Origin of the sequence: Kordia sp. (assembly GCF_022447245.1) — a bacterium.
In the GTDB taxonomy this organism is placed as follows: domain Bacteria; phylum Bacteroidota; class Bacteroidia; order Flavobacteriales; family Flavobacteriaceae; genus Kordia.
Genome location: NZ_JAKVBC010000012.1, coordinates 1 through 115,343, shown reverse-complemented (window position 1 = coordinate 115,343; position 115,343 = coordinate 1). Strand labels below are relative to the sequence as shown.

The window sequence follows — 115,343 nt, the reverse complement described above, 5'->3', positions numbered from 1 at the left end:
GTGGTTGCTTTTTCTAATTCAGGGATGATCTTATCGCGAATATCGTATGCGCTCATTTCAGGTTTTAAATCGTAAGTGGCCACTTTTGGAGATGGGCATAACAAGCGTTCTTCTCCTTCAAAAGGTGTTTCTTGTCCTCCATTGAAAAAAAACGTTACATGCGGATATTTTTCTGTTTCTGCGATACGAATTTGTTTCTTACCGTGTTTTGCTAATACTTCTCCTAGTGTATCTTTTATATTTTCTTTGTTGAATACAACCTGAATTCCTTCAAAAGAAGCATCATAATTTGTCATGGTTACATAATAGAGAGGAAGCTTTTTTATTCCAACTTCAGGAAAATCTCTTTGCGATAAGGCTTCTGTCAATTGACGACCACGATCTGTTCTAAAGTTAAAAAAGATCACAACATCATCTGCCTGAATCTTCGCAATAGGATTATTAGCTGCATCTGTCATGACAATCGGCTTGATGAACTCGTCTGTAACATCCGCGTCATAACTATCTTGAATACTTTGTGTTGCATTGATGCTATGTGTTCCTTTTCCATGAACTAAAGCGTCGTACGCTAATTGTACACGTTCCCAACGCTTGTCTCGATCCATAGCATAATAACGACCTGTAACAGTTGCTAACTTGGCATTTGCTTTTTGAGAGAACGCTTCAGTTTGTGCAATAAAATTTTTTCCAGATTTTGGATCAACATCTCTACCATCGGTAAACGCATGTACGAATACCTTCTTTAAGGTGTACGTGTTTGCCAAATCGACCAAGCCTTCTAAATGATTGATATGTGAATGAACACCGCCATCCGAAACCAATCCTAAAAAATGAACGGCTTTATCATTGTCTTTTGCATGTTGTAAAGCATTTTTTAAAACCACTTCATCTTTAAGTGTATCATTTTGAATGGCTAAGTTGATTTTAGCTAAATCTTGATATACAATACGTCCTGCGCCTAAATTCATATGTCCAACTTCGCTATTTCCCATTTGACCTTCTGGCAAACCGACATTCATTCCGTCAGTAAGTAAGTTGGCGTTTGGATACTTTGTATATAGGCTATTGATAAACGGAACATTTGCGTTTGCAATGGCAGAAACTTTAGGGTCTGGTGACTTACCCCATCCATCTAAAATCATTAAAATGACTTTCTTATTCATGCGAGATAATTTTAATAAAAAAATAAAAATAAGTGTATTTGATTACATAACACAACACAAATTCAAAAAACGCGACTTTTTTACAAAGGTTTATCAAATTCGCAGAAAAAGGGTGTTTTTTCTGTAGAAGCATCAAAAAATAGCTATTAAAGAATTCTTAAGAATATCAATATGAAATCTTAAGTCGCTTTTTATTTTTAAGATCGTTTTAACAGATTTGATAGTGAATGGTTAAGAAAGTGTTATAATTGAAATTTTGTTTCAACAATTTCTTCAGGCTGTCGTCTCTTTAGCGTAATCAAATTACAAAAATCAACAATCATCAATTAGAAAAACAACAAACATTATGAGAAAAACAATCTTTATGATCGCTCTTATAGTAGGAGCTTCATTCACTACGGCTAACGCAACAGAGACTAACAACGAATCAGTAACTACAAACAAAGTTACAGTAACAAGCATTACAAAAGTTAATCCTTTTTGTATTGCAATTGCAAAAGGAGACTTTGATACAGTTAAAAAAATGATTCAGTTTGGAGAAAATGTAAATAAAACATCTAACGGAAAAACGCCATTAATGTATGCAGCTCGTTATAACAGAGTTGACATCATTAATCTGTTATTGGAAAATGGTGCAAAAGTAGATGTCAAAGATAATGATGGACGTACTGCAGTAGATTATGCGAAAATTTCGAAAGCATTACAAGCCAGAAAAGTTTTAGAGAACGCTTCAAAATAAATCGATTAGTTCTTGTACTTAGAAAGCCGTTTCTTCACAGAAACGGCTTTTGTTATTATAGGCAGAATGCTAATCCTGATCTGGCCATTTTTGACAATGATTGGCTCCATAACATCTTGTGATATTAATGGTTTCAATAGGACATTGAATTGTAAACATAGGTCTGCCACCTTTAACGGCAGATTGATTTAAGATACTAACTTGCTTTTTGTTTAAACGTAATTGGTTTGTCTTTTTTTTCATGATTGTTTTTATTAAAAAGTTAATAAACAGGAATACAAAGAGAAAAAGAAAAGAGTTAGTACTGTTTTACTGTCATTTGTGGTAATGTTGTTTGGGTATTAGGTGTTGGGTTTTGGGGAGCATATGAAAAATACAGTCAGTATGTTGAACTTTAAATTCAAAGACTATAGTTTTTTAATACTTAGATAAGCTTATGTAGAAGGAATAAGTTTTTAGGTCTAAAATCAAACACCAAAGATCCAATTACCTGTAAGAAACAATCACTTCTTTGATTTTCTGAATTCGGTTTTCAGGATCAGGATGTGTACTTTCAAACTCAGGAACTCTATTAGGTCCAGCAGCAGCTTTTAAGATTTGCATCACTTCAATCATGGCTTCTGGGTTATAACCAGCATACATCATCAGTTCTACACCAAGTTTATCACTTTCAAGCTCGTCGTTACGACCATTTTTTAACAATTTTTGCTGTCCTATGCTACCGACCATATTTCACATGTCAGCACCAACAGAAGCTCCAGTAGTTACCGTTTGCCAAAAATCAGATTCCGCAATACGTTCCGCGGAATGTCTCCCCAAAACATGTCCAATTTCATGCCCAAGTACACCTGCCAATTGCGAATCATTCAATTTGCTATACAATGCATTGGTGATAAAAATTTGTCCGCCAGGTAAGGCAAATGCATTAATGGATCTATTATCTGCGAGCAAGTGAAACTCAAAGCGGTAACCAGATTCTTTTGCCATGCTCATATCTACAAGTTTTTTTCCTATCATATCTACACGAGCTTGTGCACCAGGATCAGGATACAATCCACCATACTGATGTGCCATTGCGTCTCGGTTTTGAAAGCCCAAAGCAATTTCTTCATCGGTAGTCATGCCAATGGTTTGAGAGCGTCCTGTGTATTGATTGGTTTCACGATTAGCGTATTTCTTCAAAAAGGCAAATACCACAATAGCAAGTCCGATCAGCAATCTAATTTTTACATTATTTCCTCTCATGATGTATTCAATATGATGTTTTATAAAAGTATAAAACCTTAGGATAAAAGTTCTGGATTGATATCGAGAATATTTTCTTTAATGTACGAATTGATAAACTCTTCGCTGAAATGCTCACTTCCCATCAACTTTTCTTTTTGCAGCATTTCTTTAATGTTTAGTTTTCGATACTCTTTTAACATAGGAATTGAGATCGGCGCATAAGTATAATGCCAAGGTTCGTATTTGAAACCTTTACGATGTGCATGATCAGTATATACAATATAAAAACCAAACGAATTGGCATGTTCTTCTAACCATTCGCGAAGTTTGCAAAATGGACCATCGCCATGAAACTTTTTTGGAACTAATACATCACCGCTATAGCTTGCATTTTTATCAATAATATCAATATCAGTTGCCCAATGATGTCTGGACGTTCCGGGAATGGTAGAATAGGTGATAATTTTTTTAATCGCTTGAATAGGAGATAAGCCTTGTTTGGTAAAGCGTTTGTATTTACGTTCCCAAATTCTATTTTGATGTGCATATGTACGATAGCTTGATACTACATAAATGTCAAAGCCATCTTTTGCAGCAGCGGCGCACATTTTTACAAAAGCATCATACGCTTCTTTTCGTAAAGAAAATCCTTTTCCATACACGGTTGGCTTTCCTTTACCAATGAGTTCTAAAGCATTGGTTTGCTTCTTACTGAATGCCATGCTTGTAAAACTGTGCAAAGCAACAGCTCCAAGCCCTAGTAGCTTCATGAAGTTTTTTCTATTCAAGCTTAAGTGATTTTAATAATTTATCAAACGAAAGATAGTAAATTTTTGAAGTTCCATTGCTACCTTCATTAATTACTTCTTTTAATTTTTTCATGGACATGTTTTGATGCATCGGTTGTATAGTACTTTTTTCACTTGTGAAGAAAAAATACTGCTTATCAAAACTCACAAACGGACAATAGTCAATTTGATTAGAATTTATTAATTTTCCTAAATGAATTGCTTCTTTCCAGACATCATTTTGGCGAAAGCTGATGTACAAATCGCCACGACCTAAACTACCTTTTCTACCATACGAACCAAAAATAATAAAAGATTCATCTGGACTTACATAAGCATTGTATTCATAAGTTTTAGTATTGACTCCAGCACCTAAACTTACAGGAGTTTGATATGTTCCGTTTTTAAGCTCACTTTTATAAATATCTTCCTTTCCTTTGGCATCAGAGCGTTCTGCGGTAAAATAAATAGTTCCATTATTTGCAACAGAAGGATAATATTCATTTTTATCTGTATTGATCGTTTCTGGTAAACGTATTGGGTTTTTCCACTCACCATTTTCTTTAGTTACCACCCATAAATCATAATCTTTCTTAGGAGTTTTTTTGTTTCCAATAGGTCGTTTAGAAGCAAAAAATAATTGCTTTCCATCGGGAGAAAAAGCAGGCTCAATATCGTGATAGGTTCCAGAAAAAGAAGCTATTGTAAAAGCAGACCATTTTCCATTTATTTTTTTTGATGTCAGAATAGTTCTGAAAGCATTTTTTGGTGCATCCAGTGTGAAGAAAATTTCATCATTCGTTGGTGAAATTGCCATATCACGTACATTGATGTTTTTAAATTCAGGCAACTGCAAAAAAACTTTGGGTGTTGCTACCTCTTTTTCAAAAGTAAAATTTGGCTGTTTTTGAGCAAACAATTGTGTATTCGTCAGTACGAATAAGAAAATAATTTTTTTCATAGGGAATGCCATTCTGATTGATGATTGAAGGCAAAAAATACTCTTTTTACCTTTGGAGCAGCGTTAAAAAGTCGTTAATCTTCTTTTTACAGCGTTTTAATCATCACAAAATGAAGTCCTATTTTAGGAATGGTAAAAGGTTTGCCATGTTTTCGATAGCCTAATTTTTCATAAAAACGAACTGCAATTTCTCGGGCATTCATCCAGATAAAAGTTCCGCCGCGAGCCAAAATCATTTCTTCTGCTTTTTTAACCAAAGCATCACCAATACCACGTTTTTGAAAAGTAGACAAGACAGCCATTCCTCGTAATTGAAAAGCAGTTTCAATGTTTAGTGTTGCGTGCGAATTTTTCATTAAAGTCACAACACCTGTCAATTGTTCACCTATATAATAGCCTAAGTGAAATGTGGTAGGCAAGTCATCACCTTGAAAATGACAAGATTCTATTGGTTTTCCAGTTCGCAACACAGGATGACGAACTTCAAAAGCAGTTTTTGCGGTAATTTCTTTAATCGTAAAATGTGGAGTTTCCATAATCACAAAATTTAGCTTATTCTTCAAAAGTATAACTAATTTGGGAGTTGCTTTTCACTGAAATAAATTATTTTTGGATAAAAAGTCACAGCATGCAAATTACGTTTAAATTACTCCCCAAGGAAGAAGCTCATATCATTTTGCCATATCTTGATGTTATGAACAGTCAAAAAGTTCCAACGGACTTGTTGAAAGCACGATTTGAAGAAATGTTATCTCAAAACTATGATGCGTTTGGAATTTATGATGAAAATGAGTTAATAGGCTGTTTTGGTTTATGGAATATGACACGTCATTATTGCGGGAAAAGTTTAGAGCCCGATCATGTATACATTGAAGATACATATAGGAGCAAAGGAATAGGAGCGCAATTATTTGCTTGGATCGAAGCTTACGGTAAAGAAAAAGGAGTTACTGCTATAGAATTGAATACCTACGTGGAAAATTTTCCGTCACATAAGTTCTATTATAATCAGGGATTTATAGCTAGAGGGTATCATTTTTTGAAAAAAATCTAAAAAAACATTTGGAAATAAAAATCTAAATTCTCTATATTTGCATCCGCTAATGCGAGAGTAGCTCAGTTGGTAGAGCGTCAGCCTTCCAAGCTGAATGTCGCCGGTTCGAACCCGGTCTCTCGCTCATCGAAAAGCCGATTCAGTCCGAATTGGCTTTTTTTATGTTACAACTTTTTTAGTTTGATTGTTATGATAGCTTCTAATGATCAACGTAAACAGAGAGTTCAAAAAGAAAACGGCTGTTTAAAAGATATTAAACAGCCGTTTTTGTATTACACAAATTGAACTCCCGAGCCTGTGGGAAGCTCATAAGATGTTTTACCTTGTTCAAAAATGCGAGCGCTGTGTGGACCTTCTAAGATTATTTGATCACCTTTGACACGAAGCCAGCTTCCTTCACGAATTCCTACTACAGGAAGTGTGTTGAATTTATGAAACTCTTTGATGCGAGTTTCGCGAGTTTCTCCCATGTGTGTACTGCCTTCAATAGGATCTAAATAATGCGGATTTATATTGAAAGGAATCACACCTAAAGTCTTAAAACTCGGTGGATATATAATCGGCATATCATTTGTTGTTTGCATGGTAAGTCCGCAAATATTGCTTCCAGCACTTGTCCCTAAATACGGAGTTCCATCAATAATAGCATCTCGTAACGGTTGCATTACTTCATGTTTGTATAATTGAGAAACCAATAAAAACGTATTTCCGCCACCTGTAAAAATTCCTTCAGCATCAGCTATTGCTTTTACAGGATTTTCAAACTCATGAATACCACGTGCTTTTTTTCCTATTGCTTCAAAAGCTTTCGCAGCGGCATTGGTATATTCTTCATGAGTGATTCCTCCGGGACGTGCATAGGGAATAAATAAAATTTCTTCCGTATCTTTATAAAAGGAAGTCAGTTCGTCAAGAATATAAGCTAAATAACCGCTTCCATGAACTGTAGAGGTACTAGCAACAATGATGTTTTTCATCTGTTTATTTTTTTTAAATTAATTCTGTCAGATGGAATTAGCCAATAATCATATCAATTAGTATCAACAAATTGTAATGGCTCATTTCATAAGCTGTAAACTAAAATTTACAGTGAATTGTAAAAGTAATGATTAAAAGGTTTTAACAAAAGTTTAATGTCTATTGACATTATTTTAAGGACAAAAATCTAGTTCTTTATAACCTAAATAAAACAACACTATTATAACCAACAATACCTATGTATATGAAACTAAAATTACTCCTATTTTCTCTCTTCATTTCTACTCTTATGCTTGCGCAAGATTCGGAACGTATAATCTTACGCGGAGCTGTTATTTACAGAGATGTAAAAGTTGTTGGTGTCAATATTGTAAATAATACAACGAGTAAGGGAGCGACTACCAATCAAAAAGGAGAGTTTGAAATTGCCGTTAAAAAAGATGATATTTTAGTGTTTTCTTCAGTTCAATATAACATCAGGGAAATCGTAATTACAGATAAAATTATCAATAATAATCGCTTGGTTGTTGAGGTTAAAGAAAAAGTAGAAGCATTGGACGAAGTTGTAATTAGTCCAGAAAATGAAGAAAAGTTTTTAGACTTTCAGGAGGAACAAATTATAAAATATAAATACTATCAGTTTGCGGATGACCGTTATTCGGAAGTGAAAAATACAGCATTAGGACAAACTAATTTTCAAGGAGCAAACATTTTTGGATTGGTTGGAATGCTTGTGAATTCTATCTTTAAAGGAAATAAGAAAAAGAAAGAAAAAACAAAGCCAATTCATCTAAGAACAAGCTTTAATGAAATTCGCTACCGCTACAAAGATGAATTTTTTATAAGTAACTTAGGTATTCCAAAAGATAAAATTAGTCAATTCTTGTACTATTGCGATGATCAAATGCCGTCAGAAGATATTTTCTTAGATAAAAATGAATTCTTGATGATTGATTTTATGGTAAAACAAAGCAAAAATTATCTTGAATCTATCAAATCTAAAAATTAAAAAGATCTTACAGTCTAAAATCCTTTATTTGGAATGCTTTTTGGATATCTTTGTGACAGTACCTAAAATCCATATATGTTCATGAAAATTCGCAATATTTTTTTTTTATTTCTAGCAATTCCATTATTCGCATTTACAACCGTGCATAAGTTTTATGTAAGTGTAACTAATATTGAGCATAGCAAAACAGACAAAGCATTACAGATAACAACACGTATTTTTATCGATGATTTTCAACGTGTCCTCAATGAGCGTTATGATTTAAAAGAAGAATTAACTGCTGAAAAAGATCTACAAGTTGTAGAAGGAATGATGCAAAAATATCTAACTAAAAAGATTAAAATTTGGGTTAATGGAGAACAAAAAACATTTAACTTTTTAGGGAAAAAATACGAAGAAGATGTAACGGTGTGTTACTTTGAAATAGAAGGAGTTGATCAAGTGAAATCACTCGAAATTGAAAACGCAATTCTCTACGAAATAGAAGAAGATCAACAGAATTTGGTGCATGTAAAAATCAATAATACACGTAAAAGCTTATTATTAATCAAAGAAAACGATAAAGGTTTGTTAAATTTTTAACAAAAAATTTTTAAAATGGTTACATTTATGACCTAAAAAAACACAAACCTATTTTACAAGCCTAATGAAACGCATACATTTCTACATCCTAGCTTTCGTTTTTATGGGAGCTAATCTTGTTATTGCGCAAGAGAATAAAGAAGACAAGCCTAAGGGACATATTAACAACAATAAGTTTAGACAACTCTATCAAGAGTTTGCGACGCCAAATATGTACAGAACAGCTTCAGGAGCTCCAGGAAAAGCATATTATCAGCAACAAGCTGACTATGAAATGGAGATTGAACTGGATGATAAAAACCAAAAAATATATGGAGTTGAAACAATTACTTACACAAACAATTCTCCTGACGATTTAGAATACCTTTGGGTACAACTTGATCAAAATGTTCGAGCTAAAAATTCACCAGCAAAATTAAAAAATGGAGCCCGTATTCCGCGTTTACAAAGAACATCTACGTTTGTAGGTAGCTATGTAGCAGATCCTTTTGATGGAGGATTCAATATTGATTATGTCAAAAATGCCAAGGGAAAGCCAATGTCATTTACCATCAATCAAACAATGATGCGAATTGATTTACCAAAAGCATTAGAATCGGGTGATAAAGTTTCATTCTCAATCAAATGGTGGTATAACATCAACAATCACGTCAAAAAAAGAGGTCGTTCTGGTTATGAGTTTTTCGAAAAAGATGGAAACCGTGCTTATGTAATAGCACAATTTTTTCCGCGTATGGCGGTTTATAATGATGTTGAAGGTTGGCAAAACTATCAATTTTGGGGTAATGGTGAATTTGCATTGCCATTTGGGAACTATAAAGTAAGTATTACGGTTCCTGCAGATCATATCTTAGATGCAACAGGAAAGTTACAAAATAGAAAAAATGTATACTCTAAAGAAATGATGAAACGTTATCAGCGAGCATTAAACTCGTATGACGAACCAATAATCATTGTAACTCAAGAAGAAGCTGAAGCTGCTGAAAAAGATTTTTCAAATAAAAAGAAAACGTGGAAATTCTATGCTGAAAATGTAAGAGATTTTGCTTTTGCCACTTCACGTAAGTTTATTTGGGATATGCAAGCTGTAGATATCAACGGTAAAAAAGTGATGGCAGTTTCTATGTATCCTAAAGAAGGAAATCCACTTTGGGAAAAATACTCTACAAAAGCTGTTGTGAGTACGTTAAAAACGTTCTCAAATCATACATTCGATTATCCATATCACAAAGCAATTTCTGTACATGCTAAAAATCAAGGAATGGAATATCCTATGATTTGTTGGAATTATGGACGCCCAAGCGAAGACGGTAGTTATTCTGAACGTACAAAATTCGGAATGATCAGTGTAATTATACACGAAGTAGGGCACAACTTTTTTCCTATGATTGTAAACTCAGATGAGCGTCAATGGGGATGGATGGACGAAGGATTAGACACTTTTATGCAATACTTAGCAGAACAAGATTTTGCAAAAGCACATCCTGAATCGGTTGAATCAACAGGTGGAAAATATCCTTCACGAAGAGGAGAGCCTTCTAAAATAGTTCCATATATGAAAGGAGGACAAGATCGTTTGTCACCAATCATGTCAAATCCAGAAAATGTATATCAATTAGGTCCAAATGCTTACGGAAAGCCAGCTACAGGATTAAATATCTTGCGTGAAACTATTATGGGACATGAAGCTTTTGATCATGCATTTAAAACCTATGCACAACGTTGGAAATTTAAACATCCAACACCAGAAGATTTCTTCAGAACAATGGAAGATGCTTCAGGATATGACTTAGATTGGTTCTGGAGAGGTTGGTTCTATACAACAGACTTCGTAGACATCGGAATCGAAAGTGTAAAGAAATTCCAAGTAGGAACACGTAAAACAGGAAGAGGAAGTTTTGTATACTTTGTTCCAGAAGATGATGATCGCTACAAAAAAGAAAACGAAGGAAAATCAGTAGTGAAAAACGATGAAAACTTAAAAGAGTTTTTAATGGATAACTTTTCTGCAGAAGAAAGAGCCACTATGGGCGATCCAAAATATTTCTATGAAGTAGCTTTCAACAAACCAGGAGGTTTGGTAATGCCAATCATTGTAGAGTGTACGTATGAAGACGGATCTAAAGAAATGATGAAATATCCTGTGCAGATTTGGAGAAAGAATGATAATCGTGCTAAGGTAGTGATTGCCTCAGATAAGAAAATCCAAAACTTACAACTAGATCCAAAACTTGAAACTGCTGATATTGATACCTCAAACAATATGTGGCCAAACGAAGAAAGTCAGTCAGACTTTAACAAGTTCAAGGAAAAGAATACTATCAAACAGAAGAAATAACTGTCACAAGACATAAAAAGTAAAAAAAACCAGCTTCATAGCTGGTTTTTTTATATCATACTATTTACTTGATTATATTTGTATAATAATTGAACAAAATATGGCATTATTTATTAGTGGTGGAGAAATATTTGTAATCATGCTAATTGTGGTCATGGTATTTGGTGCAGATAAAATTCCTGAAATTGCAAGAGGTTTAGGAAAAGGAATGCGTCAATTAAAAGATGCAACCAACGAAATAAAGCATGAAATCCAAAAAAGTGCTGAAGATAACGGATTAGATACTGACATTGCAAGCGATGTTCAAAACGAAATAAACAAAGTAAAGGAAGATATCGAAGACATGTCAGGACCTATCAAAAGGCAATTTTAATGCTCGATAGTTTATTGACATACGATAAAGAACTACTCATTTACCTAAACAATTTAGGTGATATGAAATTTGAGACCTTTTGGCTTTTCACAACAAAATTCATCTATTGGATTCCGCTCATAATTTTCATATTCTATAAAATCCACAAGAAATTTACCAAAGAGCAAGCAAAATATATTATAGGTTGCGGTATTGTTATATTACTTTTTTCTTTACTCATTGTAGAAGCTGTTAAGATTGGCGTAGAACGTATGCGTCCGTGTAACGATCCTACGGTAGCACCATTTCTCAACATCATAATTCAACCGAAAAATTATAGTTTCTTTTCAGGACATGCCACTGTTTCTGTAGCCTTAACTATTTTTTTAGTCTTAACATTGCGACATGTATTCTCATGGATACGCTTGTTATATATCTGGCCAATTCTCTTCATATATAGCCGATTATATTTTGGTGTACACTACCCTTCAGATATCTTTACTGGAATTATAGTAGGAATTATTATTGGAGTTGCATTTCATCGAATTTGCAATGCATGCATAGTAAAATTGTGAATTTATTAATATATTGGTTGAAATTTTAACCAATCAATAATAAATTATGAAAAACCTTAACCTGAAGTTAGCCTTACTTATGGCTGCTTTCGGCGTGATTTCTTGTTCTGAAGATGTAAACACCCAAATCGTAGAAGAAGAAAGTAATGTTGTTTCTTTACAACGTACGCCACTTACTCCAACTCAAATTAATGCTAAAATCAATGAAACTGTTTCCAGTCGTGAACGATTTGAGTGGACTAAAATGGATGCACATACTATATGGAGTGCAACTACACATGGAGATCAAATCCTAACAATAGGATATGGAAATGATGAAAATGATTTTAACAAAGAGAACTCAAATGCTGATGGAATTAAAAACCGACTCATTCAACGCATTGCTGCATTAGAAGGAGATGGACAAAAGAAAACAAGCGATTTTTTAATTGATGAAGATAACAAACTAAACATCATTGATGTAAAAGTAGAAGATTTAGAAACCGTTACTGATTTATTGTCTCAAAAAGGAATTCGTTATATAGAACCAACAGGTTACCGATATTTAGACCATGAAGTAACCGCTAAATCTGGCGCTGGTTGCGGATACGATACAGAAACACTAAATTCAGCAGATTATACAACAGTTGCACCAGGAGCAAAAGTCCCTTGGACTTTTTATGAACACAACATTCCTTCTGCATGGAATTATAGTACAGGAGCAGGTGTTGGAATTGGTGTTATTGATACAGGTTTAACACCAAACAATTCTTTAATGAATGGAAGCTTTAATGATGGCTACTCCTCTGGAAGATATGTTCAAAAATATGGAACTTATGTAGATTCTTGGTGGCCTTGGTCATCCAATACTGATGGTCCAAATGATCGTTGTGGACATGGAACAAGTATGACAGCAGTAGCGACTGCGCCAAGAAATAACAACGGAATGCCAGTTGGAGTTGCATATAATGCAAATTTAATTAGTTATCGTGGAACAAAAAACGTACTTTTAGACGGTTATCATGAACAAAAAGGTGTAGCTAATGCGTTAAAAGCTTTAGGAAATAGAAGTGATGTAAAAGTAATTTCTATGTCTATTGGACACATTTTTTCTGTAGGTAGAATCAAGGATGCGGTACGATATGCAAATAATCGGGGAAAATTAATCTTCGCAGCTGGTGGAACTTCAACAAGTTTCACTAACTTTGTAGGTGTAATATTTCCAGCATGGATGGATGAAACAGTTGCTGTAACAGGAGTAACTGATGCAAATTACTATGAAGAATGCGATATTTGTCACAAAGGAAACGAAATTGACTTTACAATAGTAATGCAGCGTGATGGTAACGGAAGTAGAACAACGCCAGTATTAAGTTACTATAATAACCAAACTGACTATGTTGGAGGTTCATCAGTAGCAACGGCAACAACAGCAGGAATTGCGGCTCTAGTATGGTCAAGACATCCTGGCTGGTCAAAAACACAGGTATTAAACAGATTGAAACAATCTGGAGATTTCTATCCAAACAAAAACTCACAGTACGGATATGGAAATATAGACGCATTGCAGGCAGTTCAATAGAACAGTTGGCATATTTAGTTTAGTAAATAGGGAGAAACTCTCGTCGTAATGGCGAGAGTTTTTTTTGGTCTACACTGAACTGTAGTATAACTTTTTTTGATGTAATTGTTTTAAAATAAACATTATATGCAGTTTTTGTTACGTTTTGACCTTACTTTTAGTACAAAAAAAACCGTGTCACTTGCCAAAAAAAACATCTAATTTAGAAAGCCATAAAATAGCCCTACAAATTAACCATAACCAAAAATCAACCTAATGTTTATGAAAACAAACTATTTTTTATTGTTGTTTTTGTTGAGTGTGTTTAGTGTTCAAGCACAAAAACCAGGCTCTTTAAAAGCATCATCAACAGCTAAAGCTGCTTACATGGTAGAAGTTCCGGCATTATCCAAAATGGATAATATCATTGCAGCAAAAGGACAAGAACATGTAGCTCCTCCTAAACGAAGAGGAAGTAACATTGTAATTGAAGGCAAAGGTCTTCCCGTTGGACGAGATCCACTACTTCAACAACAAGCAAGTGTACCAAAGTCAGCAGGTAGAGCACCTGTAGTTGATTTTCCTGCTCATACAGGAACAGTACTTAATGATCCTACGGGAGCAATAGGTCCCAACCATTATGTATATGCATTTAATTCTGGGTTCGGAATTTTAGACAGATCAGGAAATGTATTAGTTCCTGAAGCTTCTTTAGCAACTTTATTTCCTAATGAAGATTTGGGAGACCCTGTAGTAGTTTATGATCGTTATGCAGATCGTTTTATTATCATGCAGTTTAGTAATACACCAAATGGAATCCTAATTGCGGTTTGTCAAGGACCAGATCCTGTGAATGACGGATGGTATACGTATCGTTTTAATACTGGATCATTTCCAGACTACGAAAAAATGTCTGTATGGAGTGATGGCTATTATATTACCGCAAATAAAGATTCTGGTAATGTCAACAGTAGAGATGTTGTTTATGCATTAGAAAGAGATGAAATGTTAGTAGGGAATTCAAATGCTCAAATTGTAGGGTTTCCACTTCCAAATGCTGCGACTAGCGGTTTTTACAGTCCAGGAGGATTCAACTGTATTGGACCAAATTTACCGCCAGTGGGAACGCCACAGCCTATCATTTATCTACAAGATGATGCTTGGTCAGGGATTTCTCAAGATCATTTAAAAGTATGGAATGTGAGCGTCAATTGGAATAATCCAAGTAGTTCTTCAATCTCATCTCCACAAATAATTAATACAACACCTTTCGATTCAGTATTTGATAATGGATCATTCCAAAATCTAGATGAACCAGGGAACGGACCAGATATCGATGCATTGCAGGCTACTATGATGTATATGACGAATTACAGACGATTTGGCACCTACAATTCCGCAGTATTAAACTTTGCAGTTGATATCAGTGGAAATGATAGCAAAGCAGGTATCAGATGGTATGAATTGAGACAATCTAGTGATGGACAACCTTGGACAATTTATCAAGAAGGAACGTACTCGCAACCAAACTATAGTACTTTCTGTGGAAGTATCAGTATGGATGCTCAAGGAAATATAGGTTTAGCTTATACAATTGTAAGTAGTACTGTATACACATCTTTACGTTACACCGGACGTCAAGTGTCGGATCCCTTAGGAACAATGACTATTGCAGAACAAAATATTGTAGATGGTGATGCGCAAAATAACAGATTTGATGGTCGTTATGGAGATTATGCGCAAATGACTGTAGATCCAGTGGATGATATGACTTTCTGGCATATTGCTGAGTATATGAAAGGTCCTGGGAATCAAGTTCGAAAAAGTCACGTAGCAGCATTCAAAATTGAGGCTGGACCGCCGGATACAGAAGTTCCATCAACTCCAACAAATTTATCTGCTTCTAATACAACAGATACAACAACAGACTTGTCATGGACAGCTTCAACAGATAATGTAGCAGTTAACGGATATGATGTATATCAGGATGGTAATTTAATTGGTACAGCTTCTGGAAATTCATACACAGTAACTGGCTTAACAGCATTAACAAGTTATGATTTCTATGTAGTAGCCAGAGATGGTGCAGGAAATACTTCAGGGAATAGTAATACGGTGACTGTAACAACATTAGATGTACAAATATCATATTGTGATTCAGCTAGTACCAATATTAGTGATGAGTTCATTGGACGAGTACAGTTAAATACGATTGACAATGCTTCTGGAGGTCAGTTTTATACTGATTTTACAGGGATTTCAACAACACTTGATAAAAACTCTCAATATACAATTACGGTCACTCCAACTTGGACAGGAACCATTTATAGTGAAGGATATTCAGTATGGATTGATTACAATCAAGATGGTGATTTTGAAGATGCAGGTGAGCAAGTTTGGACACAATCACCAACAACAAATACGCCTGTAAGCGGAAACTTTACAGTGCCAAGTGCTGCTACAAATGGAGCAACAAGAATGCGAGTGTCTATGAAGTACAATGGTATTCCAACCTCATGTGAAACATTTACCTATGGTGAAGTAGAAGATTATACGGTTGTAATACAAGATGGAACAGGAGGACCAACTTGCGATGATGGTATTCAAAATGGAGATGAAGAAGGCATAGATTGTGGAGGTTCGTTCTGTGATCCTTGTTCTACAGGGAGTGTAGTACTTACACAAGGTTTCTTTGAAACTGGATGGGATAATTGGGTTGATGGCGGAAGTGATAGTTTCCGTTACCAAGGAACACGCTCGTATGAAGGATTGTATTCTATCAGATTAAGAGACAATACCAACAGTTCTACAATGACATCTCAGGCTTTTGATTTGACAAGTTTCCAAACAGTTGATGTTGAATTCTTCTTCTTCCCAAATAGTATGGAAAATGGTGAAGATTTCTGGCTTCAATACAATGATGGTTCGGGATGGCAAACAGTCGCTACCTATGCTAGTGGATCAGAATTCCAAAATAACCAATTCTACACATCTACAGTAACACTTGATACAGCACAATTAAACTTTAGTTCTAATGCTCAATTTAGATTTAGATGTGATGCAAGTGGTAACGGAGACCGCATATATATTGATGCTGTGACTATTACAGGAAATACAGGACGTAGCAGAGTTGTCAATGGTACTAGACCAGTAGACAAACCAACACCTGAACCACAAGCTATCACTACACATGAGTTAAGTGATGAAGATGGAGAAGGAATTACGTTTTATCCAAACCCAGCACAAGATATCCTTAAAGTAGATACTTTAGACATGCCAATAGATAATATCAAAATATTCTCTGCTTTTGGAATGTTAGTAAAAGAAATGTCTAAACTAGAAAATGGATCGAGTATTAATGTTTCTAATTTCACATCAGGAACTTACTTCGTACGATTTGTTTCTGGAGAAAACATCATTACTAAGAAGTTTGTTAAGAAATAATAAACTTTAAAGAGTAACTATAAGCAAATATAAAGCCGTTTCAATATACGTTGAAACGGCTTTTTTATATTTTAAATAGGCAGGTTAAAACTTTAAAAAGTAAACTAGAAGTACCTAAAAGCATAGCGACCTATTACCTAAAACCCAAAAACTATAAAACTCTACTAATCGTCAATCCATCTCTAATAGGCAATACAACAGTTTCTACACGCGGATCTTCTTTTAAAAGTGTATTATATTCCAAAAGCGCTTTTGTAGAAATATCATTCTTCTGCAAATCTTGAATTACTTTGCCACTCCACAATACATTATCGGATAAAATCACGCCATTTGGATTCATCTTTTCAATAATGGCATGAAAATAGGCTGGATAATTTGGTTTATCTGCATCAATAAATACCAAATCGAAAGTAGTGTCCATTTCAGGAATAATCTCTAAAGCATTTCCTGTATATTGATGAATGTTATTAGCATAATCAGAAGCGTCAAAATATTTACGCTGAAAATCGTGTAACTCTTCATTGATGTCAATCGTGTGTAATTCGCCTTCAGTTTGCATTCCTTCTGCCAAACACAAGGCAGAATATCCTGTATAGGTTCCAATCTCTAAAATGGTTTTTGGATGAATCAACTTAGACAATATGCTTAAGACTCTTCCTTGGTAATGTCCGCTCAGCATTCGAGGTTGTAAAACCTTTTGATAGGTTTCACGTGTCAACGCTTTCAACAAATCAGGTTCGTTCTCAGAATGAGCAACCACATACTCATCTAAAGCTTCTGGAATAAAATGCATAACTCTTGAATTTGTGCAAAAATATTAATTAATAATAAAAATTTAAAAGATGATTGCAACTACTACTTCAGTAAGAAGGTAAAACTACATATGTAGATTTAAAATAACGCTTATGGGTTTATTTTTGTCTTGAAAGAAAAAGGACTTACTTTAGCAGATATAAGAAAATTTTGATAAAATATATGACAAAAGTATACTGGCTAATTGTATTAGCATTTTTTATCTCTCTAAATTGTATAGCACAAAAACAAGAAAAAGAATATTGGGAAGCTCTTTTGCAAAATAACCGTATAAAAGCTCTAGAAGAATTTAAAAAACAAAAATCTTTAGAGGATTTTGAGATGCTTGCAACGGAACAAATCCTAAATGTTGAAAATGGAAAGCTTTCCCGCGACGAAGAATTTATCAAAAAAGTAATTAATGATAAAGATTTTGAAATGTATTTGTATGCATTGTGGAATGAAACATACTTTTTTGATAGATACCAAGAAATAGGCTTTAATCCTAGTAATGTACAAAATGTCAAAGAAGCAAGTCAAGCTAATTTTAACAACCAGACTGTTAAAGATGCTATGATGTATATTAATGCTATCGTAAACAGGCATTTTAATGATTTTGATGGATATTATAAAAATATCGAGAAGATGGACTTCATTTATAATTGGCAATATTGCGGAGTTTTTGAAAATTTAAATGAAAGCGGTTTAGATATTATATATGAACCAGAAGGGCATGCTGTATCCAAAAACGGATTTAATGCAAATAGCAATGGTATTGTAAATTGGTATGTGCCAAAAGAACAAAGCAAAGACGGCTATATATTTTTTACAAATCATAATGAATATGGAAGTGGAGTCAACTATGCGCAAACATTTGTTACCTCAAAAGAAACCAGAAAAGTAGTATTGCGTTTAGGAAATTCAGGTGCTTTTAAGGTTTGGGTGAATGATGAGCGATTACTCATGAATTCCGATAATGTAAAAACGGATTTAGACGCGTATGCAGTTGCATTTACACTACCAAAAGGCACAAGTCGTTTGTTAATAAAAAATGCAGACAAAAACGCAACAAGTTATTTCATAGCCAGACTAACAGATACTGACGGATTACCTATAAAAAATCTAACTTACAGCAATACCACAAAAAGCTATAAAAAAGGAGCAAAACTAAATGCCGAGCCAGTTGAAAATATTTTTGAAAAATTCTTTAATTCTAAAAAAGAAGCACATCCAAACAACTTTTTCTATGATTATTGTTTGATCAATTTGTACCTGAGAAATGAAAATTTTAAAAAAGCTAGAAAAATTATAAATCCATTACTTAAAAAGTATCCGAAAAGTTCAATACTTCGCAAATTAAACATGCTAATCCTTACGTTGGAAGAAGATTTTACGACCGTTGAAAAAATTCAAGAAAATTTCTCTTTAGACGATCCAGATTACTATGTGTCACTTATGTACAAGTTTCAAAACGCTAATGAATTATTTCGTATGGATATAAACGAAATGGAAAAATTATTGAAGCGTTTTGCTAAATCTACCGACCTAGAAATATTCAAAGTATCAGCTGATGTTATGTTACAACTGCGCAATTCCGATCAGCAAGGATTGGTACTTAACATGGAAAAATTAATAGACATTGCTAAAGGATATCCAAAACTTTTAAACACCTATGCGCCACTTTATGCTTCTATTTTAAAAGACGAAGAAAAAACTATCAAAATTTTAGAAGATTTAACAAGAGATCATTTCGATTTTACGGCATTAAATCAGCTTGCTTATTACTATGAAAAACAAAATAAAAAGGACAAGGTTTTAAAGTTATACAAAAGAGTAGATGAAAACCTAAAAAGCAGTAATCTAATTATTCGTGAAATTATTGAAAAGCTTCACAAGTATGATCGTTATGAAGAGTCGTTACCTTACATAAAAAAACTAAAAGAAAACTTTCCTTATTCGTTTGTAGCAGATCGTTATGAAGGTGATGTTTATATGAAACTTGGAAAAAAGCAAAAGGCACTTAAAGCATATAAGGCTTCATTATTGCATAATATGGAGAATTCAAAATTGCGTAAAAAAATCCAAGACCTTCAGAACCAAAAAGACTTTCTAGAGGAATTGCATGAGCCTGAAATATATAGTTACATACAAAAAGAACGCGGAAAAATCAAAACCAGTAGTTATGGGTATACCATCTTGTTAGATGATAAAGATGTTGTGTTATTTAAAGAAGGTGGAGGAAAAGAGCGTATAACTATTATTTATGAAATTCTAACAGAAGAAGGTATCAATTCATTTAAGGAGTACAACTTAGGACTTTCAGGAAGTTATAATATTATCAAATCGGAAATAGTACAAAAAAGTGGCTCTGTAGTGCCAGCAGATAAACAAAATTCGAATTTGGTATTTAGCGGATTGGCAGTTGGAGATGTTATTCACATAGATTATGAAATCAACTTTAGTGGAAATGGAAGATTTTATAAAGATTATACGGATGTATTTCAAATTGATTCCTATGTGCCATGCGTACAGACCAACTATAGTATTATGATTCCAAAAGAGCAGAAAAACTTCTACTACAAAGTTGTCAATGGAGAATTAAAGCATGAGAAAACAAGTAGTGGTGATTATGATACATATACTTGGAAAATCATTTTGCCGGAAGTATTACCTAAACCAGAATACTACATGCCAAGAGATGTAGATGTAGCACGTTTTTTACACATAAGCACAATTGACTCTTGGAATGAAATAGCAAAATGGTACTCAGATTTAGTACGTACACAAATTGATCTTAATACTACTGTTGAAGAAGTTTTTGCAAAACTATTTCCAGAAAAAGATATTACTACACTGTCTGAAGAAGAACGCGCAAAGCGCATCTATTACTACATCACCAACAATTTCAATTATAGTTATGTAAGTTTTAGACAAAGTGGGTTCATTCCGCAAAAACCTTCAAAAACCATTATAACAAAACTTGGTGATTGTAAAGATTTCTCAACGTTATTTGTAGCATTAGGGAAAAAAGCAAAACTTGATACCAATCTTGTCTTGATTTTAACTTCAGATAATGGACAAAACTCATTGGTATTACCAACTCAAGATTTTAATCATTGTATTGCTGAAGTGAAGCTGAACGGCGAAACTCAATTCTTAGAATTGACAGATAAAGATTTACCTTTTAAAGCATTACCAGTAAGCTTACAAGGTGCTACAGCCTTAAAAATTCCATTTGACTCAAAGACAAAAAATACGTCCGATTTAATAAAATTAAAAAATGTCAAACGCACACCAAGTGTTTACAAAAACAAAGCGAAAATTACCATACATGATGAAAAACAAGTGTTTGATATAACAACTTCCTTGGAGGGAGAAATTGTTTCATACTATTCTTCAATACTTAGAAATCGTGATTATAAACTAATGAAAAACGATCTTCAAGATAACTTAATAGGACGAGTAGGAGGAAATATTACTATTGATACCATTATGGATGTCACAGCTAAAAGAGAAAGCTCTGTATTTAAATATAGAACGGTAGCGAGTAGGCAAGAAAAAAGTAAAAAAATAGGATCCATCTCCGTATTCCAGTTGCCACCAATTGCAAATGCATACAATAGCAGTATTATTAATTTTGAAACTAGAAACTATCCAATTGAATATATTCAATATGAAAATGTGGATAATTACATAACTGAATACGAATTAATTATTCCTGAAGGAAAGAAATTTATTGAGTATCCAGAAAATATTGAAATAACATTCAAACAACATTCCTACAAAATAGTTTATGATTTAAAAAAGGACAATCAGTTAAATGTAAAAATAGAGGCAAAAGTTGATAAAGAAAATATAATACTTCCAAAAGAATATGAGGATTTTAAAAAGTATGTAGTAGCAGCACTTGAAGGAAAAGAAGGATTTATAGGCTACAAATAAAAAAAACTCAAATGCGAATAAAGTGACTGTTAAATTACTTTATTCGCATTTGAGTTTTTTTAGAAAAATGGAATACGTATTTTTGAGAAAAATAGCATTCATCATGTTTCAAAATACATTGGCGTTCGCACAAGAACAAGACGCAAAAGATCCTCTTAAAAATTACCGTACTAAATTCCATATACCCAAAGATGCTGACGGAAACGAATGGTTATATTTTTGTGGAAATTCACTCGGGTTACAACCTAAAATTACGCAAGAGTATATTCAGCAAGAATTAAATGACTGGGCAAATTTAGGCGTAGAAGGACATTTTGACGCGAAGAATCCTTGGATGCCATACCATGAATTTCTTACCGAAAACATGGCAAAAATAGTAGGTGCAAAGCCTATTGAAGTTGTCATCATGAATACATTAACAACAAACTTACACTTGTTGATGGTTTCATTTTATCAACCGACCAAAACAAAATTTAAAATTGTCATTGAAAGTGATGCATTTCCATCCGATCGTTATGCGGTAGAATCGCAATTAAAATTTCAAGGATTCGACCCAAAAGAAGGATTGTTAGAATGGAAACCTAGAGCAGGAGAAGAATTACTTCGTATGGAAGATTTGGAAACCATGCTAGAAGAACAAGGGGACGAAATTGCTTTATTGATGATTGGCGGTGTCAACTATTACACAGGTCAATATTTAGACATTAAAAAGATTGCAGCACTCGGACATGCAAAAGGAGCAATGGTCGGAATTGATTTGGCACACGGAGCGGGGAACATTCAACCGAATCTGCATGATTCTAATGTAGATTTTGCAGCTTGGTGTACATATAAATATTTGAATTCTGGACCAGGAAGTTTGGCAGGATTATTTGTTCATGAAAAACATGCGCATAACAAAGATCTAAATCGTTTTGCAGGTTGGTGGGGACACGATAAGGAAACACGTTTTAACATGCGATATGACTTCAATCCAATTCCTGGAGCTGAAAGTTGGCAATTAAGTAATCCACCAATATTATCTATGGCAGCCATCAAAGCTTCACTAGATATGTTTAACGAAGTTGGAATGGACACTTTGCGTAAAAAATCGGAAACCTTGACGGCGTATTTTGAATACTTAATCAATGAGGTAGATACTGATCGCATTAAAATTATTACACCTTCAAATCCAGCAGAAAGAGGTTGTCAATTATCGATTCAAGTTAAAAATGCTGACAAATCATTACATCAAAAACTGATGGACAAACATATTATCTCTGATTGGCGCGAACCAGATGTAATTCGTTGTGCGCCAGTTCCATTATACAATACCTTTGAAGATGTTTATAAAATGGTATACGAACTTAAAAAATGTTTATAATATGAACACGAAAGAAAATATACTTATTGTTGGCGCAGGTTTGTGCGGCTCCTTATTAGCATTACGCTTGGGACAACGTGGTTATAAAGTAACCGTAATGGAAAGTCGTCCCGATTTACGAAAAGTAGATATTTCTGCAGGAAGATCAATCAATTTAGCATTTTCAGACAGAGGAATTAAAGCCATGAACATGGTTGGAATTGTAGATAAAGTAATGCCTTTATGTATTCCGATGCACGGACGCTTGGTACACGATATAGAAGGAAATACATTTATGTCTAACTATTCAGGGAGAGATGATGAGTATATAAATTCTATTTCTCGTGGTGATTTGAATGCACTTTTACTAACGGAAGCAGAAGAACATAAAGCTGTTGATATTTCGTTCAACAAAAAATGTACAGCTATCGATATTGAAGAAAATAGCGTAACATTTTATTGTTATGAGACTAAAAAAGAATTTACACTGCAAGCCGATGTAATTATCGGAACAGATGGAGCAGGTTCTGTTTTACGTAAAAGTTATTATCTAGAACGTAAATTCTTGTTTAGTTACTCACAAAATTATCTCAATCACGGATATAAAGAATTGAGTATTCCGCCATCAGCAACAGGAGGTTTTCGTACCGAAAAAAATGCATTACACATTTGGCCACGCGGCGAATATATGGTAATTGCTTTACCAAACTTGGACGGAAGCTTTACGGTAACACTGTTTTTATCGTATGATGAAGGAGAATACAATTTCAACAATTTAACAACAGATGAACGTGTACAAGAATTCTTTGAAACACAGTTTCCTGATTTAGTGCCGTTGATTCCTGAGTTGACTAAAGAATACTTTGAAAATCCAACAGGAGCATTGGGAACAGTAAAATGTTCTCCTTGGTCATATAAAAATAACACTTTACTCATGGGAGATGCAGCACACGCCATTGTTCCGTTTTACGGACAAGGGATGAATGCTTCTTTTGAAGATGTAGTTGTTTTTAATGAAATTTTAGATCAGCATGAAGGTGATTGGCAAGCCGTTTTTAAAGCCTACGAAAAAGCACGTAAAAAAGATACAGATGCCATTGCCGATTTGGCCATTGACAATTATTATGAAATGCGTGATCATGTGGCAAATCCAATTTTTAAAGAAAAGCGAAAGTTAGAAATGGACTTGGAGAAATCATTTCCTGAGCAATACTTTTCTAAATACTCCATGGTAACATTTAATGAAGACATTCCATACAGTAAAGCTATGGAAATTGGGCGGGCACAAGACAAAGCCCTATTGAATATGATTGCGGATGACGAAATTGATACCACAGCAGATTTACAAGAAATCCTCAAAAAAGTACAGGAAGAAACCAACGAAATCTTAGATGAAGATCATGTTGCTAAAACGATGAAACATTAAAAAAATATTGGAATAATGAGTAAAAGGAGCGTATAATTAATATATGCTCTTTTTTTATGAATCTAGCTCTTTAATAATCGCTTTGATACCTTTTTCAAAGCCATTATAAAAATCGTTTTTCTTAAACTCAGGAACAATGATTTTATTAATAATATTCATGGTTTCATCGTCCGTTAATTTTTGCATGATACCAACGCCATTGTTAATCCATATACGACGATCTTTCATATAAAGCGCAATCAAGACGCCATTGTCTTTATCTTTTTGTCCAATGCCCCAATGATTTGCTAAATCCAATGAATATTCTACTAAACCTGTATAATCTAGAAGAGAAGTCACCGTAACAATAACAATTTCATTATTAGTTTCCGTCTTATACTTTTTGATAAGGTCTAAAAGTTTAGCTTCTTGTTCGTCAGATAATATATTGTCATAATCATTGATGAGTCCAACAGGGATAGGAAAGTCAGCTTTGGCAGCATGATGACCAATGAAAGATTTTGTGTGCATTCTATGCGTAGCTTCGCAGCTAAAACAAAGCGCAGTTAGCATACAAATCAGTAGACTTTTGAGTTTCATAGTGGGCTATTAAGATCGATTGGGTTCTTGCAATATAAGAAATTCCAGTATATGTTCTTAAAAATTAACAGCTTAAAATGATTTTTTTTGATGAAAAAGTGACGATTCTTTTGATTTTATCTTAAAAATCTAGTTTTCATCTTCTTTAGTTAACTCTTTAATAATTGCCTCAATACCTCTAGAAATTCCTTTGTAATAACTATTTCTTTTAAATTCAGGAATAATTTTCGATTGAATAATATAGGCTGTTTCGCCATCTGTTAATTTCGTAACCAAACCATCTCCATTTTGAATCCAAATCTTGCGAGCTTTTTTGTGAATCGTTATTAAACTACCATTGTTTTTATATTTTTGACCAACGCCCCAATAATTTACTAAGTCTAAAGAATATTTTTCGATATCATCATAACCTTTCAAATCATTGATAGTAACAACAGCAATTTGATTGGAGGTTTTGGCTTCATGTTCTTTAACTAGTCTAAACAAGCTAGCTTCTTCTGTATCAGAAAAAATACTATCAAAATCATTTATAAAACCAACAGGTTTAGGAAAAGTAGTGTTGGTGTAGTGTTCACTAGGAAAAGGGAATGATTCTTTTTCAGTCTGTTTACAAGAAAAGCAAAAAACTAAAAGGCTAAGGATCAAAAGGTTTTTATAATTCGTAATCATAGCAATATCAACAAGTATAAAAGATGAAATATAAGAAAAACTCTAAAATAATTAGTAAAATTCTACATTAGATAATGAAAGCTGTTGCTCATTTATAAATCCTTCAAATTCATTGGAATATGCTTTTCCTAGTCGCAATCGTAGTTTCGTTTTAAAATTTCCTTTAAAAATAGTTGTTGCGGTAATAATCGTATCTTTTTCGGGAAGCACAAAAAGTGCTCTACCTGTACGGCAAAGTATGAGTTCAAGACTTTCAATTCGCTTCCATTCATTTTGTCTATTTTTTGCTTCCAGTAAAGCATCGATATTGCTGTCGTATCCTAAAATCACAGTATCTTTTAAAGACGTATTGATGATATATGTAGGATATGCTTTGTGTCTTGTAAATAAATGACTAAATCTCTTATATTTTACTTTACTGATTGTAGTAGTGGTATCTACAATAACTTTTATATTTTCATCGGTAGCTCCCGTAACATTATCAACAATAATATTAATTCGATGATAATGCATATATTTTTGAATTTCATGCTTAGTCTTAGTGCGTCTTATATCTTGATCAAGGATGTAATTCACAATAATTGTATCTAAATTTCTAGTATAGGTAATAGGTTTATAGTTCGATTTTTGAGTAAAGTTTGTTTCTAAATATATGGCTGAATCTTCAAAAGCATCTATCAATAGAGGAAATGCTGGTTTTTTCTTTTGTGTAGCTTGTTGTGTTTTGAGGTCTACTGAAAAACATGCACTCACGAGAATGATAAGAGCTATGGATGTTATGATAGATCTAAAACTCATAGACCTAAATTTTTAGAATATTCTAACCATTGCAATGACTCAGCAAGCTGCTTAGAGCTAAATTCTAAATGTAAAACACGTCGTTGTTTGCCATTGGTAGTTCGGTTGGAAGCATGAAGCGTTAAGGGTTTCATCAACATTATACCACCTTTTTTTACTTCGTAAATATGTTCGGTTTCTATTGTCCAATCAATGGTTTCAGGTCTGTATATTCCTTTAGAGTGTGATTTAGGAATCACTTTTAAAGCACCATTTTCTCTTTCAGTTGTGTCTAGGTGAATTCGGATGGTAACAATATCTTCTAAAATATCAAGAGGTGGTTGTACACCATATTGTCCCTTTTTAAACGTCCAATTTTGATAATCTGAAACTTCTTCTTTTCGATCTACAGAAATACTCAAATCTTGATGATATGCCACAAACCAATTGGATTCGCTAGGTTTGTCAAAATAAATTGCCTTGGTCAAAAAACATGATTCATTAAACAAAGAAGCTAGTAAAGTTTGAAGGTTTTCTGTAAACACTAGCGACTTTAATGTTGGAATTTTATGAATAACTTGTCGTATAGCAAATAAGTGTTTTGAACTTTCAGCCAATTCATGCTCGTTAGAAGCATCTTCAATACATGCTATAATTTGTGCTATTTCTATGTTTGAATACATGCGGTCTAGCACTGCAAAACCGTTTTTTTAAAGTCTGATAAAATTGACGTTTCGTTATTCATTGATTGATAGCTTCCAACTGTTTCTCAATTTTAGCATGTAAGATGCTTAATTCCGTATTGTATTTATCGGTACTTTCGCTTAATGCCTTTTTTAAGAGTTCAAAAGTTTCTATTCGTAATTCATAATAGCTAAGTAACTTTTTATTCTGTTCAATTAACTCAGAAGGAAGGTTCTTTATTGCATTGGCTTGTTTTATAATTTCGATATTTTCTTTCCATTTAGGAATTACTTTTTTGTTTAGCCCTAGAATCAGTCCAAAATTACTTTCTGTCTCTTTATGATTGTAAAAAGTCAAAGATTCTTGCTTGTTTTTCATGAACTGTTGCATTTTATCAGTGTATAGCTGCTCAGTTTTAAAATCGGAAGACGTGTAGATATACCCAAAAATACCAATACCCATTAATAACAGAGACACGACACCAACTCCAACAGCATGCCAAATAGAATGGAAACTATAATTGGATTCTTCATGTTGTTTAAAAATAGCTCCAAAGGTATGTTCTACCCAAAAAATAATAGCAGATGTGTAGACCACAGGAATAACTATGTTTGGAATTTTTTCGATAATATTTTCTGGAAGTGAAAATGTAAGCACAAAAATAGCAACGGTCGCAATAATAGAAGTGATAAGTATATTGTTACCTTTCTCTGTTTTTTTCGATGGCTTTAACGTTTTCTCTAATGAGATAACCTGCGGCAATTGGTCCGCCAATAAATGCAGCTATACCGATAGCTTGTTTTGTTAAAATTTACGATGTTCAGTATTGATTTCTTTTCGCATATTTAACTTTCATGGAAATTGTATAAAGATTACAATCAATCGTTACGCTAATTACTATTTGAATATAGTCAATATCAAGTGCTAGTAATAGCTATTAGTACGCTTCACATGATCTGAATAATAACCATCTTTATCAATAGTGGTACGCTGCGTCCAATTTCCTTTCTTATCGTACTTATACCAATATTTCGTAGTGGACTCGGAGCGTCTAGTTTTTGAGTTTTCTGCATAAAATATAGTGTACTCTTTTACATCATTGTATTGGTTATACGTTTCTGTGATTCGCTGTGCAAGTACATTATTCTCATCATATTCTTCGTATGTTAATCGGTTATCATTTGCGTCATAGGTATTTACCATTCGCTTTTCTTGCTTTCCGTTGTAATCATAGGAAATCTTTTCTAGCACATTTCCGCTGGCATCTTTGGTTTCTTCAAACTGTTTTACATACGAATCATCACGTTTATCTTTTTCTACATATGTGAGACCATTGTTACTATATTCATACGTACGAACGTCGTATTCTACACCAGCTTTATTAAACTCACCTTTGTAGATGCACTTTCCGCTTGCATTGTATTTACAGACTGTTTTTTTTACGGTATGCTACCAAAACCTTCGGCGTCTAAATTTTCGTAAATTTCTTCAGATACCAAGCCTTGCGTATTATATTTGTACGAAGTGACAATGTGTAGTTTTTTGTTTTCATATTCTTTTTTAAACATCACTTTACCAGTTAAGTAATAGATATATACTTTCTTTTCTACATCTTCCCCATCATCTTCCACAACACTTACAATTCTATTACCTTCATATTCATACGTTGTGGTACTTAGTAAAGTATTCTCTTCATAGGTTTTTAACGAAACCAAATTTCCATTTTTATCATACTTTTCTTTGTATGTCTGTTCACAGTCTTCAAATTTAAAAGGAGGTTTCTCTTGATCTATATAACAGTCAGAATCTTCTTTGATACTTTTAATCTTTGTTTTTTGTATTCGCTTTGAATCAATTTCTATGTAGCCAATTGCTTTAAAATCAAAATCTTGTGCTTGTACTTTTGTAATGCATATAGCAGCCAATAGGCTTAACTTGAGGAGAGATTTCATTTGCTAACTACTAATTTTAGGGTTCAATCTTACTTGAATGGTAGAATAATAAACACTAAAAATAGTGTTTTTTCAATTTATATATGTTGTTTATTGGTTCAATCTAATCAAAGTTTATATTCTTCTGAGATAACGTGCATATATAAAAATAGTAGCCAGTATATATGACCCGCAATAAACAGCAATTATGTTTGTGTGGCTATCGTGCATAATAATATCATAAATAAGTCCTAAAAGCATTATTAAAATAGGAAACAAATAGGCTACGGAATGTAGTTTTTTACATGGAACAACAATAAATTGAATAAAATTCACAATGATTATAAACACCATAAAATATAAACCGCCAATTAAGACTAAAATCGTAGCATTTGGAGAAGCACTATTGTTTTTAAACCATACTTCCGCAAAAACGAAAACTCAAATGATCATTTGTACGAAGTATAATAAAATACTACTTATGTAAAGCTCTAAAACACGGTTAAAAGAATTTTGTTTCTCCATTGATTATGTATCTAGCTTGTATTTTATCATTTCTGTTCTAATTTACTTTACAATATATTCTCGTCGTTTTGCTAACTTGAAATATTCAGGAATGTGAAACAATGACGCTGAAAATTCACTTTGAAATTCATCTCTGTTTTTTGAATCAATATAATTGGCAATCGCATTTGCATGTGCAACAGACCAAGCCCATAAAATCTTTTTATGAATAGAAAACTTCCAAAAAGCATCTTCAGGCCAACTAATAAGTGTTTCTGTATTCAAACCACAAAGAAATACAGGTTATTCTGCTTTTAAAAATACCGTCCGTATGTTCTTTGTAATTAGATACAATTTCATTGTTATTTTTCATAACAGGAATTTCAGAATATTGACTTTCATTACCCCAATTTGGACATGTAACAGAGAACGTATCTGGAAATTGAAACCATTAATTGATGTAGGTCATTTTAAAATGAATTGAATCGAAAATCTAAATTACAACATTTCTTTAGTTCCATCATGAAGCAAACGATACATAGTATGATTTTTAATGTATAAACCTTCAGATTCTGTGTGAGGCCAACTTTTGCTATAATCTTTTGGATGTTTTACATCAATTCCAATTACTTTCCCCTCAAAGAGTGCAGTTACGCGTGATTGAACGGTGTGTCCAACAACTACTGATTTTGCATTAAAAGTTTTTAGTTGTACATCTATTTCTTCTTGTGATATATTACCTCTAAAATATCCGCGATACCATGAAATTCCTTTACGTGTTGATGTGATGGTTTCAACAGGTGTTTTTTGTGGTTTTGGAAAATACGCTTTGTAATAATGATCTTTGGAAATTTGATTGATTTCTTCTAAAGACAAACCTAATTCCGCAACTTCTGGATGAATGCCGCCATGTACAAAAATATGCCCGTTAATTTTTTCAATCGCATTTTTGCTTGCCAACCATTTTCCTAAAAATGATGCTTGACTGTACAAATCGTTTTGTTGCTTATCTAAAATTGCAGAAACTGCTAAGTACTTTTGAGAAGCTGCACCAAACTTAGCTTGCATATTTTTTAACTCTTGATTTCCAATAATAAAATGTACCAATCCACCATGTTTTTTGGCTTCTTGTTCAAGTTTGTATACAAACCATAAAACTTGTGTGGTAGAAAATCCACGATCTACAAAATCGCCTACCAATACCAAATGGCCTTTGCCAAATGTCCAATCTAAATTTTGATCAATTACATTTTGTGCAATCAGGAAATCGCGAAAGGTTTTATAGCCACTTTCAATATCTGAAATTGCTACAATTGGATAGTCATCATTGTAAACAACTTGAGGTGTTTCAATTGTAGTATTAATGGTAAAATCAAATGAAGAGTCTTCTAAAGGAAAATAACAACTGCCTAGAATTTCACTTTGCATTGCATACTTTTTTGTTGAGGTATAAAAACCTTCGTTCTTGTTTCCTCTGAGGTAATTCACGCTAAGTGTAGAATCATTTTCATAAAACACATACGGACCTTCTTTGTCCAAATTCATTCGTGATGGATGATCGCTATAATGAAGTGATGCGCCGTGATACAATCCAAATAAAATGGCGCTAATTGCTAAAACTAAAATGGTAACTGTGATATGCTTTACATATCGTAAAATTCGTTTTTTCATGATGTTTTTGTGTGAATTATTGCTGCAAACCTACTTAGCGAAACATGCTCTAAAAAAACTTTTGGGATCAACAATACTTCATGAGTGATACATTGTTGATTTTTGAATTTGAAAGTCGTTCATCACAGATTTTGATTAAAACAACATCGATTTAAAGTCGTTTATCAACTTCTTTTGACATCGAACACTTTTCGGTTACATTTGTGTCATGTCATTCAAAAAATACTACAAAAAAACATTCATCTTCATCGGAGTTGCGATACTCTTGTATCCGTTAATTATTACGATGTACGAAGTATTGACGACTGAAAAACATTCGGTAGTCTTTCTGGAAAACTATCATCCTTCCGTCAGTATTGGCGTGTTTACTACATACATCATTTTGTTTATATTCATGGTCGGACTCGGCTTTTATTGGCTCTTTAAACAAATTAGTGCAACGCTAACACTAAAAAAAGAACAGCAAAAAATGGAAGTGCTGCATTTACAAAGTCAGGTGAATCCTCATTTTTTCTTTAACATGTTGAATAATTTATATGGTTTGGTAGCTAAAGATTCTCAAAAGGCGCAAGCATTAATTTTGAAACTGTCTGACATGATGCGCTACAGTATTTATGACGGGCAAAAAAGTAGTGTTACCATTGCAGAAGAAGTGGCGTATTTAAAGAACTATATTGAATTGCATAAAATGCGCTATCACAAAGAAATCAATGTGAAATTCAATACAAATATTTATGATGAGAACGTTGAAATTGTCCCCTTGTTATTTATAAACTTGTTAGAAAATGCGTTTAAACATGGTGTAGAAAATTTATATGATAATGCTTTTGTAGCTATTGATTTAACTACCAATAAAAATGAAATTATCTTTACTGTAGAGAATAACTTTGATCCAGAATCAATCTCTGAAACTAAAGGAATCGGTTTGAAGAACCTGAAAAGAAGATTGGAATTAATCTACCCAAAAAAACATTCTTTATCTTTTAAAAGTATGGACGAAATATATACATCCCAACTAACGCTTCAATTATCATGATTAGTTATTTAATTATTGACGACGAACCTATTGCACATGATATTATAAAAGGATATTGTGATTTATTGCCAAACATGGAATTAAAAAAACATTGTTACAATGCGCTAGAAGCCATGCAATATTTAAACGAGCATGCGGTTGATTTAATTTTCCTTGATTTAAATATGCCCAAACTTAAAGGATTTGATTTTTTAAAAACCTTATCACATCCGCCAAAAGTAATTGTAACAACAGCGTATCAAGAATATGCTTTGGAAGGTTATGAATTGAATATTTCAGATTATTTGCTAAAACCATTTTCCTTTGAACGCTTTCTCAAAGCTATCAACAAAACCGTCAGTGTAGCTTCAAAACCTGCAGTAACTATTGTGGAGAAAAGGAAGGAAACTTCTAAAAGTATTTTTCTGCGTTCGCAAAACAAGTATGTACAAGTTTTTACAGATACAATTCATTATATAGAAGCTTCTGGAAATTATACTAAAGTTGTCACAGATGCAGAAACAATTACCATTCGTGAAAAAATCTCAGATATCATTGCTTTGTTACCAAGCCATGATTTTTTACAAGTACATAAATCGTTTGCGGTTGCTGTAAAACATATTAAAAGCATTGAAGGCAATCGTATGCTAATTGGCGAACATATAATTCCGATTGGGAAAATGTATAAAGCAGATGTGAATGCATTGTTGCGCTAGATATACTTTTTAAAAGATAAAGAGAATTTGAAAGTACCTGTAACTAATTTTTATGCTCAATAATACTTTTAATTCTATTATTGATGATTTCTGATAAGTTCCAATTATAAAGTTTCGGATCTGTTGTGTTGTAAAATTCAACAATTACAGCATCAATATCTTTGTAGTATTTAGCAAAACTTTGATATCCAGGAACCCAACCAGCATGTTCATATTTATACAAGGAAGCATATATTTCCGCTTCTCCTGGCTCAAAGACCGATCCGTCATTCAATGCTCTTAGGAATGTGCCAACATCTTGTGCAGTTGCAAGCATGCCGTGTTCATCTTCTTTTAAATCTAAAGAATATCCTACGTGATAACCACTCATGACATCATCCATGTTTACTTCGTTTAGTGAGCTGAAAGTATTATTAAGATTCAATGGAATTAAAACTTTTTCTTTAATGAATTGAAAATTATGATATCCAAGTGCATTATCCATGATCTTATTAAGTAAAAGATAATTAGTGTTACAATATTCATAATCTTCATCAGGTTCAAAATTAGCAGATTTGTCCAAAATCAAACCAAGACTTTCTTCATACGTCTTCGTTGGATTTTCCCAAAAATTAGGTGCATCCGTAAAATTAGGAATACCACTTCTATGCTGTATCAGTAACTTCAAGGTTATTTTTTCAGCATTTTCAATTCTACCCACAAGTGCTGGTAAATAATCAGCGATTGTTTTATCTAAAGAAAGTTTGCCTTCATGAACCAGTTTAGTAATTGCAACCGCATCATACAGTTTGCTAATACTCGCAATCTTAAATAAGGCATCTGGTTTGGCAGGAATCTTAGTTTCTCTATTATGCCAACCGGAAGCGTAAAACTGAGCGGGTTTGTTTGCTTGGTCTACATACACAATCATGCCATCAAACCCATGGCCAATAGCTTCATCTAATTGTTTCTGAACCGTATCTGGAAGTGGTAGTATCCATGCTTTTACCAATAACCAAGGCACAAAAAACAATGAAGTTACGGTTCCGACTAATAAAAGTATTCTAATTATGATGGTTTTCTTTTTGCTCATGATGTTCTTTACTTAAGGTGTGTTAGATAATACACTTGCAAAATTCTAGTTATATTTTAAGAATTGAAATTTTTACTTTCTGAATTGTTGAATCTTATTGATGGAATGTAATAATATTTCGAAAGTTTACATTGTAAGTTACTCCAAAATAGTAAGCAACTCATTAAAATTTGAAATACAATGTTTAGCGTATATTGACCTTTCTTGTCCAAATTTAGCCACTTGAATGGTATTCAAACCAAGTTCAAAACCTGCTTTTAATTCAGAAGTTGGATTGTCTCCAATAATGTATACGCGAGTTGGATCTATTTTTCTTTTTAGAAGAATATTTTGAAAAATACCTTTCTTAAAAATTCGAGTTGGACTCAGAATATCGTCAATATAAATCTCACTAAACTGTTCTTTGATGCCTAGAAAATGGATTTTAGCATGTTGCAATTTTGAAAAACCTGTGGTCACAAGTATTTTTTCTTGTGATAAATCTTCAATCACATTACAATCTTCAAAAGTTTGAATGTTCAATTCATAATTGTGAACATTTATCAAACGCGCAAATTCAGCATTTTGATGCGTGTCAAAACCGTATTTCTGTGAAACAAAGTCAAAAGGATACTTCCACAATTCAGGAACAATTTTCGCAGTCATTTCCTTTCCAAATTTTGCAATCAATAAAGGATCAAACTGATCAAAAATAGGTTTCACAGCTTTCTTACCAATAGATTTGGTTTCAAATAGCGTGTCGTCTAAATCAAAAATTAATAGTTGGTTCATATATTTTAGATAAAACTAACCTCAAACAACAAATTATAAAGTTAGTATTTAAAAATAGAAAAGCCGGAAGAAAACCTTCCGACTTTACCTGAACCAAAGTTCAAACTTTACATGTCTTAACAAAAATCAGTCGTTTATAAATCTGATGTGATTTCACAATCATATCTTGAATGTGGGAAACAATCATTATTATAAGTAAAACGTAAGCATAACATATCATACGTAAACTTAAGTGTACATTCTGGAGTAATGGTCTTGGGACCTTGTCCTAAAATCACATTAGAAGAAAAGTTAGAAATAGATTTTTTGTTAAGATTTAAAGACTTTTAAGTTCTTTTTTTCATAATATATGTTTTAAAATTAGGAGAGGTAAAACAAGCCCTTTTTTAAAGTGCAAAAAAGAAAAGGCATTGATGAACCATAAATCATCAATGCCTTTTTCATATAGTCTAAAATCAAGATGTTTATTGAACGCTTGATTGATCACATAAAACATATTCTGATGGAGGAGGAGTTTTATAGTACCACTATTTGTAACACAGTCCGTAAAATCACAGCTTTCATATTTGGTTTGACAAATTTGTACGATTGTCAAATCATCGGTTCTTATTGTTGGTTCTGTATCAAGGTCAGAATTTGGACCTCCTCCAATATTTTTGTGAAGAAGTGTTAGGTCAGAAATTTTGCGTGTGTGCAATGTTAAGTTTTTAAGGTTTTTTTCTTCATGGAATTTGTTTTGTAATTAGTAGTAATAAAGCTAAAAACAATAAATTAAAATGAAATATATGCCATTGATGATTCATAAATCATCAATGGATGAGCTATTTTTTGTAAGATTTTTTTAAGAATTGAGAAGGATATATGCCCGTATGTGCTTTAAAAGCCTTCGAAAATGTTTCCTGTATTTTAAAACCAAACGTTTCTGCTATGGCTGTCATATTATTTGATTGTAAGATTTTATCGTTTTTCAATTTGATTAAAGCAGCATTAATTCGCAATTCATTAATATAAGCTGCATATGGTTTTCCTCTATATTTATTAATTGTTTTAGATAAAACAAAGTGTTTGTTCCTAATTTTTCTGCCATAAAACCTAAACTACAGTCTACTGATAAATAATGTTTCATTCTTTTCAAAATCAATGATCTTGTCTAAAATGATATTAGCTTTATCGTCAAGTATTTTTTCCTTTTTGGAAGCAATTTTTTTCTTCTTTTATTCTAGCAAGGTTACTTTTCTTAATAATTCCTGAAACTTTTTTTTCGTATGCTTTTCTCTTATTTTGTAATAAACAATGCTAAAGACAAAGAGTAAAATGGAGCTGATAGATATAATAAACAACCATTTTTTATTTTTTGACTGTGTAGTAAACTGTTTCCCTAAAGAATCTATTTCGGTGTTTAATGGAGCAACGTCAATTAATTTATGGGTTTCATTATTGATTTTTAAATCGTCAGCACTCTGTTTTTTTCTCTAATACGGAATAACGCTCAAAATGAAATGACATTTTTTAAGAATTTCCGATCTTATTATAAGCTAAGGCAAGAAATTCATGCAATTCCTTTTCATTAATATTTACATTATCTGAAGTATTTGTAAGCGCCAAAGCTTTTTCTAAATACGTTAAGGATTCTTGATACACGTTTAATTTATAAGAGCTTTTTCCTATATAAAATATAGCAGTAAGATATAAATCTTGATTATTGTCAACCTTAGTAATATCTTTAAGTTGTTTAGACAACGAAATACAGTCATTATACTGTCTTCTTTGGTAATGAATAATAGCTTTGTTCATTAAAAAAGGATAGTATAACCATGATAAATTCTTAGGACTACATTTTGTTAATCCAGCTTCATTATATAACTCGGCTTCATCGGTATTTTTCAGCCAAAGATAAGTATCAGCAATATTCAAGAGTGCTATGAGTTTATATACTGTACTGTCCATTTTATTTTTTAAAGTATCCGAAAGTTTCAGCACTTCTTTATATTAGTCAATAGCTTTTTCAAAATCTTTATGTAGTTTATTTATAAAAGCAATATTAGATAAAAGAGGAATTTTATGAGAAGCTCCTTAACCTTGCGTATATTCCATGGCTTTCGAATATGCCACAAGTGCATTGGAATCTTGACCTAAATCATTATAAATATTGCCTTTTAAGGAAAAGCATTTATATAAAAAGTAATTCATATTTGAGGGACATACTTTTTGATAAAGCTAATTCCACATGTGTTAAAGCATCTTTATTGTTTTGTAACTCATGATAATATTTGGAGATATAATAAATGGTTTCTGCTTTTTGTTTCTCACTAATTTCAATAATGCTTTTGGCTCTGATAGCATATTTCAAATGCTGTTGAAAGATCTTTATGAATAGATTCAGAATACAATGCTATCAACTCATCAAATGATTTGTCATTTGATAAATCAGTCAGGGCATGGATATGGCTTATAAAAGCAAAAATAAATAGTAATGTCAACTGTCTCATGAACAAGCTCTTTTTATAAGACTATAAAACTAGGATAAAAAAATGTGTTCAAAAGATTAGTTTATTCAGAATTATCAAAAAGAATAATTGTGTTGTCTTATTTCAAGAATATCTTTATTGATGAAGAAACTTTAATCCTTGATACATAGCAATCAATACAATAGAACGATGATGTTCATTTTCAAAATATTCAATTTTTGCATCTAACGTTTCTTTAGCTTTTTGTGTAAGACCTTTATAAAAAGCATCGTGTCTTTTTTTATTGCGTCCACGATTTCGTTCCCCTTGATTAGCCGTTGCAATGTATAATTTCTTCTGTAATGAAACAGGTTGTGCAGTAGCTATCTTTTGTTGCATCATTTTTTCGTCCCACCAAAGACTAGGATCAATGGCAATATAGGCATCAAAAAGACTGTTTTTATCTAAATACGCGTTAATTGTTAAAAGTCCTCCTAACGAATGTCCAATAAGAGTACGAAATGGTTTCGTTTTATAATTTTTATCAATATATGGAATCAACTCTTTTTCTATAAACCTTAGAAAATTTCTTCCGCCACCCATGGTGTTTTTACGCTTGGTTTTTATTTTAGTTAGTGTAAAATCACGTTCACGATCTACATTTTCAATAGCAACCACAATACTTTCTGGCATCAAACCATTTCTATTGCTGCCAGAACTCATAAAATGTACCGTGCTTGCCGCAGTTTTAAAATACGTAGATCCATCCAACAAAATAATAACGGGATAACTATCAGTTTCATCTGCATATTCATAAGAATCAGGGAGATTTACAATACAAGTTCTATTTTCACCTAGAATATCAGAATGAATGCTAAATGTACTGCCTACAACAATATCGGAACTTTGGTTGTTTTGACTAAAAATGGTTTGAATTCCTAAAAGAAATATAATAATGGAAAGTAATGAGTTTTTCATTATGGAATGTAGTTAGGTATATGGTTAAAATGTTTCATAAAAGTAACTAAAGATTCGAAACGAGCAATATACTTTAAGTAATAATTAGGTTTTTTAATATTGACGTTAGCAAGTTCTAACTAGTCCACAAAAAAAGCAATCAACAAAGAGAGGAATAAGGTTACCAAAAGCGATAGGAAAACAATTAAATAATTATCTCAAAAAATGTATCTTTGAAACGCACACAACCAACCAACATGATATACATTGCCATCTTACGTGGAATCAACGTTTCAGGAAGTAAAAAACTGCCTATGGTAGAACTTCGTGCTTTGCTTTCTAAGTTAAATTTTACAGACGTACAAACCTATATTCAAAGTGGAAATGTGGTTTTTAAATCCGATGAAAAAGATCAAGAAAAATTAGGAAGCCAAATCTCGGAAGCAATCAAAAAACAATATGATTATGATGTGCCTGTTTTGGTAAAAACAATCGAGCAATGGAAAAAAGCCATAGCTAACAATCCATTTACTGAAGAAGATATTTCAAAACAAGCAATTACATTTTTAGCAATAGTTCCTAAAGAAGAAATGAAGATAGAAGTTGATAGTAAAAACGATCGATTTAAAATTATTGATTCAGAAGTATATCTTTACTGTCCAAATGGTTTTGGGAGAAGCAAATTGACGAACAATCTCTTTGAGCGTAAACTCAAAACGCAAGCCACAACTAGAAACTGGAAAACCATTATTAAGTTGCTGGAAATGGCAGAAGTACTTTGAAATTATAAATGGAAAAACTGCTAGATGTAAAATGTAAAAGTTTTTTGAGTAACAAAGTCAAATCAAATTAACAAATCAACGAATTAATAAAAAACATACTTTTTAAGAGCCAAGAGCCAAGAGCCAAGAGCCAAGAGCCAAGAGCCAAGAGCCAAATTAATAAATAACACCCAACAAAAATGCAAGAAAAAAAAGTAACTCCAAGAGGCGCATATCCACACACCAAACGTGTTGGAGATTTTATATTTGTATCAGGAACAAGTTCACGAAGACCTGACAATTCCATTGCCGGAGTTGATATCATTGACGAAATGGGAACGAAGCATTTAAATATTCGTACACAAACCCGTGAAGTATTAAAAAACATTGACAAAAACTTACAAAGCGTTGGTGCAAGTTTGGCAGATGTTGTAGATGTGACTTCATTTTTGGTAAATATGAATGATTTTGCAGGATACAATGAGGCTTACGGAGAATTCTTTGATAAAGAAACTGGACCAACACGTACCACAGTTGCGGTACATCAATTGCCACATCCTGATTTGGTAGTGGAGATTAAAGTTGTTGCGTATAAAAAACAATAGTTTATCGTATGAAAAAGATTCTCAACTATATCAACGGAAGTTATGTAGCGCCCAAAAGTAACGCGTGGATTGATAATTACAATCCTTCCAATGGAGAAGTGTACGGGCACATTCCAAATTCGTCAGCAGAAGATGTCGAAGCAGCATATCAAGCTGCCAAAGCTGCTTTTCCAAGTTGGTCGCAAACAACACTTGAAGAACGAAGCAATATTCTCAATAAAATTGCAGAACTCATAGAAGAAAGCTTAACAGAGTTAGCACATGCAGAATCTTTAGACAATGGAAAACCATTAAGTCTAGCTTCGCGAATTGACATTCCGAGAGCTACAAGTAACTTCAAATTCTTTGCACAAGCCATTACGCAATTTTCAAGTGAAGCACATGAAAGTATTGGACTCAATGCTATGAATTTTACCTTGCGTCAACCAATAGGAGTTGTAGGTTGCATTTCACCATGGAATTTACCATTATATCTTTTTACGTGGAAAATTGCGCCTGCATTAGCCACAGGAAATACGGTTGTAGCTAAGCCAAGTGAAGTCACGCCCATGACAGCATATTTACTAGGTGAAATCTGTACCAAAGCAGGTTTGCCAAACGGTGTATTAAACATTGTGCACGGTTTGGGACATACTACTGGACAAGCAATTACAGAGCATCCAAACATAAAAGCGATATCATTTACGGGTGGAACGGCAACCGGAGCGCATATTGCAAGAACTGCAGCACCAATGTTTAAAAAGCTCTCGCTAGAATTAGGAGGAAAAAATCCAAATATCATCTTTACAGATTGTGATTATGACGAAATGTTGAAAGTTACGGTGCGATCTTCCTTTGCAAATCAAGGACAAATCTGTTTGTGTGGATCGCGAATTTTTGTAGAAAGAAGCATCTATGACAAATTCAAAACGGACTTTGTGGCACGCGTGAAACAACTCAAAGTAGGGAATCCATTTGATGAAACTACAAAAGTTGGTGCTTTAGTATCAAAACCACACTTAGAAAAAGTAAAATCATATATAGACATCGCCAAAGAAGAAGGCGGAACCATTCTATGCGGTGGAAATGGGGTTGTAGTTGAAGGATTTGAAAATGGATACTACTTACAGCCAACAGTCATTGAAGTACCAACCGATCAATGTCGTGTAAATCAAGAAGAAATATTTGGTCCAATTGTAACTATCATGCCATTTGATACAGAAGAGGAAGTCTTAGCTATGGCAAATGGAGTACGATATGGATTGTCATCTACATTATGGACAAACAATTTAAACCGTACCATGCGTATGTCTAAACAACTCGAAGCAGGAATTGTTTGGGTAAATACATGGTTATTGCGTGATTTACGTACACCTTTTGGTGGAATGAAAAACTCAGGAGTAGGTCGTGAAGGTGGATTAGAAGCTTTACGTTTCTTCACAGAACCTAAAAATATATGTATTAAATATTCGTAGTATAAAATTATAAATGTTGAGTTTTAAGTTGAACAGTATTTTAAACTAACAAATCAACAAATCAACAAATCAACGAAAAGAGAAAATAACAAACAACATATGAACCTAAACTTACAACATAAAAACGCACTTGTTTGTGGAAGTACACAAGGAATTGGAAAAGCAACTGCACAAGAGCTAGCAATGCTAGGAGCTAATGTAACTTTGACTGCTAGAAATGAAGAAAAATTACAAAATGTACTTTCAGAATTAGATACTTCAAAAGGACAGAAACACAATTATATCGTTGCTGACTTTCAAAATCCAGATGGATTGAGAGCAAAAATTGAAGCACATGTTTCAGAAAATGATTCCTTTCATATCTTAATCAATAACACAGGCGGACCAGCTGGCGGACCAGTATTTAACGCGAAAATTGATGAGTTTGAACGTGCCTTTACTCAACACTTAAAATGCAATCATGTATTAGCACAAACTGTAGTAGGAGGTATGAAAGAAGCTGGTTATGGACGAATCATCAATGTAATATCTACTTCGGTAAAACAACCTTTAGACGGTTTGGGCGTTTCAAACACTATTCGTGGAGCTGTAGCCAACTGGTCAAAAACATTAGCAAACGAATTAGGACAATTTGGAATCACAGTAAACAACGTATTGCCAGGTGCAACAGCTACTGAACGTTTATCAGAAATTATAAAAAACAAGGCAGCTAAAACAGGAAAATCAATTGATGAGGTAAGCGAAGCTATGAAAAGTGCGGTGCCGGCCAAACGTTTTGCACAACCACAAGAAATTGCAAACGCTGTAGCCTTCTTAGCTAGTGAAGCTGCTTCGTATATAAATGGAATTAATGTGCCTGTAGATGGAGGACGTACAAAATCTTTGTAATATTCTTAAAATAAACATTTCTGATTTTGGACTGTATAATTTATAAACGATGGATTAAAAATCTTATAATTATAAAAGTGAAACTAACTGAAATTAATATTTTTCATTGAATCTTTCAAAAAAGTGTTAAAAAATCCTTAAATTGATTAACAGTAAACCACTTTTGCGATGTACATTGCATTGCTAACTAATAAACTAACCATAATATGAATAGAAGAAACTTTATTGCATCTAGTATCATGGGCGCAGGCGCGCTATCAATGTTCCCTAGTTCTGCACTAGCAAGTAATCAGAATGTTTCACTTACCAGCATCGGAGAAGGATTTAACCGTTTGCTAAGTACTGTGAACCACATTTCTATTTCTAATTTATCTGCAAATGTAGCTAACACGCATGGACGTTTAGTAAGAGCATTAGATAAAGAAGGGTATATGTACAATGCGTCTCAAGTTGTACAACTCAACAGTAGTTGCTTTGCAATTCCATTACACAAAAAACCAATGCTAGGATTTCATAGTAAAGAATTAGCATTAATCGTAAAGCAAAATGGAGGAAGCAAATTCTACATTTTAAACGAAAAATTAGCTACAGAGTTTGCTGGACTTATTGAAAGTTACAGCGATAATGCAGCATCTCACGAGCTGGATTTGGACGCAGCATCATTTGTATTTCCAGTTAAAGTTGTGGCACAAAAACAAGGGAAAGAAACTACTTTTGCCTATCAAAATAAGTTTAACAATACAATTACATTAAAAAGCGCTCGAAAAGTAGCCGCAGCTTTTGTAAGTTAAGCAAATAACCAACCGACCATATTTTAAGAGTCTTTACGCTTTTTGAGAAATTGAAAAGTTTAAAGGCTTTTTTTTAACTTAAATATTTTAAAACGTTAAATACATCACAAATTTCATAATAAATACTATTTTTATAGAATTAATTTGCGTAAAGGATAGAAATAGTATCTTACTAGTTTTTATTCAATAAGATATAGTCGAAATGCACTTTTGAACACGCTTAAAACAACACAACCTTGAAACGAAAACTGCGAATAAACGGCCACTCACATTTGTTACCTTACCCTGAACAAATTCCTGCTTTTATGAAAGAAAAAAAGGTGTTTTGGGTAGATGATGAACGTAAATATATGCTACAAGAAGGTTGGAAACGACCTGTAACAGATTCTAGTTTTTTCTTAAATGAAAAACTGGAATGGATGGAGAAAAACAAAATTGATCATGCGGTAATTTTAAATCTTTCGCAGTTGTATGGAAATGGATTGCGCTTAGAAGTCATGAAACATGCGCTACGTTTTCAGAATGATTTTAATGCAGAAGTTCAACGAAATCATCCTTCAAAATTTACCTGCGGATTTGTAGTGCATCCAGGTTTTATACATGGTGCTTTGTGGGAAATAGAACGTTGTGTAGAAGACTTAGGCTTACGTGTACTGTGTTTACCAACGCATTTTATGGACTCAATAGGGCAGTGGCGATCGGTTTTTGATGAAGAAAATAATCCAATTTTTGAATTGGCTGATAAATACAAACTCGCTATTGAAATTCATCCCTACGATGGCGATAAAATGATTAAACTACAAAATGTAAACTGGCGTTTTCACTTAATTTGGATGTTGGCACAATGTGGTGATGCGTATCATTTTTATACTCTGAATGGAATGCAAGAGCGTTTCCCAAATATTAGAACCTGTTTTGCACATGGTGGACAATTGGCACAAATGAACTTGGGAAGAAGAATTCAAGGATTTGATGGACGTCCAGATTTGTTTGAAGGAAAAGTACATCCACGAAAAGCCGTAGGGCATCCTAATATTTACTTTGATACATTAGTACACGATACAGATTCGTTTAAATTGATGGTAGAACGCCAAGGGAACAATCAAATTATCATGGGATTAGACGATCCGTATCCGTTAGGAGAAATGGAAAGTGATGCACAATCTTCGTATCCTGGCAAATTACTAGACTTAGCTATAGAACGAGACATTATCAACCAAGAACAATACGATGACATCTGGGAAGACAATGTACTTCGTTGGTTATTTGGTGATGATGAAACTGCTAAAAAAGACTTGGTTCGTAAGATATTGGGAGAATAGCAGATGACTAATGTAGAACAGTTTCATAACCTAGCGCATATTTTTATATCCTTTGTTGGAGCTATTCTACTATTAGCAATTTACTCAAACATACGGAAGCGTTTTCGTCAAATTTTAGAAGAAGATGCCTCACAAAAGCGTGTAGATAGTGGATTATTATATTTGAGCTTGGCAATGTTTGTATGGGTAGGCTCAGGAATTTGGGCATACATCGCAAAGCATTTTGAATTTTCAGAACAAATGACGTATCAAGTTGGTGTCAACTTATTATCGATTGTCAATAATTTATTCCTATTGATGGCGCTTTTTTACTTTTACTATGCGCCAAAATTTATCTATAACAATATAAAAAATGTAAAGATTATCATCGGAATGATTCTCGCAGTTGCTACAATTACCTTAGTGATGGCAGGTGTTTTTGGAGGAGATAATGTGCATTTTGGTGTCAAATGGAATGCAGTACCCGATTTGATTTTATCAGGCTTCTTATGTTTTTTGTTACTGATTTCGTTTTACAAAACTTTTTTATATCGTGGATTGCACTTAGTTGCTATGATTTCGGCAGTCATTATGGTATTGATTTTTATCTCGCAATTGCCAGAAGTATTTTTAGGAATGAACGATACGTTTCCAACATTATTAATTAAAATAATAGCCAAAACATCGTTGATTTCTTTATTCTTGGTATTGGCAACAAGTTGGGTAATTCAATTGGCAAATACACCGCGACCAAACGAAATGCGTATTCAATTTTTAGATTGGTCTTTGATTCAACTAAGCATTCCATCTAAAAATATCAACAATGCAGAAGTCGATTTTCGATCGAAAACCACACAATATAAAAATCTATTAAAATTTGCAATTCGTCGTGCAAATGGTACAGGTGATGTACAAAGTATTTTGGTGAGTTCTGGAGGCGAAATTAAAAATCAAACCTACCTTACGCGTATCATAGAAAATGTAAACGAAATACTACAACTCGATAGCGAACAACAGCTGGAACGAAGAGACTTGTTTACGTTTTTAGGAGAAGGGAAATACCGATTGCGCATGATTCCTGAAAACATAACCATAGATGAAGGTTTGCTACACGAATTTGTGCAAAGTAATGAAAACAGTGCATATGCTGAGATTTGTAATTAATTGTGCTTCACTCACAATTGCACACAAGGAGTTATTTTTTACTATACTTTACTACACGACTTTCTTTTAAAATATCAGTGAAACACATTTGTGTATTGCTAATTTTAAAAACAAACACAGATGGAATCATCTACCGTTTCCGAAACTCGCTTCGGACATCCTAAGGGACTTTTTTATTTATTTTTTGCAGAGCTCTGGGAACGATTTTCGTTCTATGGAATGAAAGCCTTATTGATCTTATACATGACCAAACAATTGCTGTTTGGTGACGATATGTCTATTGGAATTTTTGCAGCATATATGTCTTTAGTATATGTAACACCAGTATTGGGAGGAATCATTGCCGATCATTATATTGGTTACCGAAGAGCCATATTTTTAGGAGGAATTCTCATGGCGTTAGGACACTTTTTCTTAACCATAGAACAACCTCTATTTTTCTATGGCTCGTTGGCGTTAATTATTGTTGGTAACGGATTTTTTAAACCCAATATTTCCACATTTGTAGGCGCATTATATACAGAAGGCGACAAACGACGCGATTCTGGGTTTACAATATTTTACATGGGGATCAACATTGGTGGCGCTGTAGCTCCGTTATTGTGTGCGTGGTTTGCAGAAGTTTATGGATGGCATTATGGTTTTATGTTAGCAGGTTTGGGAATGTTATTAGGCTTGTTTTATTTTTACAGAGGAACCAATAAAAATGTATTTCAAGACAAAGGAAGAATTCCTGATGAAAAAGTATATCATGAGAAGTTTTTAGGTTTAAACAAAGGACAATTAGTTACGATTGGGGCTTTTTTGGCCGTTCCTGTGTTTGCGTTAATTGTACGATTCAATCAATACGAACATTACATTGTTTGGGTTGCTACGTTTGGCATTACGGCAATGTTGATTTACATCTATCGTTCTGTCGGAAGCATCGCGCGAAAGCGATTATTGGTTACAGCCTATTTTACCATTTTGATGTCTTTATTTTGGGCAATTTTTGAACAAGCGGGAAGTTCTCTAACCTTATTTGCCGATCGAAATATCAACCTTGTCGGATTGAATGCAGCACAAACCAATAGTATCAATTCTGGATTTATCATTCTCTTAGCAATTCCGTTTTCATGGTTGTGGGCAGTATTAATTCGTAAAAAGAAAAATCCGAACTCAGCTATCAAAGCAGGTTTAGGCTTATTATTATTAGGACTTGGATTTATCGTATTTGCCATGTCGGCAAATTCAGCAGATACATCAGCCAAAACATCTATGTGGTATCTATTTGTTGGATATTTTATTTTAACGGTAGGCGAGTTGTGCATTTCTCCAATTGGTTTGTCAAAAATGACGGAGTTATCTCCTAAAAAGTATTTGGCTTTTATTATGGGTGTTTTCTTTGCAGCATCTTTTTATGGGCACTTTTTTGCTGGAAAAATAGCCAAGCTTACCACAGTTTCAGATGTTGAGAATATGTTTGCGAGTGGAATTTTCGGAGAAATTACAGAAATGGTCACTGGATTAACGGCTACATTCTCTGGGCCGAATCAAACAGCTTTCGAACAATTATATCAATATGTCTCTGTATATGCCGTTTTTGGTGTATTAACAGCTGTAATAGGATTGATTGTTATTATGATATCACCTTTCATCAAAAAGTTGATGAGCGGCGTTCATTAATCAAAAAGCAAAAGCCTCGCAATTGCAAGGCTTTTCATTTTTAGCACTATTACTTTGATCTGAATTACTTCTTCACAATAAGTTTCGTATATGTGTTTCCAGCAGCATCTTGCAGATTTACAAAATAACTTCCTGTTTTTAATTCACTAATATCAATAGCTTTTTGATCGTTTTGCATTCCAAACGTTTTTACTTGCTGTCCCACTAAATTGTATACGTTTACTTTTGAAATTGGAGTAGTAGATTCAATCTGTAATTTTCCAGTAGTTGGATTCGGGTACATAGCAAAAACAGCTTCTTCAAAATCGTTTGTACTCAACGTATTTGTGATCGTCATACTTGTAGACGTTTCATATAAATTACAATCACCAACAGTATGTGTAATCGTATACACTCCCATCGTAGAAGCTGATAAATCAATTTCCCCTGTAGTTGTATTGATCACTAATCCAGCAGGCGTTGCTGTAAATACACCAGTTACACCCGTTGTACGTGTTGGTGTTGGATCTGTATCGTCCATTGCATACGTATTATTTGCATACATAAAGTTTGCAAAGTCATTGTAATGTAAATCAATATAGTTTTTGATTACTGTTGCATAATCATCAGCAAAAGGCACTAAAGTTTGTGGTCTTGTATCATATACATTTCCATTATACGTTCCTAAGTCACGTACACGACGGTTAACTTCGGTCATAATTCCATCAATAGTTCCACCGCCGCCAACACCATCACTAGCAGCTGGACCAGAACCGTGACGTCTGTTGTTGTAGAAATCTCCATCAAAATAAGCATTGCCAAATGGACGTGTATCATCACAGCTATTAGAAGCGCCACTATCAAAATCACTAGGAATGGTACGATAACCAGAAGTTACACCGCAACCAGAATATCCTTGTGCGTTGTAGAATGCTCCACCAGTATCTTTAAAAAGTCCACCTAAACTGCTTGGGCCACGAACCAACTCTTCTTGAGTCAGGTTTCCTAAATTATTACTTACAAGATTTGTAATTGTTGAGTTTGATACTGAATTTAAATAGTTAGGAGTTGCATTATTTAAGTCAGAAGCCGAAATATTATAACCTGCTTCAATTCTAGGGACACTATGACTTTGTCCATGTAAATCTATAAACAATCCTTTTCCCCATTTGTTCATTACATCTGCGCTTGCTTGATCAATGAAGTTATGGAAAGTGTTCCAATAGAATAAGGCATCAGCATCTCCGCAAGTAGCTTCGTTTTGTTCTCTATTTGGATCTAATTTACTTCTGTGTAAGTTGTTTATAATCACATACGGATAACAACCAGTTTGTTCAAAAACGGATTGTTGAATTTCACGAACCAGAATATCAGTGTTATCATCTCTTTCATTGGTACCACAACCTCTATCTGGTAAAGCACCATCATTATCAGCATAAAATGTTCCTCCAATAGTTTGCCCAGATTGCTTTACTCCACCATGTGGTGCGGCAATAATAATTGGCATATTTCCAGGAATATACTCTATGTATTCGTTTCCGCTGGTATCAAATTGTGAAACTCCAGGGAAAGGAGGCGGAGGCGCAGGAGCTTCCTCTAAAGCAAAATAGAATGTTTGAGAAATCTGAACAGGATTTCCTGAAGTAACATTATTGGAAAAATCTCCATTAAAAGTGTATGCAGTTTGTCCATCTGCAGTAATTGTCAAACTTCCACTGCCATTCCAATCATCTCCATAAAAGTCATATACAGTAACATAATAACCAGTTCCTGCTGGCATATTGTCGTCAATTGGGTAACTTACAGCGGTTGTTGTTTCATTATAAGGAGCATTTCCGCTACCATCAAAGCCATTATCTACAGTTTGTAATAAAGTGCCGCTAGGACTGTATAACTCTACTCGGTTTTCAGAAGACCATTGCGGCCAATCGACGGTAATAATTACATCAACATTTTGAGCATACGTTGTAAAACTCATCAACAAGCATAAAAGGAAAATACTTTTAAATAGTGAAAAAGTAGTTTTTTTCATATATAAATTAATTTAAGTAAGATTATTTCAGGTACGATTTAGAATTTTTTCCTTACAATTGTACATAAGGAGGAAAATCATAAACAATAATACGATAAAAGCCATAAAAATCCGACAAAATGAATGATAATTATTTTAAAACTAATAAAGAGACTTGGAATAAGAAAGTAGCAGTTCACGCAAAAAGTGAAATGTATGCAATGGAAGATTTTAAAAAAGGGAAATCTTCACTGATGAAATATGAACTGAATAGTCTCCCAAATATTGCTGGAAAATCATTATTACACTTGCAATGTCATTTTGGACAAGATACCTTAAGTTTTGCTCGAATGGGGGCAAAATGCACAGGAATTGATTTGTCTGATGAAGCAATTAAATTAGCAAAATCCTTGAACGAAGAGCTGAATTTAGACGCTACTTTTCATTGTTGTAATGTATTTGATGTAAATGACCATGTAACCGATACATTTGATATTGTATTTACAAGCTATGGGACTATTGGTTGGTTGCCAGACTTAACAAAGTGGGCAACGATTATTGCATCGCGTTTAAAAGATGATGGAACATTTTACATGGCAGAATTTCATCCCATTGTATGGATGTTTGATTATTTACAGACACCGCCAGTGTTAAGATATGCATACAGTCAAGATGAAGTAATTTATGAAGAATATGAAGGAACGTATGCAGAAGATGGAAAAACTAAAATAATAAGTAAAGAATATGCGTGGAACCATGGATTGGGAGACGTTATCAGCGCTTTAATTAATGCAGGTTTGACAATTGAATTCCTTACGGAACACGATGCATCACCATACGATGTATTGCCTGATTTAGTGAAAAATGAAGAAGGAATGTATGAAACAAAAGATAAACTCTATCCAATGATATACGAATTAAAAGCCACAAAAAAACCTCGCAAGTAGCGAGGTTTTTTTATAAGTGTTTATTTAAATTAAAACTTTGCGAAAAGTTTTTCCATTTTTTCTTTTTCTTCATCTGCTAATGCAGGATCAACTAAGATACGACCACTGTGCTCATCTGTGATGATTTTCTTTCTAGAAGCAATTTCTACCTGAACCTGTGGTGGAATTGTAAAATACGAACCTCCGGAAGCTCCTCTTTCAATCTTTACAACAGCTAAACCGTTACGAACATTTCTACGGATTCTTTTATATGCTGCTAACAATCTGTCTTCGATTAATTTTTCGAACTCTTCAGATTTCTGTAAAAGGAATTCTTCTTCTCTTTTCGTTTCTTCAAGAATATCATTCAACTCAGCTTTCTTGTGCTTTAGATGTGATACTCTTTCTTCCAAACGTTCTTTGGTTTGACCAATAACAGCTTTCTTTTGCTCAATAGAAACTTTAAATTCTTTGATGTGCTTCTCAGCCAACTGCATTTCTAGCTCTTGGAATTCAACTTCTTTAGATAAAGCGTTGTACTCTCTGTTGTTACGAACATTCTTTTGTTGCTCTGTATACTTCTTGATTAAGCTTTTTGCTTCCTCAATGATATTCTTTTTGTTTTTAATGTCTTCATCAATCTGATCAAGATCACCGTGAAACTTTTCAAGTCTCGTGTTTAATCCAGCTACTTCGTCTTCTAAATCTTCTACTTCTAAAGGAAGCTCTCCACGAACGTTCTTGATCTCGTCTACGCGAGAGTCAATTAATTGTAAATCAAAAAGCGCGCGTAATTTTTCTTCGACCGTAACTTCTTTCTTCTTTGCCATATTTATGAATACTTGATTGGATTTGTATTTTCTGCTGATAAAATGATCGCAAAATTAGGAATTTTTTTCGTAAGATACTCAAATAAAAGATTTTTTGTATACTGTTCACTTTCATAATGCCCAATATCAGCTAAAATTATTTGTCCTTCCGCTTGGTAAAAATCGTGGTATTTCAAGTCTGCCGTGACATACGCGTCGGCACCTGCTCGTTTGGCAGCACTGATGGCAAAGCTTCCACTTCCACCTAAAACAGCTACTTTTTGTATCATTTTTCCGGATAAAGCCGAATGTCGTACCACCGGAACGTTCATTTTTGTCTTCAACAACGTCATAAAATGCATTTCGGTGATGGGTTTTTTAAACTCACCAACCATGCCCATTCCTATATGTTGATTCATATTTTCCAAAGTTGTAATCTCATAGGCAACTTCTTCATACGGATGTGTTGCATGCAATGTTTTTATGATTTTTCCTTCTAAATGTTTGGCAAAGGTGATTCCAATTCGAATTTCTTCTTCAAAATGTGTTTCTCCTTTTTGTCCAATGGTTGGATTAGAAGCTTCATTTCCTTGAAAACTCCCCAAGCCTTCTATATTAAAACTACAATTTTCATAATTTCCAATACTTCCTGCACCAACAGCAAATAATGCATTGCGAAGTCTCTCCGCGGCTGTCTTTGGTACAAAAGTCACCAATTTTTTAATTGTTCCTTTTTGTGGAATTAGGATAGATTTATTGGTTAAGCCTAATTCGTCACATATACGATCACTTACGCCAGTCCATGAATTATCCAAAGCTGTATGCATTGCATAAATAGCAATATCGTGTTTGATAGCTTTTAGTACAACACGTTCCACATAGGTTTTTCCTGTAATCTTTTTTAAGCCAGAAAATATTATAGGATGAAAGCTTACAATCATATTGCATTTTTTTTCAATGGCTTCATCAACTACATTTTCCAGTGTATCTAACGAAATTAATACACCAGAAACTTCTTGTTGGCTATCTCCAACCAACAATCCTACATTGTCAAAATCTTCCGCATACGCAAGCGGACATAATGCTTCAATGTGCGACATAATATCTTGGACTTTCATCTTTTTTCCTTTTGGATCAAATATAAAAATAAGCAGTAGAAAAATGACAATTAAAACGAAAAACAGCACAATTTAGAACGTTCATAAATTTTTTACGACGTTTACAAAATAATTTCAAGCTTGTATTGAAAGATGCTGTATCTTCAAATTAATAACTAAAATTATAATATGAATTATGAAGAAAAATTTGACTGCGATCCTGCTTTGTTTGATTCCCTTTTGTCTGTTTTCACAATCGCGAAGTGGAATTATTCCTATTGAAGACAATCGTTTATTTAAAGTGCTTTTAGAAATGAATGAGCATAACATGTTTTCTAGGAGCAACGAACATTTTAGAATGCAAGCCATAAAAGTTGCCAGTGATGAACGTGTGAGTGATGATGAAGATATTCAAGCGTTTAAAAGCTTTTATTACATAGTGATTGCAGACTTTGAAGAATCACCACGAGGAAAATTGTATAAAACGACCAATCTAATTTCCCCACAAATTTCTGTATATCCAGATAGTTATAAGTTTTTTAAAATCTTAATCTCACATGGCAAACAGCAGGAACATCAACTGGTACTTTTTGCTTCTAATGAAAAGATCTATGTGAAAAAATAGTGAACGAATTGAATTTACGTTTTTCAGAATAGAAAGAGGTTTTATTTTTTTGAGCTAACCTCAGATTCTAAATAAATTCTTTGTCCAACTTTAAAAACCACAATGCTTTTTAATTCTAAATCAGAAAGTTTGTCGCAGCAAATTTCATATTTCTTTTTGTTCTTATATATTTCAGCGTATGCTTTGCTTAGTTCAACTATGATATCTTTTTTACTGAAACCATTTTCGCTAGTTATTTCGTAACCAATTATTTTCTTTGAAGGAAAATTAATAATTAAAATCGCTTTTGTGCTATCTGTAACGCTAGAGTTGCCACAATACAATTTATCGAGTTCAGGAGTGGCAAGGTTAATTCCTCCTAGACCTCCTTTCTCACGAATATATCTTGTCCTATATTCTCCTTCTATTTGAAATGGAATAGCCGAAACAATCATTCCTCCATACATGATATCTTTTTTTTCTATTTCAAAACTTCTTTGAAGAATTGTTTTTTCGCTACAACTCAGAAGACTTGTAAGATAATAATGAATAAAAAACTTTTTTTCATAATGATCATACTAATCGGTTATGGGATAAATATAGGATACTTCAATGATTAAGTAAATATTCAAAAATAAAGAATCCAAGAGTTTTTACGTTTTCAAATTAATCTACACATTTATAGAGTAATTTGAATATTCAGCATTTCATTTTCATTACTAACTTAAAAAATTATACTTTCGTTGTATGCGAAGACTTCGATTGATCTTATTACCTTTTTCTGTGCTCTATGGCGCTATTGTGTTTATCCGCAATTGGCTATTTGATAAAGGTTTTTTAAAATCGACTTCCTATGATTTTCCTGTGATTTGTGTTGGAAATCTGAGTGTTGGTGGCACAGGAAAGTCACCGATGATAGAATACTTGATTCGTTTGTTGAAAGATCAATACAAAGTAGCTACATTGAGTAGAGGTTATAAACGAAAGACGAAAGGGTTTTTATTAGCAAATTCAACTACTACAGCTTCAGATATTGGTGATGAACCATTGCAGTTTTATCATAAATTTAAAAATGATATTCAAGTTGCGGTAGAAGCAGAACGTACCGTTGGAATTGAAACCTTACGGAACTTGGAAGATTCGCCAGAAGTGATTTTGTTAGATGATGCATTTCAACATCGGAAAGTAACCGCAGGATTCCATATTTTATTGACGCCTTTTTATGATTTGTATGCCAACGATTTTATGCTGCCCGCAGGAAATTTACGAGAACCAAATTCAGGAGCCAAACGTGCAGATGTGATTATTGTGACCAAATGTCCCACAGAAGTTTCAGTAGTACAACAAACAAAAATTAGAAAGAAGCTGCGTCCAAAAGCACATCAAAGAGTGTTTTTTACGACGATTGCGTATTCCGAAACTGTTCAAAACGAACAAGAAGAAGTTGCATTAACAGATTTAAGGGATTCCGAATTTGTATTGATTACAGGAATTGCCAATCCGACACCTTTGTTGCAATATTTAAACGATCAACAGTTACAATATACACACTTAAAATACGCTGATCATTATCATTTCAGCGAAAGCGATATTACTACAATAAAACAAAAAGCAGGAAACAAACGTATTTTAACAACCGAAAAGGATTTTATGCGTTTGCAAGGCAGTTTGGAACATCTTTATTATTTACCAATTCAAGTACAGTTTTTGTCAGATGAACAGAAGTTTCAACAAAAAGTTGGAAAGTTTTTAGAATCGTAAATTTCGCTTCAAAGTAAATCTCAATACAAAATCTTTCGATTTTCGTTGCTCTAACGAATTCCCAATTAAGCAAACAGCTAGTATCGAAATCAAATCAACGAATAACGAAGTCAAAATACTAGATGGTGAATATTGAGTTTTAAATGATATTACCAAAACCCAATACTCAAAAACCTGATGAAATTTTCATGGTAGTCATGAACGAAGATGTTTCCTTCTAATTTACAAACTTTTGGGAAAAACACCCATTTGCCGTCCTGATTCCTTTAGTTTCAATAATCTGGGACATCCAAAAGCGCAGTTCGTAATATGTTTGTATCGTTGTTAATTATAAAATACTACGACTATGAAAAGAATTACTTTTTTATGCATGCTATTTGTTCTTTTAGCTTTTGAGGTGCAAGCACAAATTAGCTATGTTACGCCAACAGGAGCGGGAAGTTTTGATGGTTCAAGTTGGGCAAATGCATTTCCAGGAACTTCCTTACAAACGGCTATTGATGCAGCCAATGTAGGAGATGAAGTTTGGGTTGCTGCTGGAACCTATTTTACTACTACAACTATAAACCGAAATATAGCATTTAGCATGCGAAATGGAGTCACTATTTATGGAAGTTTTAGTGGAACCGAAACGCTATTGTCACAAAGAGATTTGACGAATGGTTTAATGAGTATTTTAAGTGGTGAAATTGGCGCTGCTGGCATCAATGATAATAGTTACAATGTAGTATATAACCAACTGTTAGACGCAACTGCTATTATTGATGGTTTTATTATCGAATATGGTAATGATGATAGAAATCCCACAAGTTCTGGAAATGGATTAGGTGGCGGAATCTATAATCATGGATATAATGTTGGTGGAAGTTGCCATCCTACGATTCGAAATATTCTCTTTAGACATAATACCGCTTCATGGGGCGCAGGTGCGTTTAATAATGGTTTTGGTGGCGGAAATACGCAACCTACATATATAAATTGTGTGTTTACACAAAATCACGCATTAATTGAAGCAGGAGGAATGGACAGTTATGGTGTAGGAGGAACGGCGAGTCCTACCGTAATTAATACTATATTTTATGAAAACACTGCTGCCACTAATGTAGGGGCAATGTATGCGTGGGGCGGCAATGGCGGAAATTGTCATCCCGTATTGATCAATTGTGCTTTTATAAACAATATGGCATTAAACGGATATGGAGGTGCTTTTATTGCAGATAACCTTGATCCAAGTGGCGGAACATCGTCAGGTTCATGTACGGTGACATTGCAAAATTGTATTGTTTGGAACAATTCGGCAACAGGAGTTGCTCCACAATTTTATATAAGAGGAACTGGTGCACAAGTCTTTGCAACACATTCAGATATAGACCTTACAGGACAAATTGCTCCGCATGTGATTTCAGGAGTAGGAACAGGAAACATTGATGTAAATCCGATGTTTTTAGATATGGCTTCTGGAGCAGGAATGGATGGAATTTGGATGACTAATGATGACGGATTGCAATTGCAGAATGCTTCTCCATGTATTGATGTTGGAGATAATACAGGCGTACAAGCAACAGATATTTTAGGGAATGCGAGAATATACAATACTACGGTAGATATGGGCGCGTATGAATTTGATGGAACAACTTTAAGTATTGAAAATAATATTCCTGAATTGGATTTTGTTATATATCCGAATCCGACGAGCGAAACGGTTTATTTGACTTTTACAGCTTCTGGAGAAAATACTGTTAGTGTGACATTGTATGATAGTACAGGAAGACTGATACAAACCATAGTTGAAGAAGAAAAAACGAGTGGAATTGTGAACCGAGAAATTGATGTATCTACACAAAAATCAGGAATTTATTTTCTGGAGATTCAAACCTTACAAGGAAAATCTGTACGTAAGATTATTAGAAATTAAATTTATGATGTTGCGTTGTACTTTAATCGCTTCTTAAAAATTAAAATAGTTAAAACAATCATAACAACGAATAGTATGTGCCAAATCACATTAGAACTTGCAGCAATAGAAATGGTACTCTCATCGCCATATAAAATAAAGCCTGTCCAATAGAATGGTTGCTCTAGTTTAGTTCCTTTGTGCTTTCTTAAGTAGTTAAGTTTGGCATTTTTCAATGCAGCTGATTTGGTATATCCATCTTTTAAATATGTGTAGAAACTTTCCATAATCTTGCTAGTTGATTGATCGGGCACTTCCCACAAACTTACAACGGTTGCAGGAACGCCAGAGAACGTAAATGCGCGTTGAAAAGATTCTAAGTTTCTACCAGCACTTTCTTTCCCTAAACCTGTGTTACATGCACTGAGTACGGCTAAATCGGCTTGTAATTGTAATGCGTAGAGTTCTTCCAAGTACAAATCGTCGTCGGTTTGATTGTTTTTGTTGAATAATAATCTGCTTAGTCCAGGTTCTTCATTGTTGATAACAGCATGCATTGCCAAATGTAAAACTCCAGCTTTTGGTGCGGTGTCAAGGAAATATTTCTTAGAAATATTATCGCCAATATACGTTTCCGAAGGAAAGAGTTTGCTAATGATTTCTGCTTCTTTTTTAGCGCCTTTTAGAAAAGAAGCATCGCTTCGTGTTGCTACCATTGCTTCAGTTTCAGGGTAATTAGGAGCATAAATTGCTAAAAGTCCTTTTGTAGTTGGTTGCGAATTATTTTCAAAATGTGTAAAACCCAAATTTGATGTATATCGAATTTCATGGGTTTCTATAAAAAACTTATTTTCTAGTTGTAAAATTTCAAAAGGGATACGATACAATTCGCCATCAGGGTTGATGATGATTTTTGTGAACTCTGGATCTATTGTTGGTAACAATTTTTCGCCTAAAAGTGCGGCAGTTTTTGCATCGTATTTACGGTCTCGAATACTATTGATTAAAGTTTCTCCTAATTCGATTTCATCTGCTGTCCATGACTTGATTTCCCAATGAATATCATTCGCCGAAATAGAAAAGATGGCTATTTTAGTATTGAGAATAAAATATTTTAAAACGAGTTCATTGTCACGTAAATTTCTTTGTAATGTTTCAATGTCAAACTTTTTACTACTTAATAATTCTAAGTTTGGAAACTTTTTATTTGTAAAAATTAAATGGTTATTGATAAGTTCTTGAAGCGAATCTACTTTTCGAATTGAATTCTCTTTTTTTGCAGCTGTAAGTAAGGTGCGTAAGTTTAAATGTCTAAACTTTAACGAATCTAATTCAGGAAGTTTATTAGTGAATCTGTTTTGATAAAAACGCTGCCAAGTCATTTGATTCATGATGGTTTCAGTACGACCAAGTAACTGGTTTATAGAAAGATGTTCTTCGTCAAATCCCTCTTTTTGGGCGAGTAAGGATCCATTCAATATTTCCCTTAAAACATCATTCTGATTCGGATTGAATTTGGTTTTTGCGTAACTATTTTCAAACTGAATAAAGGCAATGCGATACAATCGGGCAATTGTTTTTTTGACTTCAGGATCATCATTGTAAAATTCTTCTAATTTTTCCGCCACTCTGCGTATTAATCGCGATTCGCCATAGGTTTTACTTGGTTTAAAGTTGCTGTAATCTTTGGCAAGTGTTGTAGAATCTGAATGAATTCGTTCAATAACATTATGAAAAATACGTAAGGCGCTATCTTTTTGTTTGAGTTTGGCTTTGATGAGCCCTTTTTGTGCTAGAAAAAATGATCTTCTGTAATCGTTTTTGTTCATAGAATCTAGCAAATACTCCATCAAGCTTTCTGCTTTTTGTAAATCGTTCGCAAGCGTTAAGGCTTTACATTTATTATATTTAAAAGAGATTAAATCGCCTGTGTAATTTTTATTTTCAACCAGATCGATCGATTTGTCTAAATAATAAGAACCAGTTTCTAATTTTTTTGAAGTGATTAAAGAATCATGTTTGTAACTAATGTACCAATCGCCAATATGATTCAACGCAGTACTGTAATAAATGTACTCATGCTTGTTGAATTTAGGTGAAGCTTGCAAAGTATTCAGTTTGTTGACTACGTTTACGATTTCCAGACTATCTTCTTTTGTAGTAGCTAGTTTATACAGTAAATATGCTTCTCTATATGCCAAAACTACTTCATATCGATCGCGGCGTGCTTCATCGAGGTGTTTTCGATGCTTATCATAAGTTTTATTTGCCATGCGAATATTGCGTTTTGCATCGGGTAAATTTCCATGATAAGCAGCCTGACTTGAAAGAAATACATAAGCATCTACCAAATAATCCAAACTTGATTCGTCATCTTCAGATAAATATTCAAGTGCTGTTTTCATACTTAATTGCGCACGTTTAGCAAAGTCCATTCCAGCTTCTCCATACGCTCTTTTGTAATATAAAACACCTTTGTTGTGTTTGGCTCTTTTACTTGTTGCTTTTCCGCAATACGGCATTCCTTTGTTAGCACTTTTAATACTTTCCAAATACTTGCCAGTATAGAAATTTCCTTGAAATTGATTGTAATACAAGTCCGCAACATCCAAACTGTCTTTCTGGTTTTTAGGTTGTATGTTTTTTAGATGTTTTTCAAGAAATGCTAGCAATTCATCATATTGTTTTGTGTTGTGCAACGCATTCGATTTTCCCCATAAGAAAGCAATGGTTGGTTTGGTAACGGTATCTTGTGTTTCTTGGAATTTGAAGTTTCCTGCTTTTAAATCTAAACTAATTATGAGTACGCATAGTATTTTACATATGCGTACTCTTAAAAAAAAATAAGATATAGATTGAAGCTTTTGCATTTGAAAAATGGATCTTTAATTTTCTAAAAATACAATTTTTTAAAAAAGATTCATTCGTTTTGCTATTTCAAGGGCAATTTTTTTGTAATCTCTATTTTTTTCTAATTCCTCTTTGTTAAAGGGTGATCCAGGTGTTAAAATTGTAACAATATATCCATCCATTTTTATAGAAAGTTCCCTGTTTGCTTCTTTCCAAATGGCAGCCATTCCTAAATTAGGTACAAATGAAGACGATTTGGACATCTTCTTTTTGAGTTCCCAAGTTTCTATCCAATTTTCACCTTCGGCGACTTTATCTTCAACGGCAGTAATGATTCCTGTTAAAAAGCCAAATTTAGCCTCTGTATCTTCATTGATGTACACTAGAAAACGACAACTTTTTGAAGCAAATGTTTGTCCGTCGTCAAATAAAATTTTAGTAGCATCGGGATACAATTCTCGGATGTCGGCCTCGTTAACATATGTGCATAGATTTTTGGGAATTTCAGAAAATGCTACTTTATTTTTTGTAAAGTTTGTATTTACAAAATCGGTATTGCCAAGATCTTGTCCAACAAGTGTATTTTTATCGCCAAAGCATCCGATAATTATTAAAGATATAAGCACAGTTACGGTAATACGGTGTAAGTTTTTCATTGTGATTTTAATTGAGAATTAATTTTTTGAGTGTTTTTGTGTTTTCTGTTTTGAATTCAACCATATACATTCCACTAGAAAGTTGCGAAACATCTAATGTTTGTGAATTGTTCGTAAAGTTTTCATGCTTTAAGATTAATTTTCCAGACATGTCATAAATCGTAATACCTTCCAACAGCATTGGAGCAATTACATTTAATAGGTTCTTTGCAGGATTTGGAAACATGCGAATTTGATTAGTTAGTCCTTCCACATCATCTGTACTCAATGTTGAGGTATCTTGAACACTTAAAATAAAACCACCGCTACTACTGTTCATGCTTTCCAAAGCAGTTTGCGTTCTATTCATGGTGTCTGCTTCAAGCCATACTTGAAGGTAATAGGTTGCATTTGGTGTTAAACCTGTAATTGCCAATTCGCCTTCTTGACACACTATTGGACTCGCATCAGCACAAGATTCATACAATGCAATTTTTCCAACCAATGGTGGCGCATTGATGGTCATGGTGACATTACCAGAAGCTGGAGAAGTAAATTCATACCAAATGTCTAAAATTGTAATGCCAGAAGACTCACAACCAGGCGTATTTGTACTATTAGAAGCATTTATGGTAGTTGCGGAAGCTGGTTGTACTAACGTAATTGGCGTTGCTTGTGCACAATCGTCATTTGACGGAGAACAGTTTAGACTAAAACCAGTAAAATAGTTTGTTGGAAATCCCCAATAGGTATTGCTCCAAGCTACATCGTCTACTTCTACACATGTTAAAGCAGGGTTGTCTTTTACTCTAAAAGTTTGCCCTATATTGGTATTGTTGCCACTTTTAATATAAATAGTTTCTAATGCAGCATTGTCTTCTGCTCTCACACTATTCAATGCGGTATTTGCAGATAAATCTATGTATGGTAGAAGTAAATTATCATCAAACTCTATACTTTCTAATAATGTATTTTGAGTAACATTTAAATTGATTAATGTTTGATTTTGATTGACTAATAATATTTTCAATGCAGTACAACTAGAAAAATCTAATTCTTGTACATTGACAAAATTGAAATAAGCATCTTCTAGCAAAGGGTTGTTTCCAAAAATGATAGCTTCCATATCATTTGTCATATCTTCGATAGAAACTTCTGTAAGATTGATATTATTGGTAAAATCTAGTGTTGTAAAAGTAGATCTAGAAACACCCACATAGGAAAGATTAACTAAAGCACTTAAGTCAACAGTAGTGTCTAAGACATCTCGAATAACCAATTCTTCTAGCGCAGTTAAATTTTCAATAGGAGATAAGTCTGCCACAGCGTCATCAATTCTTAAATCTTTTAAAGCTACAAAATCTTGCAAGCCTGTAATATCTGTTACAGTAAAGTTTCCAAAGTCAAAATCTTCTAAATCATCAATATTTCCTGTAAGAACTAAGTTATCAATTGGACCAGAATCCAGTCCTAATTGTTGAAGTCTATACTCAAAACCATTATCTGGAATATAAGTAGTTTGTGCTTGAACAGTTATACCAAAGCAGATTGCAATAAGTAATAGTAATTTTCTTTTCATTTTTTTGTATTATTCATTAGTGAGTTAAATAAAAACATCCATATCAGCTTATACATCCAATCACTCATATGGAAGTTGTTTAGTAAGAGATTTAGAACATTTTTTTGTATTCCTTAGGGTTGATAGTTTTGTTGATATTGTTTTTGATGGCAATCGTTGTACTTGTCATAGTTTCTTTATTTGATTGTATTGTATACTCCATAATATAGCCATCTAAACTACTATGATCTTGTATAAACCAGTTTGATAGTTTGATGCTTGGTGCTACCCAAAAGTTAACTTTTGTCGAGCTGTCTGCCATGGCATACTCGTAACAAGTCGCACCTAGAATTGTTTTGGTGTTACCTGTTTTTTTAAGTTTTGTGTAATCGTATTGTGCCATCTGATCAGTAAGATTACTCATATTTTCTTGTCCCATCATGCCGTTAGACATGCGCATTTTCATACCATTTGATTCTACAAATACATGTGTGTTTCCTTGATCCATCACTATGATCGATTCTCCTTCCATTTCTTCATCTGAGTAGGCGCCTAAGTCTGCTTTGATCGCAATGTATTTTGCCTTAGGATGTAGGAGATAGGATATTTTATGGCTTCTATTTTCTTTTGGAGACCTAATTTCAGTAACGACTTCACTACTAAATAAGTATGTTCCTGGCGCAGGTGCTGGGATATTTTCGTCAGTCATCGTATCTGAGTAGCTCTTTGATTTTTTGTCACCATCTTGCTTGACTATGGTTTCTTGATTCTGAAATAGAGGTGTTTTACTGTCAATATTTCCGGAAATAGTTGCGTCGTAAAAGGTTTTATCTGGAAACTCACTATTGGGATTTTTGGTGCGTTTCGTAAGAGAAGCAGTTCCAGAAAAGCTAATTTTTATGTTTTCATCAGAAAGTACATCAATGGTTACTTCTCCTTTCGCGATCTCATATTTTTGATAGTCATCTGTAACCGCACGACTAAAACCGTCTACCGATTGTTGTTTAAATGGTAACTCTGGATCGTACCCAAGTTTAAGAGTTGCTTCTTCTGGGATTTTGAAAGTTTGTTTTCCTGTGTTGGAATCCTTTAAATTTTGAGTGGTTGATATCACTATCATAAATCCATCATATATGTCTGCTTTATGTGACCACCAATTTCCGTAAATAGTGTATCCTGAGTTGGTTTTATCTACTTTTATTTGGCGTGTTTCCGTTAGAGTAACACTTCCATAGGTTTTTGAGTGATTAATAGTAACATCACCAAAATCTTTTTCTTTAGTAGCAGTTGGATCTTCTCTTCTAGAAGTTTCCTTTTTAGAATCTTCTTTCTCTTCTATGGCATCATCAATAGTTTTCTCAACTTTGTTGTCGATTTTATTAATGACTTTATTTTCAATGTTTTTCGCTTTTTGCTTTGCTTTTTCTTTCAATCTTTTAAACAATTGTGCATCAGCACTTTGATAAGATATTAAACATGCAATGAAAAAGAGTATGTGTAATTTTGATTTCATGATAAATACATTTGTTTATCCTTTTGTATATTTAGCAAGCTTAATATTAACAGCTACACAAATTTTTTTTCATTTCATTGTTAATATTTTAAATTTTAAAACCACTAATGAGTAGAAATAGCACAGATGCTGAATTACAAGATTTGTTACGATCTGATGATAAAAAGGCGCTTGAGACTATTTATATAGCATACAAAGAAGAGTTTTTGAATTATGCAAAAAAGTATGGCTTGGATGCGTACAATGCTACCGACATTTACCAGGATGCTATTATAGCCATGCGTCATAATTTTGTGAATTCGAAATTGATATTGACCTCAAGTTCTGTAAAAACGTATCTGTTTGGCATAGGAAAATTTAAAATTTTAAAAAAATTAAAAGAAGCAAATACACTTTTAAACGTTGAAACAAAAGAAGAAGATTATACAGAAATTAGGATAGAAGAATCAACTCCTTCAGAGCGTTCAATTATATTGAGTAAGTATTTAGACTCAATTTCTGAAAGTTGCAGGAAGGTTTTGGAACTATTTTATTATAGAAATTTAACAGTGGAAGAAATTGTACAGGTCACAGAATATAAAGATGGAAATACGGTGCGAAGTCATAAATCGAGATGTTTAAAACGTTTAAAGTCTTTGTTTAAAAAAGTATAATGAATAAAGAAGAATTCATACAAGATTATATTGCAGATCGTTTGTCTGATGAGGACAAGGTACGCGCAGAGGAACTACTGAAAACCGATGTTGAACTTCAAGAGTTATATGAATCACATTTGGAGTTAACAGCGGCTTTTCAAATTTCCAACGATAAGGCTTTAAAAAAGCATTTGCAGGAATTAGATGCAAATACTATAGAAGCTACAGATAACGGTACAAAGAAATCTAATTTTGGCATGTTGAAACGCATTGCGATTGCTGCGATTTTTATCATAGGAGCATTTTTTGCTATCAATCAGTTTTCTGCAAATGGTGATATCTTTGATTCCTATTTTGAAGTGTGTCCAAATACGTATTTGCCAATTACCAGAGGAACTTCTTCCCCTGATGCTACATTTGAAGCTTTTAAGTCGTATGAAAGCGGTAATTATTTAAAAGCAGAAAAGGCATTTAAAGACTTATTATCTTCTGATGATAACCCAAATATTCGATTTTATTATGCGATGTCATTATTGAATCAAGAGAAGTCTGGACTAGCTTTGAAAGAATTGAATATTTTAACTCGGAATACGAATGCTAATTTTGATTATCAATTAGAATCATTTTGGTATGTTGCTTTGATTCAGTTTCAACAAGATAAATTGGAAGATGCCGTAAAAAATCTTCAAGTAATTCAACGAGTACATCCAAATTTCAAAGCAGAAGAAATCAAATCGATTTTAGAGAAGTTGTAGTAAAAAAGTAAAGGTGAGTAATAAACTTTATGAATAGCTATTTTACAAATAGTATTGACTTAAAAAACTAGGGTTTCCTTTTTCCTTTGGGTAATAATAAATTCCAATTAATAATTTGCTGTTTTCAGGAACTGTATCTTTTACTCCTTTGTCAAAACTTGTCCATTCCGTTTTTTTGATTATTTCAATTAACTCTTGGTCGATTGAATTTTTAAACCCGCTGATTTCTATTACGTTTCTAATAGACAAATTTGATTCAAATATTATCTCATAAATTCCAAAGTTTTTTTCAAGTTCAATTCCATTGAATTTTTTTAATTCTTGATGAAGTTTTGCTTTTTCTCGATAATTTATTTTGTCGGTGAATTTTATATTTTTTGACTTAAAAATCTTTAGGATTTCCAGTTCTCTTATTTGTCTTTTAAGTTCTTTTTTATTTTTTGAAGTTTTTTTCTTGTATATAGCTGAATAATCAAGATACATTATGCCTGAACACATTCCGATTCCAAACTTTCCACTGTCGTTTTTTCTGGCATAAGCAATAAGTTTGGTGTTGGCAGGAATATGAATATCACAAGAACTTCCAATTCCATTATCACTTCTACCATAAACATAGATGGATTTTAGTGGTTTTCCTTTAAAAAGCTCATTTATTTTAATATCTGCTCTGTATCCTTGTTCATTCTCTTGATTTGGATAGATTTTGAGAATAGTCACATTAGCAACAAAATCAGATTGAGTATATTTTTCTGTTATATTCAGAGGATCGCAGTCGCAAGCAAAAGCTTGAATTGAAAACAGTAGAAATGTTATTTGAAGTATTTTTTTTATAATTGGAGGATACGGTTTCATATAATCATCAGTTAACAGATATGAAGTTAACATTTTAACTTATTTAAAGATGTAAAATCACCCATGGGTTTCTCTGTTAAAAGTTTCGTTGTATTAGCAGTTATACATTCTTGTGCAATATTTTTAATTTTCCTCTATTCAATTCATCAAAAACAAATCCGAATGGATAATCTCCAAAATGCCATTTGTTTTTTTCAAACTTAAAAACCATGTGATTTTCAAAGTATGCTCTGGAGTATCCATTTATTTCAGTATATATACAGTGTTCCCAAACTTCTATACGGTCTTTTTCTTGAGGAACATAATCAAAGTCAAAAACATTTCCTCCATTTAGTTTGTCTAAAACATATTCAAATTTAATTTCTTCTTTCAATTTATTTAAGGGAATGATAACTCGACCAATTACAAATCCTGTTCTATCGGCTTTAAACCTTTTAAGTTCCCAGTATAATTCTGTATCATAATATTTACCCTCTTTAATTGCTTCTTTTGATTTTTCAAATTCTTCTTTTGAAACGTATTTAGAACCAGTATCAAAAAAGTTTTGAGCTTCTTTAGCTTTTAAATCATAAAACTCTTGAACTTTATCATTTGATTTTCCAGAATCAGAAAGTTCTTTTTTTAAGCAAGTACAAAATTGAAGATTAAATTTGTTTCACACATAATGATTTTAATGTTGTACAACACCCAAAATAAAGCATTGTGATTAATTTCTTTGAACTATGATAGTTACCCAAATATACTGTAAATAGTGTATTTGTCTTGTTTAATGATTGAATTAAATTAAAAAAGTAAAGGCGAGTAACCAACTCGCCTTGTCCTTTAACTAACCAATCCAAAATTTATGTGAAATGAAAACAAAGCGTGATCGCTTTTTTTGATTTCAATTAATTAACAGCAAACCGCGTGCCAAAAAATAAACTTGATTGCTTTTTGGGTGTTAAGTGTTTGTTAATGAGTTGTTTTTAGAAATGTATGACGATTTCCTTAGGTAAGAATATTAGAAATTTTCTGGTAAAATACTTCTGGATTAAAAGGTTTGGAAATTACTTCATTGAATCCATCTTTCAAGAAATCTCCTTTATTATCATCAAGTGAAATCGCAGTTAAGGCAATGATTGGAGTAGAAACATCAAACTTTCTAATTTCTTTGGTCGCTTCAATTCCACTAATACCTGGCATGTGAATATCCATCAAAATAAAGTCATAACGATTGCTACGTGCATAATCAATGGCTTGGTAACCGTCATCGGCAATATCACAAGTCATATTTTGTTTCGCTATAATCTTCTTTGTAATTACTTGATTGATTTTGTTATCTTCTACCAATAGTACTTTAAACTTTCTGCTTTTGAGATCGGTTTTTTCTTCTGCTTTGGCATCAATATTAGTAACTTCAGGAGCAAGTTTGTCTAAGAGCAATGCAAATCGGAAGGTTGATCCTTCTCCTAATTTACTTTTTAGTTGAATATCGCTTTCTAATAGTTCTAATAAACTTTTTACAATGGTCAATCCCAAACCTGTACCACCATATTTGCGGTTAATTTGCACAGAACCTTGTGAGAAACTGTCAAAGATATTTTCTTGCATCTCTTTAGAAATCCCAATCCCATTATCTTTTATCTCGAATTGAATATTTTGTTGTTTCTCATCTTCTTCTAAAATTCTAGCAGAAATTTGAACAACACCATCTTTGGTAAATTTTAAAGCATTACTTATAAGATTAATAAATACCTGAGACATTTTTAAGTAATCGCCAACGAGTTTTTCAGGAATACCTTTATCAATAATTAAGATGATTTTATTATTGTTCTCTTTAGATGTTTGTGTAAGCGAATTCACAACATCGTTTAAAACCTTCTTAAGATTCAACGGCGCTTTTTCTACGGCCAATTTCTTTGCTTCAATTTTATTTACTTGAAGAATATCGTTGATAAATGTCAATAAATAATCTCCAGAAAACTTCAATGATTTTAAATGTTCTTTTTGGCTGTCGCTTGGGTTTTCTTCCATCAGTAAGTGTGTCAAACCAGTTACAGCATATAGTGGTGTTCGTAGTTCGTGAGTTACTGTAGATAGGAATTGAGCTTTGGCTTTCATTGCTTTTTCAGCATTGTCTTTAGCCAGTTGCAATTCAGAATTTTTCTTTAATAATAAGTTATTCGTTTTTACCTTAATTTGATTATTTCGGTAGAGAGAAATGGTTAGTAATGAAATAATAATAAGCAAGGCTGAACTTAAAATTGATGTAAGCTTATTACGTTTCCCTTTTTGTATGGAATCATCTTTTTCACGTTCTAATTCGACTATATGACGTTGTTTAAATTCATTGTCGAAAAATGCATCAGCCTGAGCAGCACTTTGTAAACTGGCTTGATCAAAAATGGAGTCTTTGATTTTTACATATACCTTATGATACTTAAATGCGTTTTCTAGGTCGCCTAAACCATCATAGGTATCGCTGATAATTTTAGAACTTTGAAGCCTAACTACAGGGAAATTATAGGAATTTGCAATTTTGAAAGCTGTTTCTGCATTCAATTTAGCATTTTGATATTGTTTTATATTCTTATAAGCTTTCGCTAAATTCAGGTGTGCTTTGGCTCTTAAATAATTGGGCTGGTACAAATCATTGATGGGCAATGAATTTTCAAAACGTTCAATGGCTCTACCGTTAATTCCTTGACTCAAATAAAATAGACCTCTGTAGTACTTTAACTTATTGATATCATCTCTGGATTGATATTTATCAAAAATAGCTTCGGCTTTTGTAAAGTAATTATCAGCATTGCTATAAGAAGTATTGCGAGTAGCAATAAGTGCTTGTAATACAAAATTATATCCGAGCCCAAGTGAGTCATTAATCTCTTCTTGAATTTCTTTGGCTCTGTTTAAGTAGCTTTCTATCTCAGAAGGTTTAAAATTGTTATAGTTTTCTTCTACACCAATTTCTGCACGTAACATGTATGCGCGTGCTTTACTTCTTTTATCACTAATAATATCGGCTAAGTCTAAAATGTATGTCAGCTTTTCAAAAGCATTATTCATTTTAGCTTTTTTTTTGTACTCGTATACATCAACAAAGGCACGCTCTATACTATCCTTAATATTTTCGTTAGATTGAGCTTGGGACAATACAGAGAATAAAGCAAACAATAAATAAAAAATGTGTCTTACTTTACACACCATGAAGTGATGAATTTATTCAAAAATACTTATTTATTTGAAATATATAGCATTAAATCAATTAATCTGTGTGAATAACCTATTTCATTATCGTACCAACCCACTACTTTTACCATCTTTCCAATGACTGAAGTCATCAAAGAATCAAAGGTGCATGAATAAGGGTTATCTATGACATCGACTGATACGATAGGATCTTCGGTATATGATAAAATTCCCTTCAAATTGGATTCAGAAGCTTTTTTAAATGCAGCGTTTATCTCATGTATAGTAGTTTCTTTTTTTACATTAAATGTAATATCTGTCAAAGAGCCGTCAGGAACTGGAACTCGAATTCCACAACCACCTATAACATCGGAAAGTTCAGAAAATATTTTAGTCAATGCTTTGGCAGCTCCTGTAGTTGTAGGTACAATACTCTGACTTGCACCACGTGCACGACGTAAATCACGATGTGGTTGATCGTGTAAGCTTTGATCTGTTGTGTAAGAATGAATGGTAGTAATATAGGCTTGTTCAATACCGCACAACTCATTAATAACTTTTATCATTGGAGGAGGATTATTGGTAGTACAAGAAGCGTTTGATACAATAGTTTCCGAACCGTCTAAAATATGTTCGTTTACACCTAAAACAACCATTTTGATTGCATCATCTTGCGGAGGAACTGATAATATCACTTTGCTAGCTCCGTTTGTAATATGATGATCTAAAAGCGCTTTTGTTTTAAATTTTCCAGTAGCTTCTATTACAAAATCTACATTGTGGGCTTTCCAATCAAGTTGGGAGATATCTGCTATATTGATTACGGGAAACGATTTTTTATCTACCGTAATTTCATTTGCTGTATGTGTTACGTGATTTGGTAATACACCGTGAATACTGTCATATTTTAGTAAGTGACTCAACGTGCGTGTATCTGCTAAATCATTAATAACGACTACTTCAATACCAGGATGGTTGAGTAACAAACGGAATAAATTTCGACCAATGCGTCCAAATCCATTAATGGCAATTCGTATCATGTAAATGCTTTATGTTAAGAAAGTCAAATTTACAGCTTTTTGTTTGGACTTTTTTTAAATCTTGAAAATTCTCGCTAAGTATAAAGCACAATTCCGAACGGTGTAAAGATTGCGCTCGTATGGTTGAAAAGAATTTAGTTTAGGAATAGTATTTATATGTTTACGTAATAAATTTTTTTTTCATTAAGTTAGTATTTTCAGATTCCTCTCCTGGAATGATGTCTAAAATTATATTTAAAATGCTATAATTTGATTCACTACCTATATCATTTAATAAATCTCTCACGATAATTCTATTTTATAATTCCTACACTTTAGTATTCGGTTTTTTAAATACATACATCAACAATAGAATTGTAGTTACGAGTAATTGTGTTTTTTTGTGATTGATTTCAATATAAAATTAAATAATTTAATGTAGGGTTTAACGGTTTTCTTTCGCTAGTTGTGAAATCAGTAGGTTGTCTGGATTTTTTGAGTTACTGTGTAATTTTACATTGTCTTAGATTTGGGTAAAATTACGTGTGAGATTTCATATTGATCTTTGTATATTTGGATTGTTCAGTTAGTATCCTTTATTAGATCTTGAAAACACGAATTTTTGAGAAAACATGAACATTGTATAAATTAGATAATTATTATCTTATTTATTATAAAACTTTAAAATATCAACTTGCTTACCAATAATATAGGAAAGCTTTAAAAAAACTATGGTATTATGAATAAAAAAACTATGACCCCATCAATGACCAATATCGATAGATGGAATTCACTTATTAATGGAAACGATGAAAATCGTTTACAAAAAGTTAAAGATATTTTTGCTAAAGCAGGAAACTATTTTATACTTGATACAGGGAATATAAGTGCTGATTCACATTATAATTATTTTCATGTTTATTTTGGACTTGACGATGCGGATACATTAAAATTGTATGTGCTTCCTAAGGAAGATGATAAAGATATTGATATTTATACGTTGAATTTAATTCCTATTCCTCCATTTGGAACGGATGACAAAGTTGTAGATCCTTTTGCAAATAGACAAGACTTGATTCAAGACATTAACGCTTGGCAAAATTTAGAAAGTAGGAATTCATGGTTAGATGTAAATCATAATGCGTTGCCATGGGCCTTTTGTATTGATGCTTCAGACTTTAATCCTGGTGATGTGCATGCGTGTTACTTTGCAATTAGAAATAATAAAGAATATGGTAAACTTATGGATTTAGTCATTGCAAATACAGGGGCTAAGGATATTCCATCACTTATAAAAGAAAAAAAACCTTATGATAAATCATCTGTATTTAAGGATATGGCAAGACCTGTTCCTCCATTCGGAAATAATTATGGAATTTTAATTGCTTTAGGCATTATGGTTCCTTAAAATCAATCTAAATAGTATTTAAACAATGAAATAGTTTTACATAGGTATCGATTAAAAGGATTTGCAAAAAAACTAACTGCAATTAATATTTTCAAAACAATTAATATTGTTAAATTTAAGAAAATAACTAATTTAAAAACTTAAACATTATGGCTGAATTTGTAAACCCTATTATTAGTATAGAAAATTGGAGTTCATTTGCTCATGGCGCACCCAACGATGGAATTATTTCTCTATTTGAAAAAAGTGGAAATAATTTTCCGTTAACATTAGATGCTGAAATGAAAGAATCAGAAAAATTGCATATTTATTTTGGTTTAAATACTTCTGGAGAAATTCAATTTTATGTAATACCAGCTAACTTAGACGAAATTTCGAATAAAAGTATTCTAAATTGTGGAGAGTTAGTTGCGATTGATGAAAAGTAAAAAAAGGTAAGTAGTAAATCAAGTCCAGAATTTGTAAGTTGGATTAATAATTGGTGTGATGAATCATTGCGAAACGGTTGGTTAATGAAAGTAAGTAGTGCACCTCAAGTATTAGTGATTCCTACGAGCGATTTTGAAGTGAATCATTTACATGAATGTTTTTTTGCATTACGAACAAATTCTAACCCAACAATACCAACTAAATACAGGATGGATTTAGTTGTCAAAAATACGGTAACAAATACGTTTTTAAATTCAAAACTAGAATTAGACACTACAGATGGCAGTGGATCTGAATTTGAAGATATGGCACGACCTGTTCCTCCATTTGGACAAGATGGATATCCTTCAACTGATAAGAAGAACTTTGGAGTTTTCCTATTGTCAGGAATTCAATAATGGATTTTAAAACATTTTCAGAAATCATTACAAATGCTTCTCCACTCGTACTGTTTATCGGTACGAGTATTGGACTCTATTATTATAAACGTTTAGATAAAATAGCGAAACTACTATTCTATTTTTTGATAGGAAGTTTGTTAATTGACTTATCTTCTAGATTGTTGGGTGCGATTATAAATAATAATTTGTTTTTGTTTTTTGTCTTAACATGGTTAGAGCTTTTTGTATTTATGAAAGTATATTATTATTTAACAGGGAAGAAGAAATTACTTATAGGAATTACTGCTTTTGGTATTTTGTACACTTTAATAGAGTCAATTTATATTAATACTGTTGAAGTAAATGTATTTCAACCCTATGCAAAAGCATTAGGCCCTTTGTTTATTGTTATAATGGCTCTGATTTTTTTCTTTGAATTGATTCGTGATGAAGAAAATTTATATAAGAACGAAGGGGATTATTTTATATTGAACAGTACCATTCTCTGCTTTTTTTCCTTGCAATTTTTGATTTTTCTTCCATTGAACTTTTTGGTGAACCAAGCAGTGTATTTGGCAGGTTATATATTTATCGGAAATGTAGTATTTCTGATTTTGTTTTATGTATACTTAACTTATTTTATATGGAAACGTGGCAGAAACCGGAAACAATAATTCTTTGGATCATTATTGTGGCATTGTTTGTCATTATCTTATTGACAGTGATCATTTTCTTAATTCGTGCTATTTTTAAGAAAATCATCAAGGCAAAAGAAAAAGAAGCGGCTATTCAGTTAAATCATCAAAAGAATTTGTTGGAAACTACGATAAAAATCCAAGAAATTGAAAGACATCGCATTGCGGCTGATATTCATGATGGATTAATAGGACGATTGACTGCACTAAAAATGCAACAGGAAATTACAAGTAAAGATCAAAAAACGATTGAGGCTTTGCATGAAAGTATCACTATTGCACGCAGAATCTCGCATGATTTAAGTCCACCTTTGGTAGAGTTTACCAAACTTCCAGAGTTGATCAAAGAATTGCTAGATCCTTGGGAACAGCATTTATTGATTACAACACTATTTGATCTCAGAACAGAAGTAAACGACACTGAAGAATTTAAAGTGCAAATCACACGTTTAATTCAAGAAATCATTACAAATACCATAAAACATGCCAATGCCACACAGCTATTTTTACACTTAAAACAAACAAAAAACTATATGACTTTGTATATTAGCGATAATGGAAAAGGGTATGATGTAGCAAAAAACAGTAAAGGCTTAGGAACCAAAAACATAGAAACTAGAGTGCAATTCTTAAAAGGAATGCACAAAGTAAAATCAACAATTGGCAAAGGAACTTCAAACTTGTTTCTTTTTAAAAACTAAAAAACATGGAAGACATAATCACAATAGCACTAGTAGATGACGATGCGTTAATTGTATCATTGTTAAAAGATTTTTTAGGGAATCAAGAAAACATGGAAGTTTGTTATACGGCAGATAGCGGCGAAATACTGAAAGAAAAATTGGCAACCGATAGTGCTTTGCCAGATGTCATGGTACTCGATTTAAACATGCCTGGTATCAATGGAGTAGAAGTAACCGAGTTTCTAAAACAAAACTATCCAAGCATCCGCGTGATATTGATGACATCACATTACAAACGATCCTTCATGGGATTTATGTTAAAAACAGGTGTGTCTGCCTTCTTGCCAAAAGGAATTTCGCCCGTACAATTGGTAGAAATCATCAATGAAGTGTACGACAAAGGATTCTACTTTATGGACGATCAACTAGGTGTGTTGCGCGAACAAATTTCCCACAAAAGTCCCAAACCAACCTTAATTGAAAAAAATAAATTGACCGAACGAGAAGTTGAGGTCCTAAAGTTGATTTGCTTCCAAAAAACCGCCAAAGAAATTGCAGAAAAACTTTTCATCGCACCACGTACGGTAGAAGGTCATAAAAACAACTTATTCATTAAAACGGAGGCAAGAAACATTGCAGGTTTAGTGATTTATGCGATTCAAAATAACTATATTGAACCGAATGAGATTCCATTGATTTAGACTTGTTCCCGCGTAGGCGGGAATCTCTTAGATTTGCTACGCTCTTAGATTGTTAGACTTGTTAGATTCGTCTTTGTGAGACGTAGTCACGGAAATCTGTCACTTAAAACGAAAATGTTCTCTGATAAACAGATTACTTCGTCATACTTCCTCGTAATGACGTAATGTACACAATCGTCACTTCGAGTGATTCGCTCAAGCGAATTGTATCAAGAAGTGCTAAGAAACTATTTATATCAAAATATTTCTAGATACTTATTTATTACACAAATTCACTCGAAATGACTTTTAGCATAAATATGATTCGTCTTTGCGAGACACAGTCGCGGTAATCTGTTTCTCAGTAAATTCTGAATATTCTTAGAATATGACTGCCATGTTATACTTCCTCGTAGTGACGTTTTGCTTTTTGAATTAATACAAAGTAATTTGTAGGATTCCTGGCTACACAGGAAATCAAAGATTCGGCGAAGCCAATGACAAAAAAGTTATAAAAAAATAAAAAGGATTGGATACTGAGTCAATACCCAATAAAGTTCAGCACATGGCTTATTATGACGTACTAACGTCAAAAGAAAAGGCTAGCCGCAAAACACCACTAGCCCAATTTATCATTTAATATTTTAAATTTTACATTTAAAGAGATACTGAATCGAGTTCAGCATGACGCCAAGCGTCAATCAATATGTTTATGCGCCTTATAAGAAGAACGCACCAACGCACCACTTTCGACATGACGGAAACCTAAGTCCAATCCGATTTCACGATAACGGTCAAATTCCGCAGGTGTTACAAAACGTTGCACAGGCAAATGCTTCTTACTTGGTTGTAAATACTGTCCGATAGTTACCACATCTACATTCGCTGCACTTAAATCATGTAGGGTTTCAATCACTTCTTCTTCTGTTTCTCCCAAACCTAACATAATTCCCGATTTGGTTCTGTTGATTCCTTCATCTTTCAAATACTTCAACACTGCCAAGCTACGATCGTACTTTGCTTGAATTCGTACTTCACGTGTCAAACGACGAACTGTTTCCATGTTATGAGAAACTACTTCAGGAGACACTTCTACAATACGATCCAAATGACGTTCAATACCTTGAAAATCTGGGATCAAGGTTTCTAGTGTAGTCGTAGGATTCATTCGTCGTACGGCCTTTACCGTTTCTGCCCAAATGATACTTCCCATATCTTTTAAATCATCACGATCTACAGAAGTTAAAACCGCATGTTTAATTTTCATGATTTTAATAGAACGTGCTACTTTCTCAGGTTCATCCCAAGCAACCGTTTCTGGTCGTCCTGTTTTTACACCACAAAATCCACACGAACGTGTACAGACATTTCCAAGAATCATAAACGTTGCCGTTCCTTCGCCCCAACATTCACCCATGTTTGGACAACTTCCAGACGTACAAATCGTATTCAATTTGTACTTGTCAACCAATCCGCGAAGTTCAGTATATTTTTTACCTGTTGGAAGCTTAACACGAAGCCATTTCGGTTTTCCTTTTGGAGGTAATACACTTGCTTTTGTTTCTACACTCATAGCAGTTATTCTAATCATTCAAAATATGAGCAGCAAAGATACAAAGAATCTCTTTGAAAAAAATGTTTCATTAATATAGCTGTTTGTAGATTTTTGTGATTTTAAATTGTATCGGTGTATTCAATGCAAATAGAGCTTCTAAATTCGGAAGCTTAAATCATCTAATTTGGTGATGTGACACGAAAAAGTATGAGTTTTTGAAAATATATTCGCATTGATTATTCATTTTTTAAAACACTTTATTATGTAAAAAAGAATTATAAAATCATTTCATTTGAACAAAAATCCATTTCAAATTTACATCAATCTTGTTTGCAAGGAGGAGTGTTTACATATACCTGCCTTCCAACGGTTTCTTGTCTTGTAACGTGTGGTGTGCCAAATTCAATAACTGTTTGTGATAGAACAGAGCAAATTTCGGTTTGTTTTCAACATTGCCAGGATAAATAGAAATGATAGTAAATAAAGCGCACTTCGGTTCGCTTTAGAGTTTTATAAAGTCGTTAAGTACCAAATAGAAAATCCCGTTAAAAACAATATTCCTAACCAACTTAAAATACGCAATCCTAATTTTGGTTGCCATTCTTTTGGAGTATGTTTACTGGTGATAAGAATATAGTTTGAGATCGCATAAAATGGCGCAGTTATGAAAGATAGAACCGTAGCAATTTTAATAAGCGCAGACATTTCTGACAGAAACTGCGTTAGAATCAAAATAGTTCCTGCTACCAGAATCAACATCCAAAAAATATAACTGTGCTTGATGTATTTTCCAAACAACAATTGACTCGTTTTTGCCATGGCTCTTGGAGAAGCATCCAAGGTTGTCAAAGTCGTACTAAACATGGTTGTAAAAGCAGCAATGGCAATAATGATATAGGCACCACTTCCTAAGTTTGTCGTATATAAATCAATCAATTGAGAAGCAAATACGCCTCCTTTTGGTGAAAACTCAATTCCAGATCCAAACATCACATACGCGCCCAAAGCAATAAAGCATGCGCCCAAGATAATGGTGACGATGTACCCAAAATCAAAATCAAACAATGCAGTTTTTGGCGTAAACTCTTTGGTTTCTTGACGTTTTTCAATCGCCCAAAGTGAGTGCCAAATCGAAATGTCTAGCGGGGCAGGCATCCAACCCATAAACACAATTAACAATGTATGTCCAGCTCCTTCAGGAAAAATTTGCCCTATTGTCAAAGCTTCGTTTCCATTGGTAATTGCAAAAGTGACAGCAACAATAGTACTAATTGTCAATGTAATAATGATGACTTTCATCAATTTGTCTAGAAAGGAATAACGTCCCATCGCTAAAATTCCCAAACAAATAAGTGTGATGATGGTACTCCAAACTTCCATGTCAAAATCAATCCCAAATAATTGTTTTGCCAAACCAGCGGTAACAATTGTAACGGCTGTTTGGATGGTAAACATGGTGGCAAATGTCAGAATGAAATATACGATGAGTAAGCCTTTGCTGAGTTTTTTATACCCATCAAGCAAGCTTTCACCAGTGGCAGCAGCATATCGTGGACCAAATTGAAAGAATGGATACTTAAATAAGTTTACGAGCAACAATGCCCATAACAATCCGAAGCCGAATTCTGCGCCAACTTTGGTTGAATTGACCAAATGTGATACACCAATGGCAGCTCCAGCAAATAATAATCCTGGACCTAGTTTTTTAAGAAAAGATGCATTCATTGTTTTTGATTAATTTCTGCAAGTAGCTTTTTAGCACGCAATAATTTCACCTTTACATTATTCATCGGTTCTTGCAATTGTTCTGAAATTTCTTTGTAACTCAACTCTTGAAAGTAGCGTAAGTTGATAATTTCTTGGTAATGTGGTTTTAGCTTTTTGATATCACGTAACAGTTTCGCTAAGTTTTGTTCGGTGATAATTTTATCTTCTGGCGTTGGTCCATCATCTATGATTCTGTATACTTCTTCCTCTTGTTCAGGAGTTGTTTCAATATGCGTTTTTTTCTTGCGAAGAAAGTCAATATGGACATTCTTAGAAATGGTAATCAGCCACGTTTTAAACTTGTACTTTTCGTCAAATGTATCAATTTTGTCAAAAGCTTTAGAAAAAGTTTGAATGGTAATATCTTCCGCATCGTTTTCATTTTGAACGCGTTTTAGTTGAAATCCATACACGTCGTTCCAAAAAGAATTGAGTAGAAAGTTGAACGCAACTTGATTACCCAGTTTGGCTTTTTGTATGTATGCTTTCAGAATCGTTTCTGCTATTTCCAATGCGTAGGTTTTGAAATCTTGTTTGCTATAAAGATACCAAAATGAATGATAACTAAAAAGACTTCCAAGATTGGGAGTAGGTACAAGGTGTCTTGTTCTTTGAGTTTACTTGCCGAAAATCCAACAATGAAATACTGTACTAATATACGGATTCCAATGATTCCGAAAGTTACTATCCACAAGTTTGTACATAGTAAGAAAATGGCAAGTGCCCAAAATAATATTTGTGTAGTGTAAAATGTGCCGAGTAAGATTTTATGAATAAACTTATAGTGTGATGAAGTACTTACATGTCTTCTTTTTTGACGAAACCATGATCCGAAACTCGTTTTTGGCTGCGAAATGGTAAAGCTATTTTTGGAATAACAAATTGCTGTATTTTTTCCTGTTGTCGCATCTTTGATAAATACATCGTCATCGCCAGAGCGTATTTTGATATGATTTACAAAGCCATTGACTTTATAAAATTCGCTTCTGTGATAGGCTAAATTTCGCCCAACGGCAGTGTAAGGAATGCCCAGTTTTGCATAACTGAACGCTTGGATGGCTGCCATTAAGGTTTCAAAACGTATCAGAAGATTCAAGAAGGAATGTTTCTTTCTCGAATAAGCACCATACCCAATAATAATTGTTTTCGTACTTGAAAAATGTTGCGTGATTTCTGCCAACCAACTTCTAGAGGCTGGCACACAATCAGCATCTGTAAACACTAAATAGTCATTCGTAGCTGCTTTAATTCCAAGAGTTAGGGCATATTTTTTATTACCCCAAAAGGCTTCATTATTCTCAACATTTACAAGCTTGATATTTTTATACATTTTTTGAAATTCCTCAATAATGTCTCTTGTATCATCTGAAGAAGCATCATTGATTAACACAATTTCGTAATTGTTGTAGGCTTGCTGTAAAAGTTGAGGAATTAAAACTTTAAGATTTTTGGACTCATTTTTTGCACAGACAATGACAGAAACAGGAACATTTTGAAGTTTGTTTCGTTTGGTTTTCTCAAAAGCAAACGCGCCAAAAAATAAAAAATAAATGACTTGAATAGCAGCAAGAGCTATCAAAGCATACAAAAGATAGGTAATCATAAATAGGAGAGGAGCTGACTATTTATTGGTGTTTTGATTCAGTACAGCTGTCAAATTGATCTGGAGTTTTTCCACAAAATCCACATGCTTCTCCATCTTTGTTTAACATTGGGTTTTGACTTGCGCAAGTTCCTGCAAACTTTCCATCCTTCTTTGCCCAAATTTTAATTGCAATTCCTGCAACACTTAGTAATAATAAACCAATTGTTAATAATGCAAGTTTCATACGACGTGAATTTTTTTGTCTTGATAAATCTGCGCAAAGATACGGTTTTTTGCAAAATTGCTATGTGTGAAAATTCAAATTATATATCAACAATTGCAAAAAGATAAAAATAAGGCTTCGAAAGTGATAAATAAAGGGAAGACGTTTATGGATGGTGTTTTAATCGTTTAATTGTTAGTAAGTTAAAAAGTGTTTTTAAATCATTTTTTTCTAAATTGAAGATACTAATCAATAAAACATATACATTATGAAGAAGTATTTCGCAGAGATTTTTGGAACTTTCTGGCTAGTATTTGGCGGTTGTGGAAGCGCCATTTTTGCCGCAGGATATCCTAACGTAGGTATTGGCTTTGTAGGAGTTTCATTAGCTTTTGGTCTTACTGTGTTAACTATGGCGTATGCCGTGGGACATATTTCGGGAGGACATTTTAATCCTGCTGTTTCCTTAGGACTTTGGGCTGGAGGAAAGTTTTCGGGGAAAGATTTACCCAGCTACATTATTTCTCAATTGGTAGGAGCTATTCTTGCCGCAGGAGCTTTGTATTTAATCGTTACAGGTTCTGATAAAGAAATAGTAGGTTTTGCCGCCAATGGATACGATAATTTGTCGCCAGATAATTATTCCATGATGTCAGCTTTTATTGCTGAATTTTTACTCACAGCATTTTTCTTATTAGTCATTTTGGGAAGCACCAATGAAAGAGCGCCAAAAGGATTTGCACCTATTGCTATAGGTTTGTGTTTAACATTGATTCACTTAATTAGTATTCCTATTACAAATACTTCGGTGAATCCTGCACGTTCTACAAGTCAGGCATTGTTTGCAGGTGGTGAATATTTGCCACAAACTTGGCTGTTTTGGGTAGCACCAATTTTAGGAGCCATTGTCGCTGGATTTATTCACAAAGCATTATTTGATAAAGAATAAATAAAAAATTATAAGATTACGTTAAAGTCCTGTTTTTCCCATGAAACAGGATTTTTTATGGAATAATATTTCCTATATCGTAAAGGATTATTCCCTAAAAAACAACGCCATGAAATATTTAGGAACACTTTGCCTTTTACTCTTATTTGTGTAAATACACAACATAATAATAAATGTAGGATGTATCTATTTTATAAAAAACCTCTTAGCAATAGGAGGTTTTTTATGTTGAATAGTAGTATAAAATGTATGCAAAAAACTAACTAGGTAGTTCAGCCTGATTTTTTAAAACAGGCTCATTCCCTCTAACGAAAAAAAGCAGTTTTGTGGAGATTTGTATAAGATTAAATTATTACCATCGATTGAGTAGCTACAGGTAATTTTTGAGTCTGAAGGTGGAACCGAAAAACCTTTTTAAAATAGAGTAGGACATTAACCTTTTAAAAAATAAAATTATGTCAACGTATAAATTAGATTTTAGAGCAAGACCAATTTGGAACAACAAAGAAGCACTAGCAATTGCAGTTTCTTATGTAGGTGAATTTATTGGACAATGGAAAACCATTAAAAATGGAGTGATGAGTGTAATTCAAGTACGATTCAAATATTAATTTCTAGTAATATCTAGTAACTTACTAAACAGAAAAGAAGCATCACGTGGAGAGGTGCTTTTTTTAATTAAGAATGAATAGCGAAATTAAAATGTAAAACGCTAAGTGTAAAATGAAAAAGTAATTTCAAACACTAAACTTAATGCAGTAATTTGATAATTAGTTTATAAGAACGATTCGAAAAAATCTAAAAGTGCTTGCACTGAGTGAACTCTAAGAGAAACGAGTCTAACCAATCACATTCACTTCAGCCTCAATTGCAATATTGAATTTCTCTAAAACAGTTTCTTGTATTTTTTTTGCTAAAGCTAGAATTTCTTCACCTTTAGCATTTCCATAATTCACTAATACCAAGGCTTGATTTTTATGAACACCAGCATCACCAAAACGTTTGCCTTTGAAACCACATTGTTCAATGAGCCAACCAGCAGGAACTTTAATTTCAGTGTCAGAAACTACATAATGTGGCGCGTTTGGAAACTTTTCTTGTAAAAGCGCAAACTCAGCTTTTGGAATTACAGGGTTTTTAAAGAAACTTCCACTATTGCCAATTTCCATTGGATCTGGTAATTTTCGTTGGCGAATAGCAATCACGGCATTACTTACATCTTCAATAGTAGGTTCCGTAATATTATTATTTGCCAATTCTTGTTGAATAGCTCCGTAGGAAGTATTCAATTTGTGTGATTTAGAAGTTAATTGGAATGCTACTGAAGTGATAATATATTTTCCTTTTGCTTCATTCTTGAAGATTGAATTTCGATAGCCAAAATTACAATCTTCAAGAGAGAATATTTTTTCTTCTTGGGTTTCTATGTCAATGGCTCTACAGTCTACAAAAACATCTTTCAACTCCACGCCATAAGCACCAATATTTTGAATAGGTGAAGTACCAACATTCCCAGGAATGAGCGATAAATTTTCAACACCTCCATAATCATTTTCAATGCACCAAAGGACAAACTCATGCCAATTTTCACCAGCTTGAATGCTAACAATAATTTCGCCTTGTAAATTTGTAGGCCCAATTACTTTTCCTTTAAAATCAATATGCAATACAGGAATATCAATATCTTTAGTTATGAGCATATTACTTCCGCCACCAAGTACAAAATATTCTGAAAATTGTGGTAATTTTAAGGCTTCAATCAATTCCTGCTTGTTTGAAACTGAAATAAAGTATTTTGCCTTGGCATCAATGCCAAAGGTGTTGTATTCCTTTAAAGAAACATTATGTTGTATTGAAATCAAATACTATTTTTTTTTATAATTATGCGTTGTAAACTTTCAAAGCTTCTTTTAAAATAGTGACTGCTGTGATTAAATCTTCTTTATTTAATACATACGCAATACGAACCTGATTCAATCCAATACCTGGCGTAGAATAAAATCCTGCTGCTGGTGCTACCATAATAGTTTTACCATTTAAATCGAATTTTTCTAATAACCATTGCGCAAAATCATCAGCACTTTCTACAGGCAATTCTGCTATACAATAAAAAGCTCCTTTTGGATTTGCAACACGAACACCATCAATCCTTTGCAATTCTGAAACAAGTGTATTTCTGCGTTCTACATATTCTTCAATCACATCATCAAAATAGCTTTGCGGAGTTTCTAAAGCCGCTTCACTAGCAATTTGTGCATAGGTTGGAGGCGATAAACGTGCCTGTGCAAATTTTAAGGCTGTAGCCATAAAATCTTTGTTCTTTGATACAATGCAACCAATTCGTGCACCACACATGCTATAACGCTTCGATACTGAATCAATTACAATTGCATTTTCTTCTAATCCAGCTTCTTGCATTACCGAATAATGAGTCAAACCATCATAAGCAAACTCACGGTACACTTCATCAGCAATCAAAAACAAATCATGTTTCTTAACAATCGCTGCTAATTTTTGAATTTCTTCTTTTGAATATAAATATCCTGTTGGATTTCCAGGATTACAGATTAGGATTGCTTTCGTTTTTGGTGAAATTAACTTTTCAAACTCTTCAATAGGAGGCAGTGCAAAATTGTCTTCCATTTTAGAAATGACAGGTACTACTTTTACACCTGAAGCCGTTGAAAAACCGTTGTAATTTGCATAAAAAGGTTCTGGGATAATCACTTCATCACCAGCATCCATAATGCTACCAAAAGTAAACAACAACGCTTCACTTCCTCCAGTAGTTACAATAATGTCAGTTGCAGATACGTGAATGTCGTTTTTAGCATAATACGCTGCAATTTTAGTTCTGTATTCTTCCGAACCTTCAGAGCGACTATACGCCAATACTTCAATATCATTATTTTTAATAGCATCAAGTGCTACTTTTGGAGTTTTAATATCTGGCTGACCTATATTAAGGTGAAATACTTTTGTGCCACGTTTTTTAGCATCTTCTGCATACGGAACCAATTTACGAATTGGTGATTGTGGCATGGCAATTCCTTTGTTTGAAATAGTTGGCATAGTCTTACATTTTTATGAGTACAAAAATGCAAAATATATTTTATAATTATAAGTGATTTTGCATATTTTCAACAACGTTAAAAAAGACATAAATTTCGTTAAAAAATACTATTTTTTGTATATTAGTATGTTACCAATTTCCCTCTATTAGTTTGCAAACACTGAAAAAACATATCATTCTATTTTTATTTTGCCTAGCCACATTTGCACAGGCACAAGGAAAGTTTAATATCATGGGCGGCAAGGAAAAGGCTTCTGTTGGTTTTAAATTGATTAATAATCTAATTATTATTCCTGTTGAAATCAACGGTGTAGAAATGTCATTTCTGTTAGATTCTGGAGTGAACAAACCTATCATGTTTAGTTTAAACCCAGGCGATTCACTTTCTATAGAACAGCAAGAACGCATTCACCTTCGCGGATTGGGTTCAGGAGCAGCTATAGAAGCTGTAAAAGCACGTTCAGATACGTTTAAGATTAACGATCTTTTGAAGCTTAATTTAGAATTGTATATCATTCTAGATCAAGAGATAAATATGTCTACACGTTTAGGTGTTCCTATACATGGAATTATTGGCTATGATGTATTTAAAGATTTTATTGTAGAAGTGAATTATAGTTCGCAAAAAATTAAGTTTTACGACCCAAAAACTTATAAATATCGAAAGTGCAGGAAATGTACAGATTTACCCTTGACATTTCGGAATAACAAACCATACATCGATGTTTCCGTTGCCATAGAAGAAAATACAGAACCTGACATTCCAGTAAAGTTATTGATAGATTCTGGAGGAAGTGATGCTTTATGGCTGTTTGAAGAAAAAGAAAAACGAATCACCATTCCTGAAAAGAAATTTGATGATTTTTTAGGAAGAGGTCTCAGTGGGAGTATTTACGGAATGCGATCGCGAGTGAAAAAGTTTAATATAGGGAAATTCTCGTTTGAAAATGCTAAAGTAGCCTTCCCAGATTCTACGGCAATTACGTATGTGAAAAACTTTAAAGAACGTAATGGAAGCATTGGTGGCGAAATTTTAAAGCGTTTCAAAGTCATATTCGATTATGGTAGCAAACGTATCAGACTTCGAAAGAGTCGCTATTTCTCAGATCCGTTTAAGTACAATATGAGCGGAATAGAACTCCAACACAATGGAATGCGAGTTATTCAAGAAGTAAAACAACGAAATAGTACCTTACAAACCAATTATGGACGTCAAACGGGCGCAAGTGATATCAATGTTGTATTTGAACATTATAATTCCTTTAGTTTGGTAAAAGCTTATGAAATTGCAGAAATTCGTAAAGATTCTCCAGCAGAAAAAGTAGGACTTAGAGAAGGAGATGTTATTGTATCTATCAATGGAAAAGTAGTGGATAAAATGTCGCTAAGTAAAGTTTCTGGAATTCTACAAGGAAAAGAAAACAAACGAATGCGTTTAAAAGTATTGCGAGGTGAAACAGTTTTGAAATTTGAATTCCGATTGAAAGAAGTGCTTTGATTGGTTAGTTGCCTCGTTTCACCAAGTAAATATGCTTTTACATTGTTAGTATTGACTTTTGCGACTCATCATTGCGAATACTGAGAAGCAATCATTTATTTCATAAAACAAATGTGGTTTACAAGAAAAAGACTGCCGCGTCATTCTTCCTCGCACTGACGAGTCATATGTTATTCACAAGCTAGTTTGATTCGTCATTACGAGGAAATATGACAAAGTAATCTGTTTTTGATAATATTAAAACTGTTCTTAGTAAGCCATTATCAAATTACTACATTTTCAAATTATCAAATCGAATACAAAAAAAAAAGCCTCATCAAATTGACAAGGCATCTTCACTTTTATTTTTCTTTACTATGATTCAATCTCTGATTTATCTTTCATCATAATACTTTTTGATTTGCTAGGATCAACAATTTTTCCTTTAATCTTGATCGCTTTTGTTGGCTCATCTGCATTAGAATAAACTGTAATTGTTTTTCTAATTGGACCAACACGCTTTGTGTCATACTTTACTTCAATAACTCCACTTTCACCAGGTAAAATTGGCTTTTCTGGTTTTTTTGGAATCGTGCATCCACAACTTGAATATACTCTAGTGATTACTAAAGGTGCAGTTCCTGTATTCTCAAATTCAAAAACACGTACACCATCAGCTCCTTTTTCAATGGTTCCGTAGTCTATCGTTTCTGACTTAAATTTAATCTTAGCGGTCTTTTCTTGTGCTTGTATAGCCATTGTAAAAAGACTAACAAATAATATCGTAAATATTTTTTTCATCATTCTTGTATTTAGTATTACCGTAAAATTAGTTGCTTATTTATAATTTTACAAAATTTATTTCACAAAAAACAAAGTAACTAGTATCAATTGCACATATTTAACAATTAAATGCAAAAGTGATAAAACACTTTTTAAATAGTACAGATATAAGTACTTTTGTCAACTTAAATATTACAAAAACAATACCAAAATGAGTATTCAGAAAAAGTATGATCCAAGTCAGATCGAAGACAAGTGGTACCAATATTGGATGGAAAACAACTATTTCCATTCAGAACCGGACGAGCGTGAAGCGTATACAATAGTAATTCCGCCACCAAACGTCACAGGAGTCTTGCACATGGGACACATGCTTAATAATACCATTCAAGATGTATTGATACGTCGTGCGCGTTTGCAAGGGTACAACGCTTGCTGGGTTCCAGGAACAGATCACGCTTCTATTGCAACAGAAGCAAAGGTGGTAAATAAGTTGAAGCAAGAAGGTATAAATAAGTCTGATCTAACACGTGAAGAATTTTTAGAGCATGCTTGGGAATGGACACACAAACACGGTGGAATCATTTTAGAGCAATTAAAAAAGTTAGGAGCTTCATGTGATTGGGATAGAACGAAATTTACTATGGACGACGATATGTCAGCAGCTGTCATCAAGACATTTGTTGATTTGTATAATAAAGGCTTGATTTACCGTGGATATCGTATGGTAAATTGGGATCCTGAAGCCAAAACGACGCTTTCTGATGAAGCAGTAATTTATGAAGAAAAACAAGGAAACTTATACTATCTATCGTATGCTATTGAAGGAAGTGACGAAAAAGTAACCATTGCGACTACACGTCCAGAAACGATTTTGGGAGATACTGCAATTTGTATCAATCCAAATGATGAACGTTACACACATTTAAAAGGTAAAAAAGCTATTGTTCCTTTGGCAAATAGAGTGATTCCTATTATCGAAGATGAATATGTAGATATCGAATTTGGTACAGGTTGTTTAAAAGTGACACCTGCGCACGATGAAAATGATAAAGTACTAGGAGACAAGCACAATTTGGAAGTAATTGATATTTTCAATGAAGATGCTACGTTGAATAGTTTCGGATTACACTATGAAGGAAAAGATCGTTTTGTAGTTCGTAAAGAAATCTCTAAAGAGTTAGAAGAAAAAGGATTCTTAATCAAAACGGAACAACATATCAATAAAGTAGGAACGTCTGAAAGAACCAAAGCTGTTATTGAACCAAGATTGTCAGATCAGTGGTTTTTGAAAATGGAAGATTTGGTAAAACCTGCATTAAAAGCAGTATTGGAAGACGAAGAAATCAAGTTATTCCCTAAAAAGTTTGAAAATACCTATCGTCATTGGATGGAAAACATTCGCGATTGGAATATTTCACGTCAGCTTTGGTGGGGACAACAAATTCCTGCGTATTATTTTGGTGATGGAAAAGAAGATTTTGCCGTTGCTGAAACCAAAGAAGCTGCCTTAGCTTTAGCAAAAGCAGCAACAGGAAATGAAAACTTAACTTTGGACGATTTACGCAGAGATGAAGATGCCTTAGATACGTGGTTTTCTTCTTGGTTATGGCCAATCAGTGTTTTTGATGGAATTCGTAACCCTGAAAACGAAGAAATTCAATATTACTATCCAACAAATGATTTGGTAACTGGTCCAGATATTCTATTTTTCTGGGTTGCTAGAATGATAATTGCTGGATATGAATATCGCGATATGAAACCATTTACCAATGTATATTTAACTGGTTTGGTTCGTGATGAACAAGGACGCAAAATGTCGAAGCAATTAGGAAATTCGCCAGATGCTTTGAAATTGATAGAAGATTACGGAGCCGATGGTGTTCGTGTTGGATTGTTATTAAGTTCAGCAGCTGGAAACGATTTATTGTTTGACGTTGCTTTGTGTGATCAAGGGAAGAAGTTTGCGAACAAAATCTTTCAAGCATACAACTTAACGCAGATTTGGGAAGTAAGCGAAGATGCAGCACAACCAGAAGTTGCAAAAATTGCTATTGAATGGTACAAATCGAAATTCCAAAAGGCATTATTAGAATTGGAAGATCAGTATAGCAAATACAGAATCTCTGATGCATTGATGATTACCTACAGACTTGTTTGGGATGATTTCTGTTCATGGTTCTTAGAAATGGTAAAACCAACGTACGGTTCGCCAATTGACAAGAAAACCTATGATGAGGTAATTTCTATATTTGAAGACAACTTAAAGATATTACATCCATTTATGCCATTCCTTACGGAAGATATCTGGCAGCGTATGGCAGAACGTTCTAAAGAAGAAGCATTGGTAGTTTCTAGTTGGCCAAAAAGTGCTGAAATTAAGTCAGAGTTGATAGCAGATTTTGCACTTATTCAAGACGTGGTTTCTGGAATTCGTAAGATTCGTAAAGAGAAAAACATTGCAAACAAAGATGCTATTTCACTAACGATTGTAAATAATGAAAAATCTACAACGGACTTAGATGCCGTAATTGCAAAACTAGCCAATGTAGAAAACATTAGTTACAGCGATGAAAAGCTGGAAGGTGCGTTATCATTCCGTGTAAAATCAAATGAATATTTTATTCCGATGGAAGGAAATATTGATGTGGAAGCAGAAATTGAAAAGTTGACCAAAGAGCTGGAATATGTTGAAGGTTCTTTAAAAATCGTTCGTAAAAAGCTATCTAATGAGCGTTTTGTAAACAATGCGCCTGAGAAAGTTGTTGCTAGCGAAAAGAAGAAAGAAGCAGATGCTATTGCCAAGATTGAAACTTTAAAAGCGAGTTTGGCTTCTTTGAAGTAATGTATCAATATAGCAATGTACTAGTTTGAAAATGGGCGTTCGCGGTAGCTCACTTTATGTGAAATTCGCTAGCGCTCATTTTTTGTTAATTTGTTTTTTACTTAGGCAAACTGTCTTTCGCCATGCTGAGCTAGATTCAGCATCTCATCTAGTCACTTAATTTGGTAGTTTGGAGATTGATTATAGTGACTGTAGTAAAATCTCAACACTAATTCTCATACTGTTTAAATTCCCAACAAACGTTACTTAGAGAGACAAATTTTCGCTTTATTGTATCGAGAAATACTATGAAATACTGCAATTGCCAAATAGATTTCGATACAATTTTTTGTCTCTCAAAATCACTCGACCTCAAGACAGGTATCTTTGAAAATAATTTTTCAAATCATTAATAAAAGCTAAAAATCCTCGTAAATTTAGAAATTATTAAAAGTGAAAGTAAAGCAGATATGGCTGTCAAAGTAAAAAAATATAACAGGTAAAGCCTATTCTAAAAGCAAAGTGTATCTAAAAATCTAAGATTAATAGCGAATCTAATCTCCAAAATACGAATTCACCAATTGAATATATTCTTGTTTAGCCTGTTCAGGGGAAATATCTTGAGTTTGTAACAATGCGTTCATTTTAAAAGCATTGATAATTGGACGACTACTACTAGGTTTACCATCATTATTGGTAGCACGTTTATAGTAGGCGTACAATCGCAACAAAAAATCTGCAGGAAAAGAATCCGAGCAGTTATTGACGCGTTCTACAGCTTCAAAAAATTCTATGTCTAGTTGAGAAGTACCCATTATTTCATAGCAATTACATCGACGCCGCCTTTTACGGTTTGATTTAGTTGTACGTTAATATTTGTATCTAAAGGTAAAAACAAATCTACACGTGATCCAAATTTGATAAATCCTGCATCCTCGCCTTGTATAGCTTGATCGCCTTCTTCAGCATAGTTTATAATTCTTCTCGCCAATGCACCAGCAATTTGTCTGTATAAAATTGGTCCGTACGTATCATTTTCTACCACAATTGTTGTGCGTTCGTTTTCTTCAGACGATTTTGGATGCCAAGCCACTAAATATTTACCAGGATGGTATTTGCTATATTTTACAGTTCCACCAATGGCATAACGAGTAACATGTACATTGATTGGAGACATGAAAATTGATACTTGCAAGCGCTTCTCATTAAAGTATTCTTTTTCAAAAACTTCTTCAATTACAACCACTTTTCCGTCAACAGGAGCAATGACATGTGCATCATTTTGAGGTGTAACACGTTTTGGGTTTCTAAAAAATTGTAGAATTAAAATTAAAAATACTACTGCAATACCTTGCAATAGATATTTCATCCAAGCAATATCAATTTTATCTGCTGTAAGCACCACAGCAGCCACAATAATAAATGTTACAATGATAATTTTATAGCCTTCTTTATGAAACATAATGTAATATCTTTAAAAACAAATAAATAAATGGTGCTGAAAATATCATGCTATCCAATCGGTCATAAATTCCGCCGTGTCCAGGCATTATAGAACCGCTATCTTTTACGTTTGCTTGTCTTTTAAACTTTGATTGAATCAAATCACCAATGGTTCCGATAGAACTGATGATGATTGCCATGATGAGCCAGCTGCTAAAACTCAGAGTTTCTGTAAATTTAGCTATAAAATAACTAGCAATACAAGAAAAAAGCAAACCGCCTAAAAATCCTTCTACTGTTTTCTTTGGCGAAATGCGCGCAAATAGTTTTTGCCTTCCGAAATTTTTTCCTGTTAAGTATGCAAAAGAATCATTCACCCAAACCAGAATAAAACTACCTAAAATGATGTATGGTTCGTAGGTTTCTGTAGCATTAGGTATTAGTAATAAAAATGCAAAACTACTACTCATATAAAACGTAGCAAGCAAGTATTTTTTATATTCAAACTGAGGAATTATTTTTTTACTAAATAAATCTCGAATGAGAAATAATGACACAAACATAGAAAACACTAAAAGAATGAGTGTTGCTTCCTCGATTTTTATTTCGGGTTGTAATTGTTTCCAAAATACAAAAACGCTAAGCGTTACTAAAAAGATGATATATTGAACAAAGCCTTTTAAGTCAATGAGTTTGCTAAATTCATACATACACAATAAACCAAAAATGGTAAATACAGCAAAAATAGCTGATTGTGAGTAATATACTGAACAAATTAATAGGGTTACAAAAATTAATCCAGTTAAAGATCGAGTTAAAAATTCTTTCATTCTACAGGTCTTCCAAGAGCAGCAAATATAAGTTTTTTGAGCTACTTCCATACGATAAAAAGTCCTTTTCTTGCTGTACTTGAAAATGCTTGATCGTAGTAATGTTACTTGGAATATTAGATTTGTATTTATTTTTAATACCGCGTAATCCTTCACCAATAGTAGTAACCAATTGGCTTGTTGTAGCCAGAATGACAAAATTGTCAGGTAAGTCGTTGAGCTTTTTTTCTTTAATTTGTTTAGAACAAACTAAAATGGAACCGTTATCAGCAATTAAATATTCGCAAGCAGACAAATAAAAGCTCGCATTCATGTTAATGCGAGAAAATTTCATGTCAAAATTGTCAAATCGCTCTTGTAGTTCATTATCAAAACACAATACATCTTTTTCTTCCCAGTTGTTTTCTAAAAGAATACTTTCTAAGCTATCGTATACATCGGTATAAGAGTCACAGTATAGAAATTTCCCACCGTTTTTACGAAAATTGATCGTAAAACGCTCGTCAATAGGAAGTTCAATTTGTGGCATATATTTTCCGCGCTCTTCTGCAGGATTCGTATCCTGTTGAGGTTTGGATTTGGAGCCGAAAATTTTTTTGAAAAGACTCATAGAGTCAATTGTAATTTATGATTTGGAAAAATTAATGTAAAGATAAAAAATCTCGAATTATACTAAAGATAATTCGAGACTTTTTAAAGAGAAATATTTCGTGAGTTCAGAATTTACTCTTCTGAATCATCTGCACTGTCAGATTTTGAAAACGGTCTCTCGCCGAAAATTCCCTCCAAGTCATCTTTAAAAATAACTTCTTTTTCTAAAAGTAATTCCGCAAGCTTTGTTAACTTATCTTTATTTTGCTCTAATATTTGAAGTGCTCTATCGTATTGATTTTCTACAATTTTAGAGATTTCTTCGTCTATGGTCTTTGCGGTTTCTTCACTATATGGTTTAGAGAAACCGTTGTCGTTGCCACTTGAATCGTAGTACGTCAAGTTTCCAATTTTTTCATTCAAACCATATACAGTTACCATGGCGCGGGCTTGTTTGGTTACTTTTTCCAAATCGCTTAACGCTCCAGTAGAAATCTTGTTAAATATTACTTTTTCGGCAGCACGTCCTCCTAAAGTAGCACACATTTCATCTAGCATTTGTTCTGTACGTACCAACATACGTTCTTCTGGTAAATACCAAGCAGCTCCTAAGGACTGACCTCTAGGGACAATGGTAACTTTTACCAACGGAGCAGCATATTGCAATAACCAACTTACTGTAGCGTGTCCTGCTTCATGGAAGGCAACTGTTTTCTTTTCTTGTGGTGTAATGATTTTATTTTTCTTCTCTAGTCCACCTACAATTCTATCAACAGCATCTAAGAAATCTTGCTTTTCAACCGCTTTCTTTCCTTTTCTAGCAGCAATTAAAGCAGCTTCGTTACAAACATTGGCGATATCTGCTCCAGAGAAACCTGGTGTTTGTTTTGATAAAAAGTCAGTATCTAAGTTATCAGCTTTTTTAAGTGGCTTTAAATGTACTTCAAAGATTTCTTTACGCTCTCTAATGTCTGGTAAATCTACATAAATCTGTCTGTCAAAACGACCAGCACGCATCAAGGCTTTATCTAAAATGTCTGCACGGTTGGTTGCTGCCATTACAATAACGTTTGTATTGGTACCAAAACCATCCATTTCAGTTAATAACTGGTTTAATGTATTTTCACGTTCGTCGTTAGAACCTGTAAAATTATTTTTTCCACGTGCACGGCCAATTGCGTCAATTTCATCAATAAAGATAATTGCAGGCGATTTTTCTTTGGCTTGTTTAAACAAGTCACGTACTCTCGAAGCACCAACTCCTACAAACATTTCTACGAAATCAGAACCTGAAAGGGAGAAAAAAGGTACCTTTGCTTCTCCAGCTACTGCTTTTGCTAATAATGTTTTACCGGTTCCTGGAGGTCCTACTAATAAAGCTCCTTTTGGAATTTTTCCACCTAGAGAAGTATATTTTTCAGGATTCTTTAAGAAGTCAACAATTTCTTGTACTTCTTCTTTTGCTCCTTCCAATCCAGCTACATCTTTAAACGATGTTTTCATATCTGTTTTTTCATCAAATAGTTTTGCTTTCGATTTTCCAATATTGAATATCTGTCCGCCTCCACCGCCAGCGGCTCCACCAGACATTCTACGCATAATGAAAATCCAAACTCCAATGATTAATACAAAGGGTAAAATGCTAAAAATAAAGCTAGAAATGGTATTGTCTTGCTGATCGGAAGCAATTTCAAAGTCTAACTTCTCTTTTTCTTTTACTTGGTTTAGAAAATTTTCAAAATTTTCAAGGTTTAAGTATCTGATTGAAAAATCAGGATTATCACCCATCATGAAAATACCGGATCTTCTATTGAGAATTCCTTTGTAAATATCTTTATCATCTGCGCCATCTTTTAAATAGATGCGCGCTTCTTTTGTATTTGTTACAACCTCAATTTTCTTAATATCATTGTACTGAACAAGTTCTTTAAATTTTGAAAAACTTACTTTATCAGCAGATCCAGAATCATTAGAAAGTATTAAGAAAAGGAGAAAAACTCCGATTAAACCATAAATCCAATATGGACTAAACTTCGGTTTTTTTGTCATGTTATTGTTGTCTCTTGCCATTAAATTAAAATGTAATTTTTAATAATTTGCTTGAATAGAAGTTACTTTAGCATCTCCCCAAAGTCCTTCGATGTCATAAAACTCTCGTATGTGCTTTTGGAATACATGTACTACCACGTTTACATAATCCATTAGTACCCATTCAGCATTTTCTGCACCTTCTATGTGCCAAGGTTTGTCCTTAAGTTCTTTACTAACCATTTTTTGAACTGAACCTACAATGGCATTTACTTGAGTATTAGAGGTACCATTGCATATGATAAAGTAGTCACAAACTGTATTGTCTATTTCGCGTAAGTCTAAGATGGTGATATCATTTCCTTTTACTTCTTCTATCCCTTTTATGATGCCTGTAATCAATTGATCAGTGCTTACCTTAGTTTTTGTCATTCAATTATTTATATTTTATACAAAAGTATTACTTTTAAATGTTATTTGTAACTCCTTTATCATAAGAATATCTAAAGTTTTTTAAATATACGATGAAAATAATCAAACTTGATGCCATTGATTCAACAAACACTTACTTACGACAGCTTAGTTTGGATGAAAAATTAGATGATTTTACAATAGTCACTGCTGCAACTCAAACTTCTGGGAAAGGTCAAATGGGGACGAAGTGGATTTCCGAAAAAGGTAAAAACCTTACGTTTAGTGTGTTTAAAAAGGTTTCTTGTTTGGAAAATGAAGAACAATTCTACATCAGTATGGCCACTTCATTGGCAATTTATAACGCATTAAAGCATTTTCAAATTCCTAAATTGGCGATTAAATGGCCAAACGACATTTTGTCAGAGAATCAAAAAATATGTGGAATTTTAATTGAAAATGTCATACAAAATAGCAAAATGACAGCAGCTATTATCGGAATTGGCTTGAATGTGAATCAGACAGATTTTGATATAAATTTAAACGCTTCTTCCTTAAAAGAAATTACAGGAATTCATTTTGACTTAGATGAAGTGATGTTTCATATTGCTACACAATTAAAAAAATATGCAGCTTTGATTACAGAACGTTTTCTTGAAACACTTAAGTTAGAATATGAATCTTTGTTATTTAGAAAAAATAAACCTTCTACTTTTCAAAATATCAATGGTGAGTTTTTTATGGGCTTTATTCAGGGTGTTGCCGAAGATGGAAAACTCAATGTGCTCCTAGAAGATGAGATTGTGGCAGCTTATGATTTGAAAGAAATTAAGTTGATGTATTAGTTAGACTTGCTTTGCTTTTAGACATGTTAGATAGGTCTTTGCTAGAAGCAAAAAGACGTAGCAATTTGTTTGTCGTACTACGTATTCGTTCTTTGAAGCATGATATTTTCACGATTGTGTTTCGCAAAGACGAATCATGACAACATCGTTATAATAAGGGAATGTATCCTGATACCTTAGCAACGAATTTATCCTAAAGAAATATAAAATTGATAAAACAAAAAAGCTGAATAAGATTTCACTCATTCAGCTTTTAAAAGGATACTATATCTTATTAAATTATAATTTACTCATATTCTCAGCGAGTGTATTCACGAATTTGCTAATTGGTCCTTTGATCATCATAGACATCATTGGATTAAATTTCCCTTCAAACACTAATTGTGCGTCACTTTTTCCTTCTCCAGTTTCCTGAATGTTTCCAATAAGTGTAAAAGGTAATTTATCAGAAGCGGCACCTAAAACAACTTTGCTATTTGGTGTGCTTTCTTTTAATTTTAATATAATTTCTGGCATTCCTTTTAGGGCAAAAAGGAATTTTCCTTCTGCTAAAACTTCAAATTTACTAATGTTTTCAGGCATTAATTTTTCAAAATTTTCAACATTCGTCAAAAAATCGTAAAGCTCTTGAGGAGATTTGTTTACGCTTACTTTTGGGCTTTCTATGTTCATTGTTGTTATATTTCAGTAATTAATCAATTAGCATTCCAATTTGCAGGATCTTTTCGCCAATTTTGCAAGGTCTCTAGTTCTGCGGAAGTAATATAATTGGTGTCTAAGGCTTGTTCTAAAAGATTTTCGTAGTTGCTTAAGGTATGTAAATTGACACTAGCATTTTCAAAATTTTCTTTAGAAATATCAAAATTATACGAAAAAATGGCAACCATTCCTTTTACATTTACCTCAGCCGCATCTAATGCTTTAACGGCATTTAAACTACTTTTTCCTGTGCTAATCAAATCTTCTACCACGACAACATTTTGTCCTTTTTGAATTAATCCTTCAATTTGATTTTGTCGCCCGTGCTTTTTAGCTTCTGGTCTTACATACACAAAAGGAACTCCTAAATATTCAGCTACTAAAATTCCAATTCCAATAGCGCCAGTAGCCACACCAGCAATAACATCAGGCTTTCCGTATTCTTTATCAATGTGTTTTGCAAACTGTTCTCTCAGGTAATTTCGTATCGGTGGGAACGATAAAGTAATTCTATTGTCACAGTATATTGGCGATTTCCAACCTGATGCCCATGTAAAAGGTTCTTGTGGTTGTAATTTAATTGCGTTAATTTGCAACAATAATTCGGCAGTCTTTTTAGCTGTATTCTTATCAAAAATCATAATGCAAATGTATAAAGTTTTTATCAATGAGAAGCTTATTATTCTATCAAATGAAGTTCAAAAGAGTGAAATTTCCGACATTTATTTATTAAAAGATGTTGATTTAGAGTGGCTTATAGGAAGATTGAACGCTGGGAAAATAGATAAAGCGATACTTTATGACGATAATGGGGAAGAATTACTTCCTTTACTATGTACGAAGCTGCCTTTGGTAGAAGCGGCGGGAGGTTTGGTGAAAAATGATAAAGGCGAAACCTTGTTTATTTTTAGAAATGGAAAGTGGGATTTGCCAAAAGGAAAAACCGAAAAAGGTGAAAAAATTGAAGAAACTGCCATTAGAGAAGTGGAAGAAGAAACAGGAGTGAAAAATTTGGAGATTACAGATTTTTTAATGCAAACCTATCATATTTTCAGACGAAATGGTGAATATCGCTTAAAACTCACACATTGGTATCAAATGAAAACTGCGTATGATGGTGAGCTACTTCCTCAATTTGAAGAGGATATTATGGAAGTTGTTTGGAAAAATGATGCAGATGCTAAAATAGCACTTGAAAATTCTTATGAAAATATAAAGTTGTTATTCTAATCTGTACACTTCGGATCCGTTCAGTGTACAAATCAAAAAATATATACACAGAACAAATTATTTAAGAATTCTAAAAATAGGATAGCGTAAATGTGCTTTTTCGTAATGATTTGATTTTTTGTAAATCCATCGTAATTGCTGTGAAGCACTCTTTGCAAATTCTTTATCTCTAGCTTTTAATGTTTCAAACTCAGACTTCCAATCAGGATTTTTTTCCAATAATTCTTTGGCTTCATCTTCAAATACATAGGCAGAAAAACCTTCTTTTTGTTGTAAAATAGTATCAAAGAAATTCCAATTAAAAAACGAGTCAACAGCTTCAGGTTCTAGTGTTTCTAGCAAATAACGGAATGCAACTTGGTCTGTGTTTACGATGAAGTCACCTTGTTTGAAACCTATTTTTTGCAAGTTCTTAGTTACTTCTGTGTTGTAATGTGTATAATGTCCTTCAAACGGATTTGTATAAGTTTCAAAATCTTTGATATGGTAGACTTCTACATCAATAAGAGTATCGTTTTGAATTGTATTTAGGGTAACATTGTTTAGTTGTAAAAGCTCTATGATGTTGTGCCACCCTTGCGGAATTACATATGCCTTTGGAACAACAACTTCTTTGGTGGTCTTGAAAAAATTAAAATAATCAACCTCTTTTGTAAAAGGTTTTGTTTTGTCATATTTCAATCGCTTTTGACCAGTGACTTCACTTTCCACAAATGCACCTTCATACCCTTTAAAATTTAACACAGACTTTTGATCGCGGTCTAATGTCCATTGCACAGGATATGTTTTGGAGTTTAAAAAAGATTCGTGTGTTTTTTTACGAATGGATTTAATGTTTGCGTGCTGTTTGGTTTCTATGTTTTCAATCAATGCTTCCATTAATGCATAAGTTCCTTCTACACGCGGTTTATAGGGCTTTAGCATGTGGGTTTCAACCATTAAACCTAAAGTGTTAAATAAGGTAGTGTATCCCGTAGAATAACGCGGTGAATCCATAAATTGAGAAAATCCACTATCAGGCGTACGTCCATAAACATTTACATATGGCGTAATGTCCCAATTATTTTTTAACAATGTAGTTTCCAAATCGGGCATCATAGTATTATGAAGAAATTCGCCTGCTTCATGACCTAATTTGTTATGTTGTGTAAATAAGTGTGTCAAAGTATATTGGTAATCGGCACCATTACTCACATGATTATCTACAAAAACATCGGGTTGTACTTTGTGGAAAATTTCAGCAAAAGCTTTGGCGTTTCGGGTATCTGACTTTATAAAATCACGATTCAAGTCATAATTTTGGGCATTTCCACGAAAACCATACGCTTCTGGACCATTTTGATTGGCTCTTGTCCCTGAGTTTCGGTTCAAACTTCCACCAATATTATACACCGGAATCGTTGCAATAACTACATTTTTAGGCGCTTCTTTTTTTCCGCTAGCCAAATCGCGCATTAGCATCATTGTTGCATCAATTCCATCACTTTCTCCTGGATGAATTCCATTATTGACTAATAAAATGGTCTTCTCGTTTCGAATCGCATCAAAATCAAATTTGCCATCAGGGCTAAAGGTAACTAAATGCAAAGGTTTACCAGCATCTGTATTTCCGATCGCTTCTAAATTAATTTCATCATATTGTTCCGCTAAATTTTTATAAAAAGTAATCACTTCAGGATAGGTTGGTGTTTGTGTTCCTCCTGATTTTTCAAAAATAGTAGTGAAATCGTAGGTAGTTTTTATTTCTTTCTTTTCAGAATTGCATGAAATATAAATAGAAATACAAAAAATGAATAGCAGTTTTTTCATGAAAATGATTTTTGGCTTTTCAAACTTAGGTAAAAAAATAGAATAAATACCTCTGTAATGCGATGCATCATTTCCATTTAAAGAAAACTTTACAAATTCAACAATACATATTGTAATTGTTATGAAAAGCTTGTGATTCCTTATTTGATATTCTTAAAAACTTGCAGGACAAAATAATAGCTGTATTTTTGCCGCTTCTTATTTTTAGAAGAATCATAATAGCAAATTAGTATGACTGAGTTTATTAGAAAACGTGCGGCAAATGCCAAGAATGATATTTTAAGTGGATTGACGGTTGCTTTGGCTTTAGTGCCTGAAGCTGTTGCCTTTGCCTTTGTGGCAGGTGTTCCGCCAATGGTTGGTTTGTATGGAGCTTTTATGATGGGATTGATCACGGCAATTTTCGGTGGACGACCGGGAATGATTTCTGGAGCTACAGGAGCTATGGCAGTTGTAATGGTTGCTTTGGTAGCAAAAGGAAATGAATTAGGTTTGGAAACTGGAATTGAAGATCAAGGATTGATGTTTTTATTCATTACCTTATTGATGGTTGGTGTGATTCAAGCAGCAGCCGGCGCTTTTAAACTTGGAAAATTTGTTCGTTTGATTCCGCATCCTGTGATGATGGGATTTGTGAATGGTCTGGCGATTGTAATTTTTATGTCGCAACTAGAAATGTTTCCAACTATAGCACCTGAGGAAATTTCTTTTTGGTCAAATACGGGAGAATGGTTGAATTCATTATTCAATAATACTAGTTTTTTACTTATGCTTGGTTTGGTTGGATTGACCATGTTAATCATGTGGGGATTGCCAAAATTAACAAAGAAATTGCCAGAAGCTTTAATTGCTATTATTGTGGTTTCTGCGATTGTGATTTTAGGGAATATTGACGATGTAGCTACCGTAAAATCCTTTATTGTTGAAGGTAGTAATGGAGAGTCTACAGGACTAAAGGGAGGTTTGCCAACATTTCAATCAGGCATATTTTCTGCTGAATTGTGGTCATGGAGTAACTTATGGATTATGATGCCTTACGCGTTTATATTAGCAGCGATTGGATTGATAGAATCATTAATGACCTTAAACTTAGTGGACGAATTGACCGAAACACGTGGATATGGAAACCGCGAATGTTTGGCACAAGGTGGCGCTAATATTTTAAATGGACTTTTTGGAGGAATGGGAGGTTGTGCTATGATTGGACAATCAATTATCAATATAAAAGGTGGTGGACGTGGAAGACTTTCTGGAATTGTAGCGGCTGTTGCTTTATTGTGTTTTATTCTTTTTGCTTCTGGACTGATAGAACAAGTTCCTATTGCAGCATTAGTAGGCGTAATGTTTATGGTAGTAATTGGAACGTTTGCTTGGAGTAGTTTTAGAATTTTGAATAAAATACCTATTAGTGATGCTATTGTATTAATTGCGGTTTCATTAATTACGGTTTGGAAAGATTTAGCCGTAGCTGTTATTGCAGGTGTGATTATTTCTGCCTTGGTATTTTCTTGGGAAAACGCTAAACGTATTCGTGCACGTAAAAAAGTTTTGGAAGATGGAACAAAAGTATACGAGATTTTTGGACCATTATTCTTTGGAAGTATCCAAGCATTCAATAGTAAATTTGATGTAAAAAATGATCCGGATATAGTGGTGATTGATTTTATGGAATCGAGAGTTTCAGATCATTCTGCATTGGAAGCTATTTTTAACTTAACACAAAAATATGAAGCAGCTGGAAAACAATTACGCATCAAACATTTAAGTGAAGACTGTAAAGCCCTAATGATAAAAGCTTCACCTAAATTAGCAAATGTGATTGAAGATGCAGTTGATGATCCAAGATATTATGTAATGATGGATTTACAAAAATAATCTTATGTAAGTACCACTAAAAAGTAAAAAAGATAGCTAAATTTTGTATCTTTTGCCCTGATTATAGCCTACTTACTAAAACATGACTACCATACGAGTGTTATTACTGCTTATTGTCTTTGCTTCAACAATGCATGGACAGACTGAGAGCACCCAAAGCATAAGTAAGGATAGCATCATCAAACTTCAAATAGCAGCAAAAGAACTTTCCGTTAAGCGAAAATTCAGCAAAGCAATTACATATAGTGAACGTGCGTTAAAACAAGCAACACTTGTTGCAAACGACAGTTTAATAGCTGAAAGTTATCGAACATTTGGGATTGTCTATATTCGAATGAGTTTGGGTGATTTAGCAATTGAAAACTATAAAAATGCAGCATCGTATTACAAGCGTACAAACAATGAAAAAGGGTTGATGAAAATATATAATAACATAGGTTATTATCTATTTAGAAATGATCAGCCAGAAAAAGCAGAGGAACAGTTACGACTTAGTTTAGAACTCTCAAAAAAGTTTCCAAATGATGTTAGTTCTGTCTATCCAAAATATAATATTGGACAACTTTATTTAAGTCAAAAAGAATTCGAAAAAGCAGAAGATTGTTTTAATAAAGTAATTGCATTTTGTACAACAAACACAAACAATCTTTCAGAATCTAGAATCCTACCAACAGCTCATTATTTTATTGGACAAGCTTTATTTGGGCAAGAAAAAACAAGTGAGGCTGAAGCGCATTACAAAGAAGTAATTTCCATGAGTGATGTATCTAATAAACAACACTTGGAATTACTAGCATTAACTCATAAAGATTTAGCTGAAATCTATGCCAAGCAAGGACAAATGGAAGAAGAACTGGCAGCGCTAACAAAACATATTGAATCTTACGAGTTGTACAATTTGCACAAAAAAGAAGAGTTGCTTTCAGAAATTGTTTTGAAGTACGGAATTGATGAATATGAAGATCGTTTAGAGACTATTGAGAAAGATCAAGAAACAAAAGAAATTTATATTGAAAATTATCAAAAGTTGACAACCATTTTTGTTGTGATCTTGGTGATTTTGGTATTGTTAACAGGTGTTTTTTATCTGAATCAACGCGCAAGAGTTCGAACAAATGCATTGTTAAGTGGACAAAATAGGCAGTTGATTGAAGCAAAAAAGCAAATCGAAAATGTATCCAAAATTCGTGCAAACTTCTTTTCCTTAATCAGTCATGAGTTGCGTACACCTCTGTATGCTATCATTGGAATGACCAATTTATTGTTGTTAGAAAAACCAGAAAAATTTCAAGAACGGTATTTAAAATCGTTAAAATTTTCAGGAGAACATTTATTAGCTATTATCAATAATATTCTTCAAATGAATAAGATTGAAGCCAGTAAAATGGAAGCTATAGAAGAAAATATTGACTTGCAAAAAAATGTAAAAAATGTCATTACTTCAGTCAACTTTCTGGTAAAAGAAAACCGCAATAACATTGATGTCAAAATAGACGAAAGTATCCCAACGCAATTACTTGGTGATAGTTTAAAAATTTCTCAAATCTTATTCAATCTACTAGACAATGCGGTTCGTTATAATATGGAATCTAATATTCGATTAAAAATTAGTCAAATAGGAGAAACCAATGAAACCATTCGATTAAAATTTTCTGTAAAAGACAATGGTTTGGGCATTCCACAACAAAAAAAGCATGTTGTTTTCGAAAATCTTGAAAAAGGAATTGTATTGAGCGAAAACAATGGATATATAGACTTAGGTTTGGGATTAACAACGGTAAATAATCTATTAAAAGTATTAAAGTCAAAACTCCATTTGCGAAGTGTTTTAGATAGAGGGACAGAATTTTATTTCGAACTGGAATTGAAAAAAGTTTCGGTATCTGAAACAGAAGATGAAATTGTATTTGAAAATAAAACGTACAATTTTGAAGGCTTGAGTATTTTAATTGTAGACGATAATGCTGTAAATGGACTGTTGACACAAAAGATTTTGGAACGTCAACAAATAAATACTAAAGTTGTGCTAAGTGGGTTTTCTGCACTTGATATTATAGAAAAACAAGATTTTGATCTCATTCTAATGGACATGTTTATGCCGAAACTAAACGGTTTGGAAACTATTCAGAAAATTAGAGAAAACAATAACAATATTCCGATCATTCTATTGACAGCCATGGAAATTTCGGATGCCTATTCAAAAGTAGTTGATACAAAAATCAGTGGTGTCATCAGTAAGCCTTTTGAGCCTGAAATGTTGTACGATAAAATAGATTACGTAATACACAAAACAAGTGAATAAAAATTGTATACTAAATATTGTCATTTATATGTTTACTTGTATTCAATTGAACGCTCAAGAAGTATCCACAGATAGCATCTTTGCATTGAATAATACAGCATTTCATTTGGCGCGCGATTTTAGTTTTGGGAAAGCACTTTCATATAATTATATCGCCATACAACACTCAACAAATAATGAAGATGATATTGCATTGGCTAATTCTTATTACACGTTGGCTTTTACGTATAAACGAATGAAATATTTGGCTAAGGCTGAAAAATACTATGAAAAATCTCTAAAACTTCTTAAACAACTTGGTAACAAACACAAGATATCATTGGTATATCATGACTTAGTTCGGATGATGATACAACAAGAGAAATATAGAGAATGTCATCAATACTTAAAAAAAGGATATGCTATTGCTAAAACTACGCAAAAGGTAGAAGATATTTTATTATTAGATTGGGCTAAGATAGCTGTACTACAAGCGGAAAAGCGATATGGAAGCGTACTTAAGTTAGTTGCTGAGATGGAAGCACGAGTGAAAGCTTCTACTGATGATAAAGTCTTTTTTACAGCTCGAATGAACTATTTAGAGTTTACCAAAGGAGATGCGTATTATCACCTGGATGATTTTGATAATGCCCAAAAATTTCTAGAAAAACATATTTTAAACGAATATGTACATGTAAACGATCTAGCAACTTCGTACAAAATATTAGCTGAAATCTATAAGGTTAAAGGTGAAATTGATAAAGAAAAAGAAGCCTTATTGAGTTATCAAAAGAACTTAAAAAAAGGGTTAGATAAAGATCTAAATAGTTTAGAAGAAGAATTGTTAACAAATTATAGTTTAAGTAAAGATCAAATTAAGCTCGATGTTTTAGAAGAAAAAAACTACCAAAAAAGCATTATTGTTAACCGATTTAAAGTAGTAATAGTCATTATTGTCTTGTTGCTTTTGGGCTGCCTTTTCTTAGGTGCATTGATCATCAAAGCTATTTATAAAAAGATAAAAAGTAACAAGCTTTTAAGGATCAAGTACAATAAATTAGAAGAAGCAAAGTTGAAAGCAGAAATGACTTCAAAAACGAAGTCAAACTTTTTCTCCATAATGAGTCATGAATTGCGAACACCTTTGTATGCGGTTACTGGAATTACACATTTGTTGTTGGAGGAAAATCCAAGAGATTCACAACAGCAATATTTGAAGTCGCTAAAATTTTCGGGTGATCATTTGCTTTCATTAGTAAATAATATTCTACAAGCAAATAAATTGGAAGATAATACCATTACTATTGGTGCTTCTACATTTAACTTAAAGGCAAATATTGACAATATCATTAAATCATTTGACTTGTTGATAAAAGATCGTGAAAACGAACTTAATATCGCGTATGATACTGAAATTCCAGAATTATTAGTAGGTGATAGTTTGAAAATTTCTCAAATACTCATCAACCTTATTAGTAATGCCATTAAGTTTACGAAAAAAGGAACTATTCGTTTAAGTGTTGAAAAAGTTGACGAAACAGAGGAAGATGTACAATTACATTTTTGTGTGCAAGATACTGGAATCGGAATTCCGAAAGAAAAACAAGAAAAGGTGTTTGAAATGTTTTCGCAAAATCATGATGCGGTTAATGAAGAATATCAAGGTTCTGGTTTAGGATTGTCCATTGTAAAAAAGCTTTTAGAAGTTTATAACAGTGACATTCATTTACAAAGTAAAGAAAATGTAGGGACTACATTTACATTTGACATTCGTTTCCCAAAAGCAACTGAAAATATTGATTCAAATATCGAAATTCATATTGATGATATAGACTTTAGTCATCTAAAAATGTTGGTAGTTGATGATAATAAAATCAACCAGATGTTGACACAAAAGATTCTTTCTACTAAAAAGATCACTGCTGATATTGTTGCGAGTGGAGCAGAAGCAATAGAAGCTGTAAAGAACAATTATTACGATTTAATTTTGATGGATATTCACATGCCAGAAATGGACGGTTACGAAGCAACAACAGTCATTAGAAAATTCAATAAAAAAGTGCCAATTATAGCTTTTACGGCAGTTTCTTTGGATGATAGCTTGCCAAAAATTGTAAATTCGGGAATGAATGATATGATTATTAAACCTTTTGAAGCTCCACAATTATTTGCTTTGATTCAGAAATATATGTAGTTTAACAACTCTTAGTAGTTTTTTGCTGAGTATCATTTATTTAATTGAGTCAACATGAAATGGAACTATCTGAATAAAATATCAGTATTTTGGACTTTGTTTTTGCTTTTTACCGTGGCTGCCTCAGCACAAACTGATAAAAAAAAGCTGAGAGATAGTAGTGTTTTATTATTAGAAAAATCTTTTACTTTAGGTGAAAAATATCAACTGTCCGCTTCTCTCGATTATGCTCTCATTGCCCTAAAAAATGCCAAAGAACTACAAAATGATTCCTTAATAGCTAGAGGATATAATACGCTTGGTGTTACCTATGCAAGATTATTAGAAAGAGATAAGGCGTATGAATACATGCTCAAAGCGTCTAAAATTCAAGCCAAAATAAGCGACTCAATTCAGTTAGGGAGAACACTCAATAATTTGGGAATTCTTCATTACTACAAAAAAGAATATTCGGCGGCTTTACAACTGTTTGAAAGAGCATTAGCCATAGCTGATTTGAAAAATGATATTACTGTAGCAGCAGACCCATTATTCAATACTGGTAGGGTATATTTAGATCAACATAATGAAGAAAAAGCCATTTCCTTTTTTAATAAAAGTATTGAAATAAGTAAACAAATTCCACAACGCAAACGTAATTTAGCATACGGTCATTTACTATTGGGAAAAGCATTTTATAGACAAAAGCGATATAAAGAAGCTATTGAAAGTTTACAAAGAGCAGTTCGTATAAATGATGAAGAAGAATATTATGATTTGAATTCAAAATCATACGAGATATACTATAATATTCATAATGAACAAAATGATTTAGTCAAAGCTAATGACGCTCTTTTACAACATATATTTTATGAAAAGAAGAGTTATGAAGTGGAAAAAAATACCACTGCTGAACGCTTAAAGTTAGTCTATAAAATACAAGAAGGGGAGGAAAAAATGTCTATTGTTGAAAACGAAAAAAAACAACAGGCACGAACCATTCAAAAATTTAAAATACTAACATTCGTCATCATCGCATTATTGATTTCAGTACTTATCATAGTATATCAGTTGTATAAAAAGAAAAATGAACTTGCTTTAGCAAAACAAAAAACGGAGCAAGCTTCTCAGATCAAAGCAAACTTTTTTTCTATAATATCGCATGAGTTACGAACTCCATTGTATGCAGTTATTGGATTGTCAGATATTCTATTAAAAGAAAATCCTAGGGTAGATCAAGAAGAGTATTTAACATCATTAAACTTTTCAGGAAAACACCTATTAGCTTTGATTAATAATGTATTACATATCAATAAAATTGATGCTAAAAAAATAGAAATTGAATCTGTTTCATTTGATTTAAGAACTTTAATTAGTGATATTGTTGATTCCTTGCGGACTTCGATTAACGATAACGGAAATAAGATAGTCATCACTTTAGATGAAAGCATTCCTAAAAAAGTAAAAGGAGATTCTTTAAAAATATCTCAAATACTCATCAACCTCATTGGAAATGCTATAAAATTTACAAAAAACGGAGACATTACAATTTCAGTAAAAAACGTAAAGGAAACGAGCGATGCTATGGAATTGTTTTTCAGTGTAGTTGATAATGGAATAGGAGTTTCCAAAGAAAAACAAAAAATAATTTTTGATGACTTTTCACAAGAATCCATGCAAGTAAATCGTAAATATGGTGGTACGGGATTAGGATTGGCAATCGTAAAAAAACTATTAACGATTTTGGATAGTGATATAAAAATTGAAAGTGAAGAGGGAAAAGGTTCTATATTTTATTTCTATTTAACATTGAAAAAAGACTTTGCGGAACCAGAAATTGAGAAGAAAGAAAATCATGATATTTTAAAAGGGCTCAAGATATTAATCGTTGATGACAATAAAATCAATCAATTACTAACACAAAAAATACTTACCAAAAAGGAAGCCGTTTGTAGGATTACAAATAATGGCTTTGATGCAATTAAAAAACTACAAGAAGAGATATTTGATGTGATACTGATGGATATTCACATGCCTGAAATGGACGGATATGCAACGACACGAGAAATACGACGATTCAATTCAAAAATTCCAATTGTTGCTTTAACAGCAACTACTTTAGAAGATACCGCAGAGAAAATAAAATCTGCAGGAATGAACGATTATATTTCAAAACCATTCGTCACAGAAGAATTTTACGCAAAAATATCTGAAGTCGCTTCCAGTTAAACACGAACGGTATCTGGAACTAACAATGTATAGTCTCCATTGTGGCGAATAACTTCACGAACAATAGAAGATGAAATATAAGAAGTGCTAGCAGCAGTTAGTAAAAAAATAGTTTCTATCGGAGCTAAATCACGATTGGTATGCGCAATGGCTTTCTCAAACTCAAAATCAGCAGGATTTCGCAATCCACGTAAAATAAAATCTACATTGTGTTTTAGGCAAAAATCTACAGTTAAACCTTCATAGGTAACTACTTTCACTTTCGGTTCATCCTCAAAAGAATCTTCAATAAATTTCTTTCGCTGCTCCAACGTAAACATATACTTCTTTGCAGAATTGACACCAATAGCAACAATAACCTCATCAAATAATGTGATGCCGCGTTTTATAATATCGTAATGTCCTAACGTAATGGGATCAAAAGATCCTGGGAAAATAGCTCGTTTCATTTTATATAGATCTGTGTAAAAACAATGACAAGGTACTACTTTTTAGCTAAAGCCAGCGCAACAGCATTACCAAATAAATCTTCAAGAGAAATTCCAGCTTCTATGGCTTGCTGCGGTAAAATACTTTCTTCGGTCATTCCAGGAACTGTATTTACTTCTAACAAATAAGGTTCGTCATCTTTAAAAATAAATTCACTTCGCGAAAAGCCTTCCATTTTTAGAATTTTATAAATGCTTTTCGCTACTTTAGAGACTTTCTCTGTGAGTTCCGGAGAAATTCGAGCAGGTGTAATTTCTTGTGATTGTCCTAAATACTTAGCTTCATAATCAAAGAAATCATTTTCAGAAACAATCTCTGTAACAGGCAATACAGTAACAGTTCCTCTATAATTAATAACACCAACAGAAACTTCTACACCATCCAAAAATGATTCAATAATAATTTCATCATCTTCCTTAAAAGCGACATCAATTGCATTTTGTAACATTGAAATTTCATGTACTTTAGAAACTCCAAAACTACTTCCAGCTTTATTTGCTTTTACAAAACAAGGCAAGCCAACTGTATCAACAATCGCAGTTTCATCAACAGTATCACCAGTATTCAAATAATAGGAAGTGGCACATTTGATTCCGTAGGGTTTCAAAGTAGACAATAAATCACGTTTATTAAAAGTCAAGGCAGCTTGGTACATTCCACAACTCGTGTGCGGAATTCCTAAAAGTTCCAAATATCCTTGCATATATCCATCTTCGCCTGGCGTTCCATGAATAGCATTAAAAACACAATCAAAAGTAATTTTGGTGCCGTCAATAATTAGAGAAAAATCATTTTTATCTATTGGGAATTCTTTGTTATCAGTAGTAACACATACCCATTTTTCTCGAAAAATATGTACTTTATATGGATTGTACAGTGTTTTATTTAAATGTGTGTACACAACATTTCCAGTTTTTAATGAAATGGCGTATTCACTGGAATAACCGCCCATAATGATCGCTATATTTTTCTTCATTTTTATAAGAAATAACTCAAATAAACGTTATAAAAACGAAAGTAAATGTATTTGAGGACAAATCAAAGTAGAATATTAGTAATAATAGTATGTATATTTGTCCCATAAAAACGTAGTAGAGATGAATTTTTTAAAAAAGCTTCTAGGAGCAATCAAAGTCTTTTTTGAGCGAGTTCCATTAATGAAAGTAATTTTAAAACAACTAGGAATTGCTGTTGTAATTATTATCATTTTGGTTTTTCTAATCACAAAATGGTTAAATGTTTCAACTAATCATGGAGAATTTAAAACCGTTCCTGATTTGGCGAAGCTTTCTTTTGAAGATGCCAAGGCTAAACTAGAAGAGAATGAATTAAATTATTTCATACAAGATACGATTAACTATAATCCTGATTACCCTGCGTTTTCTATTATTGAACAGCATCCAAAAGCAGGAAAAAAAGTAAAAGAAGGACGTAAAATCTATTTAAAAATTAATCCTTCTAAGTATAGAGAAGTGTCGGTTCCGCACGTAATTCAAATTACAAGAAGAACTGCTGAATCTACCTTGAAGGCTGTTGGATTTAAAGTAGAAAAAGTTACCTACAAAGATAATATTGGAAAAGACATGGTTTTGGGAATGAAATACAAAGGTAAAGACATTAAGCCTAATGATAGACTTCCAAAAATGTCGAAAATAGAATTGATACTTGGAAATGGAAAAAGACCAGATCAAAGTAGTACTGATGAAAACGATAACGATGCAGGAGAATAATTTTCCACAACCACAAGAAGAATCCGAAGACTTATACGAACACTATTCTTTTACTGCCGAAAAGGGACAACAACCTTTACGTGTAGATAAGTATTTGATGAATTTTATAGAAGGTGCTACGCGAAATAAGATTCAGCAAGCTGCCAAAGATGGCAATATTTATGTAAATGATAAACCTGTAAAATCTAATTACAAAGTCAAAGGAAACGATGTTATTAAGGTTTTATTTGCATATCCACCATACGAGAATTTATTGGTAGGAGAAAACATTCCGATTGATGTAGTCTATGAAGATGATGATTTATTAGTTGTAAACAAACCTGCAGGAATGGTAGTACATCCAGGTCATGGAAACTACTCAGGAACCTTGATTAATGCACTCATATATCATTTTGACAATCTTCCAAAGAACTCAAATGAACGTCCAGGCTTGGTCCACAGAATTGATAAAGATACGAGTGGACTTTTGGTAGTTGCGAAAACAGAAGAAGCAATGACGCATTTGGCAAAGCAGTTCTTTGATAAAACTTCGGAACGAATCTATTATGCACTTGTTTGGGGAAATGTGGAAGAAGATGAAGGTACGGTAGAAGGGAATATTGGTCGTCATCCAAAAAACAGACTGCAAAATACGGTATATATAGGCGATGATGCCGAGAAAGGAAAACCAGCTGTAACACATTACAAAGTCATTGAACGATTTGGTTATGTAACTTTAATTTCATGTCAACTAGAAACTGGTCGTACACATCAAATTCGTGTTCACATGAAACATATTGGTCATACACTTTTCAATGATGAACGCTATGGAGGCGAACGTATATTAAAAGGAACTACCTTTTCAAAATACAAACAATTCGTAGAAAATTGCTTCAAGATTTTACCACGACAGGCATTGCATGCAAAAACACTTGGTTTTATTCATCCAACCACAGGAGAGAAGATGAGTTTTAACTCGGAAGTACCACAAGATATCACAGATTGTGTTGAGAAATGGCGTAACTATGCCAAGCACATAGATATGTAATGTTTTTGGGTGCTTGGTATTGGTTTTTCGGATAATAATATAGCGGTGTTTTACTGTAGCGAAAACAATTTAACTAAGTTGTCTAAGAGATTCTTGCAATCTAAAAAAGTAGATTGTGAGCGAAGTTAAAATCACTTTTTTACCTCAAACATCAAGGATTTCTTCTTAAAATCAAGTTGAATTTGATTGTATTTTTTTCGTTTGATATAATTCAAATCTTTCTTCGAGATTTCAAAACTAATCTGAGTCAACCAACGATTGAAAAGATCAGAGAATTCAGAGTTTACTTCTTTGTTGTCAGATTCTAAAGTCAATTCAGTATCACCTAAAAACGTTAAACTAACTCCTTTAAAGGTTTTAATCTTAGTGGTATCTAAAACGATCAATTCCATAAACACATAACCATTCAATTCTTGAATTCCAGCCCACATTCCACCAGCTTCAGAAGCAGCAAGTTGCTCACCTGGAATTTGTTTTATTTTTTCAGCAGTTAAAGGCTCATTATAAGCTCGGTCAGTTGCTTTTGAACTTCCCATACGAGCCAATACTTTATCAACGGATTTGAATAGTTTCATCTGTCTAAATTTTAGGCGCGCAAGATAGTATTTTTTATGAAGTTGAGAAGCTTTTAATAAGCTAATGTGGTAATTTTGAATACTAAATTATGGCTTCGGTAAGCTTAGTGTAAACAAATTGACAAAGTTGTGAAATTCAAGAGTTAATGTTTTTAGATTATGAGATCTCTTTAGAAGTCAACATAAACAAAGCTTATTTTAATATAAAATATAACTTTTTAAATCACGCTAAAAAACACGTCAAAAACCGTAATTTTAACCTATGAAAATTAGCGAATTAACTCTTTTTACAACGAATTTAGAAGCACAAAAGCATTTCTACACACAAGTGCTTGAATTGCCTTTGGTAGCTTCAGATGCGGAAAAATTTACTGTAAAAATGGGCGTTTCTTCTTTAAGTTTTGTAAAATCAGAACGCATACATCCTGCACATTTTGCTATTAATATTTCTTCGTATAAAATTCAACAAGCATTGCAATGGATTCAAAAGCGTACCAATATTTTATTGTGCGAAGGTGAAGCTATTGCAGATTTCTCTAATTGGAATGCTGAAGCCTTATATTTTTATGATAAAGATGGAAATATTGTCGAATTTATAGCAAGAAAAGATTTGGACATAATCAATACGCATCTTTTTTCGACTGCAGATATCTTGAATATAAGCGAAATTGCAATTGTATCTACTGATAATGAAGCCATCTATCATCAGTTATATGAGATGCGACCAATTGAAGTGTACGATGGTAACTTTGAACGATTCTGTGCACTTGGGAATGCAGAAGGATTGTTCATTCTTGTCAATAACACAAAGAAAAAATGGTATCCAACCTCAGAAGAAGCTTATCCAGCTGATTTTTATATAAAAGGCGATTATAATTTTGCTTTTATAAACGGAGCAATAATCACAGAAAAAGTGTAAATTTAACATCCTAAAAACGAAAAAGATAAAATGAAGATTGTTATCTCACCAGCAAAGTCCCTAGACTTAGAAAGTAGTATTCCAACAGAAAAATATACAGAAGCTTGTTTTTTAAAAGAAGCAGAGCGTTTGAGTAAAATTTTAAAGAAAAAATCTCGAACAAGTTTATCAAAATTGATGCATATTTCTGATGCTTTGGCAGATTTAAATTACCAACGAAATCAGGAATGGGCATTGCCATTTACACCAGAAAATTCGCGACCAAGTATCTATACATTTAGCGGAGCTGTTTTTCAAGGTTTAGATGCGTTTTCGCTTCCTGAAGATAAAATTGATACACTACAAGGTACGTTGAGAATTTTATCAGGACAATACGGATTGCTAAAACCATTAGACTTAATGCAACCGTACCGTTTGGAAATGGGAACCAAACTTCCTGTCGGAAAAAACAAAAACTTATATGAATTTTGGAAAAAGAAAATCACCACGCAACTAAATAATGAATTGGAAGATGGTGAATTGTTTGTAAACTTAGCTAGTAACGAATATTACAAAGCCGTAGATGAAAAAGCACTCAAAGTACATGTAATTACGCCAATTTTTAAGGATTACAAGAACGGCGAAAACAAAACCATTATGACGTATGCGAAATTAGCTAGAGGATACATGACACGTTACATTATTGACACTGATGCCAAAACTATTGATGATTTAAAAGGATTTAACCTAGAAGGATATGGCTTTAGTGAAGAACTATCTAATGGTAATGAATTAGTGTTTACGCGCTAGGATATGTTTTTTCATAAACATCCATACAAACCTTTTATTCAACCTGATACAGAAAAATTAATGGTAGGCACCTTACCGCCACCACGTTTTTCTATGGGAGAATTACTCGAAAAAGATGTCAATTTCTGTTACGGAAGTTATTACAATTCGTTGTGGTTATTTATTGATAAAATATACAATTTGAAGTTGCGGTATGACAATTCGCAAGAAGCAATTGATCAGCGAAAAGAATTCTTCATACAACATAAAATTGGCGTGTGTGATATTGTAGATAGTTGCGAACGCCAAAAAATTGATGCTTCCGACTTGGGTATGGAAAACATACAATTGCGAAATCTTATTGGATATTTACAGCAATACCCGAGCATTCATACCATTCTCTTTATTGGAGGAAATTCTAAAAACGGACCAGAATACTTTTTTCGTAAACATATCAAACGATACAATTTAAAACTAGAAGTGGTTTCTAATACTGTACCTAGAATTCATCAATTTGATTTAAATTTAGTAGAAAATAAATATAATTCAGAATTTGCATTGAGCGGAGTCGAAATGCAATCTAGATGGATCAAAACTGTTTCTTTGACTTCTTCTTCAGGAGCAGCCAATCGTGCTATAGGAAGCATTCCTCTGTATAAAAAACACAAAAAAGAAAACCCGAAATTCACAACATTTGATTTTCGGGTCTTACAATATAAAGAGTTTTTTTAGGATGCTATAGTTTTGACTGTAAGTGCTTTTCTAGCTTTCCTTTTTTCTTTAATTTTTTATAACGCTCTATAGTCTTTATTTTTCCTGTCGTCTTTTTGTTGGCATTATAAAATGCAATCACACTTTCTATTCCACGAATATTTCCTTGCAACTCGTTTTTATAATCATTGTTTTCAATACAATAAGAAGCCCAACCAGCTAAGTAAATCATAAATGATTCAGGCGATTCTTCTATAAATGTAACAATGTCTGCATTAATATTAAATGTAATACTTGGCGTTCCTTCAAACCATTTAAGTAAAAATGCATTTCCTTTTGCACGTTTATCTGCTTCAGTATTGATAGGTGTTTCAATAAGCCATTTTGTTGCCGCAACGACATCTTGTTCATACTTAGCATAATCTTCTGCTTTTTCAAGTACGTAATTTTGAACTTTGAATTCTTGTGCTTGAATAGTAGTAAAAGAAAAGTAGTACTGCTAGAGTAAATATTTTTTTATCATAATAAAGTTTTAATGTACTCAAGTATATGAAAACTATCTGATTAAAAAATAGGTGCAAAAATCACATTTTATTTGATCGATTTTCAAGCGTCAAAAAAAACTTGAAAATGCAAGAGTCCCTGTGTTTCCTGTAGTTGCAGCGTGTTTGATGCCAAATTTTTCATCACACGAAAGCGATAAATTATCTTTGTAAGAGATAAAAATAAAATATAAAAATGATGAAAAAAACACTTAAATTTTTATTGTTAGCGTTTAGTTTTTTATGCTTTAATAGCGTATTGGCAAATGCAACAATGACACACAAAATGGAATCTGTAACGAATGAGTATGCAGTCCTTCCATCTAATTTTGATTGGTCGGAGGCAGCTTCTTTCTCTCCTAATATTGTATGGGTGATTCGTTCTGATTTTGACTTAGGAGGAATTACAGTAAATATGCCTGTAAACGTGACACTTCAATTTGAAGGTGGTACACTTTCAAATGGTACTTTACGAGGAAATAATACCAAAATTGAAGCGCCATTAGTTCAAATTTTTGAAACTTCCATACTATTATCTAGTACGTTTGTATATGATACATTTTATCCAGAATGGTATGGAGCTAAAGGAGATCTTTCTGTAGATGATTATGCGGCAATCAATGCAGCGTGTCAAAATGCAAATCATGTGACATTATCTCAAGAATATTTAATGGCAACAGATCAACGAGTTCTTGTAGATAGAACAGGAGATTTTACTTTACTTGGTTATGGAAGCTTAATTACAAATACTACGACTCAGCATATTGATGTTGAAATATTTCAATTTTTGAATTTAGACACTTTGACAATCAAGGTAATTACTATTAATGGTCAGCAGAAGATGGCAAATGCTATTCGAGTTGATAATATTGATGCAGTAACTTTTAAAGATATTACTATTTCAAATTTGTTAAATATTAATAGTAGTTACAGAGCTACAGGAATACAAGTGTTTGTTAGAGATGGTAGCGTTGTATATGGTGATAATTTATATATCTCTGAAATTGGTGGTGGACAAAATGATTCTATTAATGTAGGTGTAGGAATTGCACGTGCTTTGTATTATAATATCAATCATCCAGATACGATTGTAGCTCCAAGAAAAACAAAAATTACGATGACCAATTCAGTTTTTGAGTGGGTATATGGAGATGATGGTGATGTAATTGATATTATAGATGAAGATTATATTTCGGATGCAGCACATCGCTTTATTTTTGATAATTGTACGATTCGTTATGCTTCTCGTAGATTGGTCAAAGGTTCTGCAAGTGGAATTCAATACTACAACTGTAAGTTTGATAGTGCTAGTGAAGCAGAATTACTTGCTAAAATGGGTGGCGTTATAGGACCAGAACCTTCAGGAGGTGTAAACTTTAGAAATGCAAGTCCATTAACGCAGCCTAATTTTAGGAACATGCACGGTAAAATGATCAATTGTGAATATCGAAACTCTGGGAACTTTAATATTGATTCAGGTACTATCTTGATTGCTGCTTATACAGACGGTGTGGAAATCAGAGGCAACCAATTTTATGATACATACCTGAGATTTCAAGATACGGCTACTAATTTTAAAGTTATAGGGAATAGCTTTTACAATGCTAATATAGAATTAAATGTACCTGATTGGGATATCGATTTAACTCATATCGATTCAGAAAATGAAGGAGAAAGAGAGTCAATTGAATGGAAAAGATCTTATATTACAGATAATTATGGACGTTATGATAACTTAACTGGAGCATATCCAGCATTGATTAACTCTAAAAATAATATTGTAGCATTGACAGTCAGAAACAACAAAGTTTTTTCAGATGAAAATGTGGGAACAACAGTGAACTTTTTTGGACTTATTCGTCATGTGACAGATGGAACTGCAACTCAGGTATACGTTTCAAATAATGAAATAGTTCGTATGGATACTCCTAGAAATGAATTTATGATAAGCTTAAGGGAGTGGGATGAAACTTGTAAAATTTTTGACAATTTTAATAATAGAATTGGGAATGAAAGCGCAGGTTTTCTAGGAACATATCCTAATGCAGGGTATAATTTTTCTCCAGCAACAAATTTCAACGGAGTATCGTGGGGTAACGTGAACGGAAACGGAGATCCAACTTCAAACACTAATTAAATTCGAATAAAAAAAACCTCCAAAAAATGATTTTGGAGGTTTCTATTTTTATCATCGATTTCCTTTTTTAAAAGGAGGTTTCCAATTCTTGGTTTTCATGATTGCTTTGACTTCTTCGTAGGATAACGGATAAAAGTCGTGACAATCTACACCAATGTCAAAAGACAAATAAGCGTCAATATCTGGCAATGTTCCATGTGAGTGTCCGTATAAATGATAACTTCCCCAATGTGAAGCATTCCATTCCCTCAACGCATAATGGAATAATACGATTAGTTGTTCTCCGCGTTCAAATTCGTCATCTTTTACAACCAATTCAAAATAGTCTTTAATCCATTCAAATCGTGAGTGGCAGGCTTGTGCAGATTTCTCATGATTTCCATTGATGAGGTAAATTTTACCATTCAATCGATCTAAAATCTTTCTCAATTTACCAGAAGAAGAAAGTCCCACATCTCCTAAATGATATACTTCGTCTTCGGGTTGTACTTTTTCATTCCATCGTTGGATCAATATTTCGTCCATTTCATCAACATCTGCAAACGGACGCTCTGAAAATTTTAGAATGTTTTTATGTCCAAAGTGATGGTCTGAAGTAAAAATATATTTTTCATTTTTAATAATTTTTAATTCATAATTGTTTTTAAATTTCGCTTGTTATTGAAACGAATGTTTCAACTTTGGACGCATCGAATTACATTTTTCTAGTTTTAAAAGTTTTCATCATTTTTAATATTAAGTGGCAAA

Annotated in this window: 105 protein-coding genes, 1 tRNA gene and 2 pseudogenes (1 of these 108 running past the window's edge); 52 read left to right on the top strand and 56 right to left on the bottom strand. The window is 33.2% G+C overall.

Annotation, left to right across the window (positions count from 1 at the left end; all coding sequences use genetic code 11):
* On the bottom strand, window positions 1–1,163 hold the 5' portion of the coding sequence (gene gpmI / locus MK119_RS10400; protein WP_290678037.1) for a 2,3-bisphosphoglycerate-independent phosphoglycerate mutase. Its footprint begins 355 nt before the window's first position; only the first 1,163 of its 1,518 coding nucleotides appear in the window; its start codon is at window positions 1,161–1,163; its stop codon lies off the left edge, out of view.
* A 346-nt stretch (window positions 1,164–1,509) separates the two neighbouring features.
* On the opposite strand from gpmI, the gene MK119_RS10395 reads away from it, so the two are divergent.
* Complete coding sequence (locus MK119_RS10395; RefSeq protein WP_290678034.1) at window positions 1,510–1,902, top strand: ankyrin repeat domain-containing protein; 393 nt, start codon at window positions 1,510–1,512, stop codon at window positions 1,900–1,902.
* 69 nt (window positions 1,903–1,971) lie between these two features.
* On the opposite strand, the gene MK119_RS10390 is transcribed toward MK119_RS10395, so the two are convergent.
* The 5 genes and pseudogenes from MK119_RS10390 to MK119_RS10370 form a co-directional block, all read right to left on the bottom strand.
* Entirely contained in the window at window positions 1,972–2,145 is a 174-nt protein-coding gene (locus MK119_RS10390) for a hypothetical protein (protein ID WP_290678031.1), read from the bottom strand.
* Between the two features lie 243 nt (window positions 2,146–2,388).
* Window positions 2,389–3,147 (bottom strand): annotated as a pseudogene (locus tag MK119_RS10385) (M48 family metalloprotease).
* Between the two features lie 38 nt (window positions 3,148–3,185).
* Window positions 3,186–3,899 (bottom strand): M15 family metallopeptidase, encoded by a 714-nt coding sequence (locus MK119_RS10380; protein WP_290678028.1) that lies wholly within the window; start codon window positions 3,897–3,899, stop codon window positions 3,186–3,188.
* Between the two features lie 10 nt (window positions 3,900–3,909).
* Window positions 3,910–4,878, bottom strand: a complete 969-nt coding sequence (locus MK119_RS10375) for a hypothetical protein (RefSeq protein WP_290678025.1) — start codon at window positions 4,876–4,878, stop codon at window positions 3,910–3,912.
* Between the two features lie 86 nt (window positions 4,879–4,964).
* On the bottom strand, window positions 4,965–5,414 hold the full coding sequence (locus MK119_RS10370) for a GNAT family N-acetyltransferase (RefSeq protein WP_290678022.1): 450 nt from the start codon (window positions 5,412–5,414) through the stop codon (window positions 4,965–4,967).
* A 92-nt stretch (window positions 5,415–5,506) separates the two neighbouring features.
* Here MK119_RS10370 and MK119_RS10365 point away from each other — a divergent pair, with 92 nt between their 5' ends.
* Window positions 5,507–5,932, top strand: a complete 426-nt coding sequence (locus tag MK119_RS10365) for a GNAT family N-acetyltransferase (RefSeq protein WP_290678019.1) — start codon at window positions 5,507–5,509, stop codon at window positions 5,930–5,932.
* A gap of 51 nt (window positions 5,933–5,983) precedes the next feature.
* Window positions 5,984–6,056, top strand: a tRNA-Gly gene (locus MK119_RS10360).
* Between the two features lie 148 nt (window positions 6,057–6,204).
* Here MK119_RS10360 and pepE read toward each other — a convergent pair.
* Window positions 6,205–6,909: a dipeptidase PepE gene (gene pepE / locus MK119_RS10355; protein WP_290678017.1), complete on the bottom strand. Its 705-nt coding sequence runs from the start codon at window positions 6,907–6,909 to the stop codon at window positions 6,205–6,207.
* A 245-nt stretch (window positions 6,910–7,154) separates the two neighbouring features.
* Here pepE and MK119_RS10350 point away from each other — a divergent pair, with 245 nt between their 5' ends.
* The 7 genes from MK119_RS10350 to MK119_RS10320 all read left to right on the top strand — a co-directional run bounded on the left by MK119_RS10350 (window position 7,155) and on the right by MK119_RS10320 (window position 16,750).
* Window positions 7,155–7,919, top strand: a complete 765-nt coding sequence (locus MK119_RS10350; RefSeq protein WP_290678014.1) for a carboxypeptidase-like regulatory domain-containing protein — start codon at window positions 7,155–7,157, stop codon at window positions 7,917–7,919.
* Between the two features lie 81 nt (window positions 7,920–8,000).
* On the top strand, window positions 8,001–8,501 hold the full coding sequence (locus MK119_RS10345) for a DUF6702 family protein (protein ID WP_290678011.1): 501 nt from the start codon (window positions 8,001–8,003) through the stop codon (window positions 8,499–8,501).
* Window positions 8,502–8,565: 64 nt separating this feature from the next.
* Window positions 8,566–10,839, top strand: a complete 2,274-nt coding sequence (locus tag MK119_RS10340; protein WP_290678008.1) for a M1 family metallopeptidase — start codon at window positions 8,566–8,568, stop codon at window positions 10,837–10,839.
* Between the two features lie 100 nt (window positions 10,840–10,939).
* Window positions 10,940–11,212, top strand: coding sequence for a twin-arginine translocase TatA/TatE family subunit (locus tag MK119_RS10335; protein WP_290678006.1), 273 nt, complete (start codon window positions 10,940–10,942; stop codon window positions 11,210–11,212).
* Window positions 11,212–11,766, top strand: coding sequence for a phosphatase PAP2 family protein (locus MK119_RS10330; RefSeq protein WP_290678003.1), 555 nt, complete (start codon window positions 11,212–11,214; stop codon window positions 11,764–11,766). Before MK119_RS10335 ends, MK119_RS10330 begins: the two co-directional genes overlap by 1 nt.
* Before the next feature lie 46 nt (window positions 11,767–11,812).
* Window positions 11,813–13,327: a S8 family serine peptidase gene (locus MK119_RS10325; protein WP_290677999.1), complete on the top strand. Its 1,515-nt coding sequence runs from the start codon at window positions 11,813–11,815 to the stop codon at window positions 13,325–13,327.
* A 261-nt stretch (window positions 13,328–13,588) separates the two neighbouring features.
* Window positions 13,589–16,750, top strand: a complete 3,162-nt coding sequence (locus MK119_RS10320) for a GEVED domain-containing protein (protein ID WP_290677996.1) — start codon at window positions 13,589–13,591, stop codon at window positions 16,748–16,750.
* A gap of 151 nt (window positions 16,751–16,901) precedes the next feature.
* On the opposite strand, the gene MK119_RS10315 is transcribed toward MK119_RS10320, so the two are convergent.
* Window positions 16,902–17,543, bottom strand: a complete 642-nt coding sequence (locus tag MK119_RS10315) for an O-methyltransferase (RefSeq protein ID WP_290677993.1) — start codon at window positions 17,541–17,543, stop codon at window positions 16,902–16,904.
* Between the two features lie 182 nt (window positions 17,544–17,725).
* Here MK119_RS10315 and MK119_RS10310 point away from each other — a divergent pair, with 182 nt between their 5' ends.
* The 3 genes from MK119_RS10310 (at window position 17,726) to MK119_RS10300 (ending at window position 24,252) form a co-directional block, all read left to right on the top strand.
* Complete coding sequence (locus MK119_RS10310) at window positions 17,726–21,484, top strand: DUF3857 domain-containing protein (protein ID WP_290677990.1); 3,759 nt, start codon at window positions 17,726–17,728, stop codon at window positions 21,482–21,484.
* A gap of 103 nt (window positions 21,485–21,587) precedes the next feature.
* Window positions 21,588–22,847, top strand: coding sequence for a kynureninase (gene kynU, locus MK119_RS10305; protein WP_290677988.1), 1,260 nt, complete (start codon window positions 21,588–21,590; stop codon window positions 22,845–22,847).
* A gap of 1 nt (window position 22,848) precedes the next feature.
* The gene (locus MK119_RS10300; protein ID WP_290677986.1) at window positions 22,849–24,252 is read left to right on the top strand and encodes an NAD(P)/FAD-dependent oxidoreductase; all 1,404 of its coding nucleotides are present in this window, start codon (window positions 22,849–22,851) and stop codon (window positions 24,250–24,252) included.
* Between the two features lie 54 nt (window positions 24,253–24,306).
* Here MK119_RS10300 and MK119_RS10295 read toward each other — a convergent pair whose 3' ends face one another.
* From MK119_RS10295 to MK119_RS10255, 9 genes and pseudogenes are all read right to left on the bottom strand, one after another.
* Window positions 24,307–24,762 carry a YgcG family protein gene (locus MK119_RS10295; RefSeq protein WP_290677984.1) on the bottom strand — a complete coding sequence of 152 codons (456 nt, stop codon included), beginning with the start codon at window positions 24,760–24,762 and terminating at the stop codon, window positions 24,307–24,309.
* Window positions 24,763–24,960: 198 nt separating this feature from the next.
* Window positions 24,961–25,500, bottom strand: coding sequence for a YgcG family protein (locus tag MK119_RS10290; RefSeq protein ID WP_290677981.1), 540 nt, complete (start codon window positions 25,498–25,500; stop codon window positions 24,961–24,963).
* Window positions 25,501–25,551: 51 nt separating this feature from the next.
* Window positions 25,552–26,298 (bottom strand): hypothetical protein, encoded by a 747-nt coding sequence (locus MK119_RS10285; RefSeq protein WP_290677978.1) that lies wholly within the window; start codon window positions 26,296–26,298, stop codon window positions 25,552–25,554.
* Window positions 26,295–26,975, bottom strand: a pseudogene (locus tag MK119_RS10280) (phytanoyl-CoA dioxygenase family protein); the annotation flags it as partial. The pseudogene MK119_RS10280 and the gene MK119_RS10285, both read right to left, overlap by 4 nt.
* Before the next feature lie 43 nt (window positions 26,976–27,018).
* Entirely contained in the window at window positions 27,019–27,735 is a 717-nt protein-coding gene (locus MK119_RS10275; RefSeq protein WP_290677976.1) for a hypothetical protein, read from the bottom strand.
* A 150-nt stretch (window positions 27,736–27,885) separates the two neighbouring features.
* A complete protein-coding gene (locus tag MK119_RS10270) occupies window positions 27,886–28,212 on the bottom strand; it encodes a hypothetical protein (RefSeq protein ID WP_290677973.1) in 327 nt (108 codons plus the stop codon).
* Between the two features lie 188 nt (window positions 28,213–28,400).
* Window positions 28,401–28,913: a hypothetical protein gene (locus MK119_RS10265; protein ID WP_290677970.1), complete on the bottom strand. Its 513-nt coding sequence runs from the start codon at window positions 28,911–28,913 to the stop codon at window positions 28,401–28,403.
* A 546-nt stretch (window positions 28,914–29,459) separates the two neighbouring features.
* Window positions 29,460–29,681 (bottom strand): hypothetical protein, encoded by a 222-nt coding sequence (locus tag MK119_RS10260; protein ID WP_290677966.1) that lies wholly within the window; start codon window positions 29,679–29,681, stop codon window positions 29,460–29,462.
* A gap of 213 nt (window positions 29,682–29,894) precedes the next feature.
* Window positions 29,895–31,067: a metallophosphoesterase gene (locus MK119_RS10255; RefSeq protein ID WP_290677963.1), complete on the bottom strand. Its 1,173-nt coding sequence runs from the start codon at window positions 31,065–31,067 to the stop codon at window positions 29,895–29,897.
* A 208-nt stretch (window positions 31,068–31,275) separates the two neighbouring features.
* On the opposite strand from MK119_RS10255, the gene MK119_RS10250 reads away from it, so the two are divergent.
* Window positions 31,276–32,103 carry a histidine kinase gene (locus tag MK119_RS10250; RefSeq protein WP_290677960.1) on the top strand — a complete coding sequence of 276 codons (828 nt, stop codon included), beginning with the start codon at window positions 31,276–31,278 and terminating at the stop codon, window positions 32,101–32,103.
* Entirely contained in the window at window positions 32,100–32,798 is a 699-nt protein-coding gene (locus MK119_RS10245; protein ID WP_290677957.1) for a LytTR family DNA-binding domain-containing protein, read from the top strand. Before MK119_RS10250 ends, MK119_RS10245 begins: the two co-directional genes overlap by 4 nt.
* 43 nt (window positions 32,799–32,841) lie before the next feature.
* Here MK119_RS10245 and MK119_RS10240 read toward each other — a convergent pair whose 3' ends face one another.
* From MK119_RS10240 to MK119_RS10225, 5 genes are all read right to left on the bottom strand, one after another.
* Entirely contained in the window at window positions 32,842–33,870 is a 1,029-nt protein-coding gene (locus tag MK119_RS10240; RefSeq protein ID WP_290677954.1) for a serine hydrolase domain-containing protein, read from the bottom strand.
* A 138-nt stretch (window positions 33,871–34,008) separates the two neighbouring features.
* Window positions 34,009–34,641: an HAD hydrolase-like protein gene (locus MK119_RS10235; protein ID WP_290677951.1), complete on the bottom strand. Its 633-nt coding sequence runs from the start codon at window positions 34,639–34,641 to the stop codon at window positions 34,009–34,011.
* 821 nt (window positions 34,642–35,462) lie between these two features.
* A complete protein-coding gene (locus MK119_RS24275; RefSeq protein WP_366512792.1) occupies window positions 35,463–35,684 on the bottom strand; it encodes a helix-turn-helix domain-containing protein in 222 nt (73 codons plus the stop codon).
* A 466-nt stretch (window positions 35,685–36,150) separates the two neighbouring features.
* On the bottom strand, window positions 36,151–36,588 hold the full coding sequence (locus MK119_RS10230; protein ID WP_290677948.1) for a hypothetical protein: 438 nt from the start codon (window positions 36,586–36,588) through the stop codon (window positions 36,151–36,153).
* A gap of 656 nt (window positions 36,589–37,244) precedes the next feature.
* A complete protein-coding gene (locus MK119_RS10225) occupies window positions 37,245–38,066 on the bottom strand; it encodes an alpha/beta hydrolase-fold protein (protein ID WP_290677945.1) in 822 nt (273 codons plus the stop codon).
* 212 nt (window positions 38,067–38,278) lie between these two features.
* Here MK119_RS10225 and MK119_RS10220 point away from each other — a divergent pair, with 212 nt between their 5' ends.
* The 8 genes from MK119_RS10220 (at window position 38,279) to MK119_RS10185 (ending at window position 46,674) form a co-directional block, all read left to right on the top strand.
* A complete protein-coding gene (locus MK119_RS10220; protein WP_290677942.1) occupies window positions 38,279–38,827 on the top strand; it encodes a DUF1697 domain-containing protein in 549 nt (182 codons plus the stop codon).
* Window positions 38,828–39,006: 179 nt separating this feature from the next.
* Complete coding sequence (locus tag MK119_RS10215; protein WP_290677939.1) at window positions 39,007–39,411, top strand: RidA family protein; 405 nt, start codon at window positions 39,007–39,009, stop codon at window positions 39,409–39,411.
* A gap of 8 nt (window positions 39,412–39,419) precedes the next feature.
* Window positions 39,420–40,865 (top strand): aldehyde dehydrogenase, encoded by a 1,446-nt coding sequence (locus tag MK119_RS10210; protein ID WP_290677936.1) that lies wholly within the window; start codon window positions 39,420–39,422, stop codon window positions 40,863–40,865.
* A 99-nt stretch (window positions 40,866–40,964) separates the two neighbouring features.
* On the top strand, window positions 40,965–41,753 hold the full coding sequence (locus tag MK119_RS10205) for an SDR family oxidoreductase (RefSeq protein WP_290677933.1): 789 nt from the start codon (window positions 40,965–40,967) through the stop codon (window positions 41,751–41,753).
* 206 nt (window positions 41,754–41,959) lie between these two features.
* The gene (locus tag MK119_RS10200) at window positions 41,960–42,544 is read left to right on the top strand and encodes a hypothetical protein (RefSeq protein ID WP_290677930.1); all 585 of its coding nucleotides are present in this window, start codon (window positions 41,960–41,962) and stop codon (window positions 42,542–42,544) included.
* A 236-nt stretch (window positions 42,545–42,780) separates the two neighbouring features.
* Window positions 42,781–43,866 (top strand): amidohydrolase family protein, encoded by a 1,086-nt coding sequence (locus MK119_RS10195; protein ID WP_290677927.1) that lies wholly within the window; start codon window positions 42,781–42,783, stop codon window positions 43,864–43,866.
* 3 nt (window positions 43,867–43,869) lie between these two features.
* Window positions 43,870–45,009: a hypothetical protein gene (locus MK119_RS10190; RefSeq protein ID WP_290677924.1), complete on the top strand. Its 1,140-nt coding sequence runs from the start codon at window positions 43,870–43,872 to the stop codon at window positions 45,007–45,009.
* 120 nt (window positions 45,010–45,129) lie between these two features.
* The gene (locus MK119_RS10185) at window positions 45,130–46,674 is read left to right on the top strand and encodes an oligopeptide:H+ symporter (protein ID WP_290677921.1); all 1,545 of its coding nucleotides are present in this window, start codon (window positions 45,130–45,132) and stop codon (window positions 46,672–46,674) included.
* Window positions 46,675–46,738: 64 nt separating this feature from the next.
* Here MK119_RS10185 and MK119_RS10180 read toward each other — a convergent pair whose 3' ends face one another.
* Window positions 46,739–48,685 carry a T9SS type A sorting domain-containing protein gene (locus MK119_RS10180; protein WP_290677918.1) on the bottom strand — a complete coding sequence of 649 codons (1,947 nt, stop codon included), beginning with the start codon at window positions 48,683–48,685 and terminating at the stop codon, window positions 46,739–46,741.
* A gap of 119 nt (window positions 48,686–48,804) precedes the next feature.
* Between MK119_RS10180 and MK119_RS10175 the strand changes: the two genes are divergently transcribed.
* Window positions 48,805–49,611 carry a class I SAM-dependent methyltransferase gene (locus MK119_RS10175; protein ID WP_290677915.1) on the top strand — a complete coding sequence of 269 codons (807 nt, stop codon included), beginning with the start codon at window positions 48,805–48,807 and terminating at the stop codon, window positions 49,609–49,611.
* A 29-nt stretch (window positions 49,612–49,640) separates the two neighbouring features.
* Here the strand turns inward: MK119_RS10175 and MK119_RS10170 are convergent, their stop codons facing one another.
* On the bottom strand, window positions 49,641–50,420 hold the full coding sequence (locus MK119_RS10170; protein WP_290677912.1) for a C4-type zinc ribbon domain-containing protein: 780 nt from the start codon (window positions 50,418–50,420) through the stop codon (window positions 49,641–49,643).
* A gap of 2 nt (window positions 50,421–50,422) precedes the next feature.
* Window positions 50,423–51,517 carry a Nif3-like dinuclear metal center hexameric protein gene (locus tag MK119_RS10165; protein WP_290677909.1) on the bottom strand — a complete coding sequence of 365 codons (1,095 nt, stop codon included), beginning with the start codon at window positions 51,515–51,517 and terminating at the stop codon, window positions 50,423–50,425.
* A gap of 175 nt (window positions 51,518–51,692) precedes the next feature.
* On the opposite strand from MK119_RS10165, the gene MK119_RS10160 reads away from it, so the two are divergent.
* Window positions 51,693–52,121 (top strand): hypothetical protein, encoded by a 429-nt coding sequence (locus MK119_RS10160; protein ID WP_290677908.1) that lies wholly within the window; start codon window positions 51,693–51,695, stop codon window positions 52,119–52,121.
* Between the two features lie 41 nt (window positions 52,122–52,162).
* On the opposite strand, the gene MK119_RS10155 is transcribed toward MK119_RS10160, so the two are convergent.
* Complete coding sequence (locus tag MK119_RS10155; RefSeq protein WP_290677905.1) at window positions 52,163–52,567, bottom strand: hypothetical protein; 405 nt, start codon at window positions 52,565–52,567, stop codon at window positions 52,163–52,165.
* Between the two features lie 280 nt (window positions 52,568–52,847).
* Here MK119_RS10155 and lpxK point away from each other — a divergent pair, with 280 nt between their 5' ends.
* Together lpxK and MK119_RS10145 are read left to right on the top strand one after the other, a co-directional pair.
* The gene (lpxK, locus tag MK119_RS10150; protein ID WP_290677902.1) at window positions 52,848–53,861 is read left to right on the top strand and encodes a tetraacyldisaccharide 4'-kinase; all 1,014 of its coding nucleotides are present in this window, start codon (window positions 52,848–52,850) and stop codon (window positions 53,859–53,861) included.
* Window positions 53,862–54,207: 346 nt separating this feature from the next.
* On the top strand, window positions 54,208–55,776 hold the full coding sequence (locus MK119_RS10145) for a T9SS type A sorting domain-containing protein (protein ID WP_290677899.1): 1,569 nt from the start codon (window positions 54,208–54,210) through the stop codon (window positions 55,774–55,776).
* Between the two features lie 2 nt (window positions 55,777–55,778).
* Here MK119_RS10145 and MK119_RS10140 read toward each other — a convergent pair whose 3' ends face one another.
* The 4 genes from MK119_RS10140 to MK119_RS10125 all read right to left on the bottom strand — a co-directional run bounded on the left by MK119_RS10140 (window position 55,779) and on the right by MK119_RS10125 (window position 62,311).
* Window positions 55,779–58,625 (bottom strand): CHAT domain-containing protein, encoded by a 2,847-nt coding sequence (locus tag MK119_RS10140; protein ID WP_290677897.1) that lies wholly within the window; start codon window positions 58,623–58,625, stop codon window positions 55,779–55,781.
* Between the two features lie 39 nt (window positions 58,626–58,664).
* A complete protein-coding gene (locus MK119_RS10135; protein ID WP_290677895.1) occupies window positions 58,665–59,261 on the bottom strand; it encodes a hypothetical protein in 597 nt (198 codons plus the stop codon).
* A 7-nt stretch (window positions 59,262–59,268) separates the two neighbouring features.
* The gene (locus MK119_RS10130; RefSeq protein WP_290677892.1) at window positions 59,269–60,819 is read right to left on the bottom strand and encodes a T9SS type A sorting domain-containing protein; all 1,551 of its coding nucleotides are present in this window, start codon (window positions 60,817–60,819) and stop codon (window positions 59,269–59,271) included.
* A 91-nt stretch (window positions 60,820–60,910) separates the two neighbouring features.
* Entirely contained in the window at window positions 60,911–62,311 is a 1,401-nt protein-coding gene (locus MK119_RS10125; protein ID WP_290677889.1) for a hypothetical protein, read from the bottom strand.
* Window positions 62,312–62,418: 107 nt separating this feature from the next.
* Here MK119_RS10125 and MK119_RS10120 point away from each other — a divergent pair, with 107 nt between their 5' ends.
* Both MK119_RS10120 and MK119_RS10115 read left to right on the top strand, forming a co-directional pair.
* Window positions 62,419–62,964 carry a sigma-70 family RNA polymerase sigma factor gene (locus MK119_RS10120; protein WP_290677886.1) on the top strand — a complete coding sequence of 182 codons (546 nt, stop codon included), beginning with the start codon at window positions 62,419–62,421 and terminating at the stop codon, window positions 62,962–62,964.
* Window positions 62,964–63,701 carry a hypothetical protein gene (locus MK119_RS10115; RefSeq protein WP_290677883.1) on the top strand — a complete coding sequence of 246 codons (738 nt, stop codon included), beginning with the start codon at window positions 62,964–62,966 and terminating at the stop codon, window positions 63,699–63,701. Before MK119_RS10120 ends, MK119_RS10115 begins: the two co-directional genes overlap by 1 nt.
* A 42-nt stretch (window positions 63,702–63,743) precedes the next feature.
* Here the strand turns inward: MK119_RS10115 and MK119_RS10110 are convergent, their stop codons facing one another.
* From MK119_RS10110 to gap, 4 genes are all read right to left on the bottom strand, one after another.
* Complete coding sequence (locus MK119_RS10110) at window positions 63,744–64,586, bottom strand: hypothetical protein (RefSeq protein WP_290677880.1); 843 nt, start codon at window positions 64,584–64,586, stop codon at window positions 63,744–63,746.
* Window positions 64,587–64,653: 67 nt separating this feature from the next.
* Complete coding sequence (locus MK119_RS10105) at window positions 64,654–64,926, bottom strand: hypothetical protein (protein WP_290677877.1); 273 nt, start codon at window positions 64,924–64,926, stop codon at window positions 64,654–64,656.
* Window positions 64,927–65,540: 614 nt separating this feature from the next.
* Entirely contained in the window at window positions 65,541–67,601 is a 2,061-nt protein-coding gene (locus MK119_RS10100; RefSeq protein ID WP_290677874.1) for a response regulator, read from the bottom strand.
* A gap of 167 nt (window positions 67,602–67,768) precedes the next feature.
* Window positions 67,769–68,764 (bottom strand): type I glyceraldehyde-3-phosphate dehydrogenase, encoded by a 996-nt coding sequence (gene gap / locus MK119_RS10095; protein ID WP_290677871.1) that lies wholly within the window; start codon window positions 68,762–68,764, stop codon window positions 67,769–67,771.
* 733 nt (window positions 68,765–69,497) lie between these two features.
* On the opposite strand from gap, the gene MK119_RS10090 reads away from it, so the two are divergent.
* The 6 genes from MK119_RS10090 (at window position 69,498) to MK119_RS10065 (ending at window position 73,039) form a co-directional block, all read left to right on the top strand.
* Entirely contained in the window at window positions 69,498–70,151 is a 654-nt protein-coding gene (locus MK119_RS10090) for a hypothetical protein (RefSeq protein ID WP_290677868.1), read from the top strand.
* Between the two features lie 149 nt (window positions 70,152–70,300).
* Window positions 70,301–70,579: a hypothetical protein gene (locus MK119_RS10085; RefSeq protein ID WP_290677865.1), complete on the top strand. Its 279-nt coding sequence runs from the start codon at window positions 70,301–70,303 to the stop codon at window positions 70,577–70,579.
* A gap of 84 nt (window positions 70,580–70,663) precedes the next feature.
* The gene (locus tag MK119_RS10080; protein WP_290677862.1) at window positions 70,664–70,978 is read left to right on the top strand and encodes a hypothetical protein; all 315 of its coding nucleotides are present in this window, start codon (window positions 70,664–70,666) and stop codon (window positions 70,976–70,978) included.
* Window positions 70,978–71,634: a hypothetical protein gene (locus tag MK119_RS10075; protein WP_290677860.1), complete on the top strand. Its 657-nt coding sequence runs from the start codon at window positions 70,978–70,980 to the stop codon at window positions 71,632–71,634. The genes MK119_RS10080 and MK119_RS10075 overlap by 1 nt, the downstream gene beginning before the upstream one ends.
* The gene (locus tag MK119_RS10070; protein WP_290677857.1) at window positions 71,604–72,356 is read left to right on the top strand and encodes a histidine kinase; all 753 of its coding nucleotides are present in this window, start codon (window positions 71,604–71,606) and stop codon (window positions 72,354–72,356) included. The genes MK119_RS10075 and MK119_RS10070 overlap by 31 nt, the downstream gene beginning before the upstream one ends.
* Window positions 72,357–72,361: 5 nt before the next feature.
* On the top strand, window positions 72,362–73,039 hold the full coding sequence (locus tag MK119_RS10065) for a response regulator transcription factor (protein WP_290677854.1): 678 nt from the start codon (window positions 72,362–72,364) through the stop codon (window positions 73,037–73,039).
* Between the two features lie 676 nt (window positions 73,040–73,715).
* Here the strand turns inward: MK119_RS10065 and lipA are convergent.
* The 5 genes from lipA to MK119_RS10040 form a co-directional block, all read right to left on the bottom strand.
* Window positions 73,716–74,591: a lipoyl synthase gene (lipA, locus tag MK119_RS10060; RefSeq protein ID WP_290677851.1), complete on the bottom strand. Its 876-nt coding sequence runs from the start codon at window positions 74,589–74,591 to the stop codon at window positions 73,716–73,718.
* Window positions 74,592–75,083: 492 nt separating this feature from the next.
* Window positions 75,084–76,298, bottom strand: coding sequence for an Nramp family divalent metal transporter (locus MK119_RS10055; protein WP_290677848.1), 1,215 nt, complete (start codon window positions 76,296–76,298; stop codon window positions 75,084–75,086).
* On the bottom strand, window positions 76,295–76,852 hold the full coding sequence (locus tag MK119_RS10050) for a sigma-70 family RNA polymerase sigma factor (protein WP_290677845.1): 558 nt from the start codon (window positions 76,850–76,852) through the stop codon (window positions 76,295–76,297). Before MK119_RS10050 ends, MK119_RS10055 begins: the two co-directional genes overlap by 4 nt.
* Window positions 76,843–77,943, bottom strand: a complete 1,101-nt coding sequence (locus MK119_RS10045) for a glycosyltransferase (RefSeq protein WP_290677842.1) — start codon at window positions 77,941–77,943, stop codon at window positions 76,843–76,845. The genes MK119_RS10050 and MK119_RS10045 overlap by 10 nt, the downstream gene beginning before the upstream one ends.
* Before the next feature lie 22 nt (window positions 77,944–77,965).
* Window positions 77,966–78,169, bottom strand: a complete 204-nt coding sequence (locus MK119_RS10040) for a membrane or secreted protein (protein ID WP_290677839.1) — start codon at window positions 78,167–78,169, stop codon at window positions 77,966–77,968.
* Window positions 78,170–78,416: 247 nt separating this feature from the next.
* Between MK119_RS10040 and aqpZ the strand changes: the two genes are divergently transcribed.
* Both aqpZ and MK119_RS10030 read left to right on the top strand, forming a co-directional pair.
* Window positions 78,417–79,097 (top strand): aquaporin Z, encoded by a 681-nt coding sequence (gene aqpZ, locus MK119_RS10035; RefSeq protein WP_290677836.1) that lies wholly within the window; start codon window positions 78,417–78,419, stop codon window positions 79,095–79,097.
* 455 nt (window positions 79,098–79,552) lie between these two features.
* The gene (locus MK119_RS10030) at window positions 79,553–79,708 is read left to right on the top strand and encodes a hypothetical protein (protein ID WP_290677833.1); all 156 of its coding nucleotides are present in this window, start codon (window positions 79,553–79,555) and stop codon (window positions 79,706–79,708) included.
* Window positions 79,709–79,936: 228 nt separating this feature from the next.
* On the opposite strand, the gene murB is transcribed toward MK119_RS10030, so the two are convergent.
* Both murB and MK119_RS10020 read right to left on the bottom strand, forming a co-directional pair.
* Entirely contained in the window at window positions 79,937–80,956 is a 1,020-nt protein-coding gene (gene murB, locus MK119_RS10025; protein ID WP_290678108.1) for a UDP-N-acetylmuramate dehydrogenase, read from the bottom strand.
* 22 nt (window positions 80,957–80,978) lie between these two features.
* A complete protein-coding gene (locus MK119_RS10020; protein WP_290677831.1) occupies window positions 80,979–82,169 on the bottom strand; it encodes a pyridoxal phosphate-dependent aminotransferase in 1,191 nt (396 codons plus the stop codon).
* Between the two features lie 233 nt (window positions 82,170–82,402).
* On the opposite strand from MK119_RS10020, the gene MK119_RS10015 reads away from it, so the two are divergent.
* On the top strand, window positions 82,403–83,668 hold the full coding sequence (locus tag MK119_RS10015; protein ID WP_290677828.1) for a PDZ domain-containing protein: 1,266 nt from the start codon (window positions 82,403–82,405) through the stop codon (window positions 83,666–83,668).
* 354 nt (window positions 83,669–84,022) lie between these two features.
* Here the strand turns inward: MK119_RS10015 and MK119_RS10010 are convergent, their stop codons facing one another.
* Window positions 84,023–84,448, bottom strand: a complete 426-nt coding sequence (locus MK119_RS10010; RefSeq protein ID WP_290678106.1) for a DUF1573 domain-containing protein — start codon at window positions 84,446–84,448, stop codon at window positions 84,023–84,025.
* Window positions 84,449–84,641: 193 nt separating this feature from the next.
* Here MK119_RS10010 and MK119_RS10005 point away from each other — a divergent pair, with 193 nt between their 5' ends.
* Window positions 84,642–87,275 (top strand): valine--tRNA ligase, encoded by a 2,634-nt coding sequence (locus MK119_RS10005; RefSeq protein WP_290677825.1) that lies wholly within the window; start codon window positions 84,642–84,644, stop codon window positions 87,273–87,275.
* A gap of 533 nt (window positions 87,276–87,808) precedes the next feature.
* On the opposite strand, the gene MK119_RS10000 is transcribed toward MK119_RS10005, so the two are convergent.
* The 6 genes from MK119_RS10000 to rsfS form a co-directional block, all read right to left on the bottom strand.
* The gene (locus tag MK119_RS10000) at window positions 87,809–88,069 is read right to left on the bottom strand and encodes an acyl-CoA-binding protein (protein WP_290677822.1); all 261 of its coding nucleotides are present in this window, start codon (window positions 88,067–88,069) and stop codon (window positions 87,809–87,811) included.
* The gene (locus MK119_RS09995; protein WP_290677819.1) at window positions 88,069–88,716 is read right to left on the bottom strand and encodes a phosphatidylserine decarboxylase family protein; all 648 of its coding nucleotides are present in this window, start codon (window positions 88,714–88,716) and stop codon (window positions 88,069–88,071) included. Before MK119_RS09995 ends, MK119_RS10000 begins: the two co-directional genes overlap by 1 nt.
* A complete protein-coding gene (locus MK119_RS09990) occupies window positions 88,706–89,527 on the bottom strand; it encodes a phosphatidate cytidylyltransferase (protein ID WP_290677815.1) in 822 nt (273 codons plus the stop codon). The genes MK119_RS09995 and MK119_RS09990 overlap by 11 nt, the downstream gene beginning before the upstream one ends.
* A 1-nt stretch (window position 89,528) precedes the next feature.
* A complete protein-coding gene (locus MK119_RS09985; RefSeq protein WP_290677812.1) occupies window positions 89,529–90,137 on the bottom strand; it encodes an LUD domain-containing protein in 609 nt (202 codons plus the stop codon).
* Between the two features lie 113 nt (window positions 90,138–90,250).
* Window positions 90,251–92,188 (bottom strand): ATP-dependent zinc metalloprotease FtsH, encoded by a 1,938-nt coding sequence (gene ftsH / locus MK119_RS09980; RefSeq protein ID WP_290677809.1) that lies wholly within the window; start codon window positions 92,186–92,188, stop codon window positions 90,251–90,253.
* 18 nt (window positions 92,189–92,206) lie between these two features.
* Window positions 92,207–92,578 carry a ribosome silencing factor gene (gene rsfS / locus MK119_RS09975; protein ID WP_007096979.1) on the bottom strand — a complete coding sequence of 124 codons (372 nt, stop codon included), beginning with the start codon at window positions 92,576–92,578 and terminating at the stop codon, window positions 92,207–92,209.
* A 92-nt stretch (window positions 92,579–92,670) separates the two neighbouring features.
* Here rsfS and MK119_RS09970 point away from each other — a divergent pair, with 92 nt between their 5' ends.
* On the top strand, window positions 92,671–93,402 hold the full coding sequence (locus MK119_RS09970) for a biotin--[acetyl-CoA-carboxylase] ligase (RefSeq protein WP_290677800.1): 732 nt from the start codon (window positions 92,671–92,673) through the stop codon (window positions 93,400–93,402).
* A 279-nt stretch (window positions 93,403–93,681) separates the two neighbouring features.
* Here the strand turns inward: MK119_RS09970 and MK119_RS09965 are convergent, their stop codons facing one another.
* Window positions 93,682–94,074: an SRPBCC family protein gene (locus tag MK119_RS09965; RefSeq protein WP_290677797.1), complete on the bottom strand. Its 393-nt coding sequence runs from the start codon at window positions 94,072–94,074 to the stop codon at window positions 93,682–93,684.
* A gap of 23 nt (window positions 94,075–94,097) precedes the next feature.
* Complete coding sequence (pyrE, locus tag MK119_RS09960; protein WP_290677794.1) at window positions 94,098–94,742, bottom strand: orotate phosphoribosyltransferase; 645 nt, start codon at window positions 94,740–94,742, stop codon at window positions 94,098–94,100.
* Window positions 94,743–94,749: 7 nt separating this feature from the next.
* Here pyrE and MK119_RS09955 point away from each other — a divergent pair, with 7 nt between their 5' ends.
* Window positions 94,750–95,331 (top strand): NUDIX domain-containing protein, encoded by a 582-nt coding sequence (locus MK119_RS09955; protein ID WP_290677791.1) that lies wholly within the window; start codon window positions 94,750–94,752, stop codon window positions 95,329–95,331.
* 57 nt (window positions 95,332–95,388) lie between these two features.
* Here MK119_RS09955 and MK119_RS09950 read toward each other — a convergent pair whose 3' ends face one another.
* Window positions 95,389–97,140, bottom strand: a complete 1,752-nt coding sequence (locus MK119_RS09950) for a M14 family metallopeptidase (RefSeq protein WP_290677788.1) — start codon at window positions 97,138–97,140, stop codon at window positions 95,389–95,391.
* 231 nt (window positions 97,141–97,371) lie between these two features.
* Here MK119_RS09950 and MK119_RS09945 point away from each other — a divergent pair, with 231 nt between their 5' ends.
* From MK119_RS09945 to MK119_RS09930, 4 genes are all read left to right on the top strand, one after another.
* Window positions 97,372–99,015 carry a SulP family inorganic anion transporter gene (locus tag MK119_RS09945; protein WP_290677786.1) on the top strand — a complete coding sequence of 548 codons (1,644 nt, stop codon included), beginning with the start codon at window positions 97,372–97,374 and terminating at the stop codon, window positions 99,013–99,015.
* A gap of 82 nt (window positions 99,016–99,097) precedes the next feature.
* Entirely contained in the window at window positions 99,098–101,317 is a 2,220-nt protein-coding gene (locus MK119_RS09940; protein ID WP_290677784.1) for a response regulator, read from the top strand.
* A 28-nt stretch (window positions 101,318–101,345) separates the two neighbouring features.
* Window positions 101,346–103,490, top strand: coding sequence for an ATP-binding protein (locus MK119_RS09935; RefSeq protein ID WP_290677781.1), 2,145 nt, complete (start codon window positions 101,346–101,348; stop codon window positions 103,488–103,490).
* Between the two features lie 54 nt (window positions 103,491–103,544).
* Complete coding sequence (locus MK119_RS09930) at window positions 103,545–105,698, top strand: response regulator (protein WP_290677778.1); 2,154 nt, start codon at window positions 103,545–103,547, stop codon at window positions 105,696–105,698.
* Here MK119_RS09930 and coaD read toward each other — a convergent pair.
* Both coaD and MK119_RS09920 read right to left on the bottom strand, forming a co-directional pair.
* Window positions 105,695–106,147: a pantetheine-phosphate adenylyltransferase gene (gene coaD / locus MK119_RS09925; protein ID WP_290677775.1), complete on the bottom strand. Its 453-nt coding sequence runs from the start codon at window positions 106,145–106,147 to the stop codon at window positions 105,695–105,697. The genes MK119_RS09930 and coaD overlap by 4 nt on opposite strands.
* Before the next feature lie 35 nt (window positions 106,148–106,182).
* Window positions 106,183–107,163 carry a D-alanine--D-alanine ligase gene (locus tag MK119_RS09920; protein WP_290677772.1) on the bottom strand — a complete coding sequence of 327 codons (981 nt, stop codon included), beginning with the start codon at window positions 107,161–107,163 and terminating at the stop codon, window positions 106,183–106,185.
* Window positions 107,164–107,284: 121 nt separating this feature from the next.
* Between MK119_RS09920 and MK119_RS09915 the strand changes: the two genes are divergently transcribed.
* Both MK119_RS09915 and MK119_RS09910 read left to right on the top strand, forming a co-directional pair.
* Window positions 107,285–107,917 (top strand): PASTA domain-containing protein, encoded by a 633-nt coding sequence (locus MK119_RS09915; RefSeq protein ID WP_366512789.1) that lies wholly within the window; start codon window positions 107,285–107,287, stop codon window positions 107,915–107,917.
* Window positions 107,889–108,944 (top strand): RluA family pseudouridine synthase, encoded by a 1,056-nt coding sequence (locus MK119_RS09910; RefSeq protein ID WP_290677769.1) that lies wholly within the window; start codon window positions 107,889–107,891, stop codon window positions 108,942–108,944. The genes MK119_RS09915 and MK119_RS09910 overlap by 29 nt, the downstream gene beginning before the upstream one ends.
* A gap of 131 nt (window positions 108,945–109,075) precedes the next feature.
* On the opposite strand, the gene MK119_RS09905 is transcribed toward MK119_RS09910, so the two are convergent.
* Complete coding sequence (locus tag MK119_RS09905) at window positions 109,076–109,519, bottom strand: hypothetical protein (RefSeq protein WP_290677766.1); 444 nt, start codon at window positions 109,517–109,519, stop codon at window positions 109,076–109,078.
* Window positions 109,520–109,781: 262 nt separating this feature from the next.
* Between MK119_RS09905 and MK119_RS09900 the strand changes: the two genes are divergently transcribed.
* Genes MK119_RS09900 through MK119_RS09890 form a run of 3 tightly spaced genes read left to right on the top strand, consistent with a single transcriptional unit; the run spans window position 109,782 to window position 111,938 of the window.
* Entirely contained in the window at window positions 109,782–110,438 is a 657-nt protein-coding gene (locus tag MK119_RS09900) for a VOC family protein (RefSeq protein ID WP_290677763.1), read from the top strand.
* Between the two features lie 30 nt (window positions 110,439–110,468).
* The gene (gene yaaA / locus MK119_RS09895) at window positions 110,469–111,227 is read left to right on the top strand and encodes a peroxide stress protein YaaA (RefSeq protein ID WP_290677760.1); all 759 of its coding nucleotides are present in this window, start codon (window positions 110,469–110,471) and stop codon (window positions 111,225–111,227) included.
* A 3-nt stretch (window positions 111,228–111,230) separates the two neighbouring features.
* Window positions 111,231–111,938: a uracil-DNA glycosylase family protein gene (locus MK119_RS09890; protein ID WP_290677757.1), complete on the top strand. Its 708-nt coding sequence runs from the start codon at window positions 111,231–111,233 to the stop codon at window positions 111,936–111,938.
* Window positions 111,939–111,942: 4 nt separating this feature from the next.
* On the opposite strand, the gene MK119_RS09885 is transcribed toward MK119_RS09890, so the two are convergent.
* Window positions 111,943–112,149: a hypothetical protein gene (locus tag MK119_RS09885; protein WP_290677754.1), complete on the bottom strand. Its 207-nt coding sequence runs from the start codon at window positions 112,147–112,149 to the stop codon at window positions 111,943–111,945.
* Between the two features lie 34 nt (window positions 112,150–112,183).
* Between MK119_RS09885 and MK119_RS09880 the strand changes: the two genes are divergently transcribed.
* Window positions 112,184–112,339: a hypothetical protein gene (locus MK119_RS09880; RefSeq protein ID WP_290677751.1), complete on the top strand. Its 156-nt coding sequence runs from the start codon at window positions 112,184–112,186 to the stop codon at window positions 112,337–112,339.
* 316 nt (window positions 112,340–112,655) lie between these two features.
* Window positions 112,656–114,596 (top strand): hypothetical protein, encoded by a 1,941-nt coding sequence (locus MK119_RS09875; protein WP_290677748.1) that lies wholly within the window; start codon window positions 112,656–112,658, stop codon window positions 114,594–114,596.
* Window positions 114,597–114,647: 51 nt separating this feature from the next.
* On the opposite strand, the gene MK119_RS09870 is transcribed toward MK119_RS09875, so the two are convergent.
* Entirely contained in the window at window positions 114,648–115,121 is a 474-nt protein-coding gene (locus MK119_RS09870) for a phosphoesterase (protein WP_366512788.1), read from the bottom strand.
* Between the last annotated feature and the right edge of the window lie 222 nt (window positions 115,122–115,343).

Excerpts from the sequence above, each read along its gene's own strand:
- MK119_RS09885 (WP_290677754.1), bottom strand. The coding sequence starts at position 112,149 with ATGATTTACTTAGCTGGTTGGGCTTCTTATTGTATTGAAAACAATGAT.
- MK119_RS10230 (WP_290677948.1), bottom strand. The coding sequence starts at position 36,588 with ATGGACAGTACAGTATATAAACTCATAGCACTCTTGAATATTGCTGAT.
- MK119_RS10245 (WP_290677957.1), top strand. The coding sequence starts at position 32,100 with ATGATTAGTTATTTAATTATTGACGACGAACCTATTGCACATGATATT.
- MK119_RS10055 (WP_290677848.1), bottom strand. The coding sequence starts at position 76,298 with ATGAATGCATCTTTTCTTAAAAAACTAGGTCCAGGATTATTATTTGCT.
- MK119_RS10390 (WP_290678031.1), bottom strand. The coding sequence starts at position 2,145 with ATGAAAAAAAAGACAAACCAATTACGTTTAAACAAAAAGCAAGTTAGT.
- MK119_RS10320 (WP_290677996.1), top strand. The coding sequence starts at position 13,589 with ATGAAAACAAACTATTTTTTATTGTTGTTTTTGTTGAGTGTGTTTAGT.
- MK119_RS10115 (WP_290677883.1), top strand. The coding sequence starts at position 62,964 with ATGAATAAAGAAGAATTCATACAAGATTATATTGCAGATCGTTTGTCT.
- MK119_RS10335 (WP_290678006.1), top strand. The coding sequence starts at position 10,940 with ATGGCATTATTTATTAGTGGTGGAGAAATATTTGTAATCATGCTAATT.
- MK119_RS10045 (WP_290677842.1), bottom strand. The coding sequence starts at position 77,943 with ATGATTACCTATCTTTTGTATGCTTTGATAGCTCTTGCTGCTATTCAA.
- MK119_RS10175 (WP_290677915.1), top strand. The coding sequence starts at position 48,805 with ATGAATGATAATTATTTTAAAACTAATAAAGAGACTTGGAATAAGAAA.
- MK119_RS10210 (WP_290677936.1), top strand. The coding sequence starts at position 39,420 with ATGAAAAAGATTCTCAACTATATCAACGGAAGTTATGTAGCGCCCAAA.
- MK119_RS10145 (WP_290677899.1), top strand. The coding sequence starts at position 54,208 with ATGAAAAGAATTACTTTTTTATGCATGCTATTTGTTCTTTTAGCTTTT.
- MK119_RS09950 (WP_290677788.1), bottom strand. The coding sequence starts at position 97,140 with ATGAAAAAACTGCTATTCATTTTTTGTATTTCTATTTATATTTCATGC.
- MK119_RS10165 (WP_290677909.1), bottom strand. The coding sequence starts at position 51,517 with ATGAAAGTCCAAGATATTATGTCGCACATTGAAGCATTATGTCCGCTT.
- MK119_RS09995 (WP_290677819.1), bottom strand. The coding sequence starts at position 88,716 with ATGTTTCATAAAGAAGGCTATAAAATTATCATTGTAACATTTATTATT.
- MK119_RS09915 (WP_366512789.1), top strand. The coding sequence starts at position 107,285 with ATGAATTTTTTAAAAAAGCTTCTAGGAGCAATCAAAGTCTTTTTTGAG.
- MK119_RS10170 (WP_290677912.1), bottom strand. The coding sequence starts at position 50,420 with ATGGCAAAGAAGAAAGAAGTTACGGTCGAAGAAAAATTACGCGCGCTT.
- MK119_RS10350 (WP_290678014.1), top strand. The coding sequence starts at position 7,155 with ATGAAACTAAAATTACTCCTATTTTCTCTCTTCATTTCTACTCTTATG.
- MK119_RS10080 (WP_290677862.1), top strand. The coding sequence starts at position 70,664 with ATGAAAGTAAGTAGTGCACCTCAAGTATTAGTGATTCCTACGAGCGAT.
- gap (WP_290677871.1), bottom strand. The coding sequence starts at position 68,764 with ATGATACGAATTGCCATTAATGGATTTGGACGCATTGGTCGAAATTTA.
- MK119_RS10200 (WP_290677930.1), top strand. The coding sequence starts at position 41,960 with ATGAATAGAAGAAACTTTATTGCATCTAGTATCATGGGCGCAGGCGCG.
- MK119_RS10340 (WP_290678008.1), top strand. The coding sequence starts at position 8,566 with ATGAAACGCATACATTTCTACATCCTAGCTTTCGTTTTTATGGGAGCT.
- MK119_RS10235 (WP_290677951.1), bottom strand. The coding sequence starts at position 34,641 with ATGAACCAACTATTAATTTTTGATTTAGACGACACGCTATTTGAAACC.
- MK119_RS09935 (WP_290677781.1), top strand. The coding sequence starts at position 101,346 with ATGTTTACTTGTATTCAATTGAACGCTCAAGAAGTATCCACAGATAGC.
- MK119_RS10330 (WP_290678003.1), top strand. The coding sequence starts at position 11,212 with ATGCTCGATAGTTTATTGACATACGATAAAGAACTACTCATTTACCTA.
- MK119_RS10065 (WP_290677854.1), top strand. The coding sequence starts at position 72,362 with ATGGAAGACATAATCACAATAGCACTAGTAGATGACGATGCGTTAATT.
- MK119_RS10250 (WP_290677960.1), top strand. The coding sequence starts at position 31,276 with ATGTCATTCAAAAAATACTACAAAAAAACATTCATCTTCATCGGAGTT.
- MK119_RS10285 (WP_290677978.1), bottom strand. The coding sequence starts at position 26,298 with ATGAGTTTTAGATCTATCATAACATCCATAGCTCTTATCATTCTCGTG.
- rsfS (WP_007096979.1), bottom strand. The coding sequence starts at position 92,578 with ATGACAAAAACTAAGGTAAGCACTGATCAATTGATTACAGGCATCATA.
- kynU (WP_290677988.1), top strand. The coding sequence starts at position 21,588 with ATGTTTCAAAATACATTGGCGTTCGCACAAGAACAAGACGCAAAAGAT.
- MK119_RS10030 (WP_290677833.1), top strand. The coding sequence starts at position 79,553 with ATGTCAACGTATAAATTAGATTTTAGAGCAAGACCAATTTGGAACAAC.
- MK119_RS10075 (WP_290677860.1), top strand. The coding sequence starts at position 70,978 with ATGGATTTTAAAACATTTTCAGAAATCATTACAAATGCTTCTCCACTC.
- MK119_RS09930 (WP_290677778.1), top strand. The coding sequence starts at position 103,545 with ATGAAATGGAACTATCTGAATAAAATATCAGTATTTTGGACTTTGTTT.
- MK119_RS09955 (WP_290677791.1), top strand. The coding sequence starts at position 94,750 with ATGTATAAAGTTTTTATCAATGAGAAGCTTATTATTCTATCAAATGAA.
- MK119_RS09945 (WP_290677786.1), top strand. The coding sequence starts at position 97,372 with ATGACTGAGTTTATTAGAAAACGTGCGGCAAATGCCAAGAATGATATT.
- MK119_RS10225 (WP_290677945.1), bottom strand. The coding sequence starts at position 38,066 with ATGAAAAACTCATTACTTTCCATTATTATATTTCTTTTAGGAATTCAA.
- MK119_RS09940 (WP_290677784.1), top strand. The coding sequence starts at position 99,098 with ATGACTACCATACGAGTGTTATTACTGCTTATTGTCTTTGCTTCAACA.
- MK119_RS10325 (WP_290677999.1), top strand. The coding sequence starts at position 11,813 with ATGAAAAACCTTAACCTGAAGTTAGCCTTACTTATGGCTGCTTTCGGC.
- MK119_RS10185 (WP_290677921.1), top strand. The coding sequence starts at position 45,130 with ATGGAATCATCTACCGTTTCCGAAACTCGCTTCGGACATCCTAAGGGA.
- MK119_RS09900 (WP_290677763.1), top strand. The coding sequence starts at position 109,782 with ATGAAAATTAGCGAATTAACTCTTTTTACAACGAATTTAGAAGCACAA.
- MK119_RS10015 (WP_290677828.1), top strand. The coding sequence starts at position 82,403 with ATGGGCGGCAAGGAAAAGGCTTCTGTTGGTTTTAAATTGATTAATAAT.
- MK119_RS10215 (WP_290677939.1), top strand. The coding sequence starts at position 39,007 with ATGCAAGAAAAAAAAGTAACTCCAAGAGGCGCATATCCACACACCAAA.
- MK119_RS10205 (WP_290677933.1), top strand. The coding sequence starts at position 40,965 with ATGAACCTAAACTTACAACATAAAAACGCACTTGTTTGTGGAAGTACA.
- MK119_RS10300 (WP_290677986.1), top strand. The coding sequence starts at position 22,849 with ATGAACACGAAAGAAAATATACTTATTGTTGGCGCAGGTTTGTGCGGC.
- MK119_RS10395 (WP_290678034.1), top strand. The coding sequence starts at position 1,510 with ATGAGAAAAACAATCTTTATGATCGCTCTTATAGTAGGAGCTTCATTC.
- coaD (WP_290677775.1), bottom strand. The coding sequence starts at position 106,147 with ATGAAACGAGCTATTTTCCCAGGATCTTTTGATCCCATTACGTTAGGA.
- MK119_RS10380 (WP_290678028.1), bottom strand. The coding sequence starts at position 3,899 with ATGAAGCTACTAGGGCTTGGAGCTGTTGCTTTGCACAGTTTTACAAGC.
- MK119_RS10120 (WP_290677886.1), top strand. The coding sequence starts at position 62,419 with ATGAGTAGAAATAGCACAGATGCTGAATTACAAGATTTGTTACGATCT.
- MK119_RS10010 (WP_290678106.1), bottom strand. The coding sequence starts at position 84,448 with ATGAAAAAAATATTTACGATATTATTTGTTAGTCTTTTTACAATGGCT.
- ftsH (WP_290677809.1), bottom strand. The coding sequence starts at position 92,188 with ATGGCAAGAGACAACAATAACATGACAAAAAAACCGAAGTTTAGTCCA.
- MK119_RS10370 (WP_290678022.1), bottom strand. The coding sequence starts at position 5,414 with ATGGAAACTCCACATTTTACGATTAAAGAAATTACCGCAAAAACTGCT.
- MK119_RS10345 (WP_290678011.1), top strand. The coding sequence starts at position 8,001 with ATGAAAATTCGCAATATTTTTTTTTTATTTCTAGCAATTCCATTATTC.
- MK119_RS09970 (WP_290677800.1), top strand. The coding sequence starts at position 92,671 with ATGAAAATAATCAAACTTGATGCCATTGATTCAACAAACACTTACTTA.
- MK119_RS10255 (WP_290677963.1), bottom strand. The coding sequence starts at position 31,067 with ATGAAAAAACGAATTTTACGATATGTAAAGCATATCACAGTTACCATT.
- MK119_RS10020 (WP_290677831.1), bottom strand. The coding sequence starts at position 82,169 with ATGCCAACTATTTCAAACAAAGGAATTGCCATGCCACAATCACCAATT.
- MK119_RS10085 (WP_290677865.1), top strand. The coding sequence starts at position 70,301 with ATGGCTGAATTTGTAAACCCTATTATTAGTATAGAAAATTGGAGTTCA.
- MK119_RS10040 (WP_290677839.1), bottom strand. The coding sequence starts at position 78,169 with ATGAAACTTGCATTATTAACAATTGGTTTATTATTACTAAGTGTTGCA.
- MK119_RS10290 (WP_290677981.1), bottom strand. The coding sequence starts at position 25,500 with ATGATTACGAATTATAAAAACCTTTTGATCCTTAGCCTTTTAGTTTTT.
- MK119_RS10000 (WP_290677822.1), bottom strand. The coding sequence starts at position 88,069 with ATGGGTACTTCTCAACTAGACATAGAATTTTTTGAAGCTGTAGAACGC.
- MK119_RS09910 (WP_290677769.1), top strand. The coding sequence starts at position 107,889 with ATGAAAACGATAACGATGCAGGAGAATAATTTTCCACAACCACAAGAA.
- MK119_RS10365 (WP_290678019.1), top strand. The coding sequence starts at position 5,507 with ATGCAAATTACGTTTAAATTACTCCCCAAGGAAGAAGCTCATATCATT.
- lipA (WP_290677851.1), bottom strand. The coding sequence starts at position 74,591 with ATGAGTGTAGAAACAAAAGCAAGTGTATTACCTCCAAAAGGAAAACCG.
- MK119_RS09990 (WP_290677815.1), bottom strand. The coding sequence starts at position 89,527 with ATGAAAGAATTTTTAACTCGATCTTTAACTGGATTAATTTTTGTAACC.
- MK119_RS10240 (WP_290677954.1), bottom strand. The coding sequence starts at position 33,870 with ATGAGCAAAAAGAAAACCATCATAATTAGAATACTTTTATTAGTCGGA.
- MK119_RS10125 (WP_290677889.1), bottom strand. The coding sequence starts at position 62,311 with ATGAAATCAAAATTACACATACTCTTTTTCATTGCATGTTTAATATCT.
- MK119_RS09905 (WP_290677766.1), bottom strand. The coding sequence starts at position 109,519 with ATGAAACTATTCAAATCCGTTGATAAAGTATTGGCTCGTATGGGAAGT.
- MK119_RS10110 (WP_290677880.1), bottom strand. The coding sequence starts at position 64,586 with ATGTTAACTTCATATCTGTTAACTGATGATTATATGAAACCGTATCCT.
- aqpZ (WP_290677836.1), top strand. The coding sequence starts at position 78,417 with ATGAAGAAGTATTTCGCAGAGATTTTTGGAACTTTCTGGCTAGTATTT.
- MK119_RS10180 (WP_290677918.1), bottom strand. The coding sequence starts at position 48,685 with ATGAAAAAAACTACTTTTTCACTATTTAAAAGTATTTTCCTTTTATGC.
- MK119_RS09880 (WP_290677751.1), top strand. The coding sequence starts at position 112,184 with ATGTCTGCATTAATATTAAATGTAATACTTGGCGTTCCTTCAAACCAT.
- MK119_RS09870 (WP_366512788.1), bottom strand. The coding sequence starts at position 115,121 with ATGGACGAAATATTGATCCAACGATGGAATGAAAAAGTACAACCCGAA.
- MK119_RS09985 (WP_290677812.1), bottom strand. The coding sequence starts at position 90,137 with ATGAGTCTTTTCAAAAAAATTTTCGGCTCCAAATCCAAACCTCAACAG.
- MK119_RS10310 (WP_290677990.1), top strand. The coding sequence starts at position 17,726 with ATGACAAAAGTATACTGGCTAATTGTATTAGCATTTTTTATCTCTCTA.
- pepE (WP_290678017.1), bottom strand. The coding sequence starts at position 6,909 with ATGAAAAACATCATTGTTGCTAGTACCTCTACAGTTCATGGAAGCGGT.
- MK119_RS10295 (WP_290677984.1), bottom strand. The coding sequence starts at position 24,762 with ATGCACACAAAATCTTTCATTGGTCATCATGCTGCCAAAGCTGACTTT.
- MK119_RS10100 (WP_290677874.1), bottom strand. The coding sequence starts at position 67,601 with ATGAATAATGCTTTTGAAAAGCTGACATACATTTTAGACTTAGCCGAT.
- MK119_RS09890 (WP_290677757.1), top strand. The coding sequence starts at position 111,231 with ATGTTTTTTCATAAACATCCATACAAACCTTTTATTCAACCTGATACA.
- MK119_RS10135 (WP_290677895.1), bottom strand. The coding sequence starts at position 59,261 with ATGAAAAACTTACACCGTATTACCGTAACTGTGCTTATATCTTTAATA.
- MK119_RS10375 (WP_290678025.1), bottom strand. The coding sequence starts at position 4,878 with ATGAAAAAAATTATTTTCTTATTCGTACTGACGAATACACAATTGTTT.
- MK119_RS10190 (WP_290677924.1), top strand. The coding sequence starts at position 43,870 with ATGACTAATGTAGAACAGTTTCATAACCTAGCGCATATTTTTATATCC.
- MK119_RS10090 (WP_290677868.1), top strand. The coding sequence starts at position 69,498 with ATGACCCCATCAATGACCAATATCGATAGATGGAATTCACTTATTAAT.
- yaaA (WP_290677760.1), top strand. The coding sequence starts at position 110,469 with ATGAAGATTGTTATCTCACCAGCAAAGTCCCTAGACTTAGAAAGTAGT.
- lpxK (WP_290677902.1), top strand. The coding sequence starts at position 52,848 with ATGCGAAGACTTCGATTGATCTTATTACCTTTTTCTGTGCTCTATGGC.
- MK119_RS09920 (WP_290677772.1), bottom strand. The coding sequence starts at position 107,163 with ATGAAGAAAAATATAGCGATCATTATGGGCGGTTATTCCAGTGAATAC.
- pyrE (WP_290677794.1), bottom strand. The coding sequence starts at position 94,742 with ATGATTTTTGATAAGAATACAGCTAAAAAGACTGCCGAATTATTGTTG.
- MK119_RS10070 (WP_290677857.1), top strand. The coding sequence starts at position 71,604 with ATGGAAACGTGGCAGAAACCGGAAACAATAATTCTTTGGATCATTATT.
- MK119_RS10265 (WP_290677970.1), bottom strand. The coding sequence starts at position 28,913 with ATGAAATCTCTCCTCAAGTTAAGCCTATTGGCTGCTATATGCATTACA.
- MK119_RS10160 (WP_290677908.1), top strand. The coding sequence starts at position 51,693 with ATGAAGAAAAATTTGACTGCGATCCTGCTTTGTTTGATTCCCTTTTGT.
- MK119_RS09965 (WP_290677797.1), bottom strand. The coding sequence starts at position 94,074 with ATGAACATAGAAAGCCCAAAAGTAAGCGTAAACAAATCTCCTCAAGAG.
- MK119_RS10315 (WP_290677993.1), bottom strand. The coding sequence starts at position 17,543 with ATGCATTTTATTCCAGAAGCTTTAGATGAGTATGTGGTTGCTCATTCT.
- MK119_RS09875 (WP_290677748.1), top strand. The coding sequence starts at position 112,656 with ATGATGAAAAAAACACTTAAATTTTTATTGTTAGCGTTTAGTTTTTTA.
- MK119_RS10005 (WP_290677825.1), top strand. The coding sequence starts at position 84,642 with ATGAGTATTCAGAAAAAGTATGATCCAAGTCAGATCGAAGACAAGTGG.
- MK119_RS10140 (WP_290677897.1), bottom strand. The coding sequence starts at position 58,625 with ATGCAAAAGCTTCAATCTATATCTTATTTTTTTTTAAGAGTACGCATA.
- MK119_RS10130 (WP_290677892.1), bottom strand. The coding sequence starts at position 60,819 with ATGAAAAGAAAATTACTATTACTTATTGCAATCTGCTTTGGTATAACT.
- MK119_RS10155 (WP_290677905.1), bottom strand. The coding sequence starts at position 52,567 with ATGTATGGAGGAATGATTGTTTCGGCTATTCCATTTCAAATAGAAGGA.